The 114,663-nt window shown below is 71.1% G+C and carries 98 protein-coding genes and 1 tRNA gene (2 of these 99 only partly in view); 43 read left to right on the top strand and 56 right to left on the bottom strand.

Translation table 11 applies throughout. The features are described 5' to 3' along the window. On the bottom strand, window positions 1–252 hold the start of the coding sequence (gene glgP / locus ACFYY1_RS10750; RefSeq protein ID WP_388583221.1) for an alpha-glucan family phosphorylase. 2,355 nt of this gene lie to the left of the window's left edge; only the first 252 of its 2,607 coding nucleotides appear in the window; it begins with the start codon at window positions 250–252; its stop codon lies beyond the left edge, outside the window. A 623-nt stretch (window positions 253–875) separates the two neighbouring features. Here glgP and ACFYY1_RS10745 point away from each other — a divergent pair. From ACFYY1_RS10745 to ACFYY1_RS10720, 6 genes are all read left to right on the top strand, one after another. Continuing rightward, entirely contained in the window at window positions 876–2,924 is a 2,049-nt protein-coding gene (locus ACFYY1_RS10745) for an alpha-1,4-glucan--maltose-1-phosphate maltosyltransferase (RefSeq protein WP_388583219.1), read from the top strand. Beyond that, window positions 2,921–4,627 carry a maltose alpha-D-glucosyltransferase gene (treS, locus tag ACFYY1_RS10740; protein ID WP_388583217.1) on the top strand — a complete coding sequence of 569 codons (1,707 nt, stop codon included), beginning with the start codon at window positions 2,921–2,923 and terminating at the stop codon, window positions 4,625–4,627. Before ACFYY1_RS10745 ends, treS begins: the two co-directional genes overlap by 4 nt. Window positions 4,628–4,864: 237 nt before the next feature. Continuing rightward, on the top strand, window positions 4,865–6,274 hold the full coding sequence (locus ACFYY1_RS10735; protein WP_388583215.1) for a maltokinase: 1,410 nt from the start codon (window positions 4,865–4,867) through the stop codon (window positions 6,272–6,274). Window positions 6,275–6,328: 54 nt separating this feature from the next. Continuing rightward, window positions 6,329–8,761, top strand: a complete 2,433-nt coding sequence (gene glgB / locus ACFYY1_RS10730; RefSeq protein ID WP_388583214.1) for a 1,4-alpha-glucan branching enzyme — start codon at window positions 6,329–6,331, stop codon at window positions 8,759–8,761. A 209-nt stretch (window positions 8,762–8,970) separates the two neighbouring features. Then, window positions 8,971–10,596: a ribosomal protein L7/L12 gene (locus tag ACFYY1_RS10725; RefSeq protein ID WP_388583212.1), complete on the top strand. Its 1,626-nt coding sequence runs from the start codon at window positions 8,971–8,973 to the stop codon at window positions 10,594–10,596. A 495-nt stretch (window positions 10,597–11,091) separates the two neighbouring features. Beyond that, window positions 11,092–11,445, top strand: a complete 354-nt coding sequence (locus tag ACFYY1_RS10720) for a beta/gamma crystallin domain-containing protein (protein ID WP_388583210.1) — start codon at window positions 11,092–11,094, stop codon at window positions 11,443–11,445. A 97-nt stretch (window positions 11,446–11,542) separates the two neighbouring features. Here ACFYY1_RS10720 and ACFYY1_RS10715 read toward each other — a convergent pair whose 3' ends face one another. Further along, window positions 11,543–12,901 carry a cation:dicarboxylate symporter family transporter gene (locus tag ACFYY1_RS10715; protein WP_388583208.1) on the bottom strand — a complete coding sequence of 453 codons (1,359 nt, stop codon included), beginning with the start codon at window positions 12,899–12,901 and terminating at the stop codon, window positions 11,543–11,545. Window positions 12,902–13,080: 179 nt separating this feature from the next. On the opposite strand from ACFYY1_RS10715, the gene ACFYY1_RS10710 reads away from it, so the two are divergent. Both ACFYY1_RS10710 and ACFYY1_RS10705 read left to right on the top strand, forming a co-directional pair. Next, a complete protein-coding gene (locus ACFYY1_RS10710) occupies window positions 13,081–14,775 on the top strand; it encodes an ATP-binding protein (protein ID WP_388583206.1) in 1,695 nt (564 codons plus the stop codon). Next, on the top strand, window positions 14,772–15,446 hold the full coding sequence (locus ACFYY1_RS10705) for a response regulator (RefSeq protein ID WP_376308227.1): 675 nt from the start codon (window positions 14,772–14,774) through the stop codon (window positions 15,444–15,446). Before ACFYY1_RS10710 ends, ACFYY1_RS10705 begins: the two co-directional genes overlap by 4 nt. Window positions 15,447–15,528: 82 nt before the next feature. Here the strand turns inward: ACFYY1_RS10705 and ACFYY1_RS10700 are convergent, their stop codons facing one another. After that, window positions 15,529–16,788 carry a vanadium-dependent haloperoxidase gene (locus ACFYY1_RS10700; protein ID WP_388583204.1) on the bottom strand — a complete coding sequence of 420 codons (1,260 nt, stop codon included), beginning with the start codon at window positions 16,786–16,788 and terminating at the stop codon, window positions 15,529–15,531. Window positions 16,789–16,856: 68 nt separating this feature from the next. Next, window positions 16,857–17,552, bottom strand: a complete 696-nt coding sequence (locus tag ACFYY1_RS10695) for a hypothetical protein (RefSeq protein ID WP_388583203.1) — start codon at window positions 17,550–17,552, stop codon at window positions 16,857–16,859. A gap of 320 nt (window positions 17,553–17,872) precedes the next feature. Between ACFYY1_RS10695 and ACFYY1_RS10690 the strand changes: the two genes are divergently transcribed. The 3 genes from ACFYY1_RS10690 to ACFYY1_RS10680 all read left to right on the top strand — a co-directional run bounded on the left by ACFYY1_RS10690 (window position 17,873) and on the right by ACFYY1_RS10680 (window position 19,950). Beyond that, window positions 17,873–18,382: a sigma-70 family RNA polymerase sigma factor gene (locus tag ACFYY1_RS10690; RefSeq protein ID WP_388583201.1), complete on the top strand. Its 510-nt coding sequence runs from the start codon at window positions 17,873–17,875 to the stop codon at window positions 18,380–18,382. After that, entirely contained in the window at window positions 18,379–19,071 is a 693-nt protein-coding gene (locus tag ACFYY1_RS10685; RefSeq protein WP_388583199.1) for an anti-sigma factor family protein, read from the top strand. The genes ACFYY1_RS10690 and ACFYY1_RS10685 overlap by 4 nt, the downstream gene beginning before the upstream one ends. 237 nt (window positions 19,072–19,308) lie before the next feature. Then, on the top strand, window positions 19,309–19,950 hold the full coding sequence (locus ACFYY1_RS10680) for a helix-turn-helix domain-containing protein (protein WP_388583496.1): 642 nt from the start codon (window positions 19,309–19,311) through the stop codon (window positions 19,948–19,950). Between the two features lie 28 nt (window positions 19,951–19,978). Here ACFYY1_RS10680 and ACFYY1_RS10675 read toward each other — a convergent pair whose 3' ends face one another. Together ACFYY1_RS10675 and ACFYY1_RS10670 are read right to left on the bottom strand one after the other, a co-directional pair. Further along, window positions 19,979–20,989: a helix-turn-helix domain-containing protein gene (locus ACFYY1_RS10675; protein ID WP_388583197.1), complete on the bottom strand. Its 1,011-nt coding sequence runs from the start codon at window positions 20,987–20,989 to the stop codon at window positions 19,979–19,981. A gap of 225 nt (window positions 20,990–21,214) precedes the next feature. Continuing rightward, entirely contained in the window at window positions 21,215–22,240 is a 1,026-nt protein-coding gene (locus ACFYY1_RS10670) for an ATP-dependent 6-phosphofructokinase (RefSeq protein WP_351260071.1), read from the bottom strand. Window positions 22,241–22,490: 250 nt separating this feature from the next. Here ACFYY1_RS10670 and pta point away from each other — a divergent pair, with 250 nt between their 5' ends. The 3 genes from pta to pyk all read left to right on the top strand — a co-directional run bounded on the left by pta (window position 22,491) and on the right by pyk (window position 27,323). Then, window positions 22,491–24,563 carry a phosphate acetyltransferase gene (pta, locus tag ACFYY1_RS10665; RefSeq protein WP_388583196.1) on the top strand — a complete coding sequence of 691 codons (2,073 nt, stop codon included), beginning with the start codon at window positions 22,491–22,493 and terminating at the stop codon, window positions 24,561–24,563. A 4-nt stretch (window positions 24,564–24,567) separates the two neighbouring features. Further along, window positions 24,568–25,818: an acetate kinase gene (locus tag ACFYY1_RS10660; RefSeq protein WP_388583194.1), complete on the top strand. Its 1,251-nt coding sequence runs from the start codon at window positions 24,568–24,570 to the stop codon at window positions 25,816–25,818. 74 nt (window positions 25,819–25,892) lie between these two features. Next, window positions 25,893–27,323 (top strand): pyruvate kinase, encoded by a 1,431-nt coding sequence (pyk, locus tag ACFYY1_RS10655; RefSeq protein ID WP_388583192.1) that lies wholly within the window; start codon window positions 25,893–25,895, stop codon window positions 27,321–27,323. 99 nt (window positions 27,324–27,422) lie between these two features. Here the strand turns inward: pyk and ACFYY1_RS10650 are convergent, their stop codons facing one another. From ACFYY1_RS10650 to ACFYY1_RS10635, 4 genes are all read right to left on the bottom strand, one after another. After that, entirely contained in the window at window positions 27,423–28,703 is a 1,281-nt protein-coding gene (locus tag ACFYY1_RS10650) for a hypothetical protein (RefSeq protein WP_388583191.1), read from the bottom strand. Further along, a complete protein-coding gene (locus ACFYY1_RS10645) occupies window positions 28,693–29,259 on the bottom strand; it encodes a DUF6114 domain-containing protein (RefSeq protein ID WP_388583189.1) in 567 nt (188 codons plus the stop codon). The genes ACFYY1_RS10650 and ACFYY1_RS10645 overlap by 11 nt, the downstream gene beginning before the upstream one ends. A gap of 94 nt (window positions 29,260–29,353) precedes the next feature. Continuing rightward, complete coding sequence (locus ACFYY1_RS10640; protein WP_388583188.1) at window positions 29,354–29,995, bottom strand: DUF6230 family protein; 642 nt, start codon at window positions 29,993–29,995, stop codon at window positions 29,354–29,356. Window positions 29,996–30,595: 600 nt separating this feature from the next. After that, window positions 30,596–31,573: a tetratricopeptide repeat protein gene (locus ACFYY1_RS10635; protein ID WP_388583186.1), complete on the bottom strand. Its 978-nt coding sequence runs from the start codon at window positions 31,571–31,573 to the stop codon at window positions 30,596–30,598. Window positions 31,574–31,915: 342 nt separating this feature from the next. Between ACFYY1_RS10635 and ACFYY1_RS10630 the strand changes: the two genes are divergently transcribed. Further along, complete coding sequence (locus ACFYY1_RS10630; RefSeq protein WP_356086440.1) at window positions 31,916–32,545, top strand: TetR/AcrR family transcriptional regulator; 630 nt, start codon at window positions 31,916–31,918, stop codon at window positions 32,543–32,545. A gap of 16 nt (window positions 32,546–32,561) precedes the next feature. Here ACFYY1_RS10630 and ACFYY1_RS10625 read toward each other — a convergent pair whose 3' ends face one another. From ACFYY1_RS10625 to ACFYY1_RS10610, 4 genes are all read right to left on the bottom strand, one after another. Further along, window positions 32,562–34,262, bottom strand: coding sequence for a methylmalonyl-CoA mutase (locus ACFYY1_RS10625; protein ID WP_388583184.1), 1,701 nt, complete (start codon window positions 34,260–34,262; stop codon window positions 32,562–32,564). A gap of 96 nt (window positions 34,263–34,358) precedes the next feature. Continuing rightward, window positions 34,359–34,691: a DUF3817 domain-containing protein gene (locus ACFYY1_RS10620; RefSeq protein ID WP_388583182.1), complete on the bottom strand. Its 333-nt coding sequence runs from the start codon at window positions 34,689–34,691 to the stop codon at window positions 34,359–34,361. A gap of 110 nt (window positions 34,692–34,801) precedes the next feature. Next, on the bottom strand, window positions 34,802–35,311 hold the full coding sequence (locus ACFYY1_RS10615; RefSeq protein WP_388583181.1) for a MarR family winged helix-turn-helix transcriptional regulator: 510 nt from the start codon (window positions 35,309–35,311) through the stop codon (window positions 34,802–34,804). 32 nt (window positions 35,312–35,343) lie between these two features. After that, a complete protein-coding gene (locus ACFYY1_RS10610) occupies window positions 35,344–36,657 on the bottom strand; it encodes an MFS transporter (protein WP_388583179.1) in 1,314 nt (437 codons plus the stop codon). A 73-nt stretch (window positions 36,658–36,730) separates the two neighbouring features. On the opposite strand from ACFYY1_RS10610, the gene ACFYY1_RS10605 reads away from it, so the two are divergent. Next, window positions 36,731–37,729, top strand: coding sequence for a DUF5937 family protein (locus ACFYY1_RS10605; protein ID WP_388583177.1), 999 nt, complete (start codon window positions 36,731–36,733; stop codon window positions 37,727–37,729). A gap of 60 nt (window positions 37,730–37,789) precedes the next feature. Here ACFYY1_RS10605 and ACFYY1_RS10600 read toward each other — a convergent pair whose 3' ends face one another. Together ACFYY1_RS10600 and ACFYY1_RS10595 are read right to left on the bottom strand one after the other, a co-directional pair. After that, complete coding sequence (locus ACFYY1_RS10600) at window positions 37,790–38,083, bottom strand: MTH1187 family thiamine-binding protein (protein WP_014048385.1); 294 nt, start codon at window positions 38,081–38,083, stop codon at window positions 37,790–37,792. Then, window positions 38,080–38,430 carry a DUF3817 domain-containing protein gene (locus ACFYY1_RS10595; protein WP_388583175.1) on the bottom strand — a complete coding sequence of 117 codons (351 nt, stop codon included), beginning with the start codon at window positions 38,428–38,430 and terminating at the stop codon, window positions 38,080–38,082. Before ACFYY1_RS10595 ends, ACFYY1_RS10600 begins: the two co-directional genes overlap by 4 nt. Window positions 38,431–38,665: 235 nt before the next feature. On the opposite strand from ACFYY1_RS10595, the gene ACFYY1_RS10590 reads away from it, so the two are divergent. The 4 genes from ACFYY1_RS10590 (at window position 38,666) to ACFYY1_RS10575 (ending at window position 41,311) form a co-directional block, all read left to right on the top strand. Next, window positions 38,666–39,298 carry an AIM24 family protein gene (locus ACFYY1_RS10590; RefSeq protein WP_388583495.1) on the top strand — a complete coding sequence of 211 codons (633 nt, stop codon included), beginning with the start codon at window positions 38,666–38,668 and terminating at the stop codon, window positions 39,296–39,298. Then, window positions 39,298–39,948 carry an AIM24 family protein gene (locus ACFYY1_RS10585; RefSeq protein ID WP_388583173.1) on the top strand — a complete coding sequence of 217 codons (651 nt, stop codon included), beginning with the start codon at window positions 39,298–39,300 and terminating at the stop codon, window positions 39,946–39,948. The genes ACFYY1_RS10590 and ACFYY1_RS10585 overlap by 1 nt, the downstream gene beginning before the upstream one ends. Continuing rightward, window positions 39,945–40,709: an AIM24 family protein gene (locus ACFYY1_RS10580; protein ID WP_388583171.1), complete on the top strand. Its 765-nt coding sequence runs from the start codon at window positions 39,945–39,947 to the stop codon at window positions 40,707–40,709. Before ACFYY1_RS10585 ends, ACFYY1_RS10580 begins: the two co-directional genes overlap by 4 nt. Window positions 40,710–40,834: 125 nt before the next feature. Further along, window positions 40,835–41,311, top strand: a complete 477-nt coding sequence (locus ACFYY1_RS10575; protein ID WP_388583169.1) for a MarR family winged helix-turn-helix transcriptional regulator — start codon at window positions 40,835–40,837, stop codon at window positions 41,309–41,311. Window positions 41,312–41,346: 35 nt separating this feature from the next. On the opposite strand, the gene ACFYY1_RS10570 is transcribed toward ACFYY1_RS10575, so the two are convergent. Further along, complete coding sequence (locus ACFYY1_RS10570) at window positions 41,347–42,813, bottom strand: ATP-binding protein (protein WP_388583168.1); 1,467 nt, start codon at window positions 42,811–42,813, stop codon at window positions 41,347–41,349. Beyond that, the gene (locus ACFYY1_RS10565) at window positions 42,810–43,472 is read right to left on the bottom strand and encodes a response regulator transcription factor (RefSeq protein ID WP_388583166.1); all 663 of its coding nucleotides are present in this window, start codon (window positions 43,470–43,472) and stop codon (window positions 42,810–42,812) included. Before ACFYY1_RS10565 ends, ACFYY1_RS10570 begins: the two co-directional genes overlap by 4 nt. 119 nt (window positions 43,473–43,591) lie before the next feature. Here ACFYY1_RS10565 and ACFYY1_RS10560 point away from each other — a divergent pair, with 119 nt between their 5' ends. Then, entirely contained in the window at window positions 43,592–44,206 is a 615-nt protein-coding gene (locus ACFYY1_RS10560) for a PepSY domain-containing protein (RefSeq protein WP_388583164.1), read from the top strand. Window positions 44,207–44,230: 24 nt separating this feature from the next. On the opposite strand, the gene ACFYY1_RS10555 is transcribed toward ACFYY1_RS10560, so the two are convergent. From ACFYY1_RS10555 to ACFYY1_RS10540, 4 genes are all read right to left on the bottom strand, one after another. After that, complete coding sequence (locus tag ACFYY1_RS10555; protein WP_388583162.1) at window positions 44,231–46,525, bottom strand: protein kinase; 2,295 nt, start codon at window positions 46,523–46,525, stop codon at window positions 44,231–44,233. 34 nt (window positions 46,526–46,559) lie between these two features. Next, window positions 46,560–49,061, bottom strand: coding sequence for a protein kinase (locus ACFYY1_RS10550; protein WP_388583160.1), 2,502 nt, complete (start codon window positions 49,059–49,061; stop codon window positions 46,560–46,562). 199 nt (window positions 49,062–49,260) lie between these two features. Further along, window positions 49,261–50,220, bottom strand: coding sequence for a methylmalonyl Co-A mutase-associated GTPase MeaB (gene meaB / locus ACFYY1_RS10545; RefSeq protein ID WP_388583158.1), 960 nt, complete (start codon window positions 50,218–50,220; stop codon window positions 49,261–49,263). 43 nt (window positions 50,221–50,263) lie between these two features. Next, entirely contained in the window at window positions 50,264–51,466 is a 1,203-nt protein-coding gene (locus ACFYY1_RS10540) for an acetyl-CoA C-acetyltransferase (protein WP_388583156.1), read from the bottom strand. Window positions 51,467–51,600: 134 nt separating this feature from the next. Here ACFYY1_RS10540 and mce point away from each other — a divergent pair, with 134 nt between their 5' ends. The 7 genes from mce to ACFYY1_RS10505 all read left to right on the top strand — a co-directional run bounded on the left by mce (window position 51,601) and on the right by ACFYY1_RS10505 (window position 61,339). Beyond that, window positions 51,601–52,029: a methylmalonyl-CoA epimerase gene (gene mce, locus ACFYY1_RS10535; protein WP_072486742.1), complete on the top strand. Its 429-nt coding sequence runs from the start codon at window positions 51,601–51,603 to the stop codon at window positions 52,027–52,029. Between the two features lie 164 nt (window positions 52,030–52,193). After that, the gene (scy, locus tag ACFYY1_RS10530) at window positions 52,194–56,153 is read left to right on the top strand and encodes a polarized growth protein Scy (protein ID WP_388583153.1); all 3,960 of its coding nucleotides are present in this window, start codon (window positions 52,194–52,196) and stop codon (window positions 56,151–56,153) included. A gap of 184 nt (window positions 56,154–56,337) precedes the next feature. Beyond that, on the top strand, window positions 56,338–57,276 hold the full coding sequence (locus ACFYY1_RS10525) for a cellulose-binding protein (protein ID WP_266729657.1): 939 nt from the start codon (window positions 56,338–56,340) through the stop codon (window positions 57,274–57,276). 86 nt (window positions 57,277–57,362) lie between these two features. After that, complete coding sequence (locus ACFYY1_RS10520; RefSeq protein WP_388583151.1) at window positions 57,363–58,364, top strand: ABC transporter ATP-binding protein; 1,002 nt, start codon at window positions 57,363–57,365, stop codon at window positions 58,362–58,364. Window positions 58,365–58,369: 5 nt separating this feature from the next. Further along, the gene (locus ACFYY1_RS10515) at window positions 58,370–59,149 is read left to right on the top strand and encodes an ABC transporter permease subunit (RefSeq protein ID WP_388583149.1); all 780 of its coding nucleotides are present in this window, start codon (window positions 58,370–58,372) and stop codon (window positions 59,147–59,149) included. A gap of 196 nt (window positions 59,150–59,345) precedes the next feature. Continuing rightward, a complete protein-coding gene (locus ACFYY1_RS10510) occupies window positions 59,346–60,470 on the top strand; it encodes an ABC transporter ATP-binding protein (protein ID WP_388583147.1) in 1,125 nt (374 codons plus the stop codon). Next, the gene (locus tag ACFYY1_RS10505; RefSeq protein WP_388583145.1) at window positions 60,467–61,339 is read left to right on the top strand and encodes an ABC transporter permease subunit; all 873 of its coding nucleotides are present in this window, start codon (window positions 60,467–60,469) and stop codon (window positions 61,337–61,339) included. Before ACFYY1_RS10510 ends, ACFYY1_RS10505 begins: the two co-directional genes overlap by 4 nt. A gap of 25 nt (window positions 61,340–61,364) precedes the next feature. Here ACFYY1_RS10505 and ACFYY1_RS10500 read toward each other — a convergent pair whose 3' ends face one another. After that, entirely contained in the window at window positions 61,365–61,694 is a 330-nt protein-coding gene (locus tag ACFYY1_RS10500) for an ATP/GTP-binding protein (RefSeq protein WP_388583143.1), read from the bottom strand. Between the two features lie 221 nt (window positions 61,695–61,915). On the opposite strand from ACFYY1_RS10500, the gene ACFYY1_RS10495 reads away from it, so the two are divergent. After that, complete coding sequence (locus ACFYY1_RS10495; protein WP_388583141.1) at window positions 61,916–62,959, top strand: LLM class flavin-dependent oxidoreductase; 1,044 nt, start codon at window positions 61,916–61,918, stop codon at window positions 62,957–62,959. Between the two features lie 74 nt (window positions 62,960–63,033). On the opposite strand, the gene ACFYY1_RS10490 is transcribed toward ACFYY1_RS10495, so the two are convergent. Continuing rightward, on the bottom strand, window positions 63,034–63,426 hold the full coding sequence (locus ACFYY1_RS10490; RefSeq protein ID WP_124716348.1) for an SCO5389 family protein: 393 nt from the start codon (window positions 63,424–63,426) through the stop codon (window positions 63,034–63,036). A gap of 270 nt (window positions 63,427–63,696) precedes the next feature. On the opposite strand from ACFYY1_RS10490, the gene nucS reads away from it, so the two are divergent. After that, the gene (gene nucS, locus ACFYY1_RS10485) at window positions 63,697–64,368 is read left to right on the top strand and encodes an endonuclease NucS (RefSeq protein ID WP_358948859.1); all 672 of its coding nucleotides are present in this window, start codon (window positions 63,697–63,699) and stop codon (window positions 64,366–64,368) included. A 107-nt stretch (window positions 64,369–64,475) separates the two neighbouring features. On the opposite strand, the gene ACFYY1_RS10480 is transcribed toward nucS, so the two are convergent. From ACFYY1_RS10480 to ACFYY1_RS10465, 4 genes are all read right to left on the bottom strand, one after another. Continuing rightward, on the bottom strand, window positions 64,476–66,959 hold the full coding sequence (locus ACFYY1_RS10480) for an ATP-binding protein (protein WP_388583139.1): 2,484 nt from the start codon (window positions 66,957–66,959) through the stop codon (window positions 64,476–64,478). Window positions 66,960–67,173: 214 nt separating this feature from the next. Then, window positions 67,174–67,497: an STAS domain-containing protein gene (locus ACFYY1_RS10475; RefSeq protein WP_072486732.1), complete on the bottom strand. Its 324-nt coding sequence runs from the start codon at window positions 67,495–67,497 to the stop codon at window positions 67,174–67,176. A 235-nt stretch (window positions 67,498–67,732) separates the two neighbouring features. Next, complete coding sequence (locus tag ACFYY1_RS10470; RefSeq protein WP_376420754.1) at window positions 67,733–68,581, bottom strand: 3-hydroxyacyl-CoA dehydrogenase family protein; 849 nt, start codon at window positions 68,579–68,581, stop codon at window positions 67,733–67,735. Window positions 68,582–68,746: 165 nt separating this feature from the next. Next, window positions 68,747–69,388 (bottom strand): TetR/AcrR family transcriptional regulator, encoded by a 642-nt coding sequence (locus tag ACFYY1_RS10465; protein WP_388583137.1) that lies wholly within the window; start codon window positions 69,386–69,388, stop codon window positions 68,747–68,749. A gap of 99 nt (window positions 69,389–69,487) precedes the next feature. On the opposite strand from ACFYY1_RS10465, the gene ACFYY1_RS10460 reads away from it, so the two are divergent. The 3 genes from ACFYY1_RS10460 (at window position 69,488) to ACFYY1_RS10450 (ending at window position 71,714) form a co-directional block, all read left to right on the top strand. Beyond that, entirely contained in the window at window positions 69,488–70,288 is an 801-nt protein-coding gene (locus tag ACFYY1_RS10460) for an ABC transporter ATP-binding protein (RefSeq protein WP_388583135.1), read from the top strand. Between the two features lie 27 nt (window positions 70,289–70,315). Further along, entirely contained in the window at window positions 70,316–71,065 is a 750-nt protein-coding gene (locus ACFYY1_RS10455; protein WP_388583133.1) for an ABC transporter permease, read from the top strand. A gap of 76 nt (window positions 71,066–71,141) precedes the next feature. Next, window positions 71,142–71,714 carry a cob(I)yrinic acid a,c-diamide adenosyltransferase gene (locus tag ACFYY1_RS10450; protein ID WP_388583131.1) on the top strand — a complete coding sequence of 191 codons (573 nt, stop codon included), beginning with the start codon at window positions 71,142–71,144 and terminating at the stop codon, window positions 71,712–71,714. 33 nt (window positions 71,715–71,747) lie between these two features. Here ACFYY1_RS10450 and ACFYY1_RS10445 read toward each other — a convergent pair whose 3' ends face one another. Further along, entirely contained in the window at window positions 71,748–72,347 is a 600-nt protein-coding gene (locus ACFYY1_RS10445) for a hypothetical protein (RefSeq protein WP_388583129.1), read from the bottom strand. Window positions 72,348–72,498: 151 nt separating this feature from the next. On the opposite strand from ACFYY1_RS10445, the gene ACFYY1_RS10440 reads away from it, so the two are divergent. The 3 genes from ACFYY1_RS10440 to ACFYY1_RS10430 all read left to right on the top strand — a co-directional run bounded on the left by ACFYY1_RS10440 (window position 72,499) and on the right by ACFYY1_RS10430 (window position 76,391). Then, window positions 72,499–73,695 carry a sensor histidine kinase gene (locus ACFYY1_RS10440; RefSeq protein ID WP_388583127.1) on the top strand — a complete coding sequence of 399 codons (1,197 nt, stop codon included), beginning with the start codon at window positions 72,499–72,501 and terminating at the stop codon, window positions 73,693–73,695. Then, a complete protein-coding gene (locus ACFYY1_RS10435; RefSeq protein WP_388583125.1) occupies window positions 73,692–74,342 on the top strand; it encodes a response regulator in 651 nt (216 codons plus the stop codon). The genes ACFYY1_RS10440 and ACFYY1_RS10435 overlap by 4 nt, the downstream gene beginning before the upstream one ends. Window positions 74,343–74,513: 171 nt before the next feature. After that, window positions 74,514–76,391 (top strand): glycosyl hydrolase family 18 protein, encoded by a 1,878-nt coding sequence (locus ACFYY1_RS10430; RefSeq protein ID WP_388583123.1) that lies wholly within the window; start codon window positions 74,514–74,516, stop codon window positions 76,389–76,391. A gap of 131 nt (window positions 76,392–76,522) precedes the next feature. Here ACFYY1_RS10430 and ACFYY1_RS10425 read toward each other — a convergent pair whose 3' ends face one another. The 25 genes from ACFYY1_RS10425 to ACFYY1_RS10305 form a co-directional block, all read right to left on the bottom strand. Beyond that, entirely contained in the window at window positions 76,523–76,969 is a 447-nt protein-coding gene (locus ACFYY1_RS10425) for a DUF2550 domain-containing protein (protein ID WP_388583493.1), read from the bottom strand. Between the two features lie 141 nt (window positions 76,970–77,110). Beyond that, complete coding sequence (locus ACFYY1_RS10420) at window positions 77,111–77,485, bottom strand: F0F1 ATP synthase subunit epsilon (RefSeq protein ID WP_259931878.1); 375 nt, start codon at window positions 77,483–77,485, stop codon at window positions 77,111–77,113. 109 nt (window positions 77,486–77,594) lie between these two features. Then, window positions 77,595–79,037, bottom strand: coding sequence for a F0F1 ATP synthase subunit beta (atpD, locus tag ACFYY1_RS10415; protein WP_388583121.1), 1,443 nt, complete (start codon window positions 79,035–79,037; stop codon window positions 77,595–77,597). Further along, window positions 79,037–79,951 (bottom strand): F0F1 ATP synthase subunit gamma, encoded by a 915-nt coding sequence (locus ACFYY1_RS10410; RefSeq protein WP_388583119.1) that lies wholly within the window; start codon window positions 79,949–79,951, stop codon window positions 79,037–79,039. The genes atpD and ACFYY1_RS10410 overlap by 1 nt, the downstream gene beginning before the upstream one ends. A 3-nt stretch (window positions 79,952–79,954) precedes the next feature. Continuing rightward, a complete protein-coding gene (gene atpA, locus ACFYY1_RS10405) occupies window positions 79,955–81,526 on the bottom strand; it encodes a F0F1 ATP synthase subunit alpha (RefSeq protein ID WP_360927011.1) in 1,572 nt (523 codons plus the stop codon). Window positions 81,527–81,664: 138 nt separating this feature from the next. Next, window positions 81,665–82,480 (bottom strand): F0F1 ATP synthase subunit delta, encoded by an 816-nt coding sequence (locus ACFYY1_RS10400; RefSeq protein ID WP_388583117.1) that lies wholly within the window; start codon window positions 82,478–82,480, stop codon window positions 81,665–81,667. Continuing rightward, window positions 82,477–83,022 (bottom strand): F0F1 ATP synthase subunit B, encoded by a 546-nt coding sequence (locus ACFYY1_RS10395; RefSeq protein WP_189542168.1) that lies wholly within the window; start codon window positions 83,020–83,022, stop codon window positions 82,477–82,479. The genes ACFYY1_RS10400 and ACFYY1_RS10395 overlap by 4 nt, the downstream gene beginning before the upstream one ends. 38 nt (window positions 83,023–83,060) lie before the next feature. Beyond that, window positions 83,061–83,288 carry an ATP synthase F0 subunit C gene (gene atpE / locus ACFYY1_RS10390; protein ID WP_030386954.1) on the bottom strand — a complete coding sequence of 76 codons (228 nt, stop codon included), beginning with the start codon at window positions 83,286–83,288 and terminating at the stop codon, window positions 83,061–83,063. 72 nt (window positions 83,289–83,360) lie between these two features. Further along, window positions 83,361–84,197 (bottom strand): F0F1 ATP synthase subunit A, encoded by an 837-nt coding sequence (gene atpB / locus ACFYY1_RS10385; protein ID WP_358946359.1) that lies wholly within the window; start codon window positions 84,195–84,197, stop codon window positions 83,361–83,363. 210 nt (window positions 84,198–84,407) lie between these two features. Then, window positions 84,408–84,845, bottom strand: a complete 438-nt coding sequence (locus ACFYY1_RS10380) for a hypothetical protein (protein ID WP_259931898.1) — start codon at window positions 84,843–84,845, stop codon at window positions 84,408–84,410. Window positions 84,846–85,107: 262 nt separating this feature from the next. Continuing rightward, complete coding sequence (locus ACFYY1_RS10375; RefSeq protein ID WP_388583114.1) at window positions 85,108–86,496, bottom strand: MraY family glycosyltransferase; 1,389 nt, start codon at window positions 86,494–86,496, stop codon at window positions 85,108–85,110. 120 nt (window positions 86,497–86,616) lie between these two features. Beyond that, window positions 86,617–87,882 (bottom strand): serine hydroxymethyltransferase, encoded by a 1,266-nt coding sequence (gene glyA / locus ACFYY1_RS10370; protein WP_388583112.1) that lies wholly within the window; start codon window positions 87,880–87,882, stop codon window positions 86,617–86,619. Window positions 87,883–88,189: 307 nt separating this feature from the next. Then, complete coding sequence (locus ACFYY1_RS10365) at window positions 88,190–88,831, bottom strand: protein-tyrosine-phosphatase (protein WP_266729676.1); 642 nt, start codon at window positions 88,829–88,831, stop codon at window positions 88,190–88,192. After that, window positions 88,828–89,475, bottom strand: coding sequence for an L-threonylcarbamoyladenylate synthase (locus ACFYY1_RS10360; protein ID WP_266729677.1), 648 nt, complete (start codon window positions 89,473–89,475; stop codon window positions 88,828–88,830). Before ACFYY1_RS10360 ends, ACFYY1_RS10365 begins: the two co-directional genes overlap by 4 nt. Window positions 89,476–89,539: 64 nt before the next feature. Further along, window positions 89,540–90,385, bottom strand: a complete 846-nt coding sequence (gene prmC, locus ACFYY1_RS10355) for a peptide chain release factor N(5)-glutamine methyltransferase (protein WP_326767849.1) — start codon at window positions 90,383–90,385, stop codon at window positions 89,540–89,542. Between the two features lie 40 nt (window positions 90,386–90,425). Continuing rightward, window positions 90,426–91,502: a peptide chain release factor 1 gene (gene prfA / locus ACFYY1_RS10350; RefSeq protein ID WP_388583109.1), complete on the bottom strand. Its 1,077-nt coding sequence runs from the start codon at window positions 91,500–91,502 to the stop codon at window positions 90,426–90,428. Window positions 91,503–91,657: 155 nt separating this feature from the next. Then, a complete protein-coding gene (gene rpmE, locus ACFYY1_RS10345; RefSeq protein ID WP_003966263.1) occupies window positions 91,658–91,882 on the bottom strand; it encodes a 50S ribosomal protein L31 in 225 nt (74 codons plus the stop codon). A gap of 164 nt (window positions 91,883–92,046) precedes the next feature. After that, a complete protein-coding gene (locus ACFYY1_RS10340; RefSeq protein WP_388583107.1) occupies window positions 92,047–93,150 on the bottom strand; it encodes an LCP family protein in 1,104 nt (367 codons plus the stop codon). 378 nt (window positions 93,151–93,528) lie between these two features. After that, window positions 93,529–95,559, bottom strand: coding sequence for a transcription termination factor Rho (gene rho / locus ACFYY1_RS10335; protein WP_388583105.1), 2,031 nt, complete (start codon window positions 95,557–95,559; stop codon window positions 93,529–93,531). A gap of 385 nt (window positions 95,560–95,944) precedes the next feature. Beyond that, window positions 95,945–96,862, bottom strand: coding sequence for a homoserine kinase (gene thrB / locus ACFYY1_RS10330; protein WP_388583103.1), 918 nt, complete (start codon window positions 96,860–96,862; stop codon window positions 95,945–95,947). Between the two features lie 330 nt (window positions 96,863–97,192). Beyond that, window positions 97,193–98,263, bottom strand: coding sequence for a threonine synthase (gene thrC, locus ACFYY1_RS10325; RefSeq protein ID WP_266729683.1), 1,071 nt, complete (start codon window positions 98,261–98,263; stop codon window positions 97,193–97,195). 6 nt (window positions 98,264–98,269) lie between these two features. Further along, window positions 98,270–99,562, bottom strand: a complete 1,293-nt coding sequence (locus ACFYY1_RS10320) for a homoserine dehydrogenase (RefSeq protein ID WP_259931918.1) — start codon at window positions 99,560–99,562, stop codon at window positions 98,270–98,272. Window positions 99,563–99,657: 95 nt separating this feature from the next. Then, a complete protein-coding gene (gene lysA, locus ACFYY1_RS10315) occupies window positions 99,658–101,049 on the bottom strand; it encodes a diaminopimelate decarboxylase (protein WP_388583101.1) in 1,392 nt (463 codons plus the stop codon). Window positions 101,050–101,075: 26 nt separating this feature from the next. Continuing rightward, entirely contained in the window at window positions 101,076–102,074 is a 999-nt protein-coding gene (nrtL, locus tag ACFYY1_RS10310; protein ID WP_388583099.1) for an ArgS-related anticodon-binding protein NrtL, read from the bottom strand. A gap of 55 nt (window positions 102,075–102,129) precedes the next feature. Continuing rightward, window positions 102,130–102,543 carry a response regulator gene (locus ACFYY1_RS10305; RefSeq protein WP_388583097.1) on the bottom strand — a complete coding sequence of 138 codons (414 nt, stop codon included), beginning with the start codon at window positions 102,541–102,543 and terminating at the stop codon, window positions 102,130–102,132. Between the two features lie 240 nt (window positions 102,544–102,783). On the opposite strand from ACFYY1_RS10305, the gene ACFYY1_RS10300 reads away from it, so the two are divergent. From ACFYY1_RS10300 to ACFYY1_RS10280, 5 genes are all read left to right on the top strand, one after another. Further along, window positions 102,784–102,855, top strand: a tRNA-Arg gene (locus ACFYY1_RS10300). Window positions 102,856–103,011: 156 nt separating this feature from the next. Continuing rightward, on the top strand, window positions 103,012–103,560 hold the full coding sequence (locus ACFYY1_RS10295) for a hypothetical protein (RefSeq protein WP_388583096.1): 549 nt from the start codon (window positions 103,012–103,014) through the stop codon (window positions 103,558–103,560). Between the two features lie 10 nt (window positions 103,561–103,570). Continuing rightward, window positions 103,571–104,203, top strand: coding sequence for a hypothetical protein (locus ACFYY1_RS10290; protein ID WP_388583094.1), 633 nt, complete (start codon window positions 103,571–103,573; stop codon window positions 104,201–104,203). A gap of 211 nt (window positions 104,204–104,414) precedes the next feature. Continuing rightward, on the top strand, window positions 104,415–105,455 hold the full coding sequence (locus ACFYY1_RS10285) for a helix-turn-helix domain-containing protein (RefSeq protein ID WP_388583092.1): 1,041 nt from the start codon (window positions 104,415–104,417) through the stop codon (window positions 105,453–105,455). 175 nt (window positions 105,456–105,630) lie between these two features. Continuing rightward, window positions 105,631–107,064, top strand: a complete 1,434-nt coding sequence (locus ACFYY1_RS10280; RefSeq protein ID WP_388583090.1) for an MFS transporter — start codon at window positions 105,631–105,633, stop codon at window positions 107,062–107,064. A 47-nt stretch (window positions 107,065–107,111) separates the two neighbouring features. Here ACFYY1_RS10280 and ACFYY1_RS10275 read toward each other — a convergent pair whose 3' ends face one another. Continuing rightward, window positions 107,112–107,489 carry a hypothetical protein gene (locus ACFYY1_RS10275; protein ID WP_351260820.1) on the bottom strand — a complete coding sequence of 126 codons (378 nt, stop codon included), beginning with the start codon at window positions 107,487–107,489 and terminating at the stop codon, window positions 107,112–107,114. Between the two features lie 266 nt (window positions 107,490–107,755). Between ACFYY1_RS10275 and ACFYY1_RS10270 the strand changes: the two genes are divergently transcribed. Next, window positions 107,756–109,957, top strand: a complete 2,202-nt coding sequence (locus ACFYY1_RS10270) for an ATP-binding protein (protein WP_388583088.1) — start codon at window positions 107,756–107,758, stop codon at window positions 109,955–109,957. 421 nt (window positions 109,958–110,378) lie between these two features. On the opposite strand, the gene ACFYY1_RS10265 is transcribed toward ACFYY1_RS10270, so the two are convergent. Continuing rightward, on the bottom strand, window positions 110,379–111,632 hold the full coding sequence (locus tag ACFYY1_RS10265; protein ID WP_388583086.1) for a hypothetical protein: 1,254 nt from the start codon (window positions 111,630–111,632) through the stop codon (window positions 110,379–110,381). 402 nt (window positions 111,633–112,034) lie between these two features. Between ACFYY1_RS10265 and ACFYY1_RS10260 the strand changes: the two genes are divergently transcribed. Further along, on the top strand, window positions 112,035–114,663 hold the 5' portion of the coding sequence (locus tag ACFYY1_RS10260) for a BTAD domain-containing putative transcriptional regulator (protein ID WP_388583084.1). It continues 530 nt past the right edge of the window; the window shows 2,629 of its 3,159 coding nt (coding positions 1–2,629); the start codon lies at window positions 112,035–112,037; the stop codon falls past the right edge of the window.

Raw genomic sequence — 114,663 nt, 5'->3', positions numbered from 1 at the left:
CTGGGACGCCTCGGTCAGCCGGTGCAGGAACTGCTCGTCCCGGGCCAGCTCGGCGAGCCGCCCCGCGGACACGGCGCCGAGCAGCCGCACGGGGTCGCGCTCCGCCGTCTCCCGGATCTCCGGGTCGACGGCCTGGAACAGCTCACGGGTCTCGGTGTGCCAGGACCAGCGCAGGTTGCGGGCGAGGTCGCTGAGCGGTTGAAGGGGGTCGGGGAGGACTGGACGCACGGTGAATCGACGAATGGCCTTCACGTGTTCCACCTTCGCAGGGGTCGTGCGGATCCGAGGGGACGTACTCCGGTGCGTCCCCCACGCCCGTTCCGGCACATCGGCCACACAGGTAATGGCCGATTCCGTTCCCCCGTTCGGTCTTGTGGCACTCCGCACCAGAAGGAAAGCTGCCCAGTGGCGTCCAAAGGGGCATCGGCGGGCTTGCGAACGCGGGTCGGTGCCCGGTGCGAAAAGGCCGTCAGAGATACGCCCGAGTATTTGACGAACCACCGGATTGGCTTACCCGGAATCGTGGGAAGGCTTCTCCGGTAGGTCGCCCGGATGCGCACCGGGCGCCATATGCACGATGCCCGGACGCAGTACGAATGCGAGGCATCCACGAGCCGGTTTCCATCCGGTTCACATCCGCGAAACATACCCGTGCCCCGGCCATTCGACTGCCATTCGAGTGAATGCGGACAGGAGCGGCCATGCCCACACACCGTCAGCCGTCGATCAAGCAGTTAGAAAGGACGGACCCCGTAGGTCGCGGTGCGCGTATTTCGCCCTCCGCCGCTGTGCCGTGCCCCGCTCGACCCGAGCCCCACCCCCGGTCCCGGTCCCGCTCCCAGTCCCCGCCCCGACCCCAGCCCCCAGGTGATTCCATGATCGGTCGCATTCCCGTGCTCGACGTCCGTCCCCTCGTCGACTGCGGCAGAAGGCCCGCCAAGGCCGTTGCCGGTGAGACCTTCCAGGTCACCGCGACCGTCTTCCGCGAGGGACACGAGGCCGTCGCCGCCAATGTGGTCCTGGTGGACCCGGGCGGGCGTCCCGGTCCCTGGACGCCGATGCGCGAACTGGCCCCGGGCACCGACCGCTGGGGCGCCGATGTCACCCCGGACGCGGAGGGCCGCTGGACGTATACGGTCGAGGCCTGGAGCGATCCGGTCGCCACCTGGCGGCAGCTGGCCGGGATCAAGATTCCGGCCGGGATCGACACCGCGCTCGTCCTGGCGGAGGGTGCCGAGCTGTACGAGCGGGCCGCCGAGGGCGTACCGAAGCGGGACGGGCGCGAGGCGGTGCTGGCCGCGGTGGACGCGCTGCGCGACGCCTCCCGTCCGGCCGCCGCCCGGCTGGCCGCGGCGCTCGTCCCCGAGGCGCGGGCCGCGCTCGCCCGTCATCCGCTGCGCGAACTGGTCAGCGCGTCCCCGCCGCTGCCGCTGGTGGTGGAGCGCCGGCGGGCGCTGTTCGGCTCCTGGTACGAGCTGTTCCCCCGCTCCGAGGGCGCCAGGGTCGAGCCGGCCGGCCCGCCCACGAAGCGCAGGAGCAGGACGGCGAAGGCGGCGAAGGCGGCCGAGGCCCCGGCGAGGATCGTCGGCGGCACCTTCCGCACCGCCGCCGAACGGCTGCCCGCGGTCGCCGCGATGGGCTTCGACGTGGTCTACCTGCCGCCCGTCCACCCGATCGGGACCACCCACCGCAAGGGCCCCGACAACGCGCTCTCCGCCGCCCCGCACGACGTGGGGGTGCCGTGGGCAATCGGCTCGGCCGAGGGCGGTCACGACGCCGTCCACCCCGATCTCGGCACCCTCGAAGACTTCGATCATTTCGTGGCGACCGCCCGTGATCTGCGTATGGAGATCGCTCTCGATTTCGCGCTCCAGTGTTCTCCCGACCACCCCTGGGTGGAGAAACATCCGGAGTGGTTCCACCACCGCGCGGACGGCACGATCGCCCATGCCGAGAATCCGCCGAAGAAATACCAGGACATCTATCCGATCGCCTTCGACAAGGACCTGGACGGACTGGTCGCCGAGACCGTTCGCATTCTGCGGTTCTGGATGGATCACGGCGTACGGATCTTCCGCGTCGACAATCCGCACACCAAGCCGGTGATCTTCTGGGAGAAGGTGATCGCGGACATCAACCGCACCGATCCCGATGTGATCTTCCTGGCCGAGGCATTCACCCGGCCCGCGATGATGAAGACGCTCGCGACCATCGGATTCCAGCAGTCCTACACGTATTTCACCTGGCGCAACACCCGGCAGGAAATCACCGAATACGTCATGGAGTTGTCGGGCGAGACCGCTTCCTACATGCGGCCCAACTTCTTCGTGAACACCCCGGACATCCTGTCCGGCTATCTCCAGGACGGAGGCCGCCCGGCCTTCGAGGCGCGGGCCGTGCTCGCCGCGACGCTCTCCCCCTCCTGGGGTGTGTACGCGGGCTACGAGCTGTGCGAGAACACCCCGGTCCGGCCCGGCAGTGAGGAGTACCGCAACTCGGAGAAGTACGAGATCCGGCCCAGGGACTGGGAGGCGGCGGAGCGCGAGGGCCGTTCGCTGGCCCCGCTCATCACCACGCTCAACCGCGTCAGGCGCCGCAACCCGGCTCTGCAGCAGCTGCGCGACGTGCACTTCCACTCCACCGACAACGACGCGTTGATCGCGTACAGCAAGCGTTCGGGTTCGAACATCGTTCTGGTGGTCGCCAACCTCGACCCGCACCACACCCACGAGGCCACGGTCTCGTTGGACATGCCGCGACTCGGCCTCGACCGGCACGATCGCGTGCCGGTGCGCGACGAGCTCACCGGCGACACCTATCACTGGGGCAGGACCTTCTACGTGCGCCTAGAGCCGGGCGTCACGCCCGCGCACGTCGTCGTCCTGCGACCGTCCCCGCCGACCGGAGGGTCACCCACACCATGATCGTCAATGAGCCTGTCCACGACACGTTCGAGGACACCCCGGCCAAGGACCGCGATCCCGACTGGTTCAAGCGCGCCGTCTTCTACGAAGTCCTCGTCAGGTCCTTCCAGGACTCCAACGGCGACGGCATCGGCGACCTCAAGGGCATCACCGCCAAACTGGACTACCTCCAGTGGCTGGGCATCGACTGCCTCTGGTTGCCGCCGTTCTTCAAGTCGCCGCTGCGCGACGGCGGTTACGACGTGTCCGACTACACCGCCGTGCTCCCGGAGTTCGGCGACCTGGCCGACTTCGTGGAGTTCGTCGACGCCGCGCACCAGCGCGGGATGCGCGTGATCATCGACTTCGTCATGAACCACACGAGCGATCAGCACGACTGGTTCCAGCAGTCCCGCACCGACCCCGAGGGGCCGTACGGCGACTACTACGTCTGGGCCGACGACGACAAGCAGTTCCCCGACGCCCGGATCATCTTCGTCGACACCGAGACGTCCAACTGGACCTTCGACCCGGTGCGCAAGCAGTACTACTGGCACCGGTTCTTCTCCCACCAGCCCGATCTCAACTACGAGAACCCGGCGGTGCAGGAGGAGATCATCTCCGCGCTCCGCTTCTGGCTGGACCTCGGCATCGACGGCTTCCGGGTGGACGCCGTGCCGTACCTGTACCAGCGGGAGGGCACCAACTGCGAGAACCTCCCGGAGACCCACGACTTCCTCAAGCGGGTCCGCAAGGAGATCGACGCGCACTACCCGGACACCGTGCTGCTCGCCGAGGCCAACCAGTGGCCCGAGGACGTCGTCGACTACTTCGGCGCGTACGAGGCGGGCGGCGACGAGTGCCACATGGCGTTCCACTTCCCCGTGATGCCCCGGATCTTCATGGCGGTGCGGCGCGAGAGCCGCTACCCGGTCTCCGAGATCCTGGCGAAGACACCGGCGATCCCGGAGAACTGCCAGTGGGGCATCTTCCTGCGCAACCACGACGAGCTCACCCTCGAAATGGTCACGGACGAAGAGCGCGACTACATGTACGCGGAGTACGCCAAGGACCCGCGGATGCGGGCCAACATCGGCATCCGGCGGCGGCTGGCACCGCTGCTGGACAACGACCGCAACCAGATCGAGCTGTTCACCGCGCTGCTGCTGTCACTGCCCGGCTCCCCGATCCTCTACTACGGGGACGAGATCGGGATGGGCGACAACATCTGGCTCGGCGACCGGGACGCGGTGCGCACCCCGATGCAGTGGACGCCCGACCGCAACGCCGGGTTCTCCTCCAGCGACCCGGGGCGGCTCTACCTCCCCACGATCATGGATCCGGTCTACGGCTACCAGGTCACCAACGTCGAGGCGTCGATGGCCTCCCCGTCGTCGCTGCTGCACTGGACGCGGCGGATGATCGAGATCCGCAAGCAGAATCCCGCCTTCGGTCTCGGCTCGTACAACGAACTGCCGTCGTCGAACCCGGCCGTGCTCGCCTTCACCCGTGAGCACGGGGACGATCTCGTGCTGTGCGTGCACAACTTCTCGCGGTTCGCGCAGCCGACGGAGCTCGATCTGCGGTCGTTCGAGGGGCGTCATCCGGTGGAGCTGATCGGCGGGGTGCGCTTCCCCGCCATCGGCAAGTGGCCCTACCTGCTGACTCTGGCCGGGCACGGTTTCTACTGGTTCCGGCTGCGCAAGGAAGCGCCGCCGAGCTGACCGGGCGTCACTTCCCATCACGATCGCGGGGCGGTTTCCGCCGCCCCGCACGGGGCCCCCTCCCCCGCACCGCACACGTACGGCCCTTTCCGGGCCCCATCTGGCGTTTTGCTTCCATCGAGTCGAGTCCGTACGGACCATCCTGACCCGACACGTCCCGCACAGCCGGACAGCTATTGCCGCAATCCGGGACACTCTCCGCATCCTGTGGTGTGCCCGGGGAAAGGACGCGATGCCATGTCGGAGGCTGCATCCCTTCGGGTCGCCCTGACCGACAGCCCAGCCCTGCTCCCGTCTCTCGCCCCCCTGCTGCACGACTGGCTGCCCCGGCAGCGGTGGTTCGCGGGCAAGGGGCGGCCGGTCACCGCGTTCTCGCTGGTGTCGGCGACCGAGATGCTGCCGGTGGGCACCGGTTCCGTCGCCGCCGGAACCGGAACCGGAACCGGACTGCTCCATCTGCTGGTCCGGGTCCATCAGCCGGCCACGCCCGCGCAGTCGCCGGACGACTGCTACCAACTGCTGCTCGGGGTACGGGCGGTGCTGCCGCCCCGGCTGGCGCCCGCGCTCATCGGCCGGGTGACCGAGGGTCCGCTCGCCGGCCGCACCGTCTACGAGGCGCTGCACGATCCGCGCCTGGCCGAACTTCTGCTGGAACGATTCCGTACGCCCGGCACCCTGGGCGCGCTCCGCTTCGACCGGAGCGGCCCGGCCATCGCGGCGGGGCTCGCGCCACGGCTGCTCGAAACCGAGCAGTCCAACACCTCGCTGGTCTACGGCGACTCCTACATCCTCAAGATCTTCCGCCGGATCTTCCCGGGCACCAACCCGGATCTGGAGCTGCCGCTCGCGCTGGCGCGGGAGGGCTGCGGGCGGGTGCCCGCCCCCGTCGCCTGGTTCGAGGCCGCCACCGCCGCGAAGCCGCTCACCCTCGGGGTCCTCCAGCCGTTCCTGAGCGGTGCGCAGGACGGCTGGCAGCTCGCGCTGCGCGCCCTGGCCGCGGGCCGGGACTTCACGGACGAGGCCCACGCGCTGGGCCGGGCCACCGCCGAGGTGCACACCGCGCTGGCCGCCGCCCTGCCGACGCCCGCGCTGCACCGCGCCCAGACCGAGCACCTGGCATCCGCGATGGTGCGCCGGCTGGAGGCCGCCGCCCAGGCGGTACCGGAACTCGTGCCGTACGTCCCCGGGCTGCGCACCGCCTTCGACGCGGTGGCCGCGCTCGGGCACCGGGGGCGCGACTGGGCGGCCCAGCGGGTGCACGGCGATCTCCACCTAGGCCAGACGCTCCGCGCGGCCGACGGTTTCTGGTCACTGATCGACTTCGAGGGCGAACCGGCCAAACCGCTGCCCGAGCGCCGCCGGCCGCAGCTCCCGGTGCGCGACGTCGCCGGGATGCTCCGCTCCTTCGACTACGCCGCCCGCTCGCACCGCCCGTGGAACGCCGACTGGGCGGCCCGCTGCCGGACCGCCTACTGCGAGGGGTACGCCCGTGCCTCGGGCGCCGACCCGCGCGGTGAACCGGAGCTGCTGCGCGCCCACGAGACCGACAAGGCGGTGTACGAGGTGCTGTACGAGGCACGGCACCGGCCCGACTGGCTGCCGGTCCCGATGGCCGCCATCCACCGCCTGGCCGCCGCCGACGTCTGACGGCCGGCACGCGCCCCCTTCTCCCCCTCGACCCCCTCCAAGGAGGCTGTCCCCGTGACCGCCCGCAAGCCGTCCCGCAAGACGCCCGCCCCCACCGAAGCCCCCCGAGCCGAAACACCGGCGCCCGAGGAGGTGGCGGCCCCCGCGGCACCGCCGTCGCCGGAACCGGCCGCCCCGGCCTCGGCGGCCGCGCGGAAGAAGAAGCCGACGGCCGCGCGGGCCGCCGCCGCACCGTCGCGCCCCCGCCGGACCCCCACCGCCACCGCCACCTCCACCGCCCGGGGCGTACGCCAGGCGCACCCGCTCGACGACGCCGACCGGGGCCGGCTGCTCGCCGGTGAGCACCACGCCCCGCACGACCTGCTCGGCGCCCACCCGGTCCGCGGCGGGGTGACCTTCCGGGTGCTGCGCCCGCACGCCCGGTCGGTGACCGTGCTCGCCAAGGGGCTGCGGGCCCAGCTGCACGACGACGGCGACGGCTTCTTCTCCGGGCTGCTGCCGATGACCACGCTGCCCGAGTACCGGCTGCTGGTCGCCTACGCGGACAACGAGATCGAGGTCCAGGACCCGTACCGCTTCCTGCCCGCGCTCGGCGAACTCGATCTGCATCTGATCGGCGAGGGGCGGCACGAGGAGCTGTGGACCGCCCTCGGCGCGCAGCCCATGGAGCACCAGGGGGTGGCGGGCACCCGGTTCACCGTGTGGGCGCCCAACGCCCGCGGGGTGCGGGTCGTCGGTGACTTCAACTACTGGGACGGCACCGGCTTCCCGATGCGCTCGCTCGGCTCCAGCGGGGTGTGGGAGTTGTTCCTGCCCGGGATCGGGGAGGGCGCGCTCTACAAGTTCGACGTCTGCCGCCCGGACGGCTCGCACACGCTGCGGGCCGACCCGATGGCCCGGTACGCCGAGGTGCCGCCCGCCACCGCCTCGATCGTGACGGCCTCGCACCATCAGTGGCGGGACCAGGAGTGGATGGCCCACCGCGGGGACGTCCCGGTGCACGAGGCACCGGTCTCGGTGTACGAGGTGCACCTGCCGTCCTGGCGCCCGGGTCTGACCTACCGCCAACTCGCCGCCCAACTCCCCTCCTACGTAAGGGACCTCGGCTTCACGCATGTGGAACTGATGCCGATCGCCGAGCATCCCTTCGGCGGCTCCTGGGGGTATCAGGTCACCGGGTTCTACGCCCCGACGTCACGCATGGGCACACCCGACGACTTCCGGTTCCTCATCGACTCGCTGCACCGGGCCGGGATCGGGGTGATCGTCGACTGGGTGACCGCGCACTTCCCGCGCGACGACTGGGCGCTGGCTCAGTTCGACGGGCGTCCGCTGTACGAGCACTCGGACCCGTCGCGGGCGGCGCATCCCGACTGGGGCACGCTGGAGTTCGACTACGGACGCACCGAGGTGCGCAACTTCCTGGTGGCCAACGCCACTTACTGGTGCGAGGAGTTCCACATCGACGGACTGCGGGTGGACGCGGTCGCCTCGATGCTCTACCTCGACTACTCGCGCAAGGACGGCGAGTGGTCCCCGAACGAGCACGGCGGACGGGAGAACCTGGACGCCGTCGCCTTCCTCCAGGAGATGAACGCCACCGTCTACCGGCGCAATCCGGGCGTGGTGACCATCGCCGAGGAGTCCACCGCCTGGGACGGCGTCACCCGCGCCACCCACCACGTCGGACACCACGGGTTCGGGGGTCTCGGCTTCGGGCTGAAGTGGAACATGGGCTGGATGCACGACTCGCTGGTGTACGTGTCGAAGGAGCCGGTGCACCGCAAGTACCACCACAACGAGATGACCTTCTCGATGGTGTACGCGTACAGCGAGAACTACGTCCTGCCGATCTCGCACGACGAGGTGGTGCACGGCAAGCGTTCACTGGTCTCCAAGATGCCCGGCGACTGGTGGCAGCAGCGCGCCAACCACCGGGCCTACCTCGGCTTCATGTGGGCCCACCCGGGCAAGCAACTCCTGTTCATGGGACAGGAGTTCGCGCAGGGCGCGGAGTGGTCGGAGGGGCACGGCCCGGACTGGTGGCTGCTCGACCCCTCGTACGCGGCGGAGAGCGACCACCGGGGCGTACGCACCCTGGTGGGCGAACTGAACGCGGTGTACGCCGACACCCCCGCACTCTGGCAGCGCGACACCGTTCCGGAGGGCTTCGACTGGGTCGACGGGGGCGCCGCCGAGGACAACGTCTTCGCCTTCCTGCGCTACGACGCGCACGGCTCACCGCTCCTCTCGGTCAGCAACTTCTCCCCGGTGGTGCGGCACGACTACCGCGTGGGCGTCCCGGACGTGCCCGGGGACCGGGTCGCGTGGGCGGAGGTCCTCAACACCGACGCCGCGCGGTACGGCGGCAGCGACGTACTCCACCCCGGACCGCTGAAGCCCCAACCGGTGGCGGCGCACGGCCGCCGCGGCAGCGTCCTGCTGACGCTGCCACCGCTGGCGACGGTCTGGTTCCGGCCGGTCTGAGCCGGGGCGCGGGGCCCGCTCATGCTCCGCGCCTGGATTCCGCGTTGAGGGCGGCGAGGCAAACGGTCAGCTCCTGAGGCGAGGAGAGCACCTCGATGCCGCGGGCTGCCCGATCATGGGTCGTGGTGGGCGGCGGCCTGCACTACCCTGCCCTCGTAGTTGACGTCGAGTCGGTGGCGCTTGGGGGGGCCTCGTTGAACTCAGGGAAGATGCCAACGCGCGTGATAGCTGGTCGCTACCGGCTGCTCGCGACTCTCGGGTCCGGCGGGATGGGCCGGGTCTGGCGAGCTCACGACCAGCAGTTGGGCGTCGACGTCGCGGTCAAGGAGGTGTTCCGCCGGCCAGGCATCCCCGACAGTCACTGGGAGGAGCTCCTGATCCGGGCCAGGCGGGAGGCCCGCCACGGAGCCCGGCTGCGGGACCACGCCAACATCGTCGCCGTCCACGACGTCGTGATCGAGGACGGCATCCCCTGGACGGTGATGCGCCTGGTGAAGGGCGTCTCCTTGGAATCCCGCCTGAGCAAGGGCCGGCTGACGGTCGAGGATACAACGAAGGTCGCAGCCGCCGTACTCGGCGCCCTCGGGGCGGCTCACGCCGCGGGGATCATCCACCGGGATGTGAAGCCGGCCAACATCATGCTCGGCGACGACGGCGGCGTCCTGCTCACCGACTTCGGCATCGCGATCAACGAGGTCGACACCAAGCTCACCCAGGACGGCGGCATCATCGGGTCGATGGCCTACATCGCCCCCGAACGCGCCGACGGCGAAGAGGGAAGCGAGGCCAGCGACCTCTTCTCCCTCGGTGCCACGCTCTACCAGGCCACCGAGGGGAAGTCCCCGTTCCAACGCGACACCCTCACCGGAACACTGCGGGCCGTTGCCATCCACGAGCCCCCGCCACCGGCCAACGCCGGCCACCTGGCACCACTGATCACCGCCCTCCTGCGCAAGGAACCCGGCGACCGCCCCACGGTGGCCACCGCACTCGCCATGACGACGCCCGGCGCTCGGACCCCTGAAATCATCCAGGACCCCGCACGCGCCGAGCGAGAGGTCGAGCCCAGATACGACGTCATCCTCCTGGACGTCGGTGAAAGTGAGGTCCCGGTCATCCGGGTCTTGCACAGGTTGACCTCGTTGAGCGTCAAGGAGGCCATGCTCCTCGTCTCCCGTGCGCCCCAAAAGGTGCTGACGAAGGTCGACTGGAGAACTGCCGCGGATGCCGAAGACGCTCTGGTCAACGCCGGTGCCAGAGCGGTCTTCAAGCGACACGAACGGCACACCGCATCCACGGAGAGCACGGAACAGCAGCCGCCGGCGACGCCGACCCTGACGCGCACGGCCCGCATGCCCCGCTCGCCGGCGGTCGTCGCACCTCGCGGGAGGCCGGAGCCGACGAAGGCCAACCGAAAGAGCGCAGGCAAGCAGTTCGCCCGAGGCGGGGCCGGGCTGGTGGCTGTTGCGGCCATCGTGGCCATCGCGGCCCTGCTGCCCGAGCAGCAGCACACAGCTGACGCAGCATGTGCCACATGGCGCTCGGCCATGGAGCAAAAAAATGAATGGACTTATTCTCACCCGGTCGGAAGTTTTTCCCAGGCGGATCTCGCAGCGAGAGAAGACCGGCTGGTTTCGATGGAACAGAAAGCCGCCACGCAAACCAGTGACCAGAAATTGAAGACTGCGCTCCAGCAGGCCGCAGCAGACCACATCGGATTGGCCGCCGCCTACCGAGCTCGACATGCTGGCGTCAATAATACAGGCTATGATCACTATTCTCCGGCGGCGAGCCGCGATGACGTGCGGATCCAGGAAATCTGCAATAATCAGTAAATAATTTTCGCTGCCACTGGGCACTCTCCAGCGTGATTACCGGCCGCGAGCCTCCAGACCCTCTCGTCGCAATCGCCGTTCCCGGTCGCACACACCCACGACCGGGGCCGGTGGAGGCGGTGGCAGCGCCCTGGCGGCCTGGAGCAGGCCCTTCACCCCAAGACCCGGACCGCATGCTTTCCCGACACCTGCTTGATGTTTACCGGCCTCGGCGCAGGGGGGGGGCACGACGGCGGCAGTCCGGTCCCGGCCATGAAGCCGTCGAGCGTGACATCCACGCACTGAGCCGTCAGGCCCGAGCCTGAGCGGTCCGATATCGCGAGACTTTGAAATCGCCCCTTGACCCCGGCGCATTCGGTCAGGCATTCACGTTCAGGTGATTCCCCTTCCAGACCCTCCTGAATGTGCGATCGACTTCGTACGATGCTTGCTCAGCGCCGACGCCCACATCGTCGAAGCGGGCTGTTGGTTCCATATTCAATTCAAGGGGAAACTATGTCCTCGAAAAAGAGGAACGTTGTGCGCACGATGGCTGCGGCGCTTGCCGCAGCCGCCGCGTTCACCCTGGCCGGGCCGGCCGGAACCGCTTCCGCCATCGACCACGTGACCTGCGACCCGGACGCGGGCTTCCTGAAGATCTGGTCGCACGACGGCAGTGGGCACGACAGCGTGGACTGCTATGCGAATCGCGGGAAGACCGACTTCGGCGGGTGGTGGGTCGACCAGATCTCCACGGGTAACAACGACGTGAAGTACTACGACGCCAATGGCGATGTGGTGAAGATCCCCCGGAATTCGAATATCAAATATTCGAACGTGCCGAAGGTCGCTGCCATCGAAATCCTGTAGGGATTTCTCCAGGGACGTTCCGAAGTCCCGGTCGCGCAAGCGCGAAGGGGCCGTCGCGGGAGTTCCCGCGACGACCCCTTTCCGGTGCCCGGTGTGGTTACGCCTTCGCCACCGCGTGCTGCTCGTCGCCGTCGCGCGGCTCCGGGACGCCGTGCACGTCGGCGTCCTGGTTGAGCAGCTGCTCGTTCCACGGGAGCGCGCCGGAAAGGACCTTGTCCACCCGCTCCTTGTCGATCTCCTTGGTCCAGGTGCCGACCAGGACGGTGGCGACCGCGTTGCCCGCGAAGTTCGTCATGGCGCGGGCCTCGCTCATGAAGCGGTCGATGCCGACGATCAGGCCGACGCCGTCCACCAGGCCGGGGCGGTGCGACTGGAGGCCGCCCGCGAGGGTGGCCAGGCCCGCGCCGGTGACTCCGGCCGCGCCCTTCGAGGCGACGATCATGAAGAGCAGCAGCGAGACCTGCTCACCGGCGCTCAGCGGGTCGCCCATCGCGTTGGCGATGAAGAGCGAGGACATCGTGAGGTAGATCGCGGTGCCGTCGAGGTTGAAGGAGTAGCCGGTCGGCACGGTGATGCCGACGACCGGGCGGCTGACCCCGAGGTGCTCCATCTTCGCGATGAGCCGGGGCAGGGCCGACTCGGAGGAGGAGGTGGAGAGGATCAGCAGGAACTCGCGCCCCAGGTACTTCAGCAGGGCGATCAGGTTGACCCCGGCGACCAGCCGCAGGATGGCGCCGAGCACCACGAAGACGAAGATCGCGCAGGTGAGGTAGAAGCCGATCATGATGATCGCGAGGGACTTCAGCGCGTCCACGCCGGTCTCGCCGACCACCGCCGCCATCGCACCGAACGCGCCGACCGGGGCCGCCCACATGATCATGGCGAGGATGCGGAAGACGAGGCGCTGGATGTGGCCGATGCCGCGCAGCACCGGTTCGCCGGCCGAGCCCATGGCCTGGAGCGCGAAGCCCGCGAGCAGCGCGACGAGCAGGGTCTGGAGCACTTCGCCCTCGGTGAAGGCGGAGACGATCGTGGTCGGGATGATGCCGAGCAGGAAGTCGGTGGTGGACTCGCTCGCCCCGGCCGCCTGCTTCTCACCGGCAGCGCGCACGGCCTCGGTGAGATGGAGGCCCTGGCCGGGCTCCAGGAGGTTGCCGACGAGCAGGCCGATGGCGAGCGCGACGGTCGACATCACCAGGAAGTAGCCGAGGGCGAGGCCGCCGACCGCGCCGACCTTGGCGGCCTTGCGCACCGAGCCGACGCCCAGCACGATCGTGCAGAAGATGATGGGCGAGATCATCATCTTGATCAGGTTCACGAAGCCGGTGCCGATCGGCTTGAGCTCGACGGCGACGCCGGGGGCCACGAAGCCCACCAGGATGCCGAGCGCCACGGCCGCGATCACGGCCAGATACAGATAGTGCGTGCGGTCCCGCTTGGCGGCTGCCACTCCCACGGGGGTTCTCCTCGGTTCGTCCGGGTCGATCCCCCGTCCCTGGGGGTCGCAAGGGCTGTCCGGCGGATCGGTCGATCGGTGCCGTCGGAAAAACCCTTGGTGAATATCTCGTTCCCTGTGACGGCGGTCACCGTTGCGTGCATTTCGTTCATGTGTTTTCGGCCAGGCAGACTGGTGCCATGCGTCTCCCCCGTCCCCGGACCCGCCCGCGCAGCCTGGCCGGTCAGCTGTTCGCCATGCAGGTGGTGCTGGTGGCGGCCGTGGTGGCGGGGTGCGCGTTCTTCGCGTACGTCTCCGGCAGCGCGCAGGCGAAGGAGACCGCGGCCCGGCAGGTCAGGGCGGCCGCGCTGGCGATCGCCGACTCGCCGTCGGTGCGGGAGGCGATCGGCACCCCGGACCCGTCCGCCGTGCTTCAGCCGTACGCGGAGCAGGTCCGCAGGGACACCGGGATCACCTTCGTCACGATCATGTCCCCGGAGCGGGTCCGCTGGACGCACCCGGACGCCGACCGGATCGGGGAGACCTTCCTCGGGCACACCGCGCGGGCGCTGCGCGGCGAGACGTTCACGGAGACGTACACCGGCACGCTCGGTCCCTCGATCCGGGTCGTCACCCCGATCCGGGACGGCTCCCGGATCATCGGGCTGGTCAGTGCGGGCATCACGGTCGAACGGGTCTCCTCGCAGGTGCGGGCGCAGCTCGGGGCGCTGGGACTGGCTGCGGGCGGGGCGCTGGCGCTCGGCGGCATCGGCACGTATGTGATCAACGCCAGGCTGCGGCGGCACACGCACGGCATGAACGCCGCGGAGCTGAGCCGGATGCACGACTACCACCAGGCCACGCTGCACGCGGTGCGCGAGGGGCTGCTGATGCTCGACGGGCGGCGCCGGATCGCGCTGATCAACGACGCGGGCCGGGAGCTGCTCGGTCTGGGGCCGGGTGCGGTGGGGCGCAGGGTCGCCGAGCTGGAGCTGCCGGCGCCGCTGACCGGTGCGCTGCTCGCCTCCGAGGAGCGGGTCGACGAACTGCATCTGACGGCGGACCGGGTGATCGTGGTCAACACCCGTCCGGTGGTGGGCGGGGAGCAGCGCGGCACCGTCGTGACGCTGCGCGATCACACGGAACTCCAGGCGCTGTCCGGCGAGTTGGACTCCGAGCGGGGGTTCACCCAGGCGTTGCGCTCGCAGGCGCACGAGGCGGCGAACCGGCTGCACACCGTCGTCTCGCTGATCGAACTGGGCCGGGCCGAGGAGGCGGTGGGCTTCGCCACCGCCGAGCTGGAGCTGGCCCAGGCCCTCACCGACCGGGTGGTGGGAGCGGTCGCCGAACCGGTACTGGCCGCGCTGCTGCTCGGCAAGGCGGCGCAGGCCAACGAACGGGGGGTGGAGCTGGTGCTCGCGGACGACAGCCTGATCGACGACGGCGACCTGCCGGCGACCCTGTCGCACCGGGATCTGGTGACGATACTCGGCAATCTGATCGACAACGCGGTGGACGCGGCGTCGGAGGCGGTGACCGGTGTGCCGGGTCCCGGGTCCGTGCCCGCCCAGCGGGGACCGGGGAGCGGGCGGGCCGCCCGCGCCCGGGTCACCGTCACCGCGCTGGCCGGGGAGGGCGAACTGCTGCTGCGGGTCGCCGACACCGGGGCCGGGATCGATCCGGCGGACGCCGCCGAGGTGTTCGAGCGGGGCTGGTCGACGCACGGGGCGGGCCGGGGCATCGGGCTCGCCCTCGTACAGCAGGCGGTGCACCGCAACGGCGGCACGGTCACCCTGGACGGCGGTGAGGGCGGTGGCGGTGCGTGCTTCACGGTGCGGCTGCCGCTGGCCTTCGCCGGACGCACGGCGCACCCCACGAAGGAGGCCACGGCGTGATCCGGGTACTGATCGTCGAGGACGATCCCGTCGCCGCCGACGCCCACCGGCTGTACGTGGGCCGCGTCCCCGGATTCACGGTGGCGGCCGTCGCGCATTCGCGGGCGGAGGCGGTGCGGGCGCTGGACCGTACCCCGGTCGATCTGCTGCTCCTGGATCTGTACCTGCCCGACGGGCACGGTCTGCAACTGCTGCGCTCGCTGCGCGCGGCCGGGCACTCGGCGGACGTCATCGCGGTGACGTCGGCGCGCGATCTGGCGGTGGTCCGGGAGGGGGTGTCGCTCGGGGTCGTCCAGTACGTGCTGAAGCCGTTCACCTTCGCCACCCTGCGCGACCGGCTGGTGCGCTACGCGGAGTTCCGCGCGGCGGCCGGTGAGGCGAGCGGCCAGGACGAGGTGGACCGGGCGATCGGCGTACTGCGCGCCCCGCAGCCGGCCCGGCTGCCGAAGGGGCTGAGCAGCCCGACGCTGGAGGCCGTCACCCGCGCCCTGCGGGCCGCCCCGGACGGGGTGACGGCGGCGGCGGCCGGGGAGGAGCTGGGGATCTCGCGGATCACCGCGCGCCGTTATCTGGAGCACCTGGTGACGGTGGGGCGCGCGGTGCGCAGTCCGCAGTACGGCCAGATCGGGCGCCCGGAGCTGCACTACCGGTGGGTGACCCGCAACGGCTGACGGATATACGGCACCTGCGCCCGCGTCCTCGTCGGCTCGACGTGGACGCGGGCGCGGGCGCGGTGTTGTTCGCCCGGCTGCTTCAGCGCTCCTGGAACAGCGACCGGGCGTGGCTCAGGCCGTACCTGGCGACGTCGGTGCCCAGTTCGACCCCGGCCTCGTCCGCGAGTCGGGTGTGGATGCCCAGCCAGACCCGCGCGTCCATGTTCTCCAGCGTGAGCTGGTGCCATGCGGTGTAGGTACGGACGACGCCCGGTGCCGTGCCGCTGGTCAGGGTGAACGGGGCCGTGCGCGGTCCCGCGAGGGCGGTGAGAACGGTTTCCGTCGCGCCCGCGTAGGTGTTGTGGCCGCTGGGGTAGTCCGGGTGCGCCGGGGTGGTGTGCAGCGGGGTCCACGACGGGTCGGCGGCGATCTCGCCGACGCCGGCCCGGATCGCGGTGACGGGGCGCCACAGCGGATGGGTGTACTTGGTGTCGGAGGTGGCGATCTGGGTGTCCACCAGTGTGGCGTGGGTCAGGGCGACGAGTTCGGCCTGCTTGGCCAGTGGCTGGTGGGACGTGGCGGCGAGCGCGACGCGAATCGGCTTGGTCCACAGTGCGAGCGACGAGTCGAACCAGAAGTTGGCCGTGTCGGTCTGCCGCGCGGTGCGCGCGGTGCTGTTCAGCTCGCCGAAGTCCCGGACCTCCTTCAGGTCGGTCCGGTACCGCTCGGACGTCACAGCGGGCGGCGCGGGCAGCCGGAACTGGTCGGCGCTCTTCAGGAGGAAGGGCCGGGCGAACCGGCTGCCGTTCTGGATGGCGGGGGCGTACGCGGGCGGGGTGGGCTGCCAGACGCCCGGCGCGGCCGGCGGCACGGTGAAGGGGGCGTTCACGGAGGCCGCGTCGAGGCCGTCGCCCTCGCGCTCGTGCAGGACCTCCAGCGCCTGGCGTTCGCCCGCCGCGACGCCCAGGCTCTCGGCCGGGCCGTCGGGAGTCCGGTCCAGGGTCTGCCGCAGGGCGGCATCCAGTTCCGGGGCGCGGGTGGGCGCCAGCTCGACCAGGGCGCGGTGCACCGCGGCGGCCAGCGCCGCGTCCTGGTAGTCCCCGCGGTCGACCCCGGACGGCACATGCTGCAGGGCCCGCGCCGCCGCGATCCAGCTGATCGCCCAGGTGCGGTTGTTGGTCACCGGAGGCAGCGCCGATCCGGCCGTCGCGATCGTGTCGGCCGTGGTGTCGTACCAGTCGAGCGCCACGGAGGTGCGGTCGTGCCCGGACGCGGGGGCGGCGACGCCCGGCGCCGCGCCGGAGGCGACCAGCAGTGCCGTGGAGGCCACCAGGGCCGCACGGGTCTTCGTAATTCTCACGGGAGTAGCTCCTGATGGTGGGGTCGGGCCGGATGCCTGCAGCGGCGTTCCTCCTGGCCTGGTGGTGTTCAGGCGGGGTCGCCGTCGATGTGGAAGGGGACGGTGACGATGTTGGAGGCGACGCCCATCCGGTCCAGGTCCTCGGCGCCGATCTTCCCGTCGCCGTCGAGGTCCTTCACGACGGCGGGTGCGTCGTTGTAGACGCCGTCGTGGTCGAGGTCGTCGACAACCGCCACGGTCAGGGTGGTGTCGACGTTCTGCCCCACGATGGGGGCGCCGACGATCCAGGTGTCCCACAGCTCGGTCGAGTGCGGGGTGCGGTCGGTGACGCCGGAGAGGTTGAACAGATTGGCCAGGTTGGTACCGGGCCCGGAGAAGCCGGGGAGGGTGCTGTTGGTGGTGGAGTCCAGCACGACCAGTCCAGGGAGCTTCTCGTCCCGGCCGGTGGAGAACGTACCGGGGAAGGGGGCGGTGTTGTTGTGCGCGGCCGGGCCGGTGAGCTGGAGCCCGTTGTAGCCGGTCTGGGCCAGGGTCTTGCCCTGGAAGGAGAGCTTCAGGTCCACGATCCAGCCCTTGCCCTCCACGCCCGCGTTGTCCCCGCGCCGGGGCGCGACGACCTTCACCTTGACCGGGTGCTTCGCGGTGGCGGTGGACTCGTCCGGGGTCGAAGCGTTCGCATTGGACAGTCCGAAGGCCGTGGCGCCGAGGCCGAGCATCACGGCCGCACTCGCGCCGAGGGTCCAGACGCGCTTGTTCTTCCTCATGACTTGTTCTCCTGGGTGTCGGGGGCTTGCGGCCAGGTGTACGACCGCCTGCGGCACCCGGTTCAATCCGCGGATGAACTTGTACCCCCCGCTCGTCGTACACGTAGCTGCGAGGCGCACGATCGGTGCCTCAGGACACGAGAAGCCGCAGGTCGCAGCCGTCCCCCGGGACAGCTCGGCCGATGCGGCCAGGCATGGAAGTGAGTCGGATGGACCGGATCCGGTTCCGCGCCTCCCCGCGGCGCGGACTGCCGGCCGCCCGCGGTTCGGGCCCGGCCGTGCTCCGAGCAACCCCAGCCCGCGAGACGAGGACATCGAGCGTGACGCCGGACGAGCAGTTGATGACTGCGTTGTACACCGAGCACCACGATGTGCTGCTCTCCTTCGTGCGCAGGTACGTGCGCAGCCCTGAGCAGGCGGAGGACATGGTGCAGGAGACGTTGTTGCGTGCCTGGCGCAGCATCGACAGGATCGAGCCGAGCCAGGTCACCATCCGCTCCTATCTCTTCACGATCGCCCGCAACGTGCTCACCGACAGCTGGCGTGCCGAGCAGCGGCGCCCGGAACCGCTCTACGACGACGAAGCGCTCGCGGCCCTGCCTTCCGCCGATGACGTGGAGGCGGCGCTGGAGGGCCACGTGATCACCGCGGCGCTGGAACGGCTGTCCGGCGAGCATCGTGATGTGATCCAGGCTCTGTACTTCGAGGGGCTGACCGTTGCCGAGTCCGCGTCACGACTCACGATCCCGGAGGGAACGGTCAAGTCCCGCGCCTACTACGCCGTACGCAACCTGCGCGCAGCCTTTGAAGAAATGGGAGTTCTGCGGTGAGCACCGACCACGATGACGTGCGCATGCTGATCGGCGCATATGTGCTGGGCGGCCTCGGCGAGACCGACCGCCGCACCCTGGAGTCCCACCTGCCCGTGTGCCAGGAATGCCGTGACGAGCTCGCGAGCTCGGCCCCGCTGGCCGGACTGCTCCGCCGCGCCCCGGCCATGTCCGCGCCCCGCCCCCCGGCCGCGCGCGGGACCGGCACCGACGCGGCGCCGCCGGCCGGGCTCGGCCGCCTGCTGGAGCAGGTCCGCACCGCCGATGCCGTACGCAGGCGCCGGGCTCGTCGGCAGTGGCTGGCACTGGCCGCGTCCCTGATCGTGGTCGCCGGGCTCGGAGTGGGGTCGGTGCTGCAGTCCCGGCACCCGGCCGGCCCGGCCGGCCCGGCCACCGCCTTCACCTCGGCCGCCGGGTACTCCGTGTCCGGCCGCGCCACGCTCACGGACAAGCCCTGGGGCACCGCGGTGAGCGTCACCCTGGCCGACCTGCCCGCAGGAGCACCGGGACCCTTCGTCCTCCAGGTCTCCTCGGTGGACGGCCGCAAGGAGCAGGCGGCCACCTGGGCGATCACTCCCAACGGCAACGCCGCCGTGACGGGGGCGAGTGCCGTGCGCCTTCCCGACATCCGGTCCATTTCCGTGATGGACCACGAGGGACGCCTGGTCGCCACGGCCCGACCGCTCTGACCGGCCTCCGCCGCCATCCCGCGGGCCGCTCCGCCGCCGGCCCGCGGGACGGTCCCGCCCGCCCCGCGCGGGGCGGCGCGGGGAGCCGTCGGTCCGCGTCTAGGACGTTCCTACGATCCGTGGATATCGGTGGAACACACCGTAGTCATTCCATGCCTTGACTCCTACCGTGGGGCCGTGCACCCGTCCCCGCCGTTCAACGCCCCCGCCGCCCGCCGACTGCGCGAGGCCCTGGGGATGGTTCCCGGCCATGTCGCCTACGGGCTCGGGGCCCAGTACGGGCTCCGGGTCAGCACCGAGACGGTGGTTGCCTGGGAGCGCGGGCTCGCCTCGCCGAACGAGTACGAACTCACGGCGCTGGCCGGGGTGTTGTGGTGTTCGCCGGGCGAACTGCTCACCGCCGCGCGCACCCTGCGGGAGCACCGGGTGGCCAGGGAGCTGGCCGTGGAGGAGCTGGCGCGGCTGCTGGGGATGTCCGCCTCCGCGTATCTGCGGATGGAGGATTCGGGGCGCTGGCGCGGCAACGAACGCCAGTCCGCGGTGCTCGCCGAGGTGCTGGGGCTGACACCCGCCGGGTTCGTGACGGTGTCCGGGCGGGACGAGGAGCTGGCGGAGCTGCTGCGCGGCGCGGTGACCACGCGCTGGCAGGCCCAGCTGCGGCCGGTGGCCAAGCTGGTGCCGCTGGAGCGTGGGTTCCTCCAGGACGTGCTGGAGCAACTGCACACCGACTACCAGGCGCTGATGGTGTCGACGCTGAGCTGGAGCAGCACGGGTACGGAGCGGGCCGGGGCCACGGGCGACTCGGGGCGGGTGTTCCTGGCGGAGATCCTGGAACGGTTCTGGCGGGCGGCAGGGGTGCCGGGGCCGGACGGCCACTGAACCGCCCGGCCCCTTCCCCCGTACGCGCTCAGCCGCCGGCCGTCTTCGTGACCACCGGGTCGAAGGAGAACAGGCTTCCCCGGTCCGCTCCGTCGCAGCTCGTCTGCACCAGCTTGGCGCCGCGCTCCTTGCTGTTCCCCTCGGCACCGACGCACAGGCGGGTGTGGGCGGGACGGATGCGGTACCCCTCGACGGGACGGCCGACGGGCTCGATCAGGAACTGCTCCGCATCGCCGCGTTCGCCACAACCCTGGTCCTGCAACCCGGCTCCGGCATCCCGCATCCCGTCCCAGACTCCGGTGCAGCCCAGGTCGTACTCCGGGTGATCGGTCACGATCCGCCAGGCGTCGCCGGCCAGCCGCTTGAGGGAGAAACTCGGGATCGTCTCCTGGTCGCACGGCACCTGGTACAGCCGCCCGCTGTCGCTGCCCCGCTTCTCGGAGAGGCAGAACCCGGAGTGCACGGACCGTATCTGCACCGTCCGCCCGGCCACGGGCCCGCTCACGGGGGTGGCTTCCCGCCCGTCGTCCCGTACGAGGAGGGTGACGGTCACCGCGGCGGCGGCGAGCACGACGAGCCCGACGGCGGCGGCCAGAACGGTCCTGGACCGGCGCCGGCCGGCCGGGGCCGCCGGTCCGGGCAGCGGGACGGTGGGCGGCTCCGACGAGTGCCCGGCGATGGCTTCGGGTGCCGCCGCGGGCTCCTCCACCGTCGCGGCCCGCTCCCCGTGCACGGCGAGTTCCTTGCGCACGGCGAGCCAGTCCGCCACCTCCGCGGGCCCGCAGCCGCAGGCCCGTACGAAGGCGGCGAGGAGCTCCTCGCGCGGGACCGACGTACGCCCCAGCATGTTGGCGATCGTGGAGCGCGGCAGCACGTCCCCGACCGCTTCGGCCCGCTGGGCCAGTTCGCGGTACGTCAGACCCGACGCCTCCTTGAGCACCCCCAACAGGGCTATGAACTCGGGCGTGTTGCGCGCCCCACGAGGATCCGGAGCTCTGCCCTCGACGACCATCTGCTGTGCCTCTCCCCTGGATTCCACGCCCGGACAAGGTTGGGACATGTCCCGGACAGGGACAAGCCTTGTTGATCCGGTCCGTCGGCTCAAGAGTTGTTTCCGGCACCGCGGCCCGTCCGGATCCGACCATCCGGAACGGTCCCGGACGCCGGGGGAACGGCAAGCGGCCCTGACCGTCCACGGGGGGACAGTCAGGGCCGCAGGGTCGTTCGAGCGGGGCCGCTGCCGTGCGGCCGGGGCCGGAGCGGGTCAGAAGACCGACTCGGCCTCGTCCATCCGGTCCTTGGGCACCGTCTTGAGCTGTGTGATCGCGTCGGCAAGCGGAACCATCTCGATGTCGGTGCCGCGCAGCGCCGTCATCCGGCCGAAGTCCCCCCGGTGCGCCGCCTCCACCGCGTGCCAGCCGAAGCGGGTGGCGAGCACCCGGTCGTACGCGGTCGGCGTGCCGCCCCGCTGCACATGGCCGAGAATGACCGGCCGGGCCTCCTTGCCGAGCCGGGTCTCCAGCTCGATGGCCAGCCGGTTGCCGATGCCCTGGAAGCGCTCGTGGCCGAACTGGTCGATCTCGCCCTTGGCGTACGGCATGGAGCCCTCCGCCGGATGCGCGCCCTCGGCCACGCAGATGACCGCGAACTTCTTGCCGCGCGCGAAGCGTTCCTCGACCATCTTCACCAGGTCCTCGACCTGGAAGCGGCGCTCGGGAAGACAGATGCCGTGCGCGCCGCCCGCCATTCCGGACTCCAGCGCGATCCAGCCCGCGTGCCGGCCCATCACCTCGACGACCATGACCCGCTGGTGCGATTCGGCGGTGGTCTTGAGGCGGTCTATGGCGTCGGTGGCGACGCCCACCGCCGTGTCGAAGCCGAAGGTCCGGTCCGTGGCGGAGATGTCGTTGTCGATGGTCTTGGGGACGCCGACGACGGGCATGCCCGCGTCCGACAGCATCCGGGCCGCGGTGAGGGTGCCCTCGCCGCCGATCGGGATGAGGGCGTCCATACCGTAACGGCGGCTCAGCTCGGCGCAGTTCTCGGCGGCCTCGCGCAGCCGGTCGCGCTCCAGCCGGGCCGAGCCGAGGATGGTGCCGCCGCGGGCGAGGATGCCGCTGACCGCGTTGAGGTCGAGGGGGCGGAAATGTCCGTCGAGGAGGCCCTTGAACCCGTCCTCGAAGCCGATGACTTCATCGCCGTGGCCCACCACGGCGCGGTGCACGACCGACCGGATCACTGCGTTCAGACCTGGGCAGTCGCCGCCTGCGGTGAGAATTCCGATGCGCATCGTGCCTTGTCTCCTGCTCGCTAGTGCCGTGCATTTCGGGGGACGTCCACTGAATCCCCCGTACCGTGAGCCACGACGATTGTCCCACGACTGGTCTGGTCCAAACGAGAGCCCCTGCGCCCGGCGCCCTCCGGGACGGCTCCGCGGCCCCCGCACGGGGCGCTTCGCCCGGCGGGCGACGCCTCGGTTGCCACGGGTATCGTCAACATGGCAATACCATCCCAAACCGCAATTGGACGGGAGAACACGCGTGACGCGCAGCGTGTACGTGACCGGGATCGACCGGGGAGACGGCCGGCAGGTCGTCGATCTGGGAGTCATGGAGCTCCTGACGCGTCAGGTGGACCGGGTCGGGGTGTTCCGGCCGCTCGTCCACGACGGACCCGATCGCCTGTTCGAACTGCTGCGGGCCCGCTACCGGCTCTCCCAGGAACCCGCGTCGGCCTACGGGCTCGACTACCACGAGGCGTCCGCGCTCCAGGCGGAACAGGGCACCGACGAGCTGGTCTCCCGGCTGGTCGACCGGTTCCACCAGGTGGCCCGGAAGTACGAGGTGGTGCTGGTGCTCGGCACCGACTTCGCCGCCACCCAGCTCCCCGACGAGCTGGCCCTCAACGCCCGCCTGGCCAACGAGTTCGGCGCCTCGGTGATCGCGGTGGTCGGCGGAAAGGGGCAGACCGCGGAGTCCGTGCGGGCCGAGACCCGCAACGCCTACCGCGCGTACGCCGGACTGGGCTGCGACGTGATCGCGATGATCGTGAACCGGGTGGCGGCCGAGGACCGCGACGCCCTCGCGGAGCGGCTGACGGCCACGCTGCCCGTCCCCTGCTCGGTCCTGCCCGACGACGCGGCGCTCTCCGCGCCGACCGTCGCCCAGATCACCGCGGCGCTCGGCGGCACGGTCCTGCTCGGCGACGACTCCGGGCTGGCGAGGGACGCGCTGGACTTCGTCTTCGGCGGCGCGATGCTGCCGAACATGCTGAACGCGCTGACGCCGGGCTGCCTGGTGGTCACGCCCGGGGACCGGGCGGACCTGGTCGTCGGCTCGCTGGCCGCGCACAGCGCCGGGACGCCGCCCATCGCGGGGGTGCTGCTGACCCTGGACGAGCGCCCCGGCGAGGAGATACTCAGGCTGGCCGCGCGACTCGCACCGGGCACCCCGGTCGTGTCGGTGGCCGGCGGATCCTTCCCCACCGCGGCCCGGCTCTTCGCCCTGGAGGGCAAGCTGAACGCCGCGACGCCCCGCAAGGCGGAGACCGCGCTGGGCCTCTTCGAGCGCCATGTGGACACCGGAGCCCTGCTGGAGCGGATATCGGTGGCCCGCAGCGGCCGCGTCACCCCGATGATGTTCGAGCACGAACTGCTGGAGCAGGCCCGCGCCGACCGGCGCCGGGTCGTGCTGCCGGAGGGCACCGAGGAGCGGGTGCTGCGCGCCGCCGACGTACTGATGCGCCGCGACGTCTGCGACCTCACCCTGCTCGGCGACCCCGACGTCATCCGCAAGAAGGCCGCCGACCTCGGCATCGACCTCGCCGGTACGCAGCTCATCGACCCGCAGACCGCCGAACTGCGCCAGACCTTCGCCGAGCGGTACGCCCAGCTGCGGGCGCACCGCGGGGTCACGGTGGAGCTGGCGTACGACGTCGTCGCGGACGTCAACTACTTCGGCACCCTGATGGTCCAGGAGGGGCTCGCGGACGGCATGGTCTCCGGGGCGGTGCACTCCACCGCGGCGACGATCCGTCCCGCCTTCGAGATCATCAAGACGAAGCCGGACGCCTCGATCGTCTCTTCCGTCTTCTTCATGTGCCTCGCCGACAAGGTGCTGGTGTACGGCGACTGCGCGGTCAATCCGGACCCGGACGCGGAGCAGCTCGCCGACATCGCGGTGCAGTCGGCGGCCACCGCCGCCCGGTTCGGCGTGGACCCGCGGATCGCGATGCTGTCGTACTCGACGGGGACCTCGGGGTCGGGTGCCGATGTCGACAAGGTGCGCGCGGCGACGGACCGGGTCCGCGCGAGCAGGCCGGACCTGCGGATCGAGGGCCCGATCCAGTACGACGCCGCGGTGGAGCCGAGCGTCGCCGCGACGAAGCTGCCCGGCTCCGAGGTGGCGGGCCAGGCGACGGTGCTGATCTTCCCGGACCTGAACACCGGCAACAACACGTACAAGGCCGTGCAGCGCTCGGCGGGCGCGGTGGCCGTCGGACCGGTGCTCCAGGGGCTGCGGAAGCCCGTCAACGACCTGTCCCGGGGCGCGCTCGTCCAGGACATCGTCAATACCGTGGCCATCACGGCGATCCAGGCGCAGGGCAAGGAGTGAACGGATGACCACCCCGACCACAGCGGGTTCCACCACGGCGGGCGCGCACCGCGTGCTGGTCCTCAACTCCGGCTCCTCGTCGGTGAAGTACCAGCTGCTGGACATGCGCGACCGCACCCGGCTCGCGGTGGGGCTGGTCGAGCGGATCGGCGAGGAGACCTCCCGGCTGGTGCACACCCCGCTGACCGGTGGAGGAGCCGAGCGGCGTGAGCGCACCGGTCCGATCGCCGACCACGAGGCGGCGCTGAAGGCGGCGGCGGAGGAACTGGCGGCCGACGGGCTCGGCCTGGACTCCCCGCAGCTGGCGGCGATCGGCCACCGGGTGGTGCACGGCGGGCTGCGGTTCACCGAGCCCGTGGTGATCGACGACGAGGTGCTGGAGGAGATCGAGCGCCTGGTCCCGGTGGCCCCGCTGCACAATCCGGCGAACGTCACCGGCATCCGTACCGCCATGGCCCTGCGGCCCGACCTGCCGCAGGTGGCGGTCTTCGACACGGCCTTCCACACGACGATGCCGGAGTACGCGGCGCGGTACGCGATCGACACGGAGACCGCCGACGCGCACCACATCCGGCGCTACGGATTCCACGGCACCTCGCACGCGTACGTCTCCCGCAAGGCCGCCGAGCTGCTGGGACGCACCCCCGAGGAAGTCAATGTCATCGTGCTGCACCTGGGCAACGGCGCCTCGGCGTCGGCGGTGGCCGGTGGCCGGTGCGTGGAGACCTCGATGGGGCTGACGCCTCTGGAAGGGCTGGTGATGGGCACCCGCTCCGGGGACATCGACCCGGCCGTCACCTTCCATCTGATGCGCGTCGCGGGGATGTCGGCGGACGAGGTCGACGCCCTGCTCAACAAGAAGAGCGGTCTGGTCGGCCTCTGCGGCGACAACGACATGCGGGTGATCCGGCGCCGCATCGACGAGGGCGACGAGCGTGCGGCGCTGGCCTTCGACATCTACGTGCACCGGCTGAAGAAGTACATCGGCGCCTATTCGGCGGTCCTCGGCCGAGTGGATGCCGTGGCGTTCACGGCGGGGGTCGGGGAGAACTCGGCACCGGTGCGGGAGGCTGCCGTCGCCGGTCTCGAAGAGCTCGGTCTCGCGGTGGACGCGGATCTGAACGCCGTACGGTCCGACGAGCCCCGGCTGATCTCGCCCGACTACGCGCGGGTCGCGGTCGCCGTGGTGCCGACGGACGAGGAACTGGAGATAGCCGTGCAGACCTTCGCGCTCGTCGGACAAGCCCACAACTGAGCACCCCCGCGCCCCTTTGTACCTTCCACCAGACGGAATATTCCGTAGCGAAACAAACCGATAGGATCCGCCTCATGCGCCGTTCCAAAATCGTCTGCACACTCGGTCCCGCCGTCGACTCGCACGAGCAGCTCGTCGCTCTGATCGAGGCCGGCATGAGCGTGGCCCGCTTCAACTTCAGTCACGGCAGCCACGAGGAGCACCAGGGTCGTTACGACCGGGTCCGCAAGGCCGCCGCCGAGACCGGGCGGGCGATCGGTGTGCTCGCCGACCTGCAGGGCCCGAAGATCCGCCTGGCGAAGTTCGCCGAGGGTCCCGTCGAGCTGGTCCGCGGGGACGAGTTCACCATCACCGCCGAGGACGTCCCCGGCGACAAGTCGATCTGCGGCACGACCTACAAGGGCCTGCCGGGCGACGTGGCCAAGGGCGACCCGATCCTGATCAACGACGGCAACGTCGAGCTGAAGGTCGTCGAGGTCGAGGGCCCCCGGGTGAAGACCATCGTCATCGAGGGCGGTGTCATCTCCGACCACAAGGGCATCAACCTGCCCGGTGCGGCGGTCAATGTCCCGGCCCTGTCCGAGAAGGACATCGACGACCTGCGGTTCGCCCTGCGAATGGGCTGCGACCTGGTGGCGCTGTCCTTCGTGCGGGACGCCGACGACGTCAAGGACGTCCACCGGGTGATGGACGAGGAGGGCCGCCGGGTCCCCGTCATCGCCAAGGTCGAGAAGCCGCAGGCCGTCGAGCACATGGAGGGCGTCGTCATGGCGTTCGACGGTGTGATGGTCGCCCGCGGCGACCTGGCCGTCGAGTATCCCCTGGAGAAGGTCCCGATGGTGCAGAAGCGCCTGGTGGAGCTCTGCCGGCGGAACGCCAAGCCGGTGATCGTCGCGACCCAGATGATGGAGTCGATGATCACCAACTCGCGGCCGACCCGTGCCGAGGCGTCCGACGTCGCCAACGCGATCCTGGACGGCGCGGACGCGGTCATGCTGTCGGCCGAGTCCAGCGTGGGCGCGTACCCGATCGAGACGGTCAAGACGATGTCGAAGATCGTCGTGGCCGCCGAGGAGGAGCTGCTCTCCAAGGGCCTGCAGCCGCTGGTCCAGGGCAAGAAGCCCCGTACCCAGGGCGGTTCGGTGGCCCGTGCGGCCTGCGAGATCGCGGACTTCCTGAACGGCCGGGCGCTGGTCGCCTTCACCAAGTCCGGTGACACGGCCCGCCGGCTCTCCCGCTACCGCGCGGCGCAGCCGATCCTGGCCTTCACCACGGACGAGTCCACCCGCAACCAGCTCGCGCTGAGCTGGGGCGTCGAGGCCCACGTCGTGCCGCACGTGGACAACACGGACGCGATGGTCGACCTGGTCGACGGCGAGCTGCTGAAGCTGGGCCGCTACAACGCGGGCGACACCATGGTCATCACGGCCGGTTCGCCCCCCGGCATCCCGGGCACGACCAACATGGTCCGGGTGCACCACGTCGGCGGCGGCAGCCGCGACTGACGCACCCCTCCCGCCTGGCCGAACGACCGTGGGCCGCACTCCTGACGAGTGCGGCCCACGGCCCTTTGCGGCTCCCGGACGGGACCGTGCCGGCTTCTGCTAGCTGTTGGCGCCGGTGAAGTAGTTGTGCAGCCCGGGAATCTTGAGCGAGCCGCCGAACTGGCCGGCCTGGGTGACCTTGACCTTGGTGAAGAAGGCGAAGGGCACGTTCAGCGGAGGCGGTGTCTCCGGGCTGAACGTCACCGGGATGAGGCCGAAGAGGTTGCCCTTCAGCTCCTCCGTGTACATCGTCACCGTGCCGTGGCGGATGGTGGACTTGGAGCCCTTCCGCGCCTCGACATGGGCCGTCGTTCCGGCCGGACCGACGGTCTTCTGGTGAAGGTTGTCGATGTCGATGGAGCTGGCGGTGAACTTCAGCACCTTCTTGACCTTGCCGCCGTACGTCTTCACCTCGACGATGCCCTTGTAGTCGAGCCCGCTGAGGGTGAGCATCGAGCTTTCCAGGATCCACGGGTCGTCCGGGAGCAGCGGGACGCCGGTCTCCAGATCGGCCGCGGCCAGGGCCTCGGGGTCGGCGGTGGGACACGGGAAGCGCTCCTTGGCGCCGTCCGGGATGTCCTCGTCCTTCTTGGCGTCGAGCCCCTTGACGTCCTCGTCGAGCTCCTCGACCGACTTGCCGGCCTTGTCGGCGGCCTCGCGGATGGCGGCGGCGGTCTTGTCGGCCGTCTCCTTCGCGGCGTCGGCGGCCTTCTCGACGGGCTTGTCGGCGGACTCCTCGGTGGACTTCTCGGCGGTGTCGGTCGCCGAGGGCTTCGGGGAAGCGGTGCTCGCGCTCGGGGACGGGCTCGCCGTCTCCTTGTCCGGTCCGTCGAAGAGGTCCCTGAGCGCGTCACCGACGCCCAGCGGGTCGAGCGGGTTCGTCGACTTGGTGGGGGTCGGCGAGGCGCTCGGCGTGGCGGCCGGTGCGTCGGCCCCGGCCTCGGCGGCCTTCGCCTTCGGCTGGGCCGAGTCGCTCGCGGACGGGGTCGTCGAGGGCTTCGGGGTCGCCGAACCGCCCTTGTCACCGGAGTCGGTGGCGGAGGGGGACGGGGTCGGCGACTTCGACGCGGACGGCGAGGGCTCCTCGCTCGGCTCGTCGGAGCGGGTCACGCAGGGACCGGGCGCGAACGGGATGTCGGAGCTGTCGTCGGCCAGCGCGAGCTTGGGGGTGAGCCCCATGCCCACGAAGACGGCCGTCGGCATCGCGGCGAGCGCGAACGCCTTGCCCGCGGGTATGTGCAGCTTCGTCAGCAAGGACTTCCTGGGGGCCGCGTGGCGCGGCCCACCTCTCGTGCCGGGTTCTTCCCCGGTCGAGTTCAGCTGCCTCTCGTCACCCCGCACGATGCCTCCCGCCGTCGACCTCAACTGTCGTGTCGTACTGCTCCGGCTGCTGCTGGGGCACCGCTGCCGTGCTGTGGAACTCGGGTCCGGACTCCTGCGCACCGGGGCCCGCCCCGGACTTCTCCCCCGCCATGCCGGCCGGCCCGGCGTCCGGCGTCGGCTCGCCCGGGGCCCAGGAGATGGAGAGCGCCCCACCCAGCAGGGCGAACAGGAAGCCGACCAGGAAGCCGCCGATGTTGGCGACCGGTATCGAGATCAGCGCCAGCAGGATCGCGGCGACCCCGGCGAACACCCTCACGATGTGGTGGAACCACATGGTGAGGCCCAGTGTGACGAGCAGGATCCCGATGATCAGGGAACCGGCACCGGCAGTGGTGGACATCGCCAGTGTGACGTTGCCGAGGTGCATGTTGGCGTACGGAAAGTACGCGATGGGTAGACCACCCACGATGGTGAACAGGCCCGCCCAGAACGGCCGGTTACCCCGCCAGGCGCGGAATCTCCGCCCGAAGACGCGGAGGTAGTGCTCGTTCTGCCCTGTGGACTCGGGGCTCATGGAAAACAGCTCCCTGGAACCGGTACTGCTGTGAGAAGAGAATGGGTGGGCGGCCGGAGTCCCCCAGGGAGCGCTCCGGCCACCCGGCGGGTGCTTAGTAGCACTCCTTGGTGCCACTGTGCAGCCGCAGGCTCAGGTTGCTGAGCTTGAAGGTGCCGGCGGTGGTCGCCCATGCCGTCTGCTTCACGTCGGTCAGCGTCACCGTCTCGGCGCGCTGCGCGAAGCCGTTCGGGTTGACGGCCTTCTCGGTACCGGCCTGGATGCCGGGCTTGCCCATGTCACCGGCGGCGACACCGATGTCGATGTTCTCGAAGTACGCGTCGGCGTCGAGCTCGGCGACATCGAGGTACAGGTTGGTCGCCTTGACCGGCTTCTCCGGGTCGGTGCCCGCCTTCAGCTGCAGCGTGACCGTGCCCAGACCGAACGGCAGGTTCGGCGTGACCACCGACTGGCACATGTTGGTGATCGTGGCATCGCTGAAGCCGGACACGGCAACGGCGTGCGCCCCGTTCTTGCCCTCGGGGTTCATACCGGTGGCGACGGAGCCGTACTGGACGAAGTCATGGCCGACGAGCTTGTCGGTGCTCACCTTGAAGCTCTGGCCGGACACGCTGAAGGACGCCGCGAGGGCACCCTGCGCGAGACCGACGCCCACCGCCGCGGTCGCGACGACGCTCGGCACCATGACCAGAGCGAAGCGCTTCCATCTGGTGCCGCCACGAACCTGGGAACTCATAATTTTCCTCCTTCTCGGACGTACATCTCCGGTCCGGGTCTGGGCCCGTCCTGGGATGGGAGAAGTGCTACGTCCTCGGCAAGGAGAGCGCCTGCGGACGGAGGCATGAACCGCGTCCGAATCACCGGCGATCACCCCCGAGCGACAACCACTGGCCACGCATGCGCGCGACCCGTATCGGACAGGCCCTGCCGGACGACAGGAACCCCCCTGTCCGGAGCCCGCGTCACTGCCGCCGGCCCACTCGGTGGGGACCCAACAGGGCCGCCGCACCGACTGGCAGCCGGGCTGGCGTTATTGGACCGAGCGTGGCCGATCGTGGTGCATTCCCGCCCGTGGCACAAGGGGGTTCGTTACTCGCTAGTAACGGCCCGATAACCAATGCTCGACCGGCTGGTACCACCCGGCCACACAGGGTGGTTTCGAAGCGAGGGACGAAAGGGGGGATCGTCGCGTCAATACGGACAGATCCCAGTGGTTGATTTACTGCGAGTAACAGGCCCTTGTTTTATCAAGATTTGGTAAAGCAGGGCCGCCTCTTATCGTCCGGACGCGAAAACGGCCGCGGTCCCCGGCGGGGTACCGCGGCCGCTTGTCACATCAGAACAAGACCCGCGCCAGCGCCGTGCGCGCGGCGACGACCCGCGGGTCGTCGGGGCCGATCACCTCGAACAGCTCCAGCAGCCGCAGCCGCGCGGCGTCCCGGTCGTCACCGAAGTTGCGCCGCACCGTCTCGACGAGCCGGCCGAAGGCGTCCTCGACATGACCGCCGACCAGATCCAGATCGGCGGCGGCGAGCTGCGCCGCGACATCGGCCGGCTTCGCGGCGGCCTCCTCGCGGACCCGCTGGGCGTCCATGTCCTTGACCCGGGAGAGGAGTTCGGCCTGGGCGAGGCCGAGCTTGGCCTCGGTGTTGGCCGGGTCGTCGGACAGGACGTTCCGGTACGCCTGGACGGCACCGGCGAAGTCGTCGGCGTCCAGGGCCTGCACGGCCGCTTCGAGCAGGGCGTCGTACGGCCCCGCGGGCGCCTCGGCCGGAGCCTGGTCGGCGATCCCGTCGGCGGCGTCCTGGTCGACCACGATCCCGGTGAGCCCGAACCGCTCCTCGCCGACCTGGATCAGCTGGTCCAGCGTCTGCCGGATCTGGGCCTCGGGGGCCGCGCCCTGGAAGAGCGGGAGGGCCTGCCCGGCGACGACGGCGAAGACCGCCGGGATGCCCTGGATGCCGAACTGCTGCATCAGCATCTGGTTGGCGTCGACATCGACCTTGGCCAGCACGAAGCGGCCGTTGTACTCGCGGGCCAGGCGCTCCAGGAGCGGGCCCAGCTGCTTGCACGGCTCGCACCACTCGGCCCAGAAGTCGATGACGACCGGGACCTCGGCGGAACGCTGCAGGACATCGCTCTCGAAGCCCGCCTCATCGACATCGATCACCAGGGCGGACGGCGGCACCGCGCCGCCACCACCCTGCCGGGAGGCCTCCGCACGGGCCTGCTCCGCCTTCACCTTGGCCTCGCCGGCCGCCTTCACCGCGGCGAGGTCGACGACGCCGCTCATGGACATGTTCCTAGGCTGCATACGTACATCCTCCCCCCTCGGTGCGCCGATCCGGAAAGCGATACGGGAACAGCGCCCGTCCGCAGCCCCGGCCGGTGTGCGGGGCATGCGGGCGGACACGGTTCGAGCCGTGATCCCACGGACACGGCGGAGGGCCCCTGAAAGACCCGGTTCGGCGCCGGGTCCCCACCCGGTGCCTGTGGTTGTCATTCGGTTGCGGCGTCACGACGCCATGATCGTCGTCCTTACGCTACGACCCGTAGCGTAACTGCCGACCACCCCTCGCGCACAGGTGCCATCGGTGATCTGTCTCACGGCGATCGGGGCCGGTCGGTTCTACTTACTGACCGGTATGGTCACGGCATGCTGAGCCGCAGCCACCCCAAACCCCTTCGAACGGGACGCCCGCGCAGTGCCGCGGCCGATGAGGCGATCCTGGAGGCGACCAGGGCCTCCCTGGTCGACCTCGGCTGGTCGAAGCTGACGATGAGCGATGTGGCGACGCGGGCCGGGGTGGCCAAGACGACCCTGTACCGGCGGTGGGCGGGCAAGAACGAGCTGGTCGTGGACGCCGTCGCGGTCCTCTTCGACGAGCTGGAACTGCCCGATCTGGGCAGCCTGTCGGCCGATGTGCAGGCGGTGGTGCTGCAGTTCGCCGCGCTGCTCGAACGGCCGGAGACCCAGACCGCGCTGATGGCGGTGGTCGCGGAGTCGACGCGCGACGAGGCGCTGCGGACCCGGATCCGCGACTCGATCGTGGACCGGCAGAAGCGGCTGGTGCTCCAGGGGCGCCGACGGGCGCAGGAGCGCGGGGAGTTGCCCGTCGAGCAGGACGAGGACGCGGCGGCGGCGACCGCGGATCTGATCTTCGATGTGATCGCCGGCGCGGTCGTGCACCGGGCCCTGGTGAGCGCCGAGCCCGTCGACGCGGACTGGGCCCGGCGCTTCACCGTACTGCTGCTGGCGGGGCTGAAGGCCGCGGCCTCCGCGTAGTGCCGCCACCCGGAACTCAGAAGCCGGGCGGCTCCGTGTAGCTGCCCCACTCGTCGCGCAGGACGCCGCAGATCTCGCCGAGCGTCGCCTCGGCCCGTACCGCGTCCAGCATCGGCGCGATCATGTTGGAGCCGTCGCGGGCGGCGGCCAGCATCGCGTCCAGCGCCGACTTGACCCGGGCGTCGTCGCGGGCGTCCTTGCGGCCGCCGAGCACCCGGACCTGCTCGCGCTCGACCTCGTGGCTGACCCGCAGGATCTCCAGGTCTCCGGTGACCGAGCCGTGGTGGACGTTGACGCCGACGACCCGCTTCTCGCCCTTCTCCAGCGCCTGCTGGTAACGGAAGGCGGACTCGGCGATCTCGCCGGTGAACCAGCCGTCCTCGATGCCGCGCAGGATGCCGGAGGTGATCGGCCCGATGGGGTGCTGCCCGTCCGGGTGGGCCCGGGTGCCGCGCTCCTTGATCTGCTCGAAGATCTTCTCGGCGTCGGCCTCGATCCGGTCGGTGAGCTGCTCGACGTACCAGGAACCGCCCAGCGGGTCGGCCACGTTGGCGACGCCGGTCTCCTCCATCAGCACCTGCTGGGTACGCAGGGCGATCTCGGCGGCCTGCTCGGAGGGGAGCGCGAGGGTCTCGTCGAGGGCGTTGGTGTGCAGCGAGTTGGTGCCGCCGAGCACCGCCGAGAGCGCCTCGACGGCCGTCCGTACGACGTTGTTGTACGGCTGCTGGGCGGTGAGCGAGACTCCGGCGGTCTGGGTGTGGAAGCGGAGCCACTGGGCCTTGTCGGTCTTCGCCCCGTACGTCTCCTTCATCCAGCGGGCCCAGATCCGGCGGGCCGCGCGGAACTTGGCGATCTCCTCGAAGAAGTCGAGGTGCGCGTCGAAGAAGAAGGAGAGGCCGGGCGCGAAGGTGTCGACGTCCAGGCCGCGGGAGAGGCCGAGCTCCACGTAGCCGAAGCCGTCGGCGAGGGTGTACGCGAGCTCCTGCGCGGCCGTCGCCCCGGCCTCGCGGATGTGGTAGCCGGAGACGGAGAGCGGCTTGTAGGCGGGGATGTCGCGGGCGCAGTGCTCCATCAGGTCGCCGATGAGGCGCAGATGCGGCTCGGGCTGGAAGAGCCACTCCTTCTGCGCGATGTACTCCTTGAAGATGTCGGTCTGGAGCGTGCCGTTGAGCACGCCCGGGTCGACCCCCTGGCGCTCGGCGGCGACCAGGTACATGCAGAAGACCGGGACGGCGGGGCCACTGATCGTCATCGACGTCGTGACGTCGCCGAGCGGGATGTCCTTGAAGAGGACCTCCATGTCGGCGGCGGAGTCGATGGCCACGCCGCAGTGCCCGACCTCGCCGAGCGAGCGGGGGTCGTCGGAGTCGCGGCCCATCAGCGTCGGCATGTCGAAGGCGACGCTGAGCCCGCCGCCGCCCGCGGCCAGGATCATCTTGTAGCGCTCGTTGGTCTGCTCGGCGTTGCCGAAGCCGGCGAACTGGCGGATGGTCCAGGTCCGGCCCCGGTAGCCGGTCGGGTAGAGCCCCCGGGTGAAGGGGTACTCACCGGGCCAGCCGATCCGCTCGAATCCCTCGTACGTGTCCCCGGGGCGGGGGCCGTACACGGGTTCCACCGGATCCCCGGAGAGTGTGGTGAAGTCCGCGTCACGCTTGCGGGCCTTGTCGTAACGGGCCTGCCAGCGGCGGCGGCCTTCCTCGATCGCGTCAGCGTCCATACCATCGAATTTACTAGGACGTCCTACTAAATGTCGATGGCAAACCGCCCGGTGCTTCGCACGGGGCGGTTCGAAGGGTCCGGGGCTCCGGCCGGATCAGGCCTTGGCGGTGACGGGGGCGCCGTCGGCGATCAGCGGCTCGACCTCGCGGACGACCTTGCGCTCGACGAAGAACGCGGCCGTCGGGATGGTGCCGGAGATCAGCACCCAGAGCAGCTTGCCCATCGGCCACTTCGCCTTGGAGCCGAGGTCGAAGGCGAAGATCAGGTAGATGATGTAGAGCACACCGTGGATCTGGGAGACGACGAGCGTCAGGCCCTCGCCCGTGTCGAATCCGTACTTGAAGACCATGCAGGTGCAGAGCACCAGCAACATGACGGCGGTGACGTAGGCCATCACCCGGTACCGGGTCAGCACACTGCGTTTCATGGCATCGAGACTAACCGGACGGCCGGGGCGATCTTGCAGCGGGCCGGGCTCTCGAAACGCCGTTCTACGCCCCGTGTTTCCTCCGCTACGCCACTTGCCCGAGCCCTTCGCTACGCCTCTTCGAAGTCGTGGGCGGCGACCCGCAGCGGGCGCAGCATCGCGAAGATCTCCGCGCACTCCTCGGCGTCGTACACCCCGAGCCCGAACTCCATGTCGACCAGGTCCCTGGTCGCCGCCTCGACGACCTCGCGGCCCTTGTCGGTGATGGAGGCGAGCGTTCCGCGGCCGTCGTTGGGGTTGGGGCGCTTGTCGACCAGGCCGGAGCGCACCAGCCGGTCCACGGTGTTGGTGACGGAGGTGGGGTGGACCATGAGCCGCTCACCGATCTTGGACATCGGCAGCTCGCCGGCCTTGGAGAAGGTGAGCAGCACCAGCGCCTCGTAGCGGGCGAAGGTCAGTCCGTACGGCTTGACCACCGCGTCGACCTCGGCGAGCAGGATCTGCTGGGCGCGCATGATCGAGGTGATCGCCCCCATCGAGGGCACGGGGCCCCAGCGCTGCTGCCAGAGTTCGTCGGCGCGGGCGATGGGATCGAAGGGGAGACTGAGCGGCTTCGGCACGGCACCGACCTTACCCACTGGTCATATGCTGGTCAGCCCTGTCTCGAACTTCGGTCCGAATTCCCCATACGGTGGGCGGGGGCGGTCCTCCTGACCTCCAGGGCGAGCGGCAGCAGACAGAGGGCGCCGACCGCGCCGGCTCCGGCGACCACCTGGTGCACGGGGAAGAACTCGGCGGCGAGCCCGGCAAGGGCCATACCGACCCCCTGGAGCGTCATCAGTCCGGCGGTGAGCAGCGTCATGGCCCTGCCGCGCAGCGCCTCCGGGACGGCTTCGACGAACCACTGGTCGAGGCCGATGACGTACGCCCCGCCCGTCCCGGCGAGCACCAGCGCGAGCGCGGTCGCGACCGTGTCCGGGCGCAGTCCGTACACCACCAGGGGCAGCGGTCCCGCGACGGCGGCCGGCAGCACGACCAGGGCGCGCAGCCGGGAGCTGAGCGCCGTGCCGACGCAGAGTTCGGCGACGATCTGGCCGACGGGCATCGCACACATCAGCAGTCCCAGCGCGACGGGGCCGGCCCCGATCTCGTCCGCGTACGGGGCGGCCAGCGCCTCCGGTGCGACGACGAACAGCGGGGGCACCCAGAAGAGCAGCATCAGCGCGCGGATCCTGCGGTTCCCGAGCAGGTCGCGGGCTCCGGCGAGCGATTCCTTGAGCAGGGCGTCACGACGGTCCCCGTCGGACCTGGCGGGCCGGTCCCGGGTGCCGAAGCGGAGCAGGGCAGCCGAGCAGAGGAAGGTCACCGCGGTGACCGTGATCGCGCCCCGGGGCGAGAACACGGCGAGCAGCGCCCCACCCGCCCCGAAGCCGGCGAGCAGTGCGCTCTGCGAGACGATCCGCAGCAGCGAGCGGCCGAGGACGTAGCGCTCGCCCTCGCCCAGGATGTCCGTGAGCGCGGCCATCCGCGTCCCGGTGAAGACCGGCGAGACGGCGGCGATCAGGCAGCGCAGTGCGAGCAGTCCGCCGACCGGGGTGCCCGGCAGCACCATCACGGTGACGCAGCCGGCACAGATCAGATCGCAGGTGACGAGGACCCGGCGGGCGGGGTAGCGGTCGGCGACCGCGGCGAAGAGGGTGCCTCCCACCAGGTACGGGAGAAGGCCGAGCGCGAAGGTGAGCGCGCCGAGCAGGGGCGAGCCGGTGAGCCCGTACACCAGGACGGTGAGGGCGAGCTCGCTGACGACGACGCCGAGGAGGGAGAGCAGATGCGCGGCGAAGACCGCCCGGAACTCCCGGACGGCGAAGACGGCGCGGTAGCCGCCGGAGGTACCGGCGTCGGCAGCGTCGGGGGCGGTCGCCCCGGGGGAGGGAGGGACCGCTGGGTTTTCGGTGTCTGACGGCATGGTCGCAGCCTGAGGGCCTGCGGCAGCTCTCCGTAGACTTTCGGCCCACACCGAAAGTCACGGGGGGCCGTGCATGTCGTTCCAGCTGCACCTCGACGGGGGCGATCTGCTGCGCTGCCGGTTCGCGCTGTCACCGCTCGGCGAGACCCAGGCGGCCGTGCGCGTCCTGGCCCAGCCCGAGCGGCACGGGTACCACCTGCCGTGGCTCCGGCTGATCCGCGACGCGGCCGACGGTCTCGAACTCGGGCCGCTGTGGCGGCTGATGGCACGGCACGGGCACAACCCCGACTTCTTCAGCCCGCCACCGCCCGGTCCGGTCACCACCTTCGAGGAGGAGATCGCCGGGGTGCGGTCCGTCGATCCGGAGGTCGCCCGCCGGGACATCGCGCTGTCACTGGCCAACCGGCCCGAACTGCTGCGCTCCCCCACCGGACAGACGATGCTCGCCGATCCGGTCGGGACCGTCCGGTATCTGGCCGATCTGCTGGAGCGGGCCTGGCGGGTGCTGATCGAGCCGCACTGGCCGCGGCTGCGCGCGCTGCTGGAGGCGGACATCGCCTACCACTCGCGGCGGCTCGCCGCGGTCGGCTTCGAGCGGCTGCTCGGCGAGTTGAGCCCCCAGCTGAGCTGGTCGGATTCGACGCTCACCATCATCGGGACGCGCGGCAGGCACACCCGGGTGCTGGGCGGGCAGGGGCTGGTCCTGATCCCCAGCGTCTTCTGCTGGCCGGACGCCGTCAGCGGCTTCGAACCGCCGTGGCAGCCCGCGATCGTCTACCCGGCACGCGGCATCGGCGGGCTGTGGACGGAACCCGCCGACCGCACCCCGCAGGCGCTCGCGCGGCTGCTGGGGCGCGGCCGGGCCGATGTCCTGTGCGCGCTCGACGAACCAGCCGGCCCGAGCGCGCTCGCGCACCGTCTGGGCCTCGCGGTGTCCTCCGTGTCGGAGCATCTTTCGGTGCTGCGTGCGGCGGGGCTGCTGACTTCGCGCCGGTACGGCCATCAGGTGCTGTACGAGCGGACTCCGCTCGGGATCGCCCTGGCCGTGCCGGAGCGCGGCCGGGCGGAATGAGGCGAGCCCCCGGGCCGGGGGCCGGGGGCTCGTCACGGGGGGGGCGTCGCGGGCCGGGCGTCAGTCCGCGAGGTAGCGCTCGACCGTCTCGACCTTGGAGGTCAGGCCGTCGGTGACGCCGGGGCGGATGTCGGCCTTGAGCACGAGGGAGACGCGTCCGGCACGGGCCTCGACGGCGGCGACGGCGCGCTTGACGACGTCCATGACCTCGTCCCATTCACCTTCCACGGAGGTGAACATGGCGTCCGTGCGGTTGGGCAGACCGGACTCGCGGACGACCCGGACGGCGTCGGCGACGTACTCGCCGACGTCCTCACCGACGCCCAGCGGGCTGACCGAGAACGCGACGATCACGCGCTGACCACGCCTTCACGGCGGGCACGGGCGGCGATGGCACCGTCGGCCTCGTAGCGCTTGAGCAGCTTGTCGCCGTACAGCCCGCCGAACGGCAGCAGCGCGAGCAGGAAGAAGAGCGCGACGCGCTTCAGCGGCCACTTGGTCTTGGCCCAGACGTCGAGCAGCAGGACGGCATAGATCACGAAGAGCACGCCGTGCAGGATGCCGAGCGGCATCATCAGGAAGTCGATGTCGGAGACCCGGCTCAGGACCGAGCCGAAGATGATCAGTGCCGGGAAGGAGAGCGCCTCGGGAATCGAGATGAGGCGCAGCCGGTGCAGGGCGGTAGCGGTCTTGATGTCCACGAGGGCACCTTCGGTGGGAGGACGGTGACAGCTTGTGAATAGGGGCACAAGCTCGCCCCATTGTGGCATCGGTGCGCACGGTGGTCGGCGCCGGGGGCCGGATCGCCGTCGGGGATACGTCCCGGTTGCGTACGGGTCCGGTACCGGATGCGTATCAGGGGCGGTCCGGGGCCGGGGATCCTGTCCCGGGCCCTGTCCGGGCCGGGCCGCGTGGCGTTAACGTCGCTCCGTGGCAATGTTCCGACTTCAAGGCAGCAGAACGCTCGCCGTCGACCTGGCCGGTGACGCCGTCAAGGCGAAGAACGGCTCGATGGTCGCCTACGACGGCCGGATGACGTTCAAGAAGATGACCGGCGGCGGTGACGGGCTGCGCGGCATGGTGACCCGGCGGCTGACCGGCGAGCAGATGTCCGTGATGGAGGTGACCGGCCAGGGCACCTGCTATTTCGCGGACCGCGCGAGCGAGATCAACCTCGTCTCGCTGCACGCGGACAAGCTCTACGTCGAGGCGAGCAATCTGCTGTGCGCCGACGCCGGGATGCGCACCGGCACCACCTTCACCGGCCTGCGCGGCGGGGCGAGCGGCAACGGCCTGTTCACCACCACCGTCGAGGGCACCGGCCAGGTGGCGATCATGTCGGACGGCGCGGCGGTGGCGCTGCGGGTCTCGGCCCAGTACCCACTGTTCGTCGACCCGGGCGCCTACGTCGCCCACCAGGGCAAGCTCCAGCAGCACTTCCAGTCCGGGGTGAACTTCCGGACGCTGATCGGCGAGGGCTCCGGGGAGTCCTTCCAGATCCGGTTCGAGGGCGAGGGCGTGGTCTACGTCCAGCCGAGCGAGCGGAACACCATCGGGGGCGATGTCTGATGCCGTTCCGCGAGATCAATTCGAAGATGGTCGAGGCGACGGTGGTTCCCGGCCAGAAGATGTACAGCCAGCGGGGCGCGATGCTCGCCTACCGCGGCGAGGTGTCGTTCACGCCGAACATCCAGGGCGGCCAGGGCGGCGTGATGTCGATGATCGGCCGGCGGGTGACGGGCGAGGCGACCCCGCTGATGACGGTCGAGGGCAGCGGAACGGTGATGTTCGGGCACGGCGGCCATCACATCCAGGTGATCGACCTGAGCGGCGACACCCTGTACGTGGAGGCCGACCGGCTGCTCGCCTTCGACGGGACGCTCCAGCAGGGCACCATGTTCATGGGCTCGCAGGGCGGCGTGATGGGCATGGTGCGCGGCCAGGTGACCGGGCAGGGCCTGTTCACCACCACGCTCCAGGGCCACGGCGCGGTCGCGGTGATGGCCCACGGCGGGGTGATCGAGCTGCCGATCACTCCCGGCCGCGACGTCCATGTGGACCCGCAGGCGTACGTCGCGCACCACGGCGACGTACGGAACAAACTCTCGACCGCGCTCGGCTGGCGCGACATGGTGGGGCGCGGCTCCGGCGAGGCGTTCCAGCTGGAACTGAGCGGCAGTGGCGCGGTGTACGTACAGGCCTCGGAGGAGAAGCTGTGAGCACGCCCGTGGTCTTCGACCCGATGACGCTGCCGTCGGACGACAACGTCAACGCGTACACCTTCTGCGTGGAGCTCAAGGGGAGCCAGTGGTTCCTGCAGAAGGGCAAGATGATCGCCTACTACGGGCGGATCGATTTCAACGGCATCGGTCACGGCCGCTTCGAGCGGCTGATCCGTACGAGCTTCCACTCACCGCTGCACGCGAGCGACTGGGTGGTGGCCGAGGGCAGCGGCAAGATGCTGCTCGCGGACCGGGCCTTCGACGTGAACTCCTACGACCTGGACGAGGGGAACCTGACGATCAGGTCGGGCAATCTCCTGGCCTACCAGCCGTCGCTGGCACTCAAGCAGTCGATCGTGCCGGGATTTCTGACCCTGATCGGTACCGGGAAGTTCGTGGCCGCCTCCAACGGACCGGTGGTCTTCATGGAGCCGCCGCTGCGGGTCGACCCGCAGGCCCTGGTGGGCTGGGCGGACTGCCCCTCGCCGTGCCACCACTACGACCACGGCTACATGACGGGCGTGATGGGCGGGCTGCGGTCACTGACGGGGATCGGGGGCACCTCGGGCGAGGAGCACCAGTTCGAGTTCGTCGGCGCGGGCACGGTGCTGCTCCAGTCGACCGAGATCCTGATGGCCGAACAGCCGACGGGCGCGGTGCCGGGGCAGGCCGGGGTTCCGGGCGGCGGCGGTCAACCTGGCGCCTCACCCCGTATGCCCGGTCAGCTCGGGGACCTCCAGCGCCGCTTCGGTTTGTGAACGGTAGGCTGCGGAGCGTGATGTCGAACGTCTGCACCCCCCGGTCGGACCCACCTCCGGACCGGTGCGGACCGTCACACCCCCCTACTTCGTCCGGCTTTCAACTTCTTAGGTAGAATCCATATATGGAGACCGAGACGGCCACCCGCTGGCTGAACGACACGGAGCAGTGCGCCTGGCGCACCCACCTGGACGTCAGCAGGCTGCTGATGCACCAACTGGAGAAGGATCTCCAGCCGTTCGGCCTGACCAACAACGACTACGAGATCCTGGTCAACCTCTCGGAGTCGGACGACCAGCGCATGCGGATGAGTGACCTCGCCACCGCGACGCTGCAGTCCAAGAGCAGGCTCTCGCACCAGATCACCCGCATGGAGAACGCCGGCCTGGTCCGCAGGGAGAACTGCGAGTCCGACCGGCGCGGTCTGTACGCGGTCCTGACCGAGGACGGCGCGGAGACGATGCGCAAGGTGGCGCCGCACCACGTGGCGTCGGTCCGCAAGCACTTCATCGACCTGCTGACGCCGGAGGCGCTGGCGGACCTGCACGCGGCGCTGACCCCGATCGCGGAGCATCTGCGGGGACGCCGCGGCAAGGCGTGAACAGCGGCAAGGCGTGACCAGCGGTGGGGCGGCGGTCAGCCGGCGCCGGGCAGCCTGAGCTCGAACCGGGCGCCGCCCTCCCGCGCACCGTCGACCGTCAGCCGGCCCCCGTGCCGGAGGGCGACGTCCCGGGCGATGGCCAGGCCGAGACCCGCGCCGCCGTCGTCCCGGGTGCGGGCGTCGTCGAGCCGCACGAAACGTTCGAAGATCCGCTCGCGCTCCTCCGGCTCCACGCCCGCCCCGTCGTCGGTGACCGCGACGACCACCTCGCCCCGCTCCACCGCCCGCACCGAGACGGTCACCGCGCTCCGCGCATGCCGCTCCGCGTTGTCCAGCAGATTGCCGATCACCCGCGCCAACTGCCCGCGTGATCCGGCCACTTCGAACGGCCCGGAGTCCGGCACCGACACCGTCACCGCGATCCGGTCCCCGATGCGCTGCGAGACCTCCTCGCGGACCAGCGCACCCAGGTCCAGCACCGCACGCCCCGGCCGCTCCCCCGCGTCCAGCCTGGCCAGCAGCAGGAGATCGGCGGCCAGCGCCTGGAGCCGTACGGTGTCGGCGACCGCGCCCGGCAGGTCCAGCAGCTCCGGATGGGCCGCGCCCACCTCCAGCTGGGTGCGCAGCGAGGCGATCGGGCTGCGCAGTTCGTGCGAGGCGTCCGCGACGAACCGCCGCTGCCGGTCGACGGATGTCTCCAGCGCGGTGAGCGTCTCATTGGTCGTACGGGCCAGCCGGGCGACCTCGTCGCGCGAGCCGGGCTCCGGCACCCGTCGGCTCAGGTCCTCGGACGCGGTGATCGCGGCCAGCTCTCGCCGGATGCCCTCGACCGGGCGCAGTGCCCGCCGGGTCACCAGCCAGGTCACCCCGGCGACGACGAGCAGCAGGAGCGGCAGCCCGATCAGCATCGCGCCGCGCACCGTGCCCACGGCCTCCTGCTCGGCGGCCAGCGGGGCGCCCGCGTGCACGGTCAGCGTCACCCCGGCGGGGGTCGTCGCCCGCACGGACGCGAAACGGTAGTCGGCGCTCTCGCCGTCCACGTTCGCGGTGCCGTTGCTGAAGTCCGGTTCGTCGGAGTCGACTTCGCCGCGGCCGGGGGCGGGGGTGGCGTGACCGTCGTCGTCATCGCTCGCGTCGTCGCCCCCGTTGTCGTCGTCGCTCCCGCTGCCGGATGCCCCGGCGGCCGGGGCCGGGACGGGTGTGACCCGGTCCGTGCCGGTGCCGGAGATCGCCCGGAGGTCCTTGGAGACGGCGACCACCCGCCCGTCCTCGTCGGTCACCTGGACCGGATGGTCCTCCTCGTCACGCATCTCCAGCCGGTCGTACGGCACGTCGAGGGCGAGCTGCCCGGCCACTTCCCGGGCCACCACCTCGGCCTGGAGCCCCGCCTGGTCGGTGAGGTTGGCGCGAAGGACGAGGAGCACGGAGAGCCCGGCACCGATCAGCGCGAGGGCGACCACCACGGTGGCGCCGAGCGCGGCCCTGGCCCGGACCGACCTCACAGCGCCTCCAGCCGGTACCCGGCGCCGCGCACCGTGCGGATGGCGGCCGGGCCGAGCTTGCGCCGCAGTGTGCTCACGTACACCTCGACGATGTTCGGGTCGCCGTCGTAGGCGAAGTCCCAGACGTGTTCGAGGATGTCCGCCTTGCTCACCACCTGCCCGGCCCGCAGCGCGAGCTGTTCCAGCACCGCGAACTCCTTGGTGGTGAGGGTGATCTCGGCGTCGCCGAGGTGGACGCGGCGGGCGGCGGTGTCCATGCGCAGGGCGCCGACGGCTACCACCGGCGAGCCGGAACCGCCGCCCCGGCGCCGCAGCAGCGCCCGGATCCGCGCCACCAGCACGACGTACGAGAAGGGCTTGGTCAGATAGTCGTCGGCCCCGGTGTCGAGGCCCTCCGCCTCGTCGTACTCCCCGTCCTTCGCCGTCAGCATCAGGATGGGCGTCTCGTGCCCGGCGGTGCGCAGGGCGGCGCAGACCCGGTAGCCGTTCATCCCCGGCAGCATGATGTCGAGGACGATGAGGTCGTACGCCCCTTCGGCGGCCCGGTGCAGCCCTTCGAGGCCGTCGTGCACGACGTCCACGGCGAAGCCCTCGGCGGTGAGCCCCGCGGCCAGGGCCGTCGCGAGCCGCTTCTCGTCCTCCACGATCAACAGGCGCATACGCACAGGGTCGCAAACCGAACCTGAAGACGGCTTCAGGTGGCTTCAGGCTGCGTTCAGCATCACCCCGGCACTGTGGTCCTCATCGAAACCGGCCACCCGATCGGGGAGGAACCCTCATGAAGCGCAAGATCGTCATCGCCGCCGTCACCGCGGCCGTGCTCGTCGGCGGCGGAGCCGCCACCGCGGTCGCCTTCGCGGACGACGACAGCCACGACCGCGAGGTCAGCAGCAGCGTGGCGAGCGACGGCACCGCCCGGGTGGACGTGAAGGACGCGGTCGCGGCCGCCCTCAAGGCCGTCCCCGGCACGGTCACCGAGGCCGAGCTGGACGACGAGGACGGCGGGCTCGTCTGGGAGCTCGACGTGTACGGCGCCGACAAGGTCTGGCACGACGTGACGGTGGACGCGGGCAACGGCAAGGTGCTCGCCGAGCACACCTCCGACGATGACGACGACCACGGCGACGACCGCGACCGGCACGCGCCCCGGTCCGCCGCAGTGTCCCTGGACTCGGCGCTCGACGCCGCACTGAAGGCGAACCCCGGGACCGTGACCTCGGTCGGCCTGGACGACGACGGCGGCCGGAGCGGCAAGGCGCCGCACTGGGAGGTCGACGTCCGGGGCAAGGACGGCAAGCAGCACGAGCTGGACATCGACGCGAAGACGGGCAAGGTGACGGCGGACCGGTCGGACGACGGCCACGACAGCGACCGTGACGGCGACGACGACTGAGGGCTGTCCCGTGGGCCGTAGCCCTCAGGGCATGTAGATGGAGATGGCCGTCCCGTCGTCGAAGCTCAGGAACATCGCGTCGCCCCGGGCGACGTACGAGACCGACGCCGGGTCCTGCTTCTCGTCCGGCCACTCCGAGGGGAGGCGTGAGCCCGCGTCCTGCGCCTCTCCATCGGAGTCCATGGCGAACGCGACGATGTTCTCGTCCTCCACGACAACGGCCATGTCGCCGGCCACGGCCAGCCCGCCCCCGTCGCCCATCGTCTCGCCGCCGTCGTAGGACGCCCAGTACTGCTTCCCGTCGGCCAGGCCGAACGCGTACACCCGGTACCGGCCGCTCACCACGACCTTGCCGTCCCTCGACACGACGGGCCGGTAGGCGATGTCCAGGCCGTCGGCGAGCGTGCGGCGGTTCTGCGGGGCCGTCACATCGACGACCGTCAGGCCGTTCGAGCCCGCGCAGAGGAGTTCCTTGCCCTTCAGGACCGGCGTACGGCAGGTGATGTCACCGGCACCGACGGCTGCCAGCCGTGCGCCGTCCGCGCCCTTGAGGACGGTGACGCCGTCTCCGACCGCGACGAGCCGGCCGTCCGCGAAGGACAGTTCCGGCTCGTCGGCCGGGTCGTCCCAGGGCTTGTCCCACTTGCGGGTCTGCTTGCCGGTGAGCTGGTGGGCGAGGAGCCGGGACGTGCCCGTGCCGGTGGCCCTCGTGGCGTAGTACAGGACTCCGTCCGACTGGACCGAGTCGGTCACCTGTGTGCCCTCGGGCAGCGGCTCCCGCCACTTCCGCGCCCCGTCGTCCAGGCCGAGCGCCACCAGGGCGCCGTCCTGGAAGGCGTAGACGGTGGTGCCGATGACGGCGGCCACCGAGGCCGGTCCGCTGTCCGTCCCGCCCGGCTCGGTCCGCCAGCGCCGTTCGCCGTTCGCGGCGTCCAGCACGGTGATGCGCCGCGGGCCGCCGCAGACCAGGGACGTGTCCGCCAGGACGCACTCCACCGGCCCGCTCTCGACCTTGGTCTTCCACGCCTTCCAGCCCGCCGGCTTCCTGGAGACGTCGGTGGCGGCCGCCCCGAAGTCCCCCGTGTGGCCCGCGTCCGCGCCCGGCACGACCGCGGGCCCCGCCTTCGTCCGCGCGGCGTCCGAGGCGGAAGCGGTCGGCCCCGCGCCGCCACCGTTCCCGCCCGCGTTGTCGTCGCTCCCGCCGTCCCCCTCGAAGAGTCCCGGCAGCAGCACCGCGCCCAGCACCACGCACACCACCGTGGCCGCCGCCGCCAATGCGATCCACAGCCCCTTGTTGCCCTTGCGGTCAACCGGTACGGCCACCGGCACGACCGGCGTCGGGACGAGGGCGGGTCCGCCGGGGTGCGGGGCCGCGGACGGGGCCGGCGGTGCGACGGCGGCCGGGGCGGCCGCCTCCGCGGCGGCACGCGCCGCCGCCGCGTGCGCGGCGAGCTGCCCCCGCACCGCTTCCGTCCAGGGGAAGGCCCCTGGGGTCGCCGGGCCCGGCACCAGCATCTCGGCCAGCTGCTGCGGCGTCGGCCGGGCCCCGGCCTCGCTGCGCAGGCACTCCTCGATCACCGCGCGCAACTGCGGTGGCACGCGGGAGAGTTCGGCCTCGCCCTGAGCGATCCGGAAGATCACGGCGGCCATGTCGGAGTCGTCGAACGGGCCCCGGCCGGCCGCCGCGAAGGCGAGCACCGCACCGAGGCAGAAGACGTCCGACGCGGGTACCAGCGCACGTGAGCCGTTGACGTGCTCCGGCGAGATGTAGCCGGGGCTGCCGACGACCACACCGGTACGGGTCAGCTGGGTGGCGTCGAAGGCCTGGGCGATCCCGAAGTCGATGACCTTCGGCCCGTCGGCGCCGAGCAGCACGTTGCCCGGTTTGAGGTCGCGGTGGAGCACGCGCACCGCGTGCATGTCGGCGAGCGCGCGGGCCAGACCGGCGCCCATCTCCCGCACCACCGGCTCGGGCATCGGCCCTCCCCGGATCACCGCCTCGGCGAGCGAGGGGCCGGGGACGTACTCGGTCGCCAGCCAGGGCAGCCGGCCGCCCGAGTCGCCGCCGACGAGGGACGCGGTGTGCGGGCTGCGCACGGCGCCCGCCGCGTCGATCTCACGCCGGAAGCGGGTCCGGAAGCCGTCGTCGAGGTCGAGATCGGCGCGTAGGGTCTTCAGCGCGACCAGCCCGGAGAGGGGGTCCGGCGCACCGGCGGGCCGGGCGAGATACACCTCACCCATGCCGCCGGCGCCCAGCAGCCCGAGGAGCTGGTACGGGCCGATCAGCCGTGCCCTGCCGGGTGGAAGCGGCTCGATCACTGCGCGGTCCCCTCAGCGGTTCGTCGTTCGTCGTTCACCTGGGCAGCGGTACGGAGAGCGTGGTGCCGTCGTCGTACACGACATGCACGACGCCGCCGACCGGCAGCACCTGCGGGTCGTTCAGTTCCTTGTCCAGCTGGATGCCGTCGGCCATGTCGTACTCCGGTGTGGGGCTCGGGCCCGGGGCGCCCTCCAGCCGGGTCCTGCCCAGCGTGCCCAGCGTGCCGTCGGGGCGGATCGGGACGGTGTACAGCGTCGTGCTGTCCGCCCAGACCATGGTGTCGGCGACGATCATCGCGTCGGAGGTGGGGTTGCTCATGCCTTCCGCCGCCGCCGCGGCGAGCGGGAACCTGCCGAGCGTCCGGCCGTTGTCGCGGCCGACGACGACGAGCTCGTCGGGCACGTCCGACGTGTTCTCGCTGCTCCGGCGGAGGATCATCACCCGGTCGTCGACCGCCATGGGGGTCGCATCGGCGACGAGCGAGGAGTCCACCGGCACCTGCCCCCGAGTCTTGAGCGTCACCGCGTCGAGCCGCAGCACGCTCATGTCGGTGCCGAAACCCGAATCGCTGTTGTTGGAGGTGTAGCTGGAGCAGTAGGCGAATTCGCCCCGCAGCCGGAGGCCTCCGCAGTCGCCCGTGGAGCCCAGCAGCGCGCCGTCCTTCGGCCGGAAGGCCTTCGGCCCGTCCTCGCCGTCCGCGTAGACCACCTCGCCGTCGGTGGCGACCGGCCAGAAGTTGCCCCGCTGGCCCCGGGAGATGCCCTCCGACGCCAGCGGCTCGCGCCACTTCTCGGTGCCGGTCTTCATGTCGTGCGCGGCAAGCTCCGCCCCCTCGGGCGACCAGGTGGTGGCGGCGAAGACCAGATCGCCGACGACCAGCGGGGCACTCTTCAGGTTGTGCGCGCCACCGGACCGGGCCTCCCAGCGGACCTTGCCCGTGCGGGCGTCCAGGGCGTGCAGCCGGCGGCCTGCGGCGAGCAGCACGGTGTCGTCGTACACCTGGGGGCGGGTGGCGTTGGCCGGCATGAAGAACTGGCCGGTCGGCCCCCAGCCCGCGACCTTCGACGTCTCCCCCGTGTCCAGCGTCCACATCCGGTGCCCGTCCGCCGCCGACAGCGCCTCGTACGTGCCGTCCGTCTTCCGGCAGACCACCACGTCCCGGCCCGCGGCGCAGCCGATCGGTGACCCGGTGAACTTCCCCTTCCAGGACTTCTTCCACCCCGCCGGGCGGACATCGCGGCCGTACGGGACCGTGCCCGAGGCGTCCGGCCCGCCGTTCTCGTCCACCCCCGCCACGATCCCGACGCCCTCGGCCGGACCACCGCCCTGGGACGGACCGCCGCCCCCGGCCGTCCCGCCGGGCGTGCCGCTCTTGTCGCGCCAGGCCAGGATCCCGCCCGTCGCCGCGCCCAGCACGATCAGCGCGGCGAGCGCGACGGCCAGGGTGCGACGGGAGCGGCGCGGGGGCGGGGCCTGGGTGGTGCCCGGAGGGGCAGGCGGGGCGAGGCCGGGGCCCTGGGTGGGGGCGCTGTGCGGGTCGGGGGCGACGGGCGGGGTCGGGCCGGGGCCCTGGGTGGGCAGGTGATGGAGGTTCGGGGTGCTCGCGGCGGCCATCTCGGTGGGGGTGTACCCCGGCAGCAGCGGGCCGCCCAGCGCCACGACCCGGGCCAACTCGCGCCCGTGCTCGGCGATGTGCTGCGCCACCGGGTCCGGCCACCGGGCAGCCGCGCCGGGGTCGAGCAGCTCCGCGAGTTCGGCGGCGGCCGGGCGGGCGGCCGGGTCCTCCACCAGGCAGCGTTCCAGTACCGCCCGCAACGCGTCCGGCACGTCGTCGAGATCGGCCTCGACGTACTTGACCCGGTAGAGCACGGCGGCGACCGGGCCGTCACCGAAGGGGTCGCGTCCGGTGGCCGCGTAACAGAGCACGGAGGCCAGGCAGAAGACGTCCGAGGCGGGCACGACGCGTCCGCTGCCCGCCACGTGCTCCGGGGACATGAAGGCCGGGCTGCCGACCATGCGGCTGGTGGTGGTGAGCGGGGTCGCGCCGGAGTCGCGGGCGATCCCGAAGTCGATCAGGCTCGGGCCGTCCGCCGCGAGCATCACGTTGCCGGGCTTCACATCGCGGTGGAGGATCCCCGCCGCGTGGACGGCCGCCAGGGCGCGGGCGAGTCCGGCGCCGAGCATCCGCACCTCGGCCTCGTCCATGGCGCCCGCCCGGCGTACCGCGGCGGACAGGGTCGGCCCCGCCACGTATCCGGTGGCGAGCCAGGGCACCTCGGCGTCGGCGTCCCCGTCGAGCAGCAGGGCGAGATGGGGTCCGGCGACGGCCCGGGCGACGGTGATCTCCCGGCGGAAGCGACTGCGGAAACCGGCGTCCTTGGCCACGTCCCGGCGGACGGTCTTGACGGCGACCGGGTCCCCGCCGCCGTCGTGGACGCCGAGGAAGACCTCTCCCATGCCGCCCGCGCCGAGTCTGGCCCGTATCCCGTACGGACCGATCCGTCTCGGCGAGTCCTCCCGCAGCGGACCCAACATGCGCCACTCCCCCCGTCGCTACGCATGGATCGACGGGCGTCCCGCGCCCGTATCCGGCGGTAATCCTGCCACGGACACGTCATCCGCCGCAGCGTCGGGCGGGATGACGGGAGGGACGGACGGGAGGGACAGGAGGGCGGGTCCGGAAGCGGCCCGCACGCCGCCCCGGACCCGCCCGTCCGTACTCCGTCCCTACGGATCACCCCTCGCCGGTGAGCCCCGCCACCAGTTCGTCGGCCGCCGCGTACGGATCGAGGCTGCCCGCCACGATGCGTTCGGCGAGCGCGCCGAGGTGGCGGTCGCCGTGCAGGTCGCCGATGCGCTCGCGCAGCCGGGTCACGGCGATGGTCTCGACCTCGCGGGACGCCCGTGCCGTGCGCCGCTCGGCGAGCACTCCGTGCTCCTCCATCCACGCCCGGTGCTTCTCCAGCGCCTCGACGACCTCGTCGATGCCCTCGCCCCGGGCGGCGACCGTCTTCACGATCGGCGGCCGCCAGTCGCCGGGGCCCCGCGATTCGCCGAGGCCCAGCATGTGGTTGAGCTCGCGCGCGGTGGCGTCCGCGCCGTCCCGGTCCGCCTTGTTGACGACGTACACGTCGCCGATCTCCAGGATTCCGGCCTTCGCCGCCTGGATGCCGTCGCCCATGCCGGGTGCCAGCAGGACGACGGAGGTGTCGGCCTGGGAGGCGATCTCCACCTCCGACTGGCCGACGCCGACCGTCTCCACGAGGATGACCTCGCAGCCCGCCGCGTCCAGCACCCGGATCGCCTGCGGTGCCGACCAGGCGAGGCCGCCCAGATGGCCGCGGGTGGCCATGGAGCGGATGTAGACGCCCGGGTCGGAGGCGTGCTCCGACATCCGGACCCGGTCGCCGAGGAGCGCCCCGCCGGAGAACGGCGAGGACGGGTCGACGGCGAGGACGCCGACCCGTTTGCCGGCCTTCCGGTACGCCGTGACCAGCGCGGACGTCGATGTCGACTTGCCGACACCGGGCGAGCCGGTGAGGCCGACGACGTACGCGTTGCCGGTCAGCGGCGCCAGGGCCGCCATCACCTCGCGCAGCTGCGGCGACGCCCCCTCCACCAGGGAGATGAGCCGGGCCACGGCCCGCGGCCGGCCCGCACGTGCCTGCTCGACCAGGGTGGGGACGTCCACCATCACCGCTCCGTTCACTCGCTGCGTGCTCTACCTGTACCGCGTACTACTTGCCCGGAACCCGGATGATCAGTGCGTCGCCCTGACCGCCGCCACCGCACAGCGCCGCCGCACCGGTGCCGCCGCCGCGGCGCTTCAGCTCCAGCGCCAGGTGCAGCACCACGCGGGCGCCGGACATGCCGATGGGGTGGCCGAGCGCGATGGCACCGCCGTTGACGTTGACCTTGTCCGGGGTGACGCCGAGGTCCTTCATCGACTGGACGGCGACGGCGGCGAACGCCTCGTTGATCTCGATCAGGTCGAGGTCGCCCGCTTCCAGGCCCTCCTTCTTGAGGGCGTGCTTGATGGCGTTGGACGGCTGCGACTGGAGCGAGTTGTCCGGGCCCGCCACATTGCCGTGGGCGCCGATCTCGGCGATCCAGTCCAGGCCCAGCTCCTCGGCCTTGGCCTTGCTCATGACGACGACCGCGGCTGCGCCGTCGGAGATCTGCGAGGAGGTGCCGGCGGTGATCGTGCCGTCCTTGGCGAACGCGGGGCGCAGCTTGCCGAGCGACTCCACGGTGGTCTCCGGGCGGATGCCCTCGTCCTTGGCGAAGAGAACCGGGTCGCCCTTGCGCTGCGGGATCTCGACCGGGGTGATCTCGGCCTCGAAGAGGCCGTTCTTCTGGGCCGCGGCGGCGCGCTGGTGCGAGAGGGCGCCGATCTCGTCCTGGTCGGCCCGGCTCAGGCCGAGGCGGGCGTTGTGCTTCTCGGTGGACTCGCCCATCGGGATGTTCTCGTAGGCGTCGGTCAGACCGTCGTACGCCATGGAGTCGAGCATCTCGATCGCACCGTACTTGTGGCCCTCGCGGGACTTGGGGAGCAGGTGCGGGGCGTTGGTCATGGACTCCTGGCCGCCGGCCACGACGACGTCGAACTCACCGGCGCGGATCAGCTGGTCGGCCAGCGCGATCGCGTCGAGCCCGGACAGGCACACCTTGTTCACGGTGAGCGCGGGAACGTTCATCGGGATGCCCGCCTTGACGGCGGCCTGGCGGGCCGGCATCTGGCCCGCACCGGCCTGGAGCACCTGGCCCATGATCACGTACTCGACCTGGTCGCCGCCGATGCCGGCCCGGTCCAGCGCGGCCTTGATGGCGAAACCGCCGAGGTCGGCGCCGGAGAAGCTCTTCAGCGAGCCGAGGAGGCGGCCCATGGGCGTACGCGCGCCCGCGACGATCACTGAGGTGGTACCGGTCGTTCCAGACATGAGGGGCGCCCCTTGGGATGAGGAGTGAACGAGGGTTTACTTGAATGTACTGAGCGGTACCTCGCCCGTCATCCGGCAGCGGGTGTGACGGCGCGCACGTTGCGTAACCATCCGTGTGGCGCTGCACTGGTTCCATGCTGACGCGAATCGATCACATCGGGATCGCCTGTTTCGACCTCGACAAGACCGTCGAGTTCTACCGCTCGACCTACGGGTTCGAGGTGTTCCATTCCGAGATCAACGAGGAGCAGGGCGTACGGGAGGCCATGCTCAAGATCAACGATACGTCCGACGGCGGTGCTTCCTACCTCCAGCTCCTGGAGCCGACCCGGGAGGACTCGGCCGTGGGCAAGTGGCTGGCGAAGAACGGGGAAGGCGTCCACCACATCGCCTTCGGCACCGCGGACGTCGACGCGGATTCCGCGGACATCCGGGAGAAGGGCGTCAGGGTGCTGTACGAGGAGCCCAGGACGGGTTCGATGGGATCCCGGATCACCTTCCTGCACCCCAAGGACTGCCACGGCGTCCTCACCGAACTGGTCACGTCCGCAGCGGAGCACTGACCTCCGGATTCCCGGCCCGGTAGAGTGGGCTGTTCCGGGCCGGGGCCGGGTCGGGGCCGCGCCGCGTCCCCAGCCGATGATCTGTCACCATTCCCCGGGGGACCGTTCACCGGTGAACGGTACTCGTTGGAGAGTTGCGACCACGGGACGGATGGGACCGCGCAGTGCGGGGCTACGAACGCCAGGAGAGCCACCGAGCTGAAGACGACCATCTCTCGCGGTTCGAAGCCGAGATGGACCGGCTGAAGACCGACCGGGAGAAGGCCGTCCAGCACGCCGAGGACCTCGGTTACCAGGTCGAGGTCTTGCGCGCCAAGCTGCACGAGGCTCGGCGCAATCTCGCGACCCGTCCCGCGTACGACAGCGCGGACATCGGCTACCAGGCCGAGCAGTTGCTCCGCAACGCCCAGATCCAGGCGGATCAGCTGCGGACCGACGCCGAGCGGGAGCTCCGCGACGCCCGCGCGCAGACACAGCGGATCCTCCAGGAGCACGCCGAGCACCAGGCGAGGCTCCAGGCCGAGCTGCACAACGAGGCGGTGCAGCGGCGCCAGCGGCTCGACCAGGAGCTGGCCGAGCGCCGCCAGACCGTCGAGTCCCACGTCAACGAGAACGTCGCCTGGGCCGAGCAGCTGAGGGCCAGGACGGAGTCCCAGGCCCGTCGGCTGCTGGAGGAGTCCCGGGCCGAGGCCGAGCAGTCCCTGTCGGCCGCGCGCGCCGAGGCGAGCCGGCTGGCGGACGAGACCCGGCAGCGGCTCGGTTCCGAGGCGGAGACGGCCCGGACCGAGGCCGAGGCGATCCTGCTGCGCGCCCGCAAGGACGCCGAACGGCTGCTGGACGCCGCTGCCGGCCAGGCGCAGGAGGCCACCAGCCACGCCGAGCAGCTGCGTACGTCGACGACGGCCGAGACCGAGCAGACCCGGCAGCGGACCGCCGAGCTGAACCGGGCCGCCGAGCAGCGCATGCAGGAGGCCGAGACCCAGCTGCGCGAGGCCCGGCTGGAGGCCGAGAAGGTCACCGCCGAGGCGAAGGAGGCCGCCGTCAAGCGGCTGGCCGCCGCCGAGTCGCAGAACGAGCAGCGCACCCGTACGGCCAAGTCGGAGATCGCCCGGCTGGTCGGCGAGGCCACCAAGGACGCCGAGACGCTCAAGACGGAGGCCGAGCAGGCGCTCGCCGACGCCCGCGCCGAGGCGGACCGGCTGAAGTCCGAGGCGTCCGAGAAGGCCCGCACGGCCGCCGCCGAGGACACCGCGGCGCAGCTCGCCAAGGCCGCCAGGAGCGCCGAGGAGGTGCTGACCAAGGCGTCCGAGGACGCGCGGTCCACCACCAGGGCGGCGAGCGAGGAGGCCGACCGGATCCGCCGCGAGGCGGAGGCCGAGGCGGACCGGCTGCGCGGCGAGGCCGCCGAGCAGGCCGACCAGCTCAAGGGCGCGGCCAAGGACGACACCGAGGAGTACCGGGCCAAGACGGTCGAGCTCCAGGAGGAGGCGCGTCGGCTGCGCGGCGAGGCCGAGCAGCTGCGCTCCGAGGCGGTCGCCGAGGGCGAGCGGATCCGCGGCGAGGCCCGTCGCGAGGCGGTCCAGCAGATCGAGGAGGGCGCGAAGACCGCCGAGGAGCTGCTGGCCAAGGCGAAGGGGGACGCGGAGGAGCTGCGGTCCACCGCGTCCACCGAGAGCGAGCGGGTCCGCGGCGAGGCGGCCGAGCGGGCCGGCGCACTGCGCAAGCAGGCCGAGGAGGCCCTGGAGCGGGCCCGCGCCGAGGCCGAGCAGCTGCGCACCGAGTCCGAGGAGCAGGCCGCTTCGACCACCACCGCGGCCGAGCAGGCGGCGGCGGAGCTGCGCGAGGAGACCGAGCGCGCGGTCGCGGCCCGGCAGGCGGAGGCGGCCGAGGAGCTGACCCGGCTGCACACCGAGGCCGAGACCCGGGTCGCCGGCGCCGAGCAGGCGCTGGGCGACGCGCGCGCCGAGGCGGAGCGCATCCGGCGCGAGACGAACGAGGAGTCCGAGCGGCTGCGCGCGGAGGCCGCCGAGCGGATCCGGACGCTGCGGGAGCAGGCGGAGACCGAGGCGGAGCGGCTGCGCGACGAGGCCGTTGCGGACGCGTCGCAGTCGCGTGCGGAGGGCGAGGCCGTCGCCGTACGGCTGCGTTCCGAGGCGGCCGCCGAGGCGGAGCGACTGAAGTCCGAGGCGCAGGAGAGCGCCGACCGGGTGCGGTCCGAGGCCGCCGCCGCCGCGGAGCGGGTGGGCGCGGAGGCCGCCGAGGCGCTGGCCGCCGCCCAGGAGGAGGCCAACCGGCGCCGCCGGGAGGCCGAGGAGACCCTCGACGCGGCGCGCACCGAGGCGAACCAGGAGCGCGAGCGGGCCCGCGAGCAGAGCGAGGAGTTGCTCGCCTCCGCCCGCAAGCGGGTCGAGCAGGCGCAGGCCGAGGCGCAGCGCCTGGTCGAGGAGGCGGACAGCCGGGCGACCGAGCTGGTCTCCGCGGCCGAGCAGACCGCCCAGCAGGTGCGGGATTCGGTCAGCGGGCTGCAGGAGCAGGCCGAGGCGGAGATCGCCGGGCTGCGCTCGACCGCCGAGCATGTCGCGGAGCGGACGAAGTCCGAGGCGCAGGAGGAGGCGGACCGGGTCCGCACCGACGCGCACGCGGAGCGGGAGCGGGCCGGCGAGGACGCGTCCCGGATCCGCCGGGAGGCGCAGGAGGAGTCCGAGGCCGCGAAGGCGATGGCCGAGCGGACCGTCGCGGACGCGATCGCCGAGTCGGAGCGGTTGCGGGCGGACACCGCCGAGTACAGCCAGCGGATGCGTACCGAGGCCTCCGACGCGCTGGCCTCGGCCGAGCAGGACGCCTCGCGCAGCCGTGCCGAGGCCCGCGAGGACGCCAACCGGATGCGTTCCGACGCGGCGGCCCAGGCCGACCGGCTGGTGGGCGAGGCCACGAGCGAGGCCGAGCGGATCGGCACGGAGTCGACGCAGCGGGCCACCACGCTCGTGGAAGAGGCGACGCAGCAGGCCACCGGCCTCGTGGAAGAGGCGACGCAGCAGGCCACCGGCCTCGTGGAAGAGGCGACGCAGCAGGCCACCGGCCTCGTGGAAGAGGCGACGCAGCGGGCCACCACGCTGGTCGACGAGGCGAAGCAGCAGGCGGCCCGGCTGTCGGACGAGGCCGCGGGCGAGGCGGAGCGGATGCGCGCGGAGGCGGCGGCCACCGTCGGCTCGGCGCAGGAGCACGCGGCCCGCACCCGCGAGGAGGCGGAGCGGCTGCGCGCGGAGGCGGAGTCGGCGGCCGAGCAGATGCGTGCGGAGGCCCGCCAGGAGGCGGACCGGCTGCTCGACGAGGCCCGGGAGGCCGCGGCGAAGCGCCGCGCCGATGCCGCGGAGCAGGCCGATCAGCTCGTCAACAAGGCCCAGGAGGAGGCGCTGCGCGCCGCCACCGAGGCGGAGAAGCAGGCCGACACGATGGTCGGCGCGGCCCGCAAGGAAGCCGTGCGGATCACCTCGGAGGCCACGGTCGAGGGCAACTCCCTGGTGGAGCGGGCCCGTACGGACGCGGACGAGCTGCTGGTCGGCGCGCGCCGGGACTCCACCGCGATCCGGGAGCGGGCCGAGGAGCTGCGGGCCCGGATCGAGGGCGAGATCGAGGAGCTGCACGACCGCGCCCGCCGGGAGACGTCCGAGCAGATGAAGACGGCGGGCGAGCGCGTCGACAACCTGATGAAGGCGGCGACGGAACAGCGCGACGACGCGGCGGCCAAGGCCAAGGAGCTGCTGGCGGACGCCAATTCGGAGGCGAGCAAGGTCCGGATCGCCGCGGTGAAGCGGGCCGAGTCGCTGCTGAAGGAGGCCGAGCAGAAGAAGGCCACACTGGTCCGCGAGGCCGAGAAGCTGCGGGCCGACGCCGAGGCCGAGGCGAAGCGTACGGTGGACGAGGGCAAGCGCGAGCTGGATCTGCTGGTGCGCCGGCGCGAGGACATCAACACCGAGATCTCCCGTGTCCAGGACGTGCTGGAGGCGTTGGAGTCCTTCGAGACGCCGTCAGGCGGCGGGAAGGGCGCGGGCGGTTCCACCGGTGGCGTCAAGGCCGGCGCCTCGGCGGGCACTCGATCGAGTGGCAAGTCGTCCGAGGGATAGTCACCTTGCCTTCTCCCATGCTCCGTCAGGAACGTTCAACCCTCCGAGTGGCAAGGGTTACGGGGCTCAGCCACTCAAAAGAGGTGTCATTCTCCAGATCAAAAGCGCATCCGCTCGGTGACACGCCGTTCCGGCCCCTAGGATTCCCCCTAACACCTCACCGGTCTCATTCGACAGGAACCCCATGAGCGACCCTTCCTCCCCCTTCGGCTTCGAGCTCGTGCGACGTGGATACGACCGCGGTCAGGTGGATGACCGCATTACCAAGCTCGTCGCCGACCGTGATAGTGCCCTGACCCGCATCACTTCGCTGGAAAAGCGCATCGAGGAGCTGCACCTCGAAACGCAGAACGCCCAGGCCCAGGTGAACGACGCGGAGCCGTCGTACGCCGGACTCGGCGCCCGCGTCGAGAAGATCCTCCGCCTGGCCGAGGAGGAGGCGAAGGACCTGCGCGAGGAGGCCCGTCGCGCCGCCGAGCAGCACCGTGAGCTCGCCGAGTCGGCCGCCCAGCAGGTGCGCAACGACGCCGAGACGTTCGCCGCCGAGCGCAAGGCGAAGGCCGAGGACGAGGGCGTCCGCATCGTCGAGAAGGCCAAGGGTGAGGCCGGCTCGCTGCGTACGGAGGCCCAGAAGGACGCCGCGCAGAAGCGCGAAGAGGCGGACGCCCTCTTCGAGGAGACCCGCGCCAAGGCCGCCCAGGCCGCCGCGGACTTCGAGACCAACCTGGCCAAGCGCCGCGACCAGTCGGAGCGCGACCTCGCGTCCCGTCAGGCCAAGGCCGAGAAGCGCCTCGCCGAGATCGAGCACCGCGCCGAGCAGCTCCGCCTGGAGGCCGAGAAGCTCCGTACGGACGCCGAGCGCCGGGCCCGTCAGACGGTGGAGACCGCGCAGCGCCAGTCCGAGGACATCGTGGCCGACGCGAACGCCAAGGCCGACCGGATCCGCAGCGAATCGGAGCGCGAGCTGGCGGCGCTCACCAACCGCCGCGACTCGATCAACGCCCAGCTGACCAACGTCCGCGAGATGCTGGCCACGCTGACCGGTGCCGCGGTCGCCGCGGCCGGCGCCCCCGCCGACGACGAGCCGGTCACCCGTGGTGTCCCGGCTCAGCAGGGCCGCTGACCCCCGAGTACTGCAGCTGTACCCCTTGCGCGCCCGGTTCCGCCCTTGTGGTGGCGCCGGGCGCGCGGCCGTTCTAGCGTGAACGCATGATCGAGCTCGATGGCCTCACCAAGCGCTTCGGCAACAAGGTTGCCGTCGACCGGCTGTCCTGCCGCGTGAGGCCCGGAATGGTGACGGGTTTTCTGGGGCCCAACGGGGCGGGCAAGTCCACCACGATGCGGATGATGCTCGATCTGGACAACCCGACCAGCGGTTCGGTGCGCATCGACGGCAAGCACTACCGCGACCTGGAAGAACCCCTGAAGTACATCGGGGCGCTGCTGGACGCCAAGTCGATGCACGGCGGACGCAGCGCGTACAACAATCTGCTCTGTCTCGCGCAGAGCAACCGCATCCCGGAGAGCCGGGTGGCGGAGGTGCTGGACACCGTGGGTCTGACCGCGGTGGCGAAGAAGAAGTCCAAGGGGTTCTCGCTCGGCATGGGCCAGCGGCTCGGCATCGCGGCCGCGCTGCTCGGCGACCCGCAGGTGCTGCTCTTCGACGAACCGGTCAACGGCCTGGACCCCGAGGGCATTCACTGGATCCGCAATCTGATGAAGGCGCTCGCCGCGGAGGGCCGGACGATCTTCGTCTCCTCGCACCTGATGAGCGAAATGGCGCTCACCGCGGACCATTTGATCGTGATCGGTCAGGGCAAGCTGCTCGCCGACACCTCGATGGCCGACTTCATCCACCAGAACTCCCGCAGTTACGTACGGCTGCGCTCGCCGCAGCAGGAGCGGCTGCGCGACGTGCTGCACGAGGCGGGGCTGATCGTGGTCGAGACCGGGGGCGGCACGCTGGAGATCGACGGCGCCACGACCGAGGCGCTGGGCGAGCTCGCCGCGCAGCACCAGATCGTGCTGCACGAGCTGAGTGCCCAGCGGGCCTCCCTGGAGGAGGCGTTCATGCAGATGACCGCGGACTCCGTGGAGTACCACGCGCACTCCGACCACGCCGCGGCCCCACCGCCGACGGGCCCGCAATGGGGCGAACAGTGGAACCAGCGGACCGGTGGCCCCGCCGCCGGCAGCGGCAAGGAGGTGTGACGACGATGGCATCGGTACCCGCGGTCCTGACCTCCGAGTGGACCAAGATCCGTACGGTCTCCTCGACCGTCTGGACGCTGATCTCCGCGTTCGCCGTCACCGTCGCGGTGAGCGCGGCGCTCTGCGCCCTGATGAACTCCCAGTTCGACGACCTGCCGGTGGCGGAGAGAGTCACCTTCGACCCGACGCTGATCAGCTTCTCCGGCATGGTCCTCGGTCAGCTCGCCATGGTCGTCTTCGGGGTGCTGGTGGTCGGTACGGAGTACAGCTCCGGCATGATCCGCACCTCGCTGGCGGCGGTGCCCCAGCGCGGTGCGTTCCTGTTCAGCAAGATCGCGGTGGCCGGGGCGCTGGCCCTGGTGGTGGGCCTCGCGACCAGCTTCGTCTCGTTCTTCCTCGGGCAGGCCCTGCTCGGCGACCACCACACGGACATCGGCGCGGACAACGTGCTGCGCGCGGTCGTCGGCGGTGGCATCTACATGGGGCTGATCGGGATCTTCTCGATGGGCGTGGCGACGATGCTGCGCAGCTCCATGCTGTCGCTCGGCATCCTGATGCCGTTCTTCTTCCTGGTCTCCCAGATCCTGTCGGCGGTGCCGGGGGCGAAGAAGGTCGCCCGCTACTTCCCCGACCAGGCCGGCTCCAAGATCATGCAGGTGGTCCCCGACGCGATGAACAGCAACCCGGCCCCGTACGGGCCGTGGGGCGGGCTCGGGATTCTGGTCGCCTGGGTGGCCGCCGCGCTGATCGGCGGCTACGTCGTACTGAAGAGGCGGGACGCGTAACGGCCACCTCGGCGGCGTCGGCGGGCGGCGCCCGTGAGCTGCCCGGAAGCCTTCCGTCCGCTTCGGCCGGACCGACGCGCAACCGCAACGGCTTGGCCGGAACCGTCAATGCCTGGATATCCTCCTAACTCTTACGGGGGCGTGCGGCCGGACGGCCTGGGCCCCGACGACAGATGTGAGTCGATGGGGCTGGAGCATGATCGAGGCAGTCGGCCTGACCAAGCGCTACGGCGCGAAGACGGCCGTGCACAACCTTTCCTTCCAGGTGCGGCCCGGCGCCGTCACCGGATTCCTGGGTCCCAACGGGTCGGGCAAGTCCACCACCATGCGCATGATCCTGGGCCTGGATCAGCCGACCTCCGGCCATGTGACGATCGGCGGTCACCCCTTCCGCAGCCTGCCGAACGCACCGCGCCAGGTGGGTGCGCTGCTGGACGCGAAGGCGGTGCACGGCGGGCGCAGCGCCCGTAACCACCTCCTCTCGCTCGCCCAGCTCGCCGGGATCCCGGCCGCCCGGGTCGACGAGGTGCTCGGCGTCGTCGGCCTCCAGGACGTCGCCCGGAAGCGGTCCAAGGGGTTCTCGCTCGGCATGGGCCAGCGGCTCGGCATCGCGGCCGCGCTGCTCGGCGACCCGCAGGTGCTGCTCTTCGACGAACCGGTCAACGGCCTGGACCCCGAGGGCATCCTCTGGGTCCGCAATCTGATGAAGATGCTGGCGTCCGAGGGGCGTACGGTCTTCGTCTCCAGCCACCTGATGAGCGAGATGGCGCTCACCGCCGACCATCTGATCGTGATCGGCCGGGGCCAGCTGCTCTCCGACATGAACATCAAGGACTTCATCTCGGCGAACTCGGCCGACTTCGCCCGGGTGCGGGTCGCGGACGGCCTCGCGGAGCGGCGCGAGAAGCTGACCGCCTCGCTCACCGGGGCGGGCGGGCAGGTCATGTCCGAGCCGGACGGGGCGCTGCGCGTCACCGGGCTGCCGCTGCCGCGGATCAGCGATGTGGCGCACGAGGCGGATGTCCGGCTGTGGGAGCTCTCGCCGCACCAGGCCTCGCTGGAGGAGGCGTACATGCGGATGACCCAGGGTGCCGTGGACTACCGCTCGACGGCGGACCAGAAGGCGGGTCTGCAGCAGCCGGTGCCCGACGGGTACGCGCAGCAGGGGTACGCGCAGCAGCCGCCGGAGATGCCGCAGCAGAACTGGTACGCCCCACCGCCCCCCGGACAGAACCCGTACGCTGCGGCCCCGGCCCCGGCCCAGCCGGCCCCGGCCGCCCCGGACCTGACCAAGCGCGAGACCAGCGAGGACGCCCGATGACAACGCCGCCGCCCCCGCAGGCGCCGTACCAGCAGCAGGTCCCGGCCCCGCCGCACGGCCCGCAGGCCGCACCGGCCGGTATGTACACCTCACCGATCCCGGTGCGCCGGGCCACGCTCGGCGACGCGATCGCCTCCGAGTGGACCAAGATCCGCTCGGTGCGCTCCACGATGTGGACGCTCGGCATCATGATCGTGCTGCTGCTCGGGATCGGGCTGCTCGCCGCGGTCGCGATCAACGCCTCCGGGGCCGGTCTCGACTCGACACCGGTGCTCAGCTTCGGCTTCTTCGGGGTGCTGCTGGGCTCGATCTGTGTGATCACGCTCGGTGTGATGACCATCGCGTCGGAGTACGGCACGGGCATGATCCGTACGACGCTGACCGCCTGCCCCAGCCGGGCCCGGGTGCTCAGCGCGAAGGCGATCGTCTTCTTCCTGCTCACCTTCGTGATCACGACCATGACGACCGCGCTGGTCGCGGTGTTGCAGACGGCGATCATCGGCGGCGCATCGCCCTCCGGCGGCGACTGGCTGCGCGCGACGGTCGGCGTCGGCCTCTACATCGCGACGCTGGGGCTGCTCTCGCTCGCGGTCGGCGCCCTCATCCGGCACTCCGCCGGTGCGATCACGATCATGATCGGGGTGGTGCTGCTGCCGCTCGTGCTGGCCATGTTCATGTTCGCCCAGTCGCTCTCCGACCTGCGGATGAAGCTCTTCGAGTACTCGATCCCCAACCAGCTCAGCGCGTTCTACTCCACCTCGGTCGCCGACTCGGGACCGTCCGGCTGGGACCCGCTGTGGATCATGCTCGGAGTCACGGCCGTGGCGCTGCTCGGGGCGTTCGCCGCTCTGGACCGCCGGGACGTGTGACCCGTCCGGGCCCGTCCCGAAGGGCTCAGTAGCGAGGCGCGTTCCTGGACCGCTGCACCTGTGTGGTGCGGCGGTCCTTCGCGTTCCAGCAGGCCTTGTGCCAGTGCCTGCGGTCGTCGATCCCGCCGTACTCGGACCAGGCCACCAGGTGCGGGACGCCGGACGGGATCTCCTGGTCGCAGCCGGGGCAGCGGTAACGCTTGCCCGCCGCGCTCGCGCCGCTGACCGGGCGGACCGACCACTGCTCGCCCTGCCACTCCTCGGCACGTCCGCCGCCGCCGTACCGGCCCACCGGCTCCGCTGGGCTGTCGTGGGGACTCTCGCCGCCTCGGGGGCGGTTGCGGCGCGGGGACACGTGACACCTCACGGGGCAGGCTGGGCAGTTCCCGTCCAGCCTAGGGCCATTTGGCCGAACCGGTCGTCCGGAGCCTCCTGGGGCGGCGTCACGGGAGCTCCCGTGAGGGGTGAGTTACCGGAAAATCGCAACAACCTGCCGGTGGACCGTGCCTTTGGCACGTGTCAGACGTTGTTGCTCAGTAGGGGAGAGCCGCGTCGGCCGCAAGGAGGCAATTGGCGATGCGTGTGGGAACGTTCGTACTGGCAGCCCAGTTTCCGGGGCAGGGGCCGGCGGAAGCGCTGCACCGCGCTGTCCGGTCCACCGAGGTCGCGGAGGAATCCGGCCTCGACTCGGTCTGGCTGGCAGAGCATCATTTCGTGCCGTACGGGGTCTGCCCGTCCGCCGTCACGCTGGCCGCGCTGCTGCTCGGCCGCACCCGCAGGATCCGGGTGGGCACGGCGGTGAGCGTGCTGCCGACCCAGCATCCGGTGGCGCTCGGCGAACAGGCCGCGCTGCTCCATCTCACCAGCGGCGGCCGGTTCACGCTCGGCGTCGGCCGGGGCGGCCCCTGGGTGGATCTGGAGGTGTTCGGCGGGGGCCTGGAGGCGTACGAGAAGGGCTTCCCGGAATCCCTGGAGCTGCTGCTCGACTGGCTGGGCAGGCCGAAGGTGGCCGGACGCGGCGAGCGGTACGGCTTCCGCGAGGTCGCCGTGGTCCCCCGGGCCGACGAGCTGCTCGCCGAGGACGGCCGCGAGAGCCCCGGCGGCCCCGAGGTGGTCGTCGCTTGCACCTCTCCGAAGACGGTGAAGCTCGCCGCGGAGAAGGGCCTGCCGATGCTGCTCGGGATGCACTGCGGGGACCAGGAAAAGGCCGACATGGTCGCCCTGTGGCGCTCCACCGCGCTCGCCGCGGGCCGCTCGCCCGAGAGCGTCCGCGAGGCCGGGCACGTGTCCGCGGGGGTGGCCCAGATCGCCGACCGCCCCGAGGAGGCGGTGGAGACGCTGGTGAAGACGATGCCGGGCTGGCTGCGGCAGGGACTGGAGGCCCATGTCACGGTCGACGGCCGGCACCGGGTGATGCGCGATCCGGTCGCGTACACGGAGCTGCTGTGCGGTCTTCACCCGGTGGGCCCGCCCCGGCTCGCCGCCGACCGGCTCGCCGCCACCGCCGAGCGGACGGGCATCACCCGCTTCGCGCTCCTGGTGGAGGGTTCGGGAGATCTGGCAGCCACGGAGGAGAACGTAGCGCGGCTGGGCACCGAGGTGCTCCCGCTGCTCACCTGACAGGTCATAGGAGGTACGGGGGCTGCCGCCCCGGGGCGAGCCGCACGGTCCCGGCCCGGAACGGCAGCAAGCGTTCAGCAGTCCCGCAGTTCGGGCGACTGGTTGAGCAACTGGCCCCTCACCGAGGTGAAGCGGGCCAGACGCTCGTCGACCGACGGGTCCAGCGGGAACACCGCGACGCGGTGGCAGTTCTGGAATGCCAGACGCACCCCGAAGTGCCGCTGGAGCGCGCCGCGGATCGCATCACTCGCGAGCGCGCGCAGCAGCTGACCACGTGCCTGCTCGTCCGGCGGGGGCGTCTGATTGTCGGCGAACTCTCCGCCGTCCACCTTCAGCTGAGCCACCAGAGAGCTGATCATCTCCCATGCGTAGGGCAGGGAGGTCCGGACGCAGTCGACGAAGTCGGCTTCGTCGACCTCGCCTCGCTCGGCCTGTTCCAACAGGGCCGGTGAGACGTCGAGCGACATGGGTTCTCCTCTCGCGACCCCGACGCCTGGCCGGGGCCTTACGGGCAGGGAAGGAGGACGGCGACGCAGCGTACACAGACGGCGACCTCCTGCTTACACGGTAAGGGTGCGGTCCGGGCCGCACCAGGAGATTGGGAACACAACCGGCCAATAACGAAGGGGCGCAAAGAGGGGCAAGCCCCGACTGCGCCCCCTGGACGAAAGCACGGTGACGGGAGTGGCAGGGGGAGAATCGCGTGGAACACCCCTCGTCGAGTAGCGTTGCCGACCATGCGTCTCGTCATCGCCCGCTGCTCCGTGGACTACGCCGGCCGGCTCACGGCCCACCTGCCCTCCGCTCCCCGTCTGATCCTGGTGAAGGCGGACGGGAGCGTGTCGATCCACGCCGACGACAGGGCGTACAAACCCCTCAACTGGATGTCACCGCCCTGCACTCTGAAGGAGGGCACCGGCGACACCGCGGACATCTGGACCGTGGTGAACAAAGCGGGCGAGAAACTCATCATCACGATGGAGGAAATCCTCCACGACTCGTCCCACGAGCTCGGTGTGGACCCGGGTCTGATCAAGGACGGTGTCGAAGCGCACCTGCAGGAACTGCTCGCCGACCGGATCGAGATCCTCGGCGAGGGCTACACCCTGATCCGCCGCGAGTACTTCACCGCCATCGGGCCGGTCGACATCCTGTGCCGGGACGCCGACGGCCAGACCGTCGCCGTGGAGCTGAAGCGGCGCGGCGACATCGACGGCGTGGAGCAGCTGACCCGCTATCTGGAGCTGCTCAACCGCGATCCGCACCTCGCCCCGGTGAAGGGCGTCTTCGCGGCCCAGGAGATCAAGCCCCAGGCGCGGGTGCTGGCGACGGACCGCGGGATCGGCTGTGTCGTGCTCGACTACGACGCGATGCGCGGCATCGAGGACGACAAGCTCCGGCTGTTCTGACCCTTCCCGCTGCCCCTGTTCCTGCTTCCTTCCGGTCCCCGACGCCTTTCCGGTCCCCGACGCCGGACGTGCCCGTCACGTCCGGCGTTCGTCGGTTCCTGGGCGGTTCAGGCGATGGCCGGACCGCTGTCCGCACTCGCCGCCGACGACGACGAGGGTCCGCTCGCCGAGTCGGAGGTGTCGGGCGAGGACGGCTCGGGTTCGGTGGCCGTGTCCGTCGGGCTCGGGGACTCGGTCTCCGTCGGGCCGGCGGTCGGGCTGGAGGTCTTCGTCGGCGAGGGCGACTTCGTCCCGGTGGGCGACTTGGTCGGCTTGTGCGACGGCGGCCTGCTGCTGGACGACGTGTCCGAGGACGGGCTGCCGCTCGATTCCGTCGGGTCCGTGGACGGGGTGCCGCTGCCGCTCGGCGTGACCTCGCTGCCCGAAGGACCGGGCGTCGCCGGACTGCCGCTGGACGCCGGGTCGGCAGGCGTCGATCCGTCCGCCGGGCCGTCGGCCGGCAGTTCGTCCTCGCCGCCCTCCTGGCTCTGCGACTGTTCGGTCGTGACGCCCTGGTTCCCCTGGACGTCGTCGTCGCCGGAGGTCAGCCCCAGCCCGACCACCGTGCCGAGCACACCGGTCAACAGGACGCCCGCGGCCGTCGCGACCAGATTGCGCCGGGCCCCGGCGAGCAGCCCGAAGCGGCCTCCTCGCGCACCCCCGGCGGCCTTGGGCGCGCTGTGCCGCGAGATCACCGCGGTGTCGCCCTCGTACGGCCTCGGCGTCGTCTGCGTCACGGACGGCCTCGTCCCGACGGGCGGCGGCGTCGCCGGCCCCTCGGCCCGCGCGACCGGCAGCTCGTCCCCGGGCGGGGTGAGGACGATGGGCAGCGGGCCGCCGGTCCGGTCCGCGACCAGGGCGAGCGCGCGCCGTCCGGCCACCGCCCCGGACTTGTCGGCCAGCGCCCCGCGCATGCTGATCGAGGTCTCCAGCTCGGCCCTGGCCCGGTCCGGATTTCCGGCCAGGAGCGCGAGTACGCCCAACTCGTGGTGGAAGTAAGCCTCTTCGGCGACCTCCCCGGCGATCCGGGCCGCCTCCTGGCCGATCCGCAGCGCCTTCTCCCAGGCTCCCCAGTGCAGGCCCGCCGCGAAGGCCGGGGTGGCACTGCGGGCCAGCAGCACGGCCACGCTGGTCTGCCCCGCCCCGTCGCCGGGCACCAGCTGCGCCATTGCCGCGATGACGGCGTCGCCCTCGGCCGTCACCCGTTCGGGGGTGACCGAGGGGTGACCGGCCCACCAGGCGTAGTGCTGGGCCGCGGTACGGGCCCGCTCGGTGGCGTCCGCACCGTATCCGGCGGCCTCCAGCTGGGTGACGACACCGGCGGCGAGCCGGTAGCGCGAACCGGCCGGGGAGAGCAGCCCGCAGCCGGCCAGCTCGCCGAGCGCGGCGTCCGCGTGGGTGTCCCCGATGAGCGCCGGCAGATGCGCCTGGTGCGGCACCTCGCCGCCCAGGGCCACCGCGAAGCGCAGGGTGTCGCGGGCGGGCCCGCTCAGCCGTGAGGCGAGCAGCGCGGCGGGCGCCGCCCCCTCCCCGAGGCTGGGCAGCGGGATGTGGACCCCGTCGACGGCCTGGTCGTGCCCGAAGGGGGCGTCCGCGGGCCGGCCGTCGCGGCCGCCGTACTCGCCGTACGCCTCGGGATCGGTGCGCAACAGATCGCGCTGGCGCAGCAGGGCGGCCGCCTGGACGAAGCGCAGCGGCAGCCCCTCGGACTCGAACCAGAGGTCTCCCGCCCAGTTCGCCTCCTCTTCGGTGAGCGGGCGCTCGACGGCCCGCTCCAGCAGCTCGACCGCGGCGCTGCGGCCGAGGCCCGCGAGGAAGACCTCTTCGAGGTGCGAGTCCGTGGTGGGCGCGGCGACGTCCGGAACCGTCGCGAACAGGAAGGCGCACTCCGGTGTCGCGTCGAGCAGTTCCTCCAGCGCGGCCCCGCCGAACTCCAGGTCGTCGAGCAGCACGACGGCGCCGATGCTCCGGACCCGTTCGAGCAGCCGGTCACGGTCGGGGCGGTGCAGCGGCGCGTCGTGGACGGCCTCGAAGAGCCCGTACAGCAGGTCGGTGGCGTTCCGCTTGTAGCCGCTGAGCCGTACGACTCCGTCCGGCGCGAGGTCCGCGCAGTCGGCCGCGACGGCGTCGAGCAGTGCCGTACGGCCTGATCCGGCCGGTCCGGTGAGCCGCACCGAGCGGCCCCGGGACAGCAGGCGCACCAGCCGTTCGCGCTCCTGCGCGCGCTCCAGGAGCGGCAGTTGGGGGGCGGGCGGGCCGGGGGGCACGGGCGGCGCGGTGGCGCGTTCGCGGTCGGCGCGGCCGGTCGCGGTGCGCCGGGCGGGCGGTCCGGGCCGCTCCCCCGGCGGGCACAGCTCGACCTCGCTGCCGTCGATCGGGTTGACGGTGAGGAGGTAGTCGCCCGCTATGAGCCGGACGACGCGTGCCTGCGGCGTCGGCTGGCCGGGTTCCGGGGTCAGCTGGTCACGGGCCGGCCGTCTGCGGCCGGGCCCCTCGCCGAAGCCGCCGTTGTCCCGGCTGTACTCTTCCGGTCCCCGGTGTGTCGGGTCCATCGCCAAAGCCCCCAGACGCGTCGCGCACGATTGCCCCTCCGGCCTCGCACGCCCCGCTGTCGCTTCCGGTCCGGTGTCCGCCCGGTGGGTTCGTCAATCGGCGGACGGGCGAACCCTAGACCGTCGTGCCGGGTCCCCGCACAGTCGGGGGGTCACGCCGCCCGAAGCGCACGTTCTCGTGCGGATTGTGCGCTTTCGGCCGCGGCGTACGCCGCTACACGCGCGGCAGCGAGTCCGCGGCGATTCCGCCTTCGATGGCCAGGATGCGGTGCAGCCGGGTCGCCACCAGCAGGCGCTGCATCTGCGGCGGTACGCCGCGGAGCACCAGCCGCCGCCCGGCCCGTCCGGCCCGGCGGTGTGCGCCCATGATGACGCCGAGTCCGGTGGCGTCCCAGGAATCCAGCTCGGTCAGGTCGAGCACCAGGTCGCCGACGCCGTCGTCGAGGGCCGAGTGCAGGGCCGTACGGGCGTCCGCCGCGCTTCGGACGTCGAGGCGGCCCCCGACGACCAGCTCGGCGTGGTCGCCCCTGATGTGCATATGCGCTCCCCTGGAATGCTCCGTGGCAAAGTTCGTCTGTCTGTTCTGTCTCTCCCACAACTGACTGCGGCAGCGACAGGGAGGTTGCCGTCTGTAAGCGAACCGATACCGAATTCACCCCGTGGAGTGACCGAGGCACGGCAGGGGCCCGCTCGGACCCGCTGATTCCGGGAGACTCCCCCGGACCTCCGGGCCTGACCGACGGCAGATCAGGCAACCGGAGGACCGAAAACGATCAGTACGTGTAGAAGCCCTGCCCGCTCTTGCGGCCGATGTCACCTGCATCCACCATCCGGCGCATCAGCTCCGGAGCGGCGAACTTCTCGTCCTGCGACTCGGTGTAGATGTTGCTCGTGGCGTGCAGCAGGATGTCGACGCCGGTCAGGTCCGCCGTGGCGAGCGGGCCCATGGCGTGACCGAAGCCCAGCTTGCAGGCGATGTCGATGTCCTCGGCCGAGGCGACGCCCGACTCGTACAGCTTGGCGGCCTCGACGACGAGCGCCGAGATCAGCCGGGTGGTGACGAAGCCGGCGACGTCACGGTTGACGACGATGCAGGTCTTGCCCACGGACTCGGCGAACTCCCGCGCGGTGGCGAGGGTTTCGTCGCTGGTCTTGTAGCCCCGTACGAGTTCGCAGAGCTGCATCATCGGGACCGGCGAGAAGAAGTGCACACCGACGACGCGCTCGGGGCGCTCCGTCACGGCCGCGATCTTGGTGATCGGGATGGCGGAGGTGTTGGAGGCGAGCACCGTGTCGTCCCGGACGATCTTGTCGAGCGCCCGGAAGATCTCGTGCTTGACCTCCAGCTTCTCGAAGACGGCCTCGACGACGACATCCGCGTCGGCGACCGCGTCGAGGTCGGTGGTGGTCGTGATGCGGGCGAGCGCGGCCTCGGCGTCGGCGGCGTCCAGCTTGCCCTTGGAGACGAACTTGTCGTACGACGCCTCGATGCCGTCACGGCCACGGGCCAGGGCCTCGTCGGTGACATCGCGCAGCACCACGTCCCAGCCCGCCTGGGCGGAGACCTGCGCGATGCCGGACCCCATGAGTCCGGCTCCGATGACGGCGAGCTTCCTGGCCACGTCTGCACCCCTTGGTTTCGGCCCGCCTCTGCAGTTGTCCCTGCACGGCCGGGTCTCGACGGTTCTTCACATGCTCTCCGGCGGAGATTAGTACCGTTGGGGGGCGCTGGGGCGGCGAAGAGATGCGCGTCACGTCTCACATGACGGACATCACACCGGGACCCCTCATTCAGCGGCGCGCCGGGCGTAGTTGAGGACCTTTTCGCCGAGCAGGTCCTCGATGTCGTCGAGCAGGACGAGCGCGTCCCGGGACACCTCGCCCGCCTTGCGGCCGGCCACCATCTCGCGGCCGATGTACGCCATGAGCGTGCTGTGCACCCAGGAGAGCTGACCCGCCACCAGAATCGGCGCCGGGTCCCCGGGCTCCGTCCCGCACTCCTCGTGGAGCGTCGCCTCCAGATGCTGAAGGACCTCCTGCTGTACGTGCCAGAGGCGGGCCTTGAGGCCGTCCGCGCCCTCGATGACCCGCATGAAGCGCTCGTAACCGTCCATCAGGCCGACGGCGGGTGACACGCCCTCCACCTGGATGCGCAGTTCGCGCAGGACGGCGTCGGCCGCGGACTCACCCCTGTCCCGGCCCCGGACGTACCGCGAGAGACGGTCGACGATGCCGCGGCTGCGGTCGAGGAAGAGGTCCTCCTTGGTCGGGAAGTAGTTGTAGACCGTGTTCACCGAGACGTCTGCGGCGCGGGCGATCTCGGCGATCGTGACCGCGTCGAAGCCCCGCTCCAGGAAGAGACCGGTGGCCACGTCCGAGAGGTGCTGCCTGGTCTGGCGCTTCTTGCGCTCCCTGAGTCCCTCAGCCATGGCCCCATCGTAGGACTCCTCTGGGGTGCCTGAATATTTGGTGCTCCACAATATTTGGAGTCATTGCAATTTTTCATCGACTCTGTTTTTGTGGTCGGCATGCCAATCATCAGCGCGGCCGGGCTCGCCCGGACCTTCGACACCAAGGGCGGTCCGGTCCAGGCCGTACGTTCCATCGACATGACGGTCGCGGCCGGCGAGATCGTCGGTCTCCTCGGGCCCAACGGAGCGGGCAAGACCACCACCCTGCGCATGCTCACCACGCTGCTCGCCCCCACCGGCGGCGCGGCCACCGTGGCCGGCCACGATCTGCTCGCGGACCCGGCGGGCGTGCGGAAGAAGTGCGGGTACGTGGCCCAGTCGGGCGGCGTCGACCCCCACATCAGCGTCCGGGAGGAGCTGGTCACCCAGGGCAGGCTCTACCGGCTCGGCAAGGCGGCGGCAGCGTCCCGGGCCGCCGAACTCGCCGCTGAACTGGGCCTCTCGGAGCTGCTCGACCGCAGGACGGCCACCCTCTCCGGCGGCCAGCGGCGTCGGCTCGACATCGCCATGGGGCTCACCCACCGCCCGGTCGTGCTCTTCCTCGACGAGCCGACCACCGGGCTCGACCCGGGCAGCCGCGCCGACCTGTGGGAGCTGGTGCGCCGACTGCGGGACACCTACGGCACGACCGTCGTGCTCACCACCCACTACCTCGACGAGGCCGACGCGCTCGCGGACCGGCTCGTCGTGGTCGACGGCGGCCTGGTCGTGGCCGAGGGCACACCGGCCGCGCTGAAGACCCGGCACGCGGGCTCCCCCGCCGCCTCGCTCCAGGAGGCGTTCCTGGCGATCACCGGGCGCTCCCCCGCACCGGCCGACGCCGCTCCCGTCGCCATCCAGTCCGTCCAGTCCGTCTGATCCGCCCGGTCCGCCTAGAGGAATCCGATGCTTCTCCACGACACCGCGCTCGTCTTCGGGCGGTACGCCCGGCAGACCCTGCGCTCAAGGTTCCAGATCCTCTTCGGCATCCTCATGCCGCTGCTCTACCTGCTCTTCTTCGGCCCGCTGCTCACCGGGCTGCCGCTCGGCTCCACCGGTGACTCCTGGCAGGTCCTGGTCCCCGGACTGCTGCTCCAACTCGGCCTGTTCGGCGCGTCGTTCGCCGGGTTCGCCATCATCATCGACAAGTCGACCGGGGTCGTGGAGCGGATGCGGGTGACCCCGGTCAGCCGACTGGCGCTGCTCCTGGGCCGGGTCCTGCGCGATGCCCTGCTGTTCATGTTCCAGGCGGTGCTGCTGGTGCTCGCCGCCGTGCTCATGGGGCTGCGCGCACCCCTGCCCGGGGTACTGATCGGCTTCGCGTTCGTCGGTCTGCTGACGGTCTCGCTGGCCTCGCTCTCGTACGCCCTGGCCATGAAGGTCAGCACCCCGCAGGAGTTCGGCCCGGTGATCAACTCGATCACCATGCCGGCCATGCTGCTCTCCGGCCTGATGCTGCCGATGACGCTGGGCCCCGGCTGGCTGGACGTGCTCTCCCACCTCACGCCGTTCCGCTACCTCGTGGACGCGGTGCGGGACGCGTACGTGGGGTCGTACGCATCCGCCCACATGCTCTACGGGGTGCTTGTCGCGCTCGGATTCGCGGCGGTCGCCGTGGCGGTGGGCACACGCGTCTTCCGGCGGGCGGGTGCCTGACTAAGGGCTGTCCCGTAATCCCTGGCGGGCGCGCGACGACGGCCAGGGATTACGGGACAGCCCTTAGGCTGACCGCATGGTCAATCTGACACGTATCTACACGCGCACCGGCGACCAGGGCACCACCGCCCTCGGCGACATGAGCCGGACCGCCAAGACCGATCTGCGGATCTCCGCGTACGCCGACGCCAATGAGGCCAATGCCGTCATCGGTACCGCGATCGCGCTCGGGCAGCTCCCCGAGGACGTCGTGAAGGTCCTCGTCCGTGTGCAGAACGACCTGTTCGACGTGGGCGCGGACCTGTCGACCCCGGTCGTCGAGGACCCGAAGTACCCGCCGCTGCGGGTGGAGCAGAGCTACATCGACAAGCTGGAGGCGGACTGCGACCACTTCCTGGAGCAGCTGGAGAAGCTGCGCAGCTTCATCCTGCCGGGCGGTACCCCCGGGGCGGCGCTGCTGCACCAGGCGTGCACGGTGGTCCGGCGCGCGGAGCGGTCCACCTGGGCGGCGCTGGAGGTGCACGGCGAGGTGATGAACGCGCTGACCGCGACGTATCTCAACCGGCTCTCCGACCTGCTGTTCATCCTCGCCAGGACGGCGAACAAGGAGGTCGGCGACGTGCTGTGGGTGCCCGGCGGCGAGCGGTAGCCGTCCCGGTCCGCGGACCGGGACGGGCCGGGGTCAGCTCGACGGCCCCGGCCCCGGTCCCGGCCCCGGCGCCGTCTTCGGTGCCGTCTTCGGTGCCGTCTTCGGTGCCGTCTTCGGGAACAGCGTGTAGCTCCCCGCGATGACCACGTTGAGCCCGATCACGAACAGCATCTTCTGCTGCCACGCCTGCAACGACGACACGTCGCCGTCCCCGCCCACGTACCAGACGGCTGCCTGGAGCAGCGCCAGCGCGGTCACCGCGGCGACCGTCCAGCGTGCCGCGACCTTCCATTCGTGCACCGCGCGCGCCATGCCGTACTTCGGCGGCCTCACCGGCGGCGGTCCGCCCGCGAAGCGGTGCGCCACCCGGGCGTCGACCCAGCGGATCGTGGAGTGGCCGAGCCCCACCGTGAAGCCGATGTAGACCGCGGCGAGCCCGTGCTTCCAGTCGGGCTGGGCCCCGTTCTTCAGGTCCATGGCGGTCACCACCAGCAGGACGACCTCCAGCAGCGGCTCGCACAGCAGCACGGCCGCGCCCAGCCTCGGTTTCTTCGCCAGGTACCGCAGCGCGAGCCCCGCGGCCAGCAGCACCCAGAAGGCGACTTCGCAGAGCACGATCAGCGTGACGATCACGGCACTCCCCTTTCCGTCTCGCTCCAGCCTCCCGGCCGCCCGGCCCGGATTCGTCGTCTGCGATGACGAGCCGTGACTGCATCCTTCGATGTACTCGCGCCTCGCTCCTGGTACGGAGGTCCGGGCGCGGGCCGCCGTGTTGGATGGGAGGGTGCTCTCCCTTCCCCGGCCGCACCGCCACGACGTGCTCCTGGCGGTCATCGGCCTCTTCGGCGGCCTCGTCCTGTGGCTGCTCGGCCTGAACCTCCAGGGCGACCGGCTCTTCGTCGCCCCGTGGGTCTCCCTGCTGCCGCTGGCCGTCGTGTCGGCGCTCGAACTGGTCCGCCGGACCGCCCCGCAGACGGCCCTGGTCGTCGGCACGCTCGCGCTGGTCGCGGACCAGTTCACGGTCGGGAACCTGGCGACGGTGCTGATGTTCACGGACCTGATGTACGCGGCCGTGCTGTACGGGAAGCCGTCCGCCGCCCGCCGCATCCCGGTGACCACCTTCCTGATCACGGTCGTGATCACCATCGGGTTCCTGGCCTGGTTCCGCGACGCCCAGGCCCTGCTCATCGGCGTCGTCACCGCCATGGTGTCGTTCCTGCCCGCCATCACCGGGGTCAGCGTCCGCAACCACCGCGACGCGGCCGAGACGGCCCGGCTGCACGCCGAACAGACCGCGCTGCTGGCCGAGATGGACCGGAACCAGGCGGTGACCGCCGAGCGCACCCGGATGGCCCGCGAACTCCACGACATGGTGGCCAACCACCTGTCCGCGATCGCCATCCACTCCACCGCCGCGCTCTCCATCGACGACCCGGCCACCTCCCGCGACGCGCTGGGGGTGATCCGGGAGAACAGCGTCGACGGGCTCGCCGAGATGCGGCGGCTGATCGGGCTGCTGCGGGCCGGCGACGGCGCCCTGGAGCCGGCCGCCTCGCCCACCCTCGCCTCGCTGGACGCCCTGCTGGAGCAGACCCGTACGAACGCCGCGTCGAGCGGCCTGACCTGTACGTTCGAGGACGAGCGGGGAGAGGGCGGCGCACTGCCCACACCGGTCGAGCTGGCCGCGTACCGGATCGTCCAGGAGTCCCTGACGAACGCGCTCAAGCATGCCGCGCCCGGCCCGGTCACGGTGCGGCTCGGGCAGTCCGGGCAGCTGCTCACGGTGGAGGTCAGCAGTGTGTTCGGGGACCGTCCCGGGCCGCGCGCACCCGGCTCGGGGGCCGGTCTGGTGGGGATGCGGGAGCGGGTGGCACTGCTGGGCGGCGCGATCGAGGCCGGTCCGTCGACCACCGGCGACGGTACGAAGATCTGGCGGGTACGGGCCGAACTGCCCGTGGAGGAAGGGACGTCGAGGACATGACGATCCGGGTTGTGGTCGCCGAGGACCAGTCGGCCGTACGGGCGGGGCTGGTGCTGATTCTGCGCAGCGCCCCCGACATCGAGGTCGTGGGCGAGGCCGGGGACGGCGAGGAGGCGGTGCGCCTGGCCCGCGCGCTGCGGCCGGACCTGGTGCTGATGGACATTCAGATGCCGCGCCTCGACGGGGTGTCGGCGACCGCACAGGTGGTGGCCGAGCGGCTCGCGGACGTACTGGTGCTGACCACGTTCGATCTGGACGAGTACGTCTTCGGGGCACTGCGGGCGGGGGCCGCGGGCTTCCTGCTGAAGAACACCGACGCGCGCGATCTGCTCGACGCCGTACGGACGGTGGCGCGCGGCGAGGGGCTGATCGCCCCGGCCGTGACGCGCAGGCTGATCGCCGAGTTCGCCGGGGCCACTTCCGTACGGACGGCGAACGCGCCCGACCCCGCGGTGCTGGAGTCGCTCACCCGACGGGAGCGGGAGGTGCTGGGCTGTCTCGGCGAGGGCCTGTCGAACGCCGAGATCGCGGTCCGGCTCTCCGTGGCGGAAGCGACGGTGAAGACCCATGTGAGCAGACTGCTGGGCAAGTTGGAGCTGCGCAGCCGGGTCCAGGCGGCGGTACTCGCACAGGAATGGGGCGTCTGAAGGTTTAGTCGCGGACTTTGGTCCAGACCTCTTGACGATTGGTCCAGACCTTCCTAATCTCACCGAGCACACTGCGGTGAGCACGCCATGACAATGACGTGCTCAGGGCGGCGCAGGGTTTGCAGTCCACGGACCACCCCCGATTGTCCGGACCTCACCCGAGGAGCACCGTTGAGCACTGAAACCCCCCTACGCCGGACCCGATTCAGACTCGGGACCGGAAGAGCCACCAGATCCAGAGCAGTTGCCGGTGTCACCGCGCTGCTGCTGCCACTCGCCGCGATGGTCGGCCTGGCCTCCCCCGCCGAGGCCGCCACCTCGGCGACCGCCTCCTTCGTCAAGAAGTCCGACTGGGGCAGCGGCTTCGAGGGCCAGTGGACGGTGAAGAACACCGGCACCACCGCCCTGTCCTCCTGGACCATCGAGTGGGACTTCCCCTCCGGCACCGCGGTCGGCTCCGCCTGGGACGCCACCGTCACCAGCTCCGGAACCCACTGGACCGCCAAGAACCTCGGCTGGAACGGCTCGGTCGCCCCCGGCGCCTCCGTCAGCTTCGGCTTCAACGGCACCGGTCCCGGCGCCCCCACCGGCTGCAAGCTGAACGGCGCCTCCTGCGACGGCGGCAGCGTCCCCGGCGACACCGCCCCCTCGGCGCCGGGCACCCCCACCGCGAGCTCCGTCACCGACACCTCGGCCAAGCTGAGCTGGTCCGCCGCGACCGACGACAACGGCATCAAGAACTACGACGTGCTGCGGGACGGCACCGTCGTCTCGACCGTCACCGGCACGACGTACACGGACTCCGGCCTCAAGGCCGGCACCGACTACTCGTACACCGTGCAGGCCCGTGACACCGCCGACCAGACCGGCCCGGTCAGCGGCGCGGTCAAGGTCCACACCACCGGTGGCGGCGGCAACCCCGACCCCGGCACCGGCGGCAAGGTCAACCTCGGTTACTTCACCGACTGGGGCGTCTACGGCCGGAATTACCACGTCAAGAACCTGGACACCTCGGGTTCCGCCGCGAAGATCACGCACATCAACTACGCCTTCGGCAACGTCCAGGGCGGCAAGTGCACGATCGGTGACTCCTACGCCGACTACGACATGGCGTACACCGCCGACAAGTCCGTCGACGGCGTCGCCGACACCTGGGACCAGCCGCTGCGCGGCAGCTTCAACCAGCTGCGCAAGCTCAAGGCGAAGTACCCGCACATCAAGGTGCTGTGGTCCTTCGGCGGCTGGACCTGGTCCGGCGGCTTCGGTGAGGCCGCGAAGAACCCGGCCGCGTTCGCCGAGTCCTGCTACAACCTGGTGGAGGACCCCCGCTGGGCCGATGTCTTCGACGGCATCGACATCGACTGGGAGTACCCCAACGCCTGCGGTCTGACCTGTGACACCAGCGGCCCGGCCGCCCTGAAGGGCCTGACCACCGCGCTGCGCTCGAAGTTCGGCAGCAGCAACCTGGTGACGGCCGCCATCACCGCCGACGGCTCCGAGGGCGGCAAGATCGACGCCGCCGACTACGCCGGCGCCGCCCAGTCCCTGGACTGGTACAACGTGATGACGTACGACTTCTTCGGCGCCTGGGCTGCCAAGGGCCCGACCGCCCCGCACTCCCCGCTCACCTCCTACGACGGCATCCCGCAGGCCGGCTTCAACTCCGCCGACGCCATCGCCAAGCTGAAGGCCCAGGGCGTCCCCGCGTCCAAGCTGCTCCTCGGCATCGGCTTCTACGGCCGCGGCTGGACCGGCGTCACCCAGGACGCGCCAGGCGGCACCGCCACCGGCGCCGCACCCGGCACCTACGAGGCGGGCATCGAGGACTACAAGGTCCTCAAGAACAGCTGCCCGGCCACCGGCACCGTCGCCGGCACCGCCTACGCCCACTGCGGCACCAACTGGTGGAGCTACGACACCCCGGCCACCATCACATCCAAGATGAGCTGGGCGAAGAGCCAGGGCCTGGGAGGCGCGTTCTTCTGGGAGTTCAGCGGCGACACCGCCAACGGTGAACTCGTCGGCGCCATCAACAGCGGCCTGAAGTAGCCCTCACGGTCTGAGACAACCCCCCACCAGCACCACGCACCACCCCGGAAAGCAGCCGGGGAGACGGGTCCGCCCCCCGTCTCCCCGGTTCTTCCGTCTTCTGGGCCGTGCCGAGCAGGGCCGGACGGCCCTCAGGCCACGTTGACCCGCTGGCCGGGCGGAGCCGCCTCCAGCCACGCGAGGAACCCGGTCAGCGCGTCCTCGCTCATGGCCAGTTCCAGGCGGGTCTCCCCGTGGAGGCAGCCGAGCACCACGGCGTCGGAGAGCAGCGCCAGCTCCTCCTCACCCTCGGGCAGCCGCCGGGCGACCACCTCGATCGCAGAACGCTCCAGGACCCGGCGGGGTCGAGGAGCGTAGGAGAAGACGCGGAACCAGTTGATCCGGTCCTCGCTGTACCGGGCGACCCCGTAGACCCAGCCCTTGCCCGAGAGATCGGGCTCCTCGGACACGTTCCAGCGCAGACTGCAGTCGAAGGTCCCGCCGGAGCGCTGAATCAGCCGCCGGCGCAGGCCGAAGAAGAAGAGTCCGATCAGGACCAGTGCGACGAGCAGCCCGCCCACCCACAGCGCGAGGAACATCTCCACCGACCTCCTCGCGTCGTCGAGTAACGGATACCGCCAGAACTACAACCGCACCTGCATCGCCTCAGCCGCGACACGGTCTGGAGTGGTCTCCAGCTCGGGCCGCGGCTGAGGGTAAAGCTACGTGGTAGCGGGGCGCTAGCGCACCGCCACCGCACGCAGTCGGACTTCGGCGCGCCGCTCGGAGGCAGCGTCCGTGTCCGACTTCGCGCGCTCCAGCGCACGCTCGGCGCGCTGGACATCGATCTCGTCCGCCAGCTCCGCGATCTCGGCGAGCAGCGAGAGCTTGTCGTCCGCGAACGAGATGAAACCGCCGTGCACAGCGGCGACCACGGTCTGGCCGTCGCTCGTACGGATCGTCACCGGGCCCGATTCCAGCACACCCAGAAGCGGCTGGTGACCGGGCATGACGCCGATGTCGCCGGACGTGGTGCGCGCGACGACCAGGGTGGCCTCGCCGGACCAGACACTGCGGTCCGCGGCGACCAGCTCGACGTGCAGCTCAGCAGCCAAGGGTGGCTCCTCGGGTCACCACCCGGCCGTTCGAGCCGGGTGTTGGGTCAATTCTACGGGGCGTGGTGAGGGGGACGGGACACACCCGCCCCCCTCGGTGAGCCAGGGCTCAGGAGACGCCGAGCTCCTTGGCGTTGGCCTTCAGGTCCTCGATGCCACCGCACATGAAGAACGCCTGCTCGGGGAAGTGGTCGTACTCGCCGTCGCAGATCGCGTTGAACGCGGCGATCGACTCGTCGAGCGGCACGTCCGAACCGTCCACGCCGGTGAACTGCTTGGCGACGTGGGTGTTCTGCGACAGGAAGCGCTCGACACGACGGGCACGGTGGACAACGAGCTTGTCCTCCTCGCCCAGCTCGTCGATACCGAGGATCGCGATGATGTCCTGGAGGTCCTTGTACTTCTGGAGGATCCCCTTGACACGCATGGCCGCCGCGTAGTGGTCCTCCGCGATGTAGCGGGGGTCCAGGATGCGGGACGTGGAGTCCAGCGGGTCCACGGCCGGGTAGATGCCCTTCTCGGAGATCGGACGGGAGAGAACCGTCGTCGCGTCGAGGTGGGCGAAGGTGGTGGCCGGGGCCGGGTCGGTCAGGTCGTCCGCGGGGACGTAGATCGCCTGCATCGAGGTGATCGAGTGACCACGGGTCGACGTGATGCGCTCCTGCAGCAGACCCATCTCGTCGGCCAGGTTCGGCTGGTAACCCACCGCGGACGGCATACGGCCGAGCAGGGTGGACACCTCGGAGCCGGCCTGGGTGTACCGGAAGATGTTGTCGATGAAGAAGAGCACGTCCTGCTTCTGCACATCGCGGAAGTACTCCGCCATGGTCAGACCGGCCAGCGCGACGCGCAGACGCGTGCCCGGCGGCTCGTCCATCTGACCGAAGACGAGCGCCGTCTTGTCGATGACGCCCGAGTCGGCCATTTCCTCGATGAGGTCGTTGCCCTCACGGGTGCGCTCACCGACACCGGCGAACACCGACACACCGTCGTGGTTGTTGGCCACGCGGTAGATCATTTCCTGGATCAGAACGGTCTTGCCGACACCGGCACCACCGAACAGACCGATCTTTCCACCCTTGACGTACGGGGTGAGCAGGTCGATGACCTTGACGCCGGTCTCGAACATCTCGGTCTTGGACTCGAGCTGGTCGAAGTTGGGCGCCTTGCGGTGGATCGGCCAGCGCTCGGTGACCTCGGCGTTCGCCTCGGGCTTGTTGAGGATCTCGCCGAGGGTGTTGAACACCTTGCCCTTGGTGATGTCGCCGACCGGGACCGTGATGCCGGTGCCCGTGTCGGTCACCGCGGCCTGGCGGACCAGACCGTCGGTGGGCTGCATCGAGATCGCGCGGACCAGGCCGTCACCCAGGTGCTGGGCGACTTCGAGGGTCAGCGTCTTGAGCTTGCCGTCCTCGGCCGGGTCGGCCACCTGGACGGTCAGCGCGTTGTAGATGTCCGGCATCGCGTCGACGGGGAACTCCACGTCGACGACCGGGCCGATGACCCGGGCGACGCGGCCCGTGGCAACGGCCGTCTCAACTGTGGTCGTCATTACTTGTCACTCCCCGCGGTCGCGTCGGCCAGCGCACTGGCACCACCGACGATCTCGCTGATTTCCTGGGTGATTTCGGCCTGGCGGGCCGCGTTGGCAAGCCGGGAGAGCGTCTTGATGAGCTCACCGGCGTTGTCGGTGGCCGACTTCATCGCGCGGCGGCGGGCGGCGTGCTCGGAAGCAGCGGCCTGCAGCAGCGCGTTGTAGATCCGGCTCTCGACGTACCGCGGAAGCAGGGCGTCGAGGACGTCCTCCGCCGACGGCTCGAAGTCGAACAGCGGCAGGATCTCGCCCTTGCCGGCGTCGTCCTTCGTGGCATCGAGGCTGAGCGGCAGCATCCGGTCGTCGACCGGGTTCTGCGTCATCATCGACACGAACTCCGTGAAGACGATGTGCAGCTCGTCCACGCCGCCCTCGGCGGTCTCCTGGGTGACCGCCTCGATCAGCGGGGCCGCAGCCCGCTTCGCATCCGCGTACGTCGGGCTGTCGGTGAAGCCGGTCCACGAATCCGCGAGCTTGCGCTCACGGAAGCCGTAGTAGGCGACACCCTTGCGGCCGATCACATAGGTGACGACCTCCTTGCCCTCGCCCCGGAGCCGCTCGGTCAGTCGCTCCGCGGCCTTGATGGCGTTGGAGGAGTAACCGCCGGCCAGACCGCGGTCGCTCGTGATGAGCAGGATCGCGGCCCGTGCCGGGGTGTCGGCCTCGGTGGTCAGCGGGTGCTTGGTGGTGGAGCCGGTCGCCACCGCGGTCACCGCACGGGTGAGCTCGGTCGCGTACGGCGTCGACGCCGCCACCTGGCGCTGCGCCTTGACGATGCGCGAGGCGGCGATCATCTCCATCGCCTTGGTGATCTTCTTCGTGGCGGTGACGGAGCGGATGCGGCGCTTGTAAACGCGAAGCTGAGCGCCCATCGATCAGCCCTCGCCCAGGAGCTTGCCGTCCGAGGTCTCGAACTGCTGCTTGAAGGCGGCGACGGCGTCGGCGACCGACTGCAGCGTGTCGTCGGACATCTTGGCGCCCTCGGCGATGCTGGTCAGGAGGTCCTTGCGCTCACGGCGCAGGTACTCCAGCAGCTCGCTCTCGAAGCGACGGATGTCCTCGACCGGGACGTCGTCCATCTTGCCGGTGGTGCCGGCCCAGATGGAGACGACCTGCTCCTCGACCGGGTACGGGGAGTACTGCGGCTGCTTCAGCAGCTCGACCATGCGCTTACCGCGCTCCAGCGACGCCTTCGAGGCCGCGTCCAGGTCGGAACCGAAGGCGGCGAACGCCTCCAGCTCGCGGTACTGGGCGAGGTCCACACGGAGACGGCCGGAGACCTGGCGCATCGCCTTGTGCTGGGCGGAGCCACCGACGCGGGAGACCGAGATACCGACGTTCAGGGCCGGACGCTGGCCGGCGTTGAACAGGTCGGACTCCAGGAAGCACTGGCCGTCGGTGATGGAGATGACGTTGGTCGGGATGAACGCCGACACGTCGTTCGCCTTGGTCTCGACGATCGGGAGGCCCGTCATCGAACCGGCGCCCATGTCGTCGGAGAGCTTCGCGCAGCGCTCCAGCAGACGCGAGTGGAGGTAGAAGACGTCGCCCGGGTAGGCCTCACGGCCCGGCGGACGGCGCAGCAGAAGCGACACGGCGCGGTAGGCGTCGGCCTGCTTCGAGAGGTCGTCGAAGATGATCAGGACGTGCTTGCCCTGGTACATCCAGTGCTGGCCGATGGCCGAACCGGTGTACGGCGCCAGGTACTTGAAGCCGGCCGGGTCCGACGCCGGGGCGGCGACGATGGTCGTGTACTCGAGCGCGCCGGCCTCTTCGAGGGCACCGCGCACGGAGGCGATGGTGGAGCCCTTCTGACCGATGGCGACGTAGATGCAGCGCACCTGCTTGTTCACGTCGCCCGTGCGCCAGTTGTCGCGCTGGTTGATGATCGTGTCGACGGCCAGAGCGGTCTTACCCGTCTGACGGTCACCAATGATCAGCTGACGCTGGCCGCGGCCGATCGGCACCATGGCGTCGACGGCCTTGTAGCCGGTCTGCATCGGCTCGTGCACCGACTTACGGACCATGACGCCAGGGGCCTGCAGCTCGAGGGCGCGGCGGCTGTCGGTCGCGATCTCGCCGAGACCGTCGATCGGGTTGCCGAGCGGGTCGACGACGCGGCCGAGGTAACCCTCGCCGACGCCGACGGAGAGCACCTCACCGGTGCGCTGCACCGGCTGGCCCTCTTCGATGCCGCTGAACTCGCCGAGGACGATGGCACCGATCTCGCGCTCCTCAAGGTTGAGGGCGAGACCGAGGGTGCCGTCCTCGAACTTCAGCAGCTCGTTCGCCATGGCCGAGGGAAGACCCTCGACCTTCGCGATGCCGTCGCCGGCAACGCTGACCGTACCGACCTCCTCGCGCGAGGCCGCGTCCGGCTTGTACGACTGGACAAAGTTCTCCAGCGCGTCCCGGATCTCCTCCGGCCGGATCGTGAGCTCCGCCATCTGGGTTCCCTGCTCTCCTTGTTGGGCCCGAAGTTTCTTAAGGGGGTCTGGGGGCCGACCCCCAGGAATCTTCTGCAATTTCTGCACGGCCCAACCGGGCCGCTGGTCTTGCTCTGTTCTGTTGCTGCGCTGCGTCGGTCAGCCGGCCATGCGCCGGGTCGCCTCTTCGAGGCGCTCCGAGATGGTGCCGTTGATGACCTCGTCACCGACCCGCACCGCGATCCCGCCGAGGACCGTGGGGTCCACGTCGAGGTTCAGGTGCATCGGACGGCCGTAGATCTTCGCCAGTGCGGCGCCGAGGCGCTGCTTCTGCCGATCACTGAGCGGCACGGCCGAGGTGACCACGGCGACCATGCGGTCCCGGCGCTCCGCGGCGAGCTTGGAGAGGGACTCGAGTCCCGCTTCCAGGCTACGTCCACGCGGCTGGGTGACAAGCCGCGTGACGACGCGCTCGGTGGCGGGCCGCGCCTTGCCGCCGAGCAGGCTGCGCAGCAGCTCGCCCTTGGCGGCGGTGGACGCGGACCGGCTGGTGAGCGCGGCGCGCAGCTCCTTGTCGGAGGCGACGATCCGGCCGAACCGGAACAGCTCGTCCTCGACGTCGTCGAGGTCTCCGCTGCGCTGGGCGGCGGTGAGGTCTGCGATGTTCGCCAGTTCCTCGACCGAGTCGACCAGGTCGCGCGACTGCGACCAGCGGGAGCGGACCATGCCGGAGATCAGGTCGACGGTCTCGCCGCCCACCTGACCGCGCAGCAGCCGTCCGGCCAGCTCCGCCCGGGCCTCGCCGGCCTGCGACGGGTCGGTCAGGACCCGCCGCAGTGAGACCTCGCGCTGGAGCAGCGCCGTCACGGCGGCCAGCTCCTCGGCGAGCTTCGCCGCGTCGACCGACGTGTTGTCGGTCAGCGCGTCGAGCGACTCACGTGCGGCAGCCAGTGCCTCGCGGCTCGCGCCGTTCATCGGACAGCCTCGGCCTTCGCCTCGAGCTCGTCGAGGAAACGGTCGACGGTGCCGCTCTGCCGGGCGTGGTCCTCAAGGGACTCGCCGACGAGCTTGCCGGCCAGGTCGGTGGCGAGCTTGCCCACGTCCTGACGCAGCGCGGAGGCCGCGGCCTTGCGGTCGGCCTCGATCTGGGCGTGACCGGCAGCGATGATCTCCTCGCGCTGCCGCTGGCCTTCCGCCCGCATCTCCTGCAGGATCACAGCGCCCTGCTCCTGCGCCTCCTGGCGCAGGCGCGCGGCTTCGTGGCGGGCCTCGGCGAGCTGAGCCTTGTACTGCTCAAGGACGCTCTGGGCCTCGGTCTGGGCCGCATCGGCCTTCTCGATACCGCCTTCGATGGCCTCGCGACGCTCTTCCAGAACCTTGTTGATGTTCGGGAGGAGCTTCTTGGCGAGGAAGCCGAAGACGATGACGAAGGCGATCAGACCGATGACGAGCTCAGGGATCGGCGGAACGAGGGGGTTCTCCACCTCGGAGGCCGCGAGCTGAACCAGGGGGTTCACATCAGTGCCTTTCGTCGGAACGGACTAGTCGCGGTTCGTCAGCTGTAGACGAACGGCATGACCAGACCGATGAGGGCGAGCGCCTCACAGAAGGCGAAGCCGAGGATCTGGTTGGCGCGGATCAGACCGGCAGCCTCGGGCTGACGGGCGAGAGCCTGCGTGCCGTTACCGAAGATGATGCCGACGCCGACGCCGGGGCCGATGGCAGCCAGGCCGTATCCGACGGAGCTGAGGGAACCGGTGACGGCGGCAAGGGTCTGGGACATGCCAGTTCTTCCTTCTCTTTCACGGACCGGTGGGGGTTGGCCACCGGACGACTGGGGGTATGGGAGGCGCGATCAGTGGTGCTCGGCGACAGCGCCCTGGATGAAGCTGCACGCCAGGAGCACGAAGACGTACGCCTGAACAGCCTGGATGAAGAGCTCGAAGGCCGTCATCACGATGACCATCACGAACGAGACGCCCGCGTAGGCGATACCGATGCCGTTGAGCAGGTACCAGCTGGCGATGGTGAAGAGCAGCAGCAGCGTGTGACCGGCGAACATGTTCGCGAAGAGTCGGACCGCGTGCGTGAAGGGACGGACGATGACGTTCGAGAAGAACTCGATGACCATGACCATCGGGAGCACCGGGCCGAGCGACTTGTCGTAGCCCGTCAGGTTCTTGAAGCCGCCGACGAAACCGTGGCGCTTGAAGGTGATGCTCATCCAGAGGACGTAGACGATCAGGGCCAGCCCGGCCGGGTAGGCGATGACCGACGTCACCGGGAACTGGGCGAGCGGGATGATCGACCAGAGGTTCATCATCCACACGAAGAAGAAGATCGACACCATCAGCGGGACGTACTTCTCGCCCTCGCGCTTGCCGAGCGTCTCGTAGACGATCCCCCGGCGGACGAAGTCGTAGCCGGCCTCGGCCACCATCTGCAGCTTGCCCGGAACGACCTTCGGCTTGCGGAAGGCGGCCCAGAAGAAGCCGACGATGATGACCGTGCCGAGGAGCGCCAGCAGCATCGTCTTGTTGAAGTAGATGTTGCTGTCCGCGTCACCGAAGATCGGCTCGAACAGGAAAGAGTGCAGGCCGGGACCCGGGAAACCACAACCGGAGAAGATGTGGCAATCGGTCTCGAAGGCGAGCACCTGCGTCGGGTCAGCACTCACCGCGGGCTCCTTCAGCGTGGCGCATAGGTACGGCAACCTCGTTGTGTCGGCGCGGCGCGCAGCCGCGGTTCGGCACTGGACTGGTGTTACGGATGTGTGAGCGGCAGTCAGGCATTGAGCCTCGCGATCGAGCAGGCGTCAGCTCACATGCCCGCGCCCGCAGTGCCGCAGTTGGAACCGGACGATAGCAGGGTCTTGAACCTGCACTTATCCCGCCCCTACCCTTCACGACTTCGAGCCCGTGTTCTTGGGCTTTTCCGCCTTGTCGGACTCGGGTTCGACGTAAAGGATCTTGGCCTTCATGTGTGCACGGGTCTGTGCACCGATCCACACGAGGGTCATCGCGACCAGAGTGATCGCGAACGCCTTCGGATTGAACATCGTCGTGTTCTTGAAAGCGGCGACGAAGATGAACAACAGGAGAAGCTGAGCCGTATACAGCATCAGCCCCATCGCCTGGAACAGGTGGGGCAATGACCGCGCGGTCCGCTGCAGGACCAGCAGGCCGATTCCCATGAAGAGGATCACCACGATCGTCGCAACACCCGCGCCGAGGGCTCCCTTGCCGCCCGCGACACCAGCGCTGACGGCAACGGCGACAACGCCGGCGGCAGCGGTGGGTACGGCGGCTTGAAGGAGAGTCCGGACGTCGTTGGACGGCATGGCGGCAGCTCCGCTTGCAGGGGGTGGGCAGTGTGTCGTCATGGACGAGCGTAGGCCCGGTCCGAGTCGATGCCTCGGGCCAATGGACCGTGCTACTCAAGTCCTTCGGCTCCGTCACCGGGCTTCGTGAACGGTATCACAAACTATTTGATGAGGTCTTTACCAAGAAAGTGTGCTTACAGTCACACGTGAGAGTGAATTCGCGCATGTGAGCAAGACAACTCAATTACTTGTCTGGTATTGCCCCTTGGTGCCCGAATTCTCAACGTGCGGATTCGGCCTTGTCTCTGTCCGAAAAACGCGAACGGGGGCCGATGGCGGTCGCCCCGTTGACGCCGGACACCCCCACGACCACCGGGGTGCGCTCCTGCGACTCGGGCCCCTTCCGCCCCATCGGCGCCTCGGCAGGCCCCTGTTGGAGCCCGGCCCCGGACGAGGGGTCCGCCCCTTCCGCCGCCTCGCCCCTGCCCCGGATCCGGCGGTAACGGGGCGGTACGAAGCGTTCCGCCCAGTACGGGGCCCTCGGCGTGAAGCGGGGGAGCAGCAGCAGTACGAGACCCAGCGCGCTCATCCCCATGATCACCAGCACGATCCACAGGGACGTCGAGTGCACGGAGTAGCCGACCGCGCCGAAGGCGATCAGGGCCGACCAGAAGTACATGATCAGCACGGCCCTGCTGTGCGAGTGGCCGATCTCCAGCAGCCGGTGGTGCAGATGGCCGCGGTCCGCCGCGAACGGCGACTGCCCGTTCCACGTCCGCCGCACGATCGCCAGCACCAGGTCCGCGGCCGGGATCGCGATGATCGTCAGCGGCAGCAGCAGCGGGATGAAGACCGGCAGCATCGCGTGGGTGGCCTCGCGCTCACTGCCCGCGAAGAGCTTCATCGCGTCCGGGTCGACCAGGCCCGTCACCGAGATCGCCCCGGCCGCGAGCACCAGGCCGATCAGCATCGAACCCGAGTCGCCCATGAAGATCCGCGCGGGATGCATGTTGTGCGGCAGGAATCCCAGGCACATGCCCATCAGGATCACCGCGAAGAGCGTCGCCGGGGCCGCCGCCTCGATCATGTGCCCGTACCAGAGCCGGTAGGTGTACAGGAAGAACGCGGCGGCGGCGATGCACACCATGCCCGCCGCGAGACCGTCCAGGCCGTCGACGAAGTTGACCGCGTTGATGGTGATGACGACCAGGGCGACCGTGAGCAGCGTGCCCTGCCACTGGGTGAGCGCGACGGTGCCGACACCGGGGATCGGCAGCCACAGGATCGTCAGCCCCTGGAGGACCATGACGGCGGCGGCGATCATCTGCCCGCCGAGCTTGATCAGGGCGTCGATCTCGAACTTGTCGTCCAGGACACCGATCAGCCAGATCAGCGCGGCGCCGGAGAGCAGCGCCCGCGGCTCGGTGGAGAGCTGGAAGACCCACTCGAGGTTGTGGAGATGGGCCGCGACGATCAGTCCGGCGCACAGCCCGCCGAACATGGCGATGCCACCGAGCCTCGGTGTCGGTTCTCGGTGGACGTCACGCGCACGGATCGCGGGCATCGCCCCGATCGCGATGGCGAACTTACGCACCGGACCGGTCAGCAGATAGGTCACCGCGGCCGTGACACAGAGCGTCAGCAGGTAATCACGCACGGGCTGCCCCATAGATTTCGCCGGCCATCTCAGCCCACACCCTAAACCGTCCGGGCATCAGGGACGGCCGCGCTGCACGGGCCTCATGACCGAGGACACAGCAATCGGGCCCATCGGTTCCGCATCGGACTGCTACCCCGGGTAAGGCGGATGGCTCACCGCCAGCTCCCGCACCTCCGCGCGGATGTCGTCCTCCTCCCGCACCGCCGCTCCGAAGAGCACCGCCAGCCGGGCCATGTCCGCGTCGTCCATGCCCTGGGTGGTGACGGCCGCGGTGCCCAGCCGGATGCCCCGGGCGTCCCCGTACGGCAGCGCGCAGGTGTCCAGCACCAGGCCCGCCGCCGCCAGCCGGGCGCGGGCGGTCCGCCCGTCGACGCCCAGCGGGGCCGGGTCCGCGACGATCAGGTGGGTGTCCGTGCCGCCGGTGGTGACCTCGAAGCCCTCCGCCTCCAGACCGGCCGCCAGCACCCGGGCATGGGCCACCACCCGGTGCGCGTACGTGGTGAACGCCGGGGTGGCCGCCTCCCCGAACGCGACGGCCTTCGCAGCGACGGTGTGCATCTGGGCACCGCCCTGGGTGAACGGGAAGACCGCCCGGTCGATCCGCTCCGCCAGCTCCTCGCCGCACAGGATCATCCCGCCGCGCGGCCCGCGCAGCACCTTGTGCGTGGTCGCGCAGACCACATCGGCGTACGGCACCGGGCTCGGCGCCGCTCCCCCGGCGATCAGCCCCATCGGGTGCGCGGAGTCGGCGATGAGATAGGCGCCCACCTCGTCGGCGATCTCCCGGAACAGCTCGTGGTCGGGATGGCGGGGATAGGAGATGGAGCCGCTCACGATCGCCTTGGGGCGATGGGCGCGGGCCAGCGCGCGGACCTGCTCGTAGTCGATCAATCCGCTCTCCGGGTCCACCCCGTAGCCGATGAATTCGAACCAGCGGCCGGAGAAGTTGGCGGGCGAACCATGGGTGAGGTGTCCGCCGTACGGGAGTCCCATCGCGAGCACCGTGTCGCCGGGGCGGAGCAGGGCGGCGTAGGCGGCGAGGACCGCGGAGGAGCCGGAGTGCGCCTGCACGTTGGCGTGCTCGGCGCCGAAGAGCGAGGTGGCGCGGCGGCAGGCGATGCGCTCGGCGGCGTCGGCCTGTTCGCAGCCGCCGTGGTGGCGGGCGCCGGGATAGCCCTCGGCGTACTTGTTGGCGAGGGGCGAGCCGAGGGCGGCGAGGACCGCGGGCGAGGTGAAGTTCTCGGCGGCGGTCAGCTGCAGGGTGCTGGACTGGCGGTGCAGCTCCCCCAGCAGCACGGCGGCGATCTCCGGATCCTCCCGGAGCAGGGCACCGAAGTCCTGCGGCAGGTCGGCCTGCGGGGCGGAGGGCGGTGCGGCTGGAGTGGTGACCGGCATCGTTGGGCTCCGGGCCTGGGGAGGGGTGCGCTGGCGTCAGATCCAATGTAGGCCCGCGACGGGCCTCCTGCCCGCTGTGCGGCGCCGTAGTGCACCCGCCCGGCCCTCCCGTGCCCGGACGGTGCGTACGCCCGTCAGGGTGGCGTGGACGGCCGGCCCTCCAGGGCTGCACGGATACGCCGTCGAGCGCGGTGGCGACCGGGTCGAGGGCCTGGCTGAGCACCATTCCCGATACGCCCCTCGCACCGCTCGGCCCCGGCGCGCTGCGCCGGCCTCCGGCCGTCGGGCGGGCGGCAGTGCCGCGGCCTCAGCGGTGGGTCGCGACGCCCGTCAGCGCGGTGACGACCGGGTCGAGGGCCTGGTTGATCTCGTCGCCGACGGAGCGGAAGAACGTGATCGGGGCGCCGTACGGGTCGTACACCTCGTCCGCCTCGGCGGTGGGGGCCAGCAGCCAGCCGCGCAGCGCGGCGGCGGCGCGGACCAGTGCGCGGGCGCGCTCGACGACGCCCTCGTCCCGCGGGTCGGGCAGCGTGGCCGGGTCTATCGCCCGGACCAGCCGGGTGAATTCCTTGAGGGTGAACGTGCGCAGGCCGGCCGAGTGACCCATCGAGATCACCTGCGCGCGGTGGTCGCGGGTGGCGGTGAGCACCAGGTCGGCGCGGATCACGTGCTCGTCGAGCAGTTCCCGGCCGACGAAGCCGGTGGTGTCGGCGCCGAAGTCGGCGAGGACGGTCTCGGCGTTGGCCTCCATGGGGGCGCCTTCGTGGCCCCAGGTGCCCGCGCTCTCCACGATCAGCCCGCCGCTGAGCGGATCGCCGAGGCGGTCCACCAGGGCATGGCGGGTCAGCCGCTCGGTGATGGGCGAGCGGCAGACGTTGCCGGTGCTGACGTGGAGGATGCGGAAAGTGTCGGCCCGCCCCGCTATGCCACGCCCCTCAGGGGCGGTCAATTGGCCACCTCAAGGTCGGGTACCACCTTGCGGAGCTCCTCGACGGAGAGCGCGCCGGCCCGCAGCAGCACGGGGACCTTGCCGGTCACGTCGACGATCGACGAGGGGACGATGCCGGGCGTCGGGCCGCCGTCCAGGTAGACGGAGACGGAGTCGCCGAGCATCTCCTGGGCCGCGTCGCAGTCCTCGGGAGACGGGTGGCCGGTGAGGTTGGCGCTGGAGACGGCCATCGGGCCGACCTCCGTGAGCAGCTCGATGGCGACCGGGTGCAGCGGCATCCGGATGGCGACGGTGCCACGGGTGTCCCCGAGGTCCCACTGGAGCGACGGCTGGTGCTTGGCGACGAGCGTCAGGGCGCCGGGCCAGAAGGCGTCGACGAGCTCCCAGGCCTGCTCGGAGAAGTCGGTGACCAGGCCGTGCAGGGTGTTCGGGGAGCCGATCAGGACGGGCGTCGGCATGTTGCGGCCGCGGCCCTTGGCGTCCAGCAGGTCGGCGACGCCCTCGGAGCTGAAGGCGTCCGCACCGATGCCGTACACGGTGTCGGTGGGCAGCACGACCAGTTCGCCGCGGCGGACGGCCGACGCGGCCTCACGCAGACCCGTCGTACGGTCGGTCGCGTCGTTGCAGTCGTATCGCCGTGCCATCAGCCGGCCTCCTCAAGCGTGTACGGGTGTCGCGGGTACGGGTCGTGCGGGTGGTGGCCGCGGGTCACGGCATGGCCTTGCGGGCCGTGGCGAAGCGGGGCCGGTTGTTCAGGTCCGGGTGGTCGGCCGCGTCCGCCCAGCCGCGCTCCTCGGTGAAGATCCACGGCACCTGGCCGCCCTGGGTGTCGGCGTGCTCGATGACGACGAGGCCGCCGGGGCGCAGCAGGCGGTGTGCGGTGCGCTCGATGCCGCGGATGGTGTCGAGGCCGTCCTCGCCGGAGAAGAGGGCCATCTCCGGGTCGTGGTCGCGGGCCTCGGGCGCCACGTACTCCCATTCGGTGAGCGGGATGTACGGCGGGTTGGAGATGACCAGGTCGACCTGGCCGTCCAGCTCGGGGAGGGCGGTCAGCGCGTCTCCCTGGTGGACGGTGACCCGGGATCCGTCGGCGTTCTTCCTCGTCCACTCGATGGCGTCGTCGGAGAGCTCGACCGCGTGCACCCGCGAGCGCGGCACCTCCTGGGCCATGGCCAGGGCGATGGCGCCCGATCCGCTGCACAGGTCGACGACGGTCGGCTCGACGACGTCCATCGCGCGCACCGCGTCTATCGCCCAGCCGACGACCGATTCGGTCTCCGGGCGGGGGACGAAGACCCCGGGTCCGACCTGGAGCTCCAGGTAGCGGAAGAAGGCGCGGCCGGTAATGTGCTGGAGCGGTTCGCGGGCCTCGCGGCGGGCGATGGCCTCCCAGTAGCGGGCGTCGAAGTCCGCGTCCGGCACCCGGTGCAGCTCGCCCCGCTTGACGCCGTGGACGAACGCGGCGAGTTCCTCCGCGTCGAATCGCGGCGAGGGCACACCGGCGTCGGCCAGCCGCTGGGTGGCCTGGGCCACCTCGGCGAGCAGCAGGTTCATCGCGGTTCTCCGTACGGTTTACGGGCTGGGCGGGCTTTGCTTAAGCGGCGGCGAGCTTCGCGGCGGAGTCGGCGTCGACACACGCCTGGATCACGGAATCCAGGTCGCCGTCGAGCACCTGGTCCAAGTTGTACGCCTTGAAGCCGACCCGGTGGTCCGAGATCCGGTTTTCCGGGAAGTTGTACGTACGGATCTTCTCGGAACGGTCGACCGTACGCACCTGGCTGCGCCGTACGTCCGAAGCCTCCTGCTCGGCGGCTTCCTGAGCGGCGGCGAGCAGGCGCGAGCGCAGGATGCGCATGGCCTGCTCCTTGTTCTGGAGCTGGCTCTTCTCGTTCTGGCAGGAGGCGACGACGCCGGTCGGCAGATGGGTGATGCGGACGGCGGAGTCCGTGGTGTTGACGGACTGGCCGCCGGGGCCCGAGGAGCGGTAGACGTCGATGCGGAGGTCGTTGGCGTGGATCTCGACGTCGACCTCCTCGGCCTCGGGCGTGACGAGCACACCGGCGGCGGAGGTGTGGATGCGGCCCTGCGACTCGGTGGACGGGACGCGCTGCACGCGGTGCACGCCGCCCTCGTACTTCAGCCGGGCCCACACGCCCTGGCCGGGCTCGGTGGCGCCGTTGCCGCCCTTGGTCTTCACGGCGACCTGGACGTCCTTGTAGCCGCCGAGCTCGGACTCGGTGGAGTCGATGATCTCGGTCTTCCAGCCGACGCGCTCGGCGTAGCGCAGGTACATGCGCAGCAGATCCCCGGCGAACAGGGCGGACTCGTCGCCGCCCGCGCCGGCCTTGATCTCCAGGAGCACGTCCTTGTCGTCGCTGGGATCGCGCGGGACCAGGAGCAGGCGGAGCTTCTCGGTGAGCTCCTCGCGCTGCTTCTCCAGGTCCTTGACCTCGGCGGCGAAGTCCGGGTCGTCGGCGGCGAACTCGCGGGCCGTCTCGATGTCGTCGCCGGCCTGCTTCCAGGAGCGGTACGTCGCGACGATCGGGGCCAGCTCGGCGTAGCGCTTGTTGAGCTTGCGCGCGTTCGCCTGGTCCGCGTGGACCGCCGGGTCCGCGAGCTGCTTCTCCAGATCGGTCTGCTCGCCGATCAGTTCCTCGACCGCCTCGAACATCTTCGGGCTCCTGGTTCCTTCACTCGTGCGTGCCTGCTGGACGGCGTGATGCCGGCCGGGCGGGGGTACGGAACGGGGCCGCGTACCCCCGGCCGGAAAAAACGCCGGCCCCGACGCCCCCGCAAGAGGGCGCCGAGAACCGGCGCAGTGGCTCGCTACTTGCTGGCGGAGCCGGCAGCCTTGCCGAAGCGGGCCTCGAAGCGGGCCACGCGGCCACCGGTGTCGAGGATCTTCTGCTTGCCCGTGTAGAACGGGTGGCACTCGGAGCAGACGTCGGCACGGATGGTGCCGTTGTCGATGGTGCTCCGGGTCGTGAACGACGCGCCACAGGTGCAGCTGACCTGCGTCTCGACGTACTCGGGGTGGATGTCGCGCTTCAAGGGTTTCTCCTAGGTTCGGGAGGGCGCCGGGTCGTACGCGCGGATTGCACGTCCGTGAACCGGGGCCGACGTACCAGTCTGCCAGGACCGGCCGTATCTCCCAAAACCGGGGGCGGGCCGCAACTATTCCCGGCCCGTCCGCTCACCGCCCGGCCACCGTCCGCTCACCGCACGACGCTGCCGGCGGTGCCCTTGTCGCCCGCCGACTTCTCGGTGGCGGAGGCGGGGATGGCCTGGTCGTGCGCGAGCGCGGACCAGACCTGCCGCGCGGACTCCTCCAGCGGTACGACTCGGTTCGGGTCGGCCGGGTCGTACTCGACGGGCAGGGTGACCATGTGGACGTCCTTCGAACCGAGCCCCTTGAGGCCGTTGGCGAAGGAGGTGAGCTCGGTGACCGAGCCGAGGTCGGAGTCGGTGGTGACGGTCTTGGTGGCCGTGTCCGCGAGGTCGTACAGGGTCTTCGGGTTCGAGAACACCCCGACGGTCTTGACCTGTTCCATCAGCGCCTTGATGAACGCCTGCTGGAGCTGGATGCGGCCGAGGTCGCTGCCGTCGCCGACGCTCTTGCGGGTACGGACCAGGCCCAGCGACTGCTCGCCGTCCAGGGTGTGGGTGCCGGGTTCGAGCTTGAGATGGCTCTTGGGGTCGTCGATCGCCGCGGTGGTGGTGATCTCGACGCCGCCCAGCTCGTCGATGAGCTTCTTGAATCCGGTGAAGTCGACTTCGAGGTAGTGGTCCATGCGGATGCCCGACATGGCTTCGACGGTCTTGACCGCGCAGGCCGGTCCGCCGACCTCGTACGCCGTGTTGAACATCGCGCGCTGCTGGCCCGCGACGGTCTGCCCGTCGGTGTCACTGGCGCAGTCGGGGCGGGTGACGAGGGTGTCGCGCGGGATGGAGACGACGGAGGCCGTCTTGTGGCCCTTGTTGATGTGCACGACCATCGCGGTGTCGGAGCGGGCCGTGCCCTCGTCGGCGCCGTACTCGGAGTTCGCGCCGGACCGGGAGTCCGAGCCGAGCACGAGGATGTCCTGCGAGCCGTTGTCGATGTTGTCGGGGCGGTCCTTGCCGAGCGCCGCGTTGATGTCGACGGCCTTGAGATTGCCGTTGAGCTTGAAGTAGGCGTATCCCAGTCCGGCACCACCGACGACGACCGCGCCGGCCAGGGTCCAGGCGGCGATCACGGTCGCCCTGCGGCGACGGGAGGGTTTCTTCCGGCGCTTGCCGGTGGGGCGTATTCGGCCCCCGCTCCCGTTCTGCTCGGTCATGGGTCTCCTTCGGTCGTCAGCTTTCCCGGCTCGGTCCTGTCCGGCCCCCAAGCAGCGGTGTTCGGACATTGCAACGTCGACATGTCGGTACCGCCTACGACGCCGTGGCACGAAGAAGGGTTGCACAGCCACCTGTTGCTTCCGCGTGAGGGACGAAACGGACAACAACCCGGCCCAACAGCCGGTGACCCCGCGCTCACCTGCGGTTTCTTGCCCGCTACAGCCATCACCACGGCGTCCGCGGCACGCCCGGCATGTGGCAAAGGTCTCGAAACGGCCACGGGTGCCGGGGCACGTTGGCGCCGCCCATGACACAGGGCCGCCCCCGTCACCGAAGTGACGGGGGCGGCCCTGTGGTTCGGCCGGTCCGGGGCGACGTCAGTCGTTGCCGTTGCCCGGGGCCGGCGTCGTCTTCTGGATCTGGAGCAGGAACTCCGCGTTGGACTGGGTCTTCTTCATCCGGTCCAGGAGGAGCTCGATCGCCTGCTGCTGGTCGAGCGCGTGCAGCACCCGGCGCAGCTTCCAGACGATCGCCAACTCCTCGCTGCCCAGGAGGATTTCCTCCTTGCGGGTGCTGGACGCGTCGACGTCCACCGCCGGGAAGATGCGCTTGTCCGAGAGCTTCCGGTCGAGCTTGAGCTCCATGTTGCCGGTGCCCTTGAACTCCTCGAAGATCACCTCGTCCATGCGCGAGCCGGTCTCGACGAGCGCGGTGGCCAGGATGGTCAGCGAACCGCCGTCCTCGATGTTGCGCGCGGCACCGAAGAAGCGCTTCGGCGGGTACAGCGCGGTCGAGTCGACACCACCGGACAGGATGCGGCCGGAGGCGGGGGCCGCGAGGTTGTACGCGCGTCCCAGACGGGTGATGGAGTCCAGCAGGACGACCACGTCGTGACCCAGCTCGACGAGACGCTTGGCGCGCTCGATGGCCAGCTCGGCGACGGTGGTGTGGTCCTCGGCGGGGCGGTCGAAGGTCGAGGAGATGACCTCGCCCTTCACCGACCGCTGCATGTCGGTGACCTCTTCCGGACGCTCGTCGACCAGGACGACCATCAGGTGGCACTCGGGGCTGTTGACAGTGATCGCGTTGGCGATCGCCTGCAGGATCATGGTCTTGCCGGTCTTCGGCGGGGCCACGATCAGCCCGCGCTGGCCCTTGCCGATGGGGGCGACCAGGTCGATGATCCGCGTCGTCAGGACATTGGAGTCGGTCTCCAGACGGAGCCGGTCCTGCGGGTAGAGCGGGGTCAGCTTCTGGAACTCCGGGCGGCCACGGCCGGTTTCGGGCGCCATGCCGTTCACCGAGTCGAGGCGGACCAGGGCGTTGAACTTCTCCCGGCGCTCGCCGTCCTTGGGCTGGCGGACCGCACCGGTGACGTGGTCACCCTTGCGCAGGCCGTTCTTGCGGACCTGGGCGAGCGAGACGTACACGTCGTTCGGGCCCGGCAGGTAGCCGGAGGTCCGGATGAACGCGTAGTTGTCCAGGATGTCCAGGATGCCCGCGACGGGGATCAGGACGTCGTCGTCGGAGACGGGGACCTCGCTGGCGAAGTCCTCGCGGCCGCGGCGGCCACGGCGGTCGCGGTAGCGGCCCCGACGGCCGCGACGGCCACCGGCCTCGTCGTCGTACCCGTCGTCCTGCGGGCCGCCGCCCTGCTGCTGGCCCTGGCCCTGACGCTGCTGGCGCTGGCCGCCCTGCTGGCCCTGGCCACCGCCCTGCTCGTCGCCCTTGCCCCGGCGGTCGCGCTGACGGTCGCGGCGCTCCCCGCGCTCGCCACGCTCCTGACGGTCGCCCCGGTCGCCGCGCTGACCGCGGTCCTGGCGGTCGCCCCGGCGGCCCTCGGCCGTGTCGGCGGCGGCCTCGGCCTTGGCCTCGGCACGGTCGTCGCCCTTGGGCTCGGCCTGCGTGTCCGCCTTGGCCTCGGCGGGCTTGGTGTCCGCCTTGGTCTCCGGGCTGCCCGCCTGCGCGGTCGCACGGCGCCGACGGCGCTCGCCCGCGGGCTGGTCGTCGCTGGCCGGCTGGCCGGGGATGTCGATCTGCTGCTGGGCCGCGGCCTTCTCGGCGGGCGCCTCGGCGGCGGACTCGTCCCCGGTGCGCGCCTTGGAGGTGGCACGGCGCTTCGGCTTGGTCTCGGACGCCGCGGCGGGCGCGGCGGCCTTGGGCGCGGCGGAGCTACCGGCCTGCGCCTCCTTGATGACCTCGATCAGCTGGCCCTTGCGCATCCGCGCAGTGCCCTTGATGCCGAGGCCGGACGCGACCTGCTGCAGCTCGGCCAGGACCATGCCGTCAAGGCCGGTGCCGGAGCGGCGGCGCCGTGCGGTGGTGCCAGTGGCAGCACCTTCGGCGGGCGCGGCGCTGTCGACGCTCTTGTCGGCAGTCACGCCCATCAGATCGGTGGTGTCGCTCACGAAGGGTCCTTCCCTGGAGCGGACGTCGGCCTTCTGGCTCGGCGACCGGTTGTGCTGTCCGACTGCGGTCTTTTTCTTGCGGACCGTGCCGGGGCGGTGGTCCGCCGGGTACGGCGGAGAGATGAAGGTGTGCATGGGCCCGGCGCGAGCATCCCCCTGCTCGGCCCACTCCTGGACAAGCGAGGGGTGTCGTGCCGGTTCCGGAGCGTGCACGAAACTGCTCAGGCAGGCTGCTCAGGCAGTTGGGGAGGCTCCCGGAAGAATTGGTGGTCCCGGAAAGGGACACGAAGCAACGCGCCACATAGACGTCGGTTGCAGACTTGAGGTTAACACTACCGGCTCCAACAAACATTCCCCCTCTCACTCACCGGCAATCACTTCTCGGCTACGGGGCGAGCGGCAGCACACTCGCGCCCGGGGCGTCGAGAGCGAGGCGATTGGCCGCCCACCCCTCGCCCGCCAGCTGTGCGACCTTGTCGGCCGCACCGTCCTCGGCCAGTGCGAGCACGGTCGGCCCGGCACCGGAGATGACCGCGGGGACGCCGTCCGCGCGCAGTCGGTTGACGAGTTCCACGCTCTCGGGCATCGCCGGGGCGCGGTACTCCTGGTGGAGCCGGTCCTCGGTGGCGGTGAGCAGCAGCTCGGGCCGTCTGGTCAGGGCCTCGACGAGGAGCGCGGCGCGGCCGGCGTTGAAGGCGGCGTCGACGTGCGGGACCGTGCGCGGGAGCAGTCCGCGGGCGGTCTCGGTGAGGACCGGCTTGCCGGGTACGAAAACCACCGGAACGATGGATTCTGCGGGATCCATCCTGATCGCGCGCGCCGCTGCGCCGTCCATCCACGCGAGGGTGAAACCGCCGAGCAGGCACGCCGCGACGTTGTCGGGGTGGCCCTCGATCTCGGTGGCGAGCTCCAGCAGCGCCGCCTCGTCGAGCCGGGCGTCGCCGCCGGTCGTCACGGCGCGGGCGGCGACGATCCCGGCGCAGATGGCGGCCGAGGAGGAGCCGAGGCCGCGGCCGTGCGGGATGCGGTTGGCGCAGACGATCTCCAGGCCGCGGGGCTGCCCGCCGAGCAGGTCGAAGGCCGTGCGCAGGGAACGTACGAGGAGGTGGCGCTCGTCGCGGGGCAGCGTGTCCGCACCCTCACCCGCGATATCGATGTGCAGTCCGGAATCGGCGACGCGGACGACGACGTCGTCGTACAGCCCCAGCGACAGGCCGAAGGCGTCGAAACCCGGGCCCAGGTTGGCGCTGGTCGCGGGGACGCGCACCCGGACGGCGGCGGCTCGGAAAGCGGGACCGGCCATCGGTTGGAGGACTCTCCTTGTGAGGCAGCGGGGGTGGTGAAGCGGTTTCGTGGTGGCGGGAGGTCGTGGCGCGGCGGGGAGTGGAATTCCGGGGAACCCGACGGCCACAACGGCCCATGCACCGCGGCAGATGCGGCGGGGCGGGTTGGGTACAGCTTATCGAAGGAAGGTTCTGTGGCGACATAGGGCGCACAGGAGGCGCACGATGCGTGTCGCACGCCTCCTATGCGCTCTCCGCCCCGAAAAGGGGCGGTTGAGCTGGGTTCTTGCCCGGCCCGTCGGGCACGGCCGACGGGCCGGGGCAGTCCGGGGGCGGGCCCGGGGCAGGTTCTAGACCAGGCCCAGCTTCTCGGCGGCGGTGGCCGCGTCGACCGGGACCGTGACCGGCTGCGGGGCGCCCGCGACGGCCCAGTCGGGGTCCTTGAGGCCGTTGCCGGTGACCGTGCAGACGATCTTCTGGCCGCGGTCGACCTTGCCCTCCTCGGCGGCCTTCAGCAGGCCGGCGACGGAGGCGGCCGAGGCGGGCTCGACGAAGACGCCCTCCTGGGAGGCCAACAGCCGGTAGGCGGACAGAATCTGTCGGTCCGTCACCTCATCGATGAAACCGCCCGATTCGTCCCGGGCGTCCAGCGCGTACTGCCAGGAGGCCGGGTTGCCGATCCGGATCGCGGTGGCGACGGTCGACGGGTCCTTGACGATCTCGCCGCGCACGATGGGCGCGGAGCCGGAGGCCTGGAAGCCCCACATGCGCGGGGTGTGCGTGGCGAGGCCGTCGCCCGCGTACTCCTTGTATCCCTTCCAGTACGCGGTGATGTTGCCCGCGTTGCCGACCGGGAGGACGTGGATGTCCGGGGCGTCGCCGAGCGCGTCGACGATCTCGAACGCGGCGGTCTTCTGGCCCTCGATGCGGACCGGGTTGACCGAATTGACCAGCGCCACCGGGTAGTTGTCCGAGAGCGAGCGGGCCAGCGTCAGGCAGTCGTCGAAGTTGCCGTCGACCTGGAGGATCCTGGCGCCGTGCACCAGCGCCTGGCCCATCTTGCCGAGCGCGATCTTGCCCTGCGGCACGAGGACGGCGCAGACCATGCCGGCCCGCACCGCGTACGCGGCGGCGGAGGCGGAGGTGTTGCCGGTGGAGGCGCAGATGACCGCCTTCGCGCCCTCCTCCTTGGCCCGGGTGATGGCCATCGTCATGCCGCGGTCCTTGAAGGAACCGGTGGGGTTGGCGCCTTCGACCTTGAGGTGGACCTCGCAGCCCGTGCGCTCGGAGAGGACCTGGGCGGGTACGAGCGGCGTACCGCCCTCACGAAGCGTGACGACCGGCGTCGTGCTCGTGACCGGGAGGCGGTCCCGGTACTCCTCGATGATGCCGCGCCACTGGTGGGTGCCCTTGCTGGTCATGGGTCCTTACTCCCCTTCAACACGCATGATGCTGGCGACACCGCGCACGGTGTCGAGCTTGCGCAGCGCCTCGACGGTCGCCGAGAGGGCGGCGTCGGACGCGCGGTGGGTGACAACGACGAGAGAGGCCTCTCCGTCCTTGCCCTGCTGGCGGACCGTATCGATCGATACGCCCTTTTCGGCGAAGACCGTCGCGACCTGGGCGAGCACGCCAGGCTTGTCGGCCACGTCGAGACTGATGTGGTACCGCGTGACCACGTCGCCCATGGGGCTGACCGGCAGGCGCGTGTACGCGGACTCACCGGGGCCGGTGGCCTCGTTGAGCTTGTTGCGGCAGACCGCGACCAGGTCGCCGAGGACCGCGGAGGCGGTCGGCGAGCCACCGGCGCCGGGGCCGTAGAACATGAGCTGCCCGGCGGCCTCCGCCTCGACGAAGACCGCGTTGTACGCCTCGCGGACGGAGGCCAGGGGGTGGCTCAGCGGGATCATCGCGGGGTGGACCCGGGCAGTGACCGACTGCCCGTCGGCGGCGCGCTCGCAGATGGCGAGGAGCTTGACGGTGCAGCCCATGCGCCGGGCGGAGGCGATGTCGGCGGCGGTGACCTCGGTGATGCCCTCGCGGTGCACGTCGCCGATCCGCACCCGGGTGTGGAAGGCGATGCCGGCGAGGATCGCGGCCTTGGCGGCGGCGTCGAAGCCCTCCACGTCGGCGGTCGGGTCGGCCTCGGCGTATCCGAGGGCGGTGGCCTCGTCGAGCGCCTCGGAGTACCCGGCTCCGCTCGTGTCCATCTTGTCGAGGATGAAGTTGGTCGTGCCGTTCACGATGCCGAGGACCCGGTTGACCTTGTCACCGGCGAGCGACTCGCGCAGCGGCCGTACGAGCGGGATGGCACCGGCCACGGCGGCCTCGTAGTAGAGGTCCCGGCCGTGCTGCTCGGCGGCGGCGTGCAGCGCGGCGCCGTCCTCGGCCAGCAGCGCCTTGTTGGCGGAGACGACGCTCGCGCCGTGCTCGAAGGCGGTGGTGATGAGCGTGCGGGCGGGCTCGATGCCGCCGATGACCTCGATGACGACGTCGATGTCGCCCCGTTTGACCAGGGCCGTCGCATCGGTGGTGATCAGTGCGGGGTCGATGCCCTCGCGCACCTTGGAGGGCCGGCGCACGGCGACACCGGCGAGCTCGACCGGTGCGCCGATGCGCGCGGCGAGGTCGTCGGCGTGCGTCGTCATGATGCGCGCCACCTCTGAGCCGACCACTCCACAGCCCAGCAGCGCCACCTTCAGCGGACGCGTACGCATCATCCGACCTCGTTTCCTTTACATCTGATGTGTGGACCAGTCTCACTCACCGGACGGGAGTTTCTGCCACCCGTCCGGATCCTGAGACATCTATTTCATCAGCCGACATCGAGACGCAGGAGATCTTCCTCCGTCTCGCGCCTGACGATGACACGAGCCTGTCCGTCGCGCACGGCGACGACCGGCGGACGCAGGGCGTGGTTGTAGTTGCTCGCCATGGAACGGCAGTACGCGCCGGTGGCGGGCACGGCGATCAGGTCGCCGGGGGCGAGGTCGGACGGCAGGAACGCGTCCTTGACCACGATGTCGCCGCTCTCGCAGTGCTTGCCGACGACGCGGACGAGCATCGGCTCGGCGTCGGAGGTGCGCGAGGCGAGCGCGACGGTGTACTCGGCGTCGTACAGCGCGGTGCGGATGTTGTCCGACATGCCGCCGTCGACGCTGACGTACGTGCGCAGCCCCTCCAGGGGCTTGATGGTGCCGACCTCGTACAGCGTGAAGGCGGTCGGGCCGACGATGGCGCGCCCCGGCTCGACGGAGATCCGCGGGGTGGCGAGCCCGGCGGCCTCGCACTCGCGGGTCACGATGTCGCCGAGCGCCTTGGCGATCTCGTGCGGCTCGCGCGGGTCGTCCTCGGAGGTGTACGCGATGCCGAGCCCGCCGCCGAGGTCGATCTCGGGCAGCTCCACCCCGTGCTCGTCGCGCACCTCGGCAAGCAGCTGGACCACGCGGCGGGCGGAGACCTCGAAGCCGGCCATGTCGAAGATCTGCGAGCCGATGTGCGAGTGGATGCCGATGAGCTCCAGGCCATCGAGGGTGAGCGCCCGGCGCACCGCCTCGGCGGCCTGTCCCCCGGCCAGCGCGATCCCGAACTTCTGGTCCTCGTGCGCGGTGGCGATGAACTCGTGGGTGTGCGCCTCGACGCCGACGGTCACCCGGATCTGTACGCGCTGTCGCTTGCCGAGCCGCTGCGCGACGTGCGCGACCCGGACGATCTCCTGGAAGGAGTCGAGCACGATCCGCCCGACGCCGGCCCCGACGGCCCGCTCGATCTCCGCGACGCTCTTGTTGTTGCCGTGGAAGGCGATGCGCTCGGCCGGCATCCCGGCGTCCAGCGCGGTGGTCAGTTCGCCGCCGGAGCAGACGTCGAGGTTGAGCCCCTCCTCCTGGAGCCAGCGCACGACGGCGCGCGAGAGGAAGGCCTTCCCGGCATAGAACACGTCGGCGTCCGGCCCGAAGGCGTCGGCCCAGGCGCGGCAGCGGGCCCGGAAGTCGTCCTCGTCGAGGAAGTAGGCGGGGGTGCCGAACTCCTCGGCCAGCCGGGTCACTTCGATGCCCCCGACGGTGACCTTGCCGTCCTCGTCGCGGGTGACGGTGCGGGCCCAGACCTTCTCGTCCAGGGCGTTGAGATCGGCGGGCGGGGCGGTGTAGTGCCCCTCCGTCATGACATCGGCGTGACGGGGCCCGGCGGGGTGTGCGGATCGGCTCATGGTGTTGCTCTGCTCTCTCGGATCTCTCAGAGGACTTCGGGTGCGCTGATGCCGAGCAGGGACAGGCCGCCGGCCAGCACCGTCCCGGCGGCTTCGGCAACAGCGAGCCGGGAACGGTGGGCGGCCGAGGGTTTCTCGTCACCGACGGGCAGCGGCGAGGCGCTGTCGTGGAAGTCGAAGAAGGCCTGCGCGAGGGCTTCCAGCTGCCGGGCGACCCGGTCGGGCTCGCGGTGCCGGGCGGCGGCGGCGAGCACCCCGGGGTGGTCGGCGAGCAGCGCACCGAGCACGGGCGCGTCCACGCTCTCCTCGTAGGCCGCGCCGAACCCGAGCTGCCGGGCGTTGCGGCCCAGCGCGCACATCCGGGCGTGCGCGTACCGCACCCGGAACAGCGGATTGCTCTCCTGCTGCACGAGCAGCTCACCGCTCCCGGTGCCCCGGGGCCGGTCGTGCGGGGCGGCCCGCAGCAGCGACCACCGCGCGGCGTCGCTCCCGAGCCGCTCGAAGAGATCGCGGTCGGCGGCCGGCACCGGCAGCACATGCAGCGCCTCGCCGCCCGCCGTCCGCTCCCCGACCTCGGCACCCTGGGCCCGGAGCAGCCGCTCGACGGTCCCGGTGACGACCCGGGCGCGGATCTCCTCGACGGGCCCGAACGAGACCTTCGTACCGGCGAGGGCGTCCCCGTGCCCGTACGCCGCACCGCGCTCGGCGACGCTCCGCACCACCGCGCCGAGGCCGCGCGCCCCGGCTCCCAGCGTGAAGTTCAAGAACCCCGGCCCGGTGACCTCGACGTCCCCGATCCCGGGCGCGCCCAGCACTCGTTCCCGCAGGATCTCGGCCACGTCCCGGGCCGGCAGCGCGGCGGGCCCGGCCAGCTGGAGGGCGACGGCACAGGCGTAGTCCCCACGCCCGCCGGGTCGCGTCCGTTCCACCCGCACACGCGCGGGGACGGGGGCGCGCAGGGCGTCCTCGTCGACCGCGCGGCGCACGGCGTGCAGCACGGTCCTGGAGAGATCGGCGGGGGTCACAGGACAAGCGTATGGGAGGAAGGGGGGCACCCCGCGACCCTGTTTCGCCATGCGGTCACCCCGCGGCGCGCTCCGCGGTCCCGGCGCTCCGTCTGCCGTCGAGCGACGGCTGGTCCTTCCGCTCCATCAACTCCCGCACGAGCCGCACCAGCTCGGTCGGCTCGAAGGGCTTCGCGAGGAACGCGTCGACCCCCGCGGCCACTCCGCTGTCCACCTCGTACGGCGTGCAGGCGCTGATGATCGCCACGGGCAGCTGTCTGGTCCGGGGATCGGAGCGCAGTCTGGTGGCGGTCTGCAGACCGTCCAGCCTGGGCATGACGACATCGAGCGTGATCACATCGGGGCGGACCCGATGCACCAGATCAAGACACTCGACACCATCGGCCGCGGTCACGACCTCGAAGCCCTCAAGCTCAAGGTTGACCCTGATCAACTGCCGGATGACCTTGTTGTCGTCGACAACAAGCACGCGGCCACACGCCCCTGACACACTCCGAGAGTAGGGGCGACCCCGTGGCTGCGTCCGGGTTTTACCCACTTCCGCCCCCGGACGGGTGGCGCGAGGGGTGGCCGGATGCATCCGGATCACACCGCACGCCCCCTCCGCCCGGCCCCGCACCGCGCCTCCGGCGGGCCGGGAAATACCTGTTCACGGACACCCCGCGGAAGCTGGTAGTGTTTCACCCGTCGCCGAGCAACACAGCGATACGCCCTCGTAGCTCAGGGGATAGAGCATCGGCCTCCGGAGCCGTGTGCGCAGGTTCGAATCCTGCCGAGGGCACTTCGGAAGAAGTGCCAAAAAAGACCTTCTGACCAGCGGAAACGCTGAGCAGGGGGTCTTTTTCATGTCCCGCGAAGCCGGGGTACTCCGCCGTGGCGGAGTACCCCGGCTTCGCGGACGCGCGTACACCCCTGCCGCACAGCACTCGGGTCGGGCTTGATCTCAGAGCTACCAGGCTTCCGTACGCACATCGAGAACGACATCAGGGAGCACCAGGACGCGTGGCGCGACCAGGCCCTCGCGGAGTTCAAGAGGAACGGCGGACAGCCGGTCTCGATCCCGGTGGAAACCGGTAACCGGGACTTCGGTTTCACCAAGGACGTCGACGAGAACTGGTTCTACGCGGTCGGTTCCACCAGGTCGAATGTGACCGGAGTGGTCACCGTCGTGCCGGATGCCGACGGTCAGCCCAAGGTCGGTCTCGACTATCAGGCCAACGCTTGGGACCGCTACAACTGGGGCCAGGACAAAGGGGTGACCATCGACCTCCCCGGGGGCGGCGACATGAGCATCCCGGACGGTCAGATGGCCCGCCTCCACACCACGGGCATCGCCCAGGAATTCGACATGGCGGGCAGCAGTTCCGTCAAGCACTACGATCTGGGCACATCCGCCCCGAACCACGATCCTCTGCCGCAGCCGGACGAGCCCGGGCGCGAGGGCGACCGCACGGATCCAAGCCGCGAGCAGCAGGAAGGGCGGTAGCGGTCCACCGATGAAGAGCTCCAGCAAGATCACTGCTGACGAGCAGACCGTGCGCCGCCGTCGTGTGCCGGTCGCAGTCGTCGTCGTCGTTCTGATGCTCCTCGCCTGTGTCGCCACCACGATCGGCGTGGTCTCCTGCGTCGCCGACGACGTGTCGTCGGACCTGTCGGACCAGGAGATGACCTGCTGCTGGGAGGACGGAGCCACGCCTGCCTGGATGAGCGGACAGCTGGGCATCCGCATTCCGGAGACGGCATCGGACCGCCGTGCGGGTTACAAGGCCGGGCAGCGCTACGACACCGGCCTGTTGTCCTTCGCCCTCCCCAGCGACGAAGCGGCGACGTACACCGGCCGGCTCATCCGGAACGACACCAAGATGATCGGGAACTTCCATCCCGAGGAAAAGGACTACCGTCCTGCGGCTGCCTTCGGCCACCTCGGGCTGCCCGAGCCGGAGACGCTCGTCGAAGGGCTGCGAAAGATCAGCCTGTGCCCCGATGAACTCACGACCCCGGAAGGCAAGTATCTCCAGCGCTGCGTCGACCTCTTCACCCACGAGTTCAAGCCCGGCACCACGCGGATCTACGTCCGGTCGACCATCGAACCGTCCGTGACACCCCCTCCCGCGAGCAAGGCTCCATAACCTGCGGGGCATGTGATGGCGGCAGGGGACGCCGCCTCCTGCATCTCGTCACCCTGCTCCTGTTCCTGGACGAGCCGACCCCGCGGCTCGCCAACCGTGTGCGCGAGCCGCGGGCGGCTTCGTCCACCTCGCTCCGGCCCAGCCCCAGCAAGAGAACTTAGGTTACCCTTACTTCACTGAGGGGGTCGATGCCCACTTCTCTGGAGGCGGTGTGACCAGGCACTTCTCGCTCACGTCCGCGCACGGGTACGCGGATCTCGGACGGCAGTACCGGGACTTCTACGCGGCGATCGGGACCTGCCGCGGCGGTGGCGTGGCGGGGGTCCGGGTGTACGAGCTGCGGCCGGGGACCGGGGTCGGGAGCGTCAGCGTGCATGAGCTGCTGCACGGGGTCACGCTCACGTCGTACGACCTGACCTTCCACGACGAGCTGGTCCTCGACTTCGATCTCGCGGGCGACTACTTCGAGCTGGAGTACTGCGTCGACGGGCTGATGCATCTGGAGGAGCAGGCGACCGGGGCGACGGTCTTCGGGGCGAACGAGCTGTCGATATCGCACTCGCGGGCTTCGGCGGGGCGTCTCGTCCGGCCTGCCGGGCAGCGCTATCGGGGGGTGTCGATCGCGGCCCGCCGGGAGGCGCTCACCGTCTTCTTCGGGAGTCTGGGAACGGCTGCCTGGGAGGAGAGCGTCGAGGCGATGTCCGCCGAGTCGCGCGACGCGCACTATCTGGGGCGGCAGGCTCCGCCCGAACTCGCGGCCGCGTTCGCCGACTTGTTCACCTGTGCGCTGCCGGTCCGGTTCCGGGCGCTGTATCTGGAGTCGAAGGTCATGGAGATCCTCGCCCGGATCGTCGCGGGCACCGAGCCCCCGCGCGGCGAGGTCCGGCCGCCGATGGCGGAGTACGAGATCGAGCGGATCCGGAGGGTTCCGGAGCTGCTGATGGAGAACCTCCACGAGCAGCACACCGGGAAGTCGCTGGCGCGAGCGCTGGGGATGACTCCCAAGCGGCTGAACGAGGGGTTCAAGCAGCTCTACGGCGACACCGTCTTCCACCACCACCGCAACGCCTGCCTGCGCCGGGCCTCGCTGCTGCTGGTGGAGACCGATCTCAGCGTCGCCGCCGTCGCACTCCGGTGCGGCTACTCCAGTCCCAGCAACTTCTGCCACGCGTTCAAGAAGCAGTACGGGCGAACGCCCCGGCAGTACCGGGTGGCACGGGCCGCGGGCGGTGCCCGGGAGGCCCGTTCCTGACCCCGCGGGTACTCGCTCCACATTTCGTGGTCGCGCTCTCCGTACAGGTGCCACGGCGTCGGTTCCGAGGATGGGCGGGCGGCCGACGAGTGCAGGTCCCGAACTCGCCGGCCGCCCGCCGGGCACGGCCGGTGCCCGGACGCGTACGAACGGCCGTTCCGGAGGAACCGAGTCCATGGCACCCCGTCGCTTCGCTCCCCTGGTCGTCGCCTGCACGGCGACGTTCCTGCTGCTCGCGTACGCCACGGTCGTGACCGTGGCCATTCCCGCGATCGCCGCCGATCTGCACACCGGTTTCGCGGCGCTGCAGTGGGTCGTGGACCTCTACACGCTCGCGCTCGCGGCGCTCCTGGTCGTCTGCGGGGCGGTGGGCGACGCGTTCGGCCGGCGCCGGGTCTTCCTCGCCGGGTTCGCCCTCTTCACGGTGGCCTCGCTGGCCTGCGGGCTGGCACCCGGGGTGCGGGAACTCATCGTGTTCCGGGGGGCGCAGGGGGTCGGCGGGGCCGCCATGTTCGCGACCACGCTGCCGCTGATCAGGGCGTCGTACGAGGGGCGGGAGCAGCACCGGGCCTTCGCCGTCTGGGGCGCCGTGGCCGGGCTGGCCGCCGCTGTCGGCAATGTCTGCGGTGGGCTGCTCGCCGAGGCCCTGGGCTGGCGGTGGATCTTTCTGCTCGCCGTGCCGGTGGGGGCGGCGGGGCTGGTGCTCGCCGTCGTGTTCCTGCCCCGTGATCCGGGGCGTCGGGCCGGACGGATGGACGTGCCGGGGTCGGTCCTGCTGAGCGCGGGCATCGCCGCCCTGGTCGTCGGGGCGCTCCTGTTCGGCGAGCACGGGGCGGGGGCGGGTCCCGGGCTCGCCGCCGTCGTGGCGGCCGTGGCCGTGCTCGCCTTCGTCGCGTACGAGCGCCGTACGCCGGATCCCGTCATCGATCCGGCGCTGTTCCGCCATCCCAGGTTCCTGGCCGTGGTCTCGGTGGCGTTCGGCTACTACTTCGCCGCGTTCGGGCCGCTGACGGTGCTGTCGTCGTGGTTCCAGGACGGTGCGGGCCTGGGCGCGGTCGGCACCTCGCTGCTGCTGGCCCTGCAGCCCGCGGTGTTCTTCGCCGTCTCCGCCCTGTGCGGGGCGGTGCTCCAGCGCGGGGCGCTGTGGATCCCGCTGGGCGTCGGCACCGCGCTCGTCGCGGCGGGGTGTGCGGGTTTCGCGCTGCTGGGCGTCTCGTACGGGCCGGCGGCGCTCGTGCCGTCACTGCTGCTGACCGGGGCCGGTGCGGGCATGGTGTCGCCGGTGCTCCCGTCCGCGGCCATGCGGGACGCCGACCCGTCCCGCGCGGGCACGGCCGCGGCCGTGGCCAACACCGCCCGCCAGGTGGGTCTCGCGCTCGGCACCGCGGTGTGCGGCGGGCTGTTCGTCGGCCTCCGCGCCCCCGGGCGGCGGGAGTACACGGCGGCGGTCGGGGAGGCGGGGGCCGTCGCGGCGCTGGTCGCGCTGGCCGCGGCGGTGTCGGCGGTGGTCCTGCTGCGGCGCGCGGACGCGAGGGGGCGCAAAACGGCCAGGGCCGGCGGGACGGGCGACGGGGTGCGGCCGGGCCCGTCCCCGGGCGGGTGCCGGTGAGCCGTGGACCGACGGCCGGCCGCCCCGGGGACGCTCGTCCGTACGGGCTACGCGCCCGCGTCGTCCGGTCCGTCGGAGCCGATCTGTTCGGCCCGCAGGGCCAGGTCCTGGAGCACGTCGGCGGAGGTCACGTCCGTCTGCCCGGAGTCGTGCACCTGGGCCAGCATCGCGAAGGCCAGGGTGAACGCGCCGACCAGCTGCTCCACCGCACCGCCGACCTCCCGGCCGACCAGCGTCGCGACCTCCTCGATCGAGGCGTCCTCGGGGACGGTGATCCGGGGCATCGTCTCGTTGAGGAGCACGGTCACCACGCTGGGATCGGTCTCCAGGTCGTCGCGGTCGACGTTCTCTTCGAGCAGCCGACGGATCTCGCCCGCCTCCGTGAGGATGCCCACCACCCGCTTCACCACTTCGCTCTGCTCCATCCGGCGAGCATAGGCGCGCAACGGTGCGGGCGGTGATCAATCGGCGCTTCCGGTCGGCGGTCCGGTCCGGACGGGGCCGTTCGCCACGGGTCCGGGGCCGTCCCGGACTGTCTGGAATATGCCTACGACACATCCATGAGGCGGCACCCTGGGCGATATCAGGACATGCGGGAGAGTCCGGTCCCCGGCGAGCCGGATATTTCGCTCGCCTGTGCGGAAAGGATGTTCTCCAGGAGATTGCCGGATGGCCGTCCGGAGGGGGACCGGTGCTGGGGCACGAGCGCAGTGACAACGACTTGAGCGGTACGGTGCACGGTCCCGCGATCCAGTCGGGGAAGGTGTACGGCGGTATCCACTTCCATACGGAGGCCGCCCCGGAGGCCCGCGGGCCGAAGCCGCCCTGGCAGCTCCCGCCCTCGGTCCGGATCACCGGCCGTTCGGCGGAGGTGAGCACGCTGGAGGGGCACCGGGCCCGTGCCACCCGGGAGGGGCATCCGACGCTGGCCGCGGTCAGCGGGCTGGGGGGCGTCGGCAAGACCGCGGTCGCGCTGGCCTGGCTGCACACCATCCGCCCGCACTTTCCCGGCGGTCAGCTGTACGCGGACCTGGGGGCCCAGTCGCCCGGCGGCCCGGTGGACCCGGGCGAGGTGGTCGGGCGGTTCCTGCGGGCCCTGGGCGTGCCGACCCCGCAGGTGCCTCCGGTCCTCGCCGAACGGATCGCGCTGTACCGGTCGTTGACCGCGGACCGGCGGCTCGTGGTCATGCTGGACGACGCGGCGAGCGCCGCGCAGGTCCGGCCGCTGTTACCGGCGGGTCAGTGCGTGACCGCGGTGACCAGCCGGCGGCGGCTGCCGGGGCTGAGCGTCGACGGGGGCCATGTGATCCATCTGGAACCGCTCGGGCCGGAGGCGGCGGTGGAGCTGCTGGACTCCACCCTGGCCGACGGCCGGGTGGCCGAGCAGCCCGAGGAGGCGCGGGCCCTGGTGGACCTGTGCGCGGGACTGCCGCTCGCGGTGCGGATCGCCGGTGCGCGGCTGGCGGCACGCCCCCGCCACGGCATCACCACGATGGTCCGGGCACTGTCCGAGGAACGCGACCGGCTGGAGGCGCTGGCCATCGACGGCGACCACGATGTGCGGGCGGCGCTGGACCTCTCCTACCAGGGGCTTCCGGCCACGGCGGCCCGCCTCTACCGGCTGCTGGGGCTGCATCCCGGGCGGGAGTTCGGCGGGCCGGCGGCCGAGGCGGTGCTGGGGTCGGACGCCGCCGACGCGCTCGATGTGCTGTACGACGCGAGCCTGCTCATCGACGCCGGTCAGGCGGCCGGGGCCGAGCGTTACCGCTTCCACGACCTGGTCCGGCTGCACGCGCTGGCGCAGGCGGACCGGGACGAGTCCCCCGAGGAGCGGGTCGCGGCGCTGCGCCGTATCGGCTACCACTACCTGGCCAACGCCACCCGCGCGGAGGAGGTCATCGACCCGCAGCACCGCACCATGGCCCGGGACTTCGGCCCCGGCCCGGTCGTGGACGCGGGCTTCGGTGACGGCAGCAGGGGCGACGGCACGGGGGCGGCGGACGCCGCGCTGGACTGGCTCGAACACGAACTGCCCAACCTCATGGCGGTGCTCCGGCTCGCCCGTACGACCGGGATCCCGGCGTTGGGCTGGCAGTTGGCCGACGCGATGTGGCCGCTGTTCCTGCGGCGCAAGTTCTACCAGGAGTGGCGCGAGGCGCACCGGGAGGGGCTGCTCGCGGCCGAGGAGTGCGGCGACGCGGAGGCGGTGTGCCGGATGCTCACCTCGGGCGGCCTGGGCGAACTCGACATGGACTGCCCGGAAGAGGCGCTGGGGATGTTCGAGCGGGCCGCCGATTCCTTCCTGCTCGCCGGGGACCTGCTCGGGCACGCCCGGACGCTCAACTACCGGGGTCTGGCCCACCAGCGGCTCGGTGAGCCGGACCGGGCCGCCGAGTTCTTCGGCCGGGCGGCCGCCGAACTGCCGGAGTGCGGGGACCGCAGGGCCGGTGCGCTGGCACGGTTCAACCTCGCGGATGTCGCGCTGTCGCGCGGGCGGTACGAGGACGCCGCGCGCGACGCCGAGGCCGCCCGCGCGGTGCTGCGGGAGGCCGGTGACACGTACAACACCGCCCGCGCCGACGCGCTGGCCGGGCGGGCGTACCTCGGCCTGGGACGGCTCGACGGGGCCGAGGCCGGTCTGCGGGCGGCGCTGGACACGCTCCGGCCCATGTCCGCCGGCTACGAGACGGCCCGCGCGCTGGGAGGCCTGGGCCTGGTCTCCGAACGGCGCGGGCAGCCCGGGATCGCCCGGCAGTGCTACCGGGAGGCGCTGATCCTGTACTCCGCCGTCGGCGGGCCGGACTCGGCCGACGCGCGGGAGGTGCGGGGCAGGCTGGGAGCGCTGGAACCGGAGGCCGGGGAGAACGGCGCCACGGGGACCGGCACCGGCTGAGTGCAGGCGTTCCCGATGACCCGTACCGCCGTCGTGCCGAACTCCGCGACGGGCAGCTTGGCCACCACCCAGGCGTGGGCGACCGAGGCCCAGACCGCCCACGGCGTACCCGGCCGGCCCCCGTCCAGCACCACTGGGGCGCCTTCCCGGCCGAGGAGCAGCCAGCACCGGGGGCCGCTGTGCACGGCCACCACCAGGGCCCCGGGGTGACGGGCGGCCAGCGCCGTCGCGGTCCGGGGCCCGTCTCCCCGGGCCACGAGCACGTCGGCGAGCAGCGGCAGCGGGGACGGGGCGGGCAGCCGGACGCGTACGTGCTCGTCCAGGACCGGGGCGCCGGTGTCCGGGTGCAGCAGGGTGACCTCGGTGCGGCGTACCGGCCCCCGGGCCCAGGGGTCCTCGTACAGCGCCATGGTGAGCTCGGTCATCGCACTCCCCCGCCCCGCTCGTCGTACCGCACGCCGAACGGCAGCGGTGCGTGTTCCGGGGCGAGCCGCGCCGCGGGGGCGCGCAGCCGGAGCTTGCGGTAGATCAGCGCACGCATCCTGGTGGCGAACCGGCCGGGTTCGGAGGTGATGCGGTCCGCGATCCGCTCGTACCGCTGGCGTCGGTAGAGCGCGGCGGAACGGGCGAGCTGGCGGCCGAGCGGGCGGTCGCCGTGCAGCCTGGGGACGAGCGAGGCCAGTTCGGCCACCGGTGAACCTGGGTCCACGTCCGCCTCCGGTGCGCCCGCCATCAGCACGGGTACGCCGGTCATCGATCCGTAGAGCGAGACGGATCCGTGGTCACCGACGACGTAGTCGGCGGCGACGAGGGCGCCGACCCAGTCCGCGTGCTGGCTGATCACGGTGAGGCCCATCCTGCCCAGGGTCGCCAGCCAGCTGCGGATCTGCCATTCCCCGTGGGCGTTCCAGATGTTGGGGTGGAGCAGGACGGCGACCCGGTGCTCGTCCCGGGGCAGTTCGGTGACCAGCCGTTCCAGGAGTTCCGGGCTCTGCCCGAACAGCGAGCGCGGTCCCCAGGTGGAGCAGGCGAGCACCAGTCGTTGCCGGGCCCTGGTGTGCAGTGCCTCGCGGTAGAGCGCCCGCAGGGGCATGCTCGCGGCGATGCGGTCGAAGCAGGGGTCGCCGACCACCTCCGCGGCGGGCAGCGCCTCGGGGCACTCGCGGCCGAGGCGGGTCAGTTCCTCGTGGTGCGCCAGCACGATCGACTCGGGCACCAGCCTGCCGTCCTGGACGAGCCACTGGCGGTTCAGCCCGTACACCCCGCGTTCCGCGACCGGGCGTCCGCGCTGCCCGCCCGGGACCAGCTTGTTGTGTCCGGCTCCGTGCGGCAGCACGATCACCGGGGCGTGCAGGTCGTTCAGCCCGCCGTGGGCCGCGGACAGGGCCAGGTCGAAGGGCATCTGGACCACCTGGTGCCAGGGCAGGACCAGCCCGCCGAGCTCCGCCAGGAAGTCGTCCACCCCGTGACTGAACACGTCGGGGGCCGCGGTGAAGAACACCTGGACCCGGGCATCGCCCTCCAGCAGCCGTACCGCGTCCAGCAGCCGCTGCCCGGCGGTCACCGTATGCACGACGGCCAGTACCCTCCGGCGGATCTGCCGGGTGGCCCAGCGGTCCACGTCCAGACGCATCGGCACGTGCGGCCGATGCGTTTCGGCCATTGTCAGAGTCATTGAATCGATCCCCCGATTCCTCGTCCCGGACCGGTGCACCCGTCCGGGGCGGCCGCGTCGTTTCGCGGCGCACGCCGAAGACATGCCCGACGGGTTGGACGGGTTGCTTGCAGGAATCCTGCACTCCGGGTGCGGCCGGTTCCGGGCCCGTTCCGGACCTGTCGCCCCCGGTTTCCGAGCGGCTCACGGGGCTCGGAACGGCGGTGGGGAGGTGCGCCCTGTACGCGCCCATGCGCCCTGCCTGCTCCCCGCGCCCGGGGCGACAGTGGAAGGTCCTGCACACAGGTGCGGGCGCTGCCGTCGACGGCAGGAAGCAGCGCACCCAGCGGGGGCGATGTGGAACTTCTTGCTCTGGGACCTCTTGAACTATGGCATCAAGGACAGCAGTGCGGGCTCGGACCGGTGAAAACGCGCTGCGTACTGGCCGTTCTGGTGCACGCCCGCGGCGAACCGGTCTCCATGGAGGCGCTGATCGACCGGGTCTGGGGCGATGATCAGCCCGAGTCGGCCGTGGGCACCATGCAGAGCTACGTGTCGAAGCTGCGCAGGCTGCTGCACGACTCGGTCGGCGACCTCATCCAGGTGGACCGCCCGTCGCCGCGTCGGTACCAGCTCCGCGTCGACGCCCGTACCGAGGTCGACGTCTCGCACTTCCAGCGGCTGCGCAAGGAGGCCCGCGCGGCGGCCGGGCAGGGCAAGCGGGAGCTGGCGATCGGTCTGCTGCGCACGGCCGAGGACCGATGGCGCGGGGATCCGCTGCCCGAGTCCAGGAGCGACTGGGCCGCCTCGGTACGGGGCCGGCTGGTCGAGGACCTGCGCCGGGTGCGGGAGGAACGCATCGGTCTGGAGCTGGAGTTGGGGCGGCACGCCGATCTCGTGGGCGAACTGCAGGGACTGGCCTCGGAGAATCCGCTGGCCCAGCGGGTGATCACCGATCTGATGCTGGCGCTGTACCGGTCCGGGCGGCACGACGAGGCGCTCGCCGTCTTCCGCGCCACGCGGACCCGGCTGAGCACGGAGCTCGGCATCGAACCGGGTTCGGACCTGCAGGAGCTCCACCGGCGCATCCTCGAACAGGACCGCACGCTCCTGGAGACGGCGGTAGGCGTCGACCGGCCGGCGGGCCCGGGGCCGCGCAGCAACCTTCCGCGCGACAGCCGCGACTTCACCGGCCGCGCCGCCGAACTCCGGCTGCTGCTGGGTGAATCGGCCCAGCCTGACGGCTCCGCCGCACACGACCGTGGGCAGCCCACGGGCCCTGCCACGCGCGGTTCCGGGCAGCCGGACGGCTCCGCCACGTACGCCATGCCGCTCACCGTCATCCACGGCATGCCCGGCATCGGCAAGACCACGCTCGCGGTGCACGCCGCCCACCGGCTCCACGACGCCTACCCGGGCGGCCGGCTCTACGTCGATCTGCACGGATTCGGCGGGCAGGCGCCGTACGACCCCGCCGAGGCCCTCGCGGTGCTGCTGCACGCGGCCGGGGCCGGCGGCGACCTGCCGGACTCGCTGGACGCGCGGGCGGCACGGTGGCGCGAGTGGACGGCCCGTCACCGGGTGCTCGTGGTGCTGGACAACGCGCGGGACGCCGCCCAGGTGCGTCCGCTGCTGCCCGGCGCCGCGACCTGCCGGGCGATCGTGACCAGCCGGAGCCGGCTCGCCGGGCTCGACGGTGCCTCCTCGCTCCTGGTGGAGGGGCTGTCCGACGAGGAGGCCGCCGCCCTCTTCACCCGGATCGCGGGCGCCGCCCGGGTCCTGGCCGACCCCGAGGCGCTCGCGCTCGTGATCCGGGCCGGCGGCTGCCACCCCCTCCTCCTCCACTGGTTCGCCAGCCGCTTCCGCCACCGGGAGTCCTGGACCCTGCGCCATCTGCTGGAGCGGCTGGCCGAGGCGGCCGACCCGCTGGACGAGTTCGACGACGGCGAACTCGTCTCCGCGTTCCGCTTCTCGTACACCGAACTGACGGGCCCCACCCAGAAGTTGCTCCGCCACCTGGCGCTCCACCCCGGCCCGGACATCACGGTCGCCGCCGCCACGGCACTGGTCGGCGCGGACCCGGACGGCGCCCGGATCCGCCGCGGCCTGGACGAGCTCCACGACTTCCACCTCCTTGAGGAGCCCACCCCGGGCCGGTACCGGCTGCACGATCTCACCAGGGCCTTCGCACTGCGCATGTTCGGCCGGGCGGAGCCGGAGGAGTCCCGGGCCCAGGCGGTCGGCAGGCTGTTCGGCCACTTCCTCACCACGGCGCACCACGCCGACCTGCACACGCGGCCGCACCGCCGGAGACTGCCCGTGGGGCCGGAGTGCGCCTCGGGGTACGCCACGGAGTTCGGCGACGCCGACAGCGCTTCGGCGTGGCTGGCCCAGGAGCGTGCCAACCTCCTCGCGGTCGCCCGTACGGCCGCCGAGGAGGCGCCCGCGTACGCGGCCCTCTTCCCGCACGTGCTCGCCCCTGTGCTCAAGCGCTGGGGCACCTGGGCGGTCACGAACGAGCTCTACGGAGCGGCCGTGCACGCCCTGCGCGCCCTCGGCACCCCGTACGCCCTCGCGCAGACGCTGGTCGAGGCCGCCGACGTACTGGCGCAGACCCGTCCCGACGAGGCGTTGAACTGCGCGGGCGAGGCGCTGGAGCTCTTCCGCGGTCTCGGCCATCCGCACGGCTGCGCGGACGCCCTCTTCCAGGCGGGCCGGGCACATCTGGCGGCGGGGCGCGGCGGGGCGTCCCTGCGCGTCCTCGACGAGGCCCTGACCGGGTACCGGCAGGTCGGGGACCGCGAGGGCGAGGCGGGCGCGCTGAACGTCCAGGGCGCGGCGTTCTTCCAGGCGGGCCGTTACGGGGAGGCGCTGGCCCGGGCACGGGCGATGCTCGGCATCCACGAGCAGACGGGAAACCTGCTCGGACAGATCCACGCCCAGAACAACCTGGGCGAACTGCATCAGAGCCAGGGACAGTACGAGGAGGCCCTCGCCCACTACGAACGCTCCCGGGCACTGGCGGAACGGCACGGCGGCCGACAGGAACTGG

This window comes from Streptomyces sp. NPDC001890, assembly GCF_042891445.1.
Lineage (GTDB): Bacteria > Actinomycetota > Actinomycetes > Streptomycetales > Streptomycetaceae > Streptomyces.
Note: the sequence above shows the minus strand (reverse complement) of the source record. Positions and strands in the feature narration are given on the sequence as shown.

Excerpts from the sequence above, each read along its gene's own strand:
- ACFYY1_RS10745 (WP_388583219.1), top strand. The coding sequence starts at position 876 with ATGATCGGTCGCATTCCCGTGCTCGACGTCCGTCCCCTCGTCGACTGC.
- treS (WP_388583217.1), top strand. The coding sequence starts at position 2,921 with ATGATCGTCAATGAGCCTGTCCACGACACGTTCGAGGACACCCCGGCC.
- ACFYY1_RS10735 (WP_388583215.1), top strand. The coding sequence starts at position 4,865 with ATGTCGGAGGCTGCATCCCTTCGGGTCGCCCTGACCGACAGCCCAGCC.
- ACFYY1_RS10725 (WP_388583212.1), top strand. The coding sequence starts at position 8,971 with ATGCCAACGCGCGTGATAGCTGGTCGCTACCGGCTGCTCGCGACTCTC.
- ACFYY1_RS10720 (WP_388583210.1), top strand. The coding sequence starts at position 11,092 with ATGTCCTCGAAAAAGAGGAACGTTGTGCGCACGATGGCTGCGGCGCTT.
- ACFYY1_RS10710 (WP_388583206.1), top strand. The coding sequence starts at position 13,081 with ATGCGTCTCCCCCGTCCCCGGACCCGCCCGCGCAGCCTGGCCGGTCAG.
- ACFYY1_RS10695 (WP_388583203.1), bottom strand. The coding sequence starts at position 17,552 with ATGAGGAAGAACAAGCGCGTCTGGACCCTCGGCGCGAGTGCGGCCGTG.
- ACFYY1_RS10680 (WP_388583496.1), top strand. The coding sequence starts at position 19,309 with ATGGTTCCCGGCCATGTCGCCTACGGGCTCGGGGCCCAGTACGGGCTC.
- ACFYY1_RS10670 (WP_351260071.1), bottom strand. The coding sequence starts at position 22,240 with ATGCGCATCGGAATTCTCACCGCAGGCGGCGACTGCCCAGGTCTGAAC.
- ACFYY1_RS10660 (WP_388583194.1), top strand. The coding sequence starts at position 24,568 with ATGACCACCCCGACCACAGCGGGTTCCACCACGGCGGGCGCGCACCGC.
- pyk (WP_388583192.1), top strand. The coding sequence starts at position 25,893 with ATGCGCCGTTCCAAAATCGTCTGCACACTCGGTCCCGCCGTCGACTCG.
- ACFYY1_RS10645 (WP_388583189.1), bottom strand. The coding sequence starts at position 29,259 with ATGAGCCCCGAGTCCACAGGGCAGAACGAGCACTACCTCCGCGTCTTC.
- ACFYY1_RS10640 (WP_388583188.1), bottom strand. The coding sequence starts at position 29,995 with ATGAGTTCCCAGGTTCGTGGCGGCACCAGATGGAAGCGCTTCGCTCTG.
- ACFYY1_RS10635 (WP_388583186.1), bottom strand. The coding sequence starts at position 31,573 with ATGCAGCCTAGGAACATGTCCATGAGCGGCGTCGTCGACCTCGCCGCG.
- ACFYY1_RS10630 (WP_356086440.1), top strand. The coding sequence starts at position 31,916 with ATGCTGAGCCGCAGCCACCCCAAACCCCTTCGAACGGGACGCCCGCGC.
- ACFYY1_RS10625 (WP_388583184.1), bottom strand. The coding sequence starts at position 34,262 with ATGGACGCTGACGCGATCGAGGAAGGCCGCCGCCGCTGGCAGGCCCGT.
- ACFYY1_RS10620 (WP_388583182.1), bottom strand. The coding sequence starts at position 34,691 with ATGAAACGCAGTGTGCTGACCCGGTACCGGGTGATGGCCTACGTCACC.
- ACFYY1_RS10610 (WP_388583179.1), bottom strand. The coding sequence starts at position 36,657 with ATGCCGTCAGACACCGAAAACCCAGCGGTCCCTCCCTCCCCCGGGGCG.
- ACFYY1_RS10605 (WP_388583177.1), top strand. The coding sequence starts at position 36,731 with ATGTCGTTCCAGCTGCACCTCGACGGGGGCGATCTGCTGCGCTGCCGG.
- ACFYY1_RS10590 (WP_388583495.1), top strand. The coding sequence starts at position 38,666 with ATGTTCCGACTTCAAGGCAGCAGAACGCTCGCCGTCGACCTGGCCGGT.
- ACFYY1_RS10585 (WP_388583173.1), top strand. The coding sequence starts at position 39,298 with ATGCCGTTCCGCGAGATCAATTCGAAGATGGTCGAGGCGACGGTGGTT.
- ACFYY1_RS10575 (WP_388583169.1), top strand. The coding sequence starts at position 40,835 with ATGGAGACCGAGACGGCCACCCGCTGGCTGAACGACACGGAGCAGTGC.
- ACFYY1_RS10565 (WP_388583166.1), bottom strand. The coding sequence starts at position 43,472 with ATGCGCCTGTTGATCGTGGAGGACGAGAAGCGGCTCGCGACGGCCCTG.
- ACFYY1_RS10560 (WP_388583164.1), top strand. The coding sequence starts at position 43,592 with ATGAAGCGCAAGATCGTCATCGCCGCCGTCACCGCGGCCGTGCTCGTC.
- ACFYY1_RS10550 (WP_388583160.1), bottom strand. The coding sequence starts at position 49,061 with ATGTTGGGTCCGCTGCGGGAGGACTCGCCGAGACGGATCGGTCCGTAC.
- meaB (WP_388583158.1), bottom strand. The coding sequence starts at position 50,220 with ATGGTGGACGTCCCCACCCTGGTCGAGCAGGCACGTGCGGGCCGGCCG.
- ACFYY1_RS10540 (WP_388583156.1), bottom strand. The coding sequence starts at position 51,466 with ATGTCTGGAACGACCGGTACCACCTCAGTGATCGTCGCGGGCGCGCGT.
- mce (WP_072486742.1), top strand. The coding sequence starts at position 51,601 with ATGCTGACGCGAATCGATCACATCGGGATCGCCTGTTTCGACCTCGAC.
- ACFYY1_RS10525 (WP_266729657.1), top strand. The coding sequence starts at position 56,338 with ATGAGCGACCCTTCCTCCCCCTTCGGCTTCGAGCTCGTGCGACGTGGA.
- ACFYY1_RS10520 (WP_388583151.1), top strand. The coding sequence starts at position 57,363 with ATGATCGAGCTCGATGGCCTCACCAAGCGCTTCGGCAACAAGGTTGCC.
- ACFYY1_RS10515 (WP_388583149.1), top strand. The coding sequence starts at position 58,370 with ATGGCATCGGTACCCGCGGTCCTGACCTCCGAGTGGACCAAGATCCGT.
- ACFYY1_RS10510 (WP_388583147.1), top strand. The coding sequence starts at position 59,346 with ATGATCGAGGCAGTCGGCCTGACCAAGCGCTACGGCGCGAAGACGGCC.
- ACFYY1_RS10505 (WP_388583145.1), top strand. The coding sequence starts at position 60,467 with ATGACAACGCCGCCGCCCCCGCAGGCGCCGTACCAGCAGCAGGTCCCG.
- ACFYY1_RS10495 (WP_388583141.1), top strand. The coding sequence starts at position 61,916 with ATGCGTGTGGGAACGTTCGTACTGGCAGCCCAGTTTCCGGGGCAGGGG.
- ACFYY1_RS10490 (WP_124716348.1), bottom strand. The coding sequence starts at position 63,426 with ATGTCGCTCGACGTCTCACCGGCCCTGTTGGAACAGGCCGAGCGAGGC.
- nucS (WP_358948859.1), top strand. The coding sequence starts at position 63,697 with ATGCGTCTCGTCATCGCCCGCTGCTCCGTGGACTACGCCGGCCGGCTC.
- ACFYY1_RS10480 (WP_388583139.1), bottom strand. The coding sequence starts at position 66,959 with ATGGACCCGACACACCGGGGACCGGAAGAGTACAGCCGGGACAACGGC.
- ACFYY1_RS10475 (WP_072486732.1), bottom strand. The coding sequence starts at position 67,497 with ATGCACATCAGGGGCGACCACGCCGAGCTGGTCGTCGGGGGCCGCCTC.
- ACFYY1_RS10465 (WP_388583137.1), bottom strand. The coding sequence starts at position 69,388 with ATGGCTGAGGGACTCAGGGAGCGCAAGAAGCGCCAGACCAGGCAGCAC.
- ACFYY1_RS10460 (WP_388583135.1), top strand. The coding sequence starts at position 69,488 with ATGCCAATCATCAGCGCGGCCGGGCTCGCCCGGACCTTCGACACCAAG.
- ACFYY1_RS10455 (WP_388583133.1), top strand. The coding sequence starts at position 70,316 with ATGCTTCTCCACGACACCGCGCTCGTCTTCGGGCGGTACGCCCGGCAG.
- ACFYY1_RS10450 (WP_388583131.1), top strand. The coding sequence starts at position 71,142 with ATGGTCAATCTGACACGTATCTACACGCGCACCGGCGACCAGGGCACC.
- ACFYY1_RS10435 (WP_388583125.1), top strand. The coding sequence starts at position 73,692 with ATGACGATCCGGGTTGTGGTCGCCGAGGACCAGTCGGCCGTACGGGCG.
- ACFYY1_RS10425 (WP_388583493.1), bottom strand. The coding sequence starts at position 76,969 with ATGTTCCTCGCGCTGTGGGTGGGCGGGCTGCTCGTCGCACTGGTCCTG.
- atpD (WP_388583121.1), bottom strand. The coding sequence starts at position 79,037 with ATGACGACCACAGTTGAGACGGCCGTTGCCACGGGCCGCGTCGCCCGG.
- ACFYY1_RS10410 (WP_388583119.1), bottom strand. The coding sequence starts at position 79,951 with ATGGGCGCTCAGCTTCGCGTTTACAAGCGCCGCATCCGCTCCGTCACC.
- atpA (WP_360927011.1), bottom strand. The coding sequence starts at position 81,526 with ATGGCGGAGCTCACGATCCGGCCGGAGGAGATCCGGGACGCGCTGGAG.
- ACFYY1_RS10400 (WP_388583117.1), bottom strand. The coding sequence starts at position 82,480 with ATGAACGGCGCGAGCCGCGAGGCACTGGCTGCCGCACGTGAGTCGCTC.
- atpE (WP_030386954.1), bottom strand. The coding sequence starts at position 83,288 with ATGTCCCAGACCCTTGCCGCCGTCACCGGTTCCCTCAGCTCCGTCGGA.
- ACFYY1_RS10380 (WP_259931898.1), bottom strand. The coding sequence starts at position 84,845 with ATGCCGTCCAACGACGTCCGGACTCTCCTTCAAGCCGCCGTACCCACC.
- ACFYY1_RS10375 (WP_388583114.1), bottom strand. The coding sequence starts at position 86,496 with ATGGGGCAGCCCGTGCGTGATTACCTGCTGACGCTCTGTGTCACGGCC.
- glyA (WP_388583112.1), bottom strand. The coding sequence starts at position 87,882 with ATGCCGGTCACCACTCCAGCCGCACCGCCCTCCGCCCCGCAGGCCGAC.
- ACFYY1_RS10360 (WP_266729677.1), bottom strand. The coding sequence starts at position 89,475 with ATGGCACGGCGATACGACTGCAACGACGCGACCGACCGTACGACGGGT.
- prmC (WP_326767849.1), bottom strand. The coding sequence starts at position 90,385 with ATGAACCTGCTGCTCGCCGAGGTGGCCCAGGCCACCCAGCGGCTGGCC.
- prfA (WP_388583109.1), bottom strand. The coding sequence starts at position 91,502 with ATGTTCGAGGCGGTCGAGGAACTGATCGGCGAGCAGACCGATCTGGAG.
- ACFYY1_RS10340 (WP_388583107.1), bottom strand. The coding sequence starts at position 93,150 with ATGACCGAGCAGAACGGGAGCGGGGGCCGAATACGCCCCACCGGCAAG.
- thrB (WP_388583103.1), bottom strand. The coding sequence starts at position 96,862 with ATGGCCGGTCCCGCTTTCCGAGCCGCCGCCGTCCGGGTGCGCGTCCCC.
- thrC (WP_266729683.1), bottom strand. The coding sequence starts at position 98,263 with ATGACCAGCAAGGGCACCCACCAGTGGCGCGGCATCATCGAGGAGTAC.
- ACFYY1_RS10320 (WP_259931918.1), bottom strand. The coding sequence starts at position 99,562 with ATGATGCGTACGCGTCCGCTGAAGGTGGCGCTGCTGGGCTGTGGAGTG.
- lysA (WP_388583101.1), bottom strand. The coding sequence starts at position 101,049 with ATGAGCCGATCCGCACACCCCGCCGGGCCCCGTCACGCCGATGTCATG.
- ACFYY1_RS10290 (WP_388583094.1), top strand. The coding sequence starts at position 103,571 with ATGAAGAGCTCCAGCAAGATCACTGCTGACGAGCAGACCGTGCGCCGC.
- ACFYY1_RS10280 (WP_388583090.1), top strand. The coding sequence starts at position 105,631 with ATGGCACCCCGTCGCTTCGCTCCCCTGGTCGTCGCCTGCACGGCGACG.
- ACFYY1_RS10275 (WP_351260820.1), bottom strand. The coding sequence starts at position 107,489 with ATGGAGCAGAGCGAAGTGGTGAAGCGGGTGGTGGGCATCCTCACGGAG.
- ACFYY1_RS10265 (WP_388583086.1), bottom strand. The coding sequence starts at position 111,632 with ATGACTCTGACAATGGCCGAAACGCATCGGCCGCACGTGCCGATGCGT.